The 115,343-nt window shown below is 49.2% G+C and carries 119 protein-coding genes and 1 riboswitch (2 of these 120 only partly in view); of the genes, 29 read left to right on the top strand and 90 right to left on the bottom strand.

The features are described 5' to 3' along the window. The 3 genes in view from D3D03_RS02895 to D3D03_RS02885 are tightly spaced (at most 15 nt apart) and all read left to right on the top strand, a layout consistent with a single transcriptional unit that may run on beyond the window. On the top strand, positions 1–693 hold the 3' portion of the coding sequence (locus D3D03_RS02895; RefSeq protein ID WP_158583672.1) for a phosphotransferase. It extends 348 nt beyond the left edge of the window; 693 of the gene's 1,041 nt are visible here — the last part of the coding sequence; its start codon lies beyond the left edge, outside the window; its stop codon occupies positions 691–693. Between the two features lie 15 nt (positions 694–708). Further along, positions 709–1,158, top strand: a complete 450-nt coding sequence (locus tag D3D03_RS02890; RefSeq protein ID WP_119922667.1) for a hypothetical protein — start codon at positions 709–711, stop codon at positions 1,156–1,158. Positions 1,159–1,162: 4 nt separating this feature from the next. After that, positions 1,163–1,657, top strand: coding sequence for an SMI1/KNR4 family protein (locus D3D03_RS02885; RefSeq protein WP_119922666.1), 495 nt, complete (start codon positions 1,163–1,165; stop codon positions 1,655–1,657). Positions 1,658–1,806: 149 nt separating this feature from the next. Here the strand turns inward: D3D03_RS02885 and adhE are convergent, their stop codons facing one another. Further along, positions 1,807–4,401 carry a bifunctional acetaldehyde-CoA/alcohol dehydrogenase gene (gene adhE, locus D3D03_RS02880; RefSeq protein ID WP_028106534.1) on the bottom strand — a complete coding sequence of 865 codons (2,595 nt, stop codon included), beginning with the start codon at positions 4,399–4,401 and terminating at the stop codon, positions 1,807–1,809. Positions 4,402–4,734: 333 nt separating this feature from the next. On the opposite strand from adhE, the gene D3D03_RS02875 reads away from it, so the two are divergent. The 4 genes from D3D03_RS02875 (at position 4,735) to D3D03_RS02860 (ending at position 8,496) form a co-directional block, all read left to right on the top strand. Continuing rightward, complete coding sequence (locus D3D03_RS02875) at positions 4,735–5,286, top strand: beta-class carbonic anhydrase (RefSeq protein ID WP_119922665.1); 552 nt, start codon at positions 4,735–4,737, stop codon at positions 5,284–5,286. Between the two features lie 148 nt (positions 5,287–5,434). Continuing rightward, on the top strand, positions 5,435–6,757 hold the full coding sequence (locus D3D03_RS02870; protein ID WP_119922664.1) for a Na+/H+ antiporter family protein: 1,323 nt from the start codon (positions 5,435–5,437) through the stop codon (positions 6,755–6,757). A 217-nt stretch (positions 6,758–6,974) separates the two neighbouring features. Further along, entirely contained in the window at positions 6,975–7,568 is a 594-nt protein-coding gene (gene uptA / locus D3D03_RS02865; RefSeq protein ID WP_119922663.1) for an undecaprenyl phosphate transporter UptA, read from the top strand. Between the two features lie 58 nt (positions 7,569–7,626). Next, positions 7,627–8,496 (top strand): hypothetical protein, encoded by an 870-nt coding sequence (locus D3D03_RS02860; RefSeq protein ID WP_119922662.1) that lies wholly within the window; start codon positions 7,627–7,629, stop codon positions 8,494–8,496. A gap of 143 nt (positions 8,497–8,639) precedes the next feature. Here the strand turns inward: D3D03_RS02860 and D3D03_RS02855 are convergent, their stop codons facing one another. From D3D03_RS02855 to D3D03_RS02795, 13 genes are all read right to left on the bottom strand, one after another. After that, the gene (locus D3D03_RS02855) at positions 8,640–9,560 is read right to left on the bottom strand and encodes a glycoside transferase (RefSeq protein ID WP_119922661.1); all 921 of its coding nucleotides are present in this window, start codon (positions 9,558–9,560) and stop codon (positions 8,640–8,642) included. 53 nt (positions 9,561–9,613) lie between these two features. Then, on the bottom strand, positions 9,614–10,843 hold the full coding sequence (locus D3D03_RS02850; protein ID WP_119922660.1) for a glycosyltransferase family 2 protein: 1,230 nt from the start codon (positions 10,841–10,843) through the stop codon (positions 9,614–9,616). Continuing rightward, on the bottom strand, positions 10,840–11,613 hold the full coding sequence (locus D3D03_RS02845) for a hypothetical protein (RefSeq protein ID WP_119922659.1): 774 nt from the start codon (positions 11,611–11,613) through the stop codon (positions 10,840–10,842). Before D3D03_RS02845 ends, D3D03_RS02850 begins: the two co-directional genes overlap by 4 nt. Before the next feature lie 115 nt (positions 11,614–11,728). Then, positions 11,729–12,496 (bottom strand): ABC transporter permease, encoded by a 768-nt coding sequence (locus D3D03_RS02840; RefSeq protein ID WP_028106540.1) that lies wholly within the window; start codon positions 12,494–12,496, stop codon positions 11,729–11,731. Between the two features lies 1 nt (position 12,497). Beyond that, the gene (locus D3D03_RS02835) at positions 12,498–13,421 is read right to left on the bottom strand and encodes an ATP-binding cassette domain-containing protein (RefSeq protein WP_233550621.1); all 924 of its coding nucleotides are present in this window, start codon (positions 13,419–13,421) and stop codon (positions 12,498–12,500) included. A 238-nt stretch (positions 13,422–13,659) separates the two neighbouring features. Further along, on the bottom strand, positions 13,660–14,553 hold the full coding sequence (locus D3D03_RS02830; RefSeq protein ID WP_081776981.1) for a carbohydrate ABC transporter permease: 894 nt from the start codon (positions 14,551–14,553) through the stop codon (positions 13,660–13,662). A 12-nt stretch (positions 14,554–14,565) separates the two neighbouring features. Next, positions 14,566–15,453 (bottom strand): carbohydrate ABC transporter permease, encoded by an 888-nt coding sequence (locus tag D3D03_RS02825; protein WP_028106543.1) that lies wholly within the window; start codon positions 15,451–15,453, stop codon positions 14,566–14,568. Positions 15,454–15,504: 51 nt separating this feature from the next. Next, positions 15,505–16,743 carry a sugar ABC transporter substrate-binding protein gene (locus D3D03_RS02820; RefSeq protein ID WP_028106544.1) on the bottom strand — a complete coding sequence of 413 codons (1,239 nt, stop codon included), beginning with the start codon at positions 16,741–16,743 and terminating at the stop codon, positions 15,505–15,507. 154 nt (positions 16,744–16,897) lie between these two features. After that, entirely contained in the window at positions 16,898–17,863 is a 966-nt protein-coding gene (locus D3D03_RS02815; protein ID WP_119922657.1) for a LacI family DNA-binding transcriptional regulator, read from the bottom strand. 17 nt (positions 17,864–17,880) lie between these two features. Beyond that, positions 17,881–19,416 (bottom strand): alpha-amylase family glycosyl hydrolase, encoded by a 1,536-nt coding sequence (locus tag D3D03_RS02810; protein ID WP_158583671.1) that lies wholly within the window; start codon positions 19,414–19,416, stop codon positions 17,881–17,883. 34 nt (positions 19,417–19,450) lie between these two features. Beyond that, the gene (locus D3D03_RS02805) at positions 19,451–22,672 is read right to left on the bottom strand and encodes a GH36-type glycosyl hydrolase domain-containing protein (protein ID WP_119922655.1); all 3,222 of its coding nucleotides are present in this window, start codon (positions 22,670–22,672) and stop codon (positions 19,451–19,453) included. Beyond that, on the bottom strand, positions 22,632–24,827 hold the full coding sequence (locus tag D3D03_RS02800) for a glycoside hydrolase family 3 N-terminal domain-containing protein (RefSeq protein WP_233550620.1): 2,196 nt from the start codon (positions 24,825–24,827) through the stop codon (positions 22,632–22,634). The genes D3D03_RS02805 and D3D03_RS02800 overlap by 41 nt, the downstream gene beginning before the upstream one ends. 396 nt (positions 24,828–25,223) lie before the next feature. Next, on the bottom strand, positions 25,224–26,045 hold the full coding sequence (locus tag D3D03_RS02795; protein ID WP_119922654.1) for a transporter substrate-binding domain-containing protein: 822 nt from the start codon (positions 26,043–26,045) through the stop codon (positions 25,224–25,226). Between the two features lie 202 nt (positions 26,046–26,247). Between D3D03_RS02795 and D3D03_RS02790 the strand changes: the two genes are divergently transcribed. After that, positions 26,248–26,889 carry an SDR family oxidoreductase gene (locus D3D03_RS02790; RefSeq protein WP_028106548.1) on the top strand — a complete coding sequence of 214 codons (642 nt, stop codon included), beginning with the start codon at positions 26,248–26,250 and terminating at the stop codon, positions 26,887–26,889. 42 nt (positions 26,890–26,931) lie between these two features. Here the strand turns inward: D3D03_RS02790 and D3D03_RS02785 are convergent, their stop codons facing one another. The 3 genes from D3D03_RS02785 to D3D03_RS02775 form a co-directional block, all read right to left on the bottom strand. Beyond that, positions 26,932–27,966: a YhgE/Pip domain-containing protein gene (locus D3D03_RS02785; protein WP_028106549.1), complete on the bottom strand. Its 1,035-nt coding sequence runs from the start codon at positions 27,964–27,966 to the stop codon at positions 26,932–26,934. Positions 27,967–28,038: 72 nt separating this feature from the next. Then, positions 28,039–28,461 carry a MarR family winged helix-turn-helix transcriptional regulator gene (locus D3D03_RS02780; protein ID WP_026833278.1) on the bottom strand — a complete coding sequence of 141 codons (423 nt, stop codon included), beginning with the start codon at positions 28,459–28,461 and terminating at the stop codon, positions 28,039–28,041. Positions 28,462–28,595: 134 nt separating this feature from the next. Further along, positions 28,596–29,330: a nuclease-related domain-containing protein gene (locus D3D03_RS02775; RefSeq protein WP_119922653.1), complete on the bottom strand. Its 735-nt coding sequence runs from the start codon at positions 29,328–29,330 to the stop codon at positions 28,596–28,598. Positions 29,331–29,458: 128 nt separating this feature from the next. Here D3D03_RS02775 and D3D03_RS02770 point away from each other — a divergent pair, with 128 nt between their 5' ends. Beyond that, on the top strand, positions 29,459–29,776 hold the full coding sequence (locus D3D03_RS02770; RefSeq protein WP_119922652.1) for a hypothetical protein: 318 nt from the start codon (positions 29,459–29,461) through the stop codon (positions 29,774–29,776). Between the two features lie 49 nt (positions 29,777–29,825). Here D3D03_RS02770 and D3D03_RS02765 read toward each other — a convergent pair whose 3' ends face one another. The 18 genes from D3D03_RS02765 to D3D03_RS02680 all read right to left on the bottom strand — a co-directional run bounded on the left by D3D03_RS02765 (position 29,826) and on the right by D3D03_RS02680 (position 46,016). Next, positions 29,826–30,458: an ABC transporter ATP-binding protein gene (locus tag D3D03_RS02765; protein ID WP_233550619.1), complete on the bottom strand. Its 633-nt coding sequence runs from the start codon at positions 30,456–30,458 to the stop codon at positions 29,826–29,828. Between the two features lie 12 nt (positions 30,459–30,470). Beyond that, a complete protein-coding gene (locus D3D03_RS02760; protein ID WP_119922650.1) occupies positions 30,471–31,886 on the bottom strand; it encodes a hypothetical protein in 1,416 nt (471 codons plus the stop codon). Then, positions 31,883–32,641, bottom strand: a complete 759-nt coding sequence (locus D3D03_RS02755) for an ABC transporter permease (RefSeq protein ID WP_119922649.1) — start codon at positions 32,639–32,641, stop codon at positions 31,883–31,885. Before D3D03_RS02755 ends, D3D03_RS02760 begins: the two co-directional genes overlap by 4 nt. 18 nt (positions 32,642–32,659) lie before the next feature. Beyond that, entirely contained in the window at positions 32,660–33,415 is a 756-nt protein-coding gene (locus D3D03_RS02750) for a permease prefix domain 1-containing protein (protein ID WP_119922648.1), read from the bottom strand. After that, the gene (locus D3D03_RS02745; protein WP_119922647.1) at positions 33,405–33,749 is read right to left on the bottom strand and encodes a PadR family transcriptional regulator; all 345 of its coding nucleotides are present in this window, start codon (positions 33,747–33,749) and stop codon (positions 33,405–33,407) included. Before D3D03_RS02745 ends, D3D03_RS02750 begins: the two co-directional genes overlap by 11 nt. Positions 33,750–33,863: 114 nt before the next feature. Then, a complete protein-coding gene (locus tag D3D03_RS02740; RefSeq protein ID WP_028106556.1) occupies positions 33,864–34,601 on the bottom strand; it encodes a Bax inhibitor-1/YccA family protein in 738 nt (245 codons plus the stop codon). Between the two features lie 59 nt (positions 34,602–34,660). Continuing rightward, entirely contained in the window at positions 34,661–35,452 is a 792-nt protein-coding gene (locus D3D03_RS02735) for an AAC(3) family N-acetyltransferase (protein ID WP_119922646.1), read from the bottom strand. A gap of 10 nt (positions 35,453–35,462) precedes the next feature. After that, a complete protein-coding gene (locus tag D3D03_RS02730) occupies positions 35,463–38,471 on the bottom strand; it encodes an AAA family ATPase (protein ID WP_119922645.1) in 3,009 nt (1,002 codons plus the stop codon). Next, entirely contained in the window at positions 38,453–39,574 is a 1,122-nt protein-coding gene (locus D3D03_RS02725) for an exonuclease SbcCD subunit D (RefSeq protein WP_119922644.1), read from the bottom strand. Before D3D03_RS02725 ends, D3D03_RS02730 begins: the two co-directional genes overlap by 19 nt. A 148-nt stretch (positions 39,575–39,722) precedes the next feature. Continuing rightward, positions 39,723–39,929 (bottom strand): helix-hairpin-helix domain-containing protein, encoded by a 207-nt coding sequence (locus D3D03_RS02720; protein WP_119922643.1) that lies wholly within the window; start codon positions 39,927–39,929, stop codon positions 39,723–39,725. Positions 39,930–40,014: 85 nt separating this feature from the next. After that, positions 40,015–40,404 (bottom strand): hypothetical protein, encoded by a 390-nt coding sequence (locus D3D03_RS02715; protein WP_028106560.1) that lies wholly within the window; start codon positions 40,402–40,404, stop codon positions 40,015–40,017. Between the two features lie 127 nt (positions 40,405–40,531). Beyond that, positions 40,532–41,542 (bottom strand): ThiF family adenylyltransferase, encoded by a 1,011-nt coding sequence (locus D3D03_RS02710; protein ID WP_119922642.1) that lies wholly within the window; start codon positions 41,540–41,542, stop codon positions 40,532–40,534. After that, positions 41,539–42,306 (bottom strand): thiazole synthase, encoded by a 768-nt coding sequence (locus D3D03_RS02705; protein WP_028106562.1) that lies wholly within the window; start codon positions 42,304–42,306, stop codon positions 41,539–41,541. Before D3D03_RS02705 ends, D3D03_RS02710 begins: the two co-directional genes overlap by 4 nt. Before the next feature lies 1 nt (position 42,307). Continuing rightward, positions 42,308–42,511, bottom strand: a complete 204-nt coding sequence (thiS, locus tag D3D03_RS02700; RefSeq protein ID WP_119922641.1) for a sulfur carrier protein ThiS — start codon at positions 42,509–42,511, stop codon at positions 42,308–42,310. Beyond that, positions 42,496–43,500, bottom strand: coding sequence for an NAD(P)/FAD-dependent oxidoreductase (locus D3D03_RS02695; RefSeq protein ID WP_119922640.1), 1,005 nt, complete (start codon positions 43,498–43,500; stop codon positions 42,496–42,498). Before D3D03_RS02695 ends, thiS begins: the two co-directional genes overlap by 16 nt. After that, on the bottom strand, positions 43,497–44,093 hold the full coding sequence (locus D3D03_RS02690; protein WP_119922639.1) for a thiamine phosphate synthase: 597 nt from the start codon (positions 44,091–44,093) through the stop codon (positions 43,497–43,499). Before D3D03_RS02690 ends, D3D03_RS02695 begins: the two co-directional genes overlap by 4 nt. Positions 44,094–44,184: 91 nt before the next feature. After that, a riboswitch (TPP riboswitch) is annotated at positions 44,185–44,287 on the bottom strand. 59 nt (positions 44,288–44,346) lie between these two features. Then, positions 44,347–45,594, bottom strand: a complete 1,248-nt coding sequence (gene nagZ / locus D3D03_RS02685) for a beta-N-acetylhexosaminidase (RefSeq protein ID WP_119922638.1) — start codon at positions 45,592–45,594, stop codon at positions 44,347–44,349. Beyond that, a complete protein-coding gene (locus D3D03_RS02680) occupies positions 45,591–46,016 on the bottom strand; it encodes an OsmC family protein (RefSeq protein WP_026833298.1) in 426 nt (141 codons plus the stop codon). The genes nagZ and D3D03_RS02680 overlap by 4 nt, the downstream gene beginning before the upstream one ends. Before the next feature lie 196 nt (positions 46,017–46,212). Between D3D03_RS02680 and D3D03_RS02675 the strand changes: the two genes are divergently transcribed. Both D3D03_RS02675 and D3D03_RS02670 read left to right on the top strand, forming a co-directional pair. Next, complete coding sequence (locus tag D3D03_RS02675; RefSeq protein ID WP_119922637.1) at positions 46,213–47,406, top strand: MFS transporter; 1,194 nt, start codon at positions 46,213–46,215, stop codon at positions 47,404–47,406. Positions 47,407–47,618: 212 nt separating this feature from the next. Continuing rightward, a complete protein-coding gene (locus D3D03_RS02670) occupies positions 47,619–48,116 on the top strand; it encodes a C40 family peptidase (protein ID WP_119922636.1) in 498 nt (165 codons plus the stop codon). A 69-nt stretch (positions 48,117–48,185) separates the two neighbouring features. Here D3D03_RS02670 and D3D03_RS02665 read toward each other — a convergent pair whose 3' ends face one another. The 12 genes from D3D03_RS02665 to D3D03_RS16955 form a co-directional block, all read right to left on the bottom strand. Further along, positions 48,186–49,265 carry a hypothetical protein gene (locus tag D3D03_RS02665; RefSeq protein WP_028106569.1) on the bottom strand — a complete coding sequence of 360 codons (1,080 nt, stop codon included), beginning with the start codon at positions 49,263–49,265 and terminating at the stop codon, positions 48,186–48,188. A 10-nt stretch (positions 49,266–49,275) separates the two neighbouring features. Then, the gene (locus D3D03_RS02660) at positions 49,276–50,085 is read right to left on the bottom strand and encodes a hypothetical protein (protein ID WP_119922635.1); all 810 of its coding nucleotides are present in this window, start codon (positions 50,083–50,085) and stop codon (positions 49,276–49,278) included. Further along, positions 50,082–50,762, bottom strand: a complete 681-nt coding sequence (locus D3D03_RS02655) for an ATP-binding cassette domain-containing protein (RefSeq protein WP_119922634.1) — start codon at positions 50,760–50,762, stop codon at positions 50,082–50,084. Before D3D03_RS02655 ends, D3D03_RS02660 begins: the two co-directional genes overlap by 4 nt. Further along, positions 50,755–51,135: a GntR family transcriptional regulator gene (locus D3D03_RS02650; RefSeq protein ID WP_026833304.1), complete on the bottom strand. Its 381-nt coding sequence runs from the start codon at positions 51,133–51,135 to the stop codon at positions 50,755–50,757. The genes D3D03_RS02655 and D3D03_RS02650 overlap by 8 nt, the downstream gene beginning before the upstream one ends. A gap of 312 nt (positions 51,136–51,447) precedes the next feature. Further along, positions 51,448–51,969: a hypothetical protein gene (locus tag D3D03_RS02645; protein WP_119922633.1), complete on the bottom strand. Its 522-nt coding sequence runs from the start codon at positions 51,967–51,969 to the stop codon at positions 51,448–51,450. Between the two features lie 106 nt (positions 51,970–52,075). Further along, a complete protein-coding gene (locus tag D3D03_RS02640; RefSeq protein ID WP_035387638.1) occupies positions 52,076–52,366 on the bottom strand; it encodes a hypothetical protein in 291 nt (96 codons plus the stop codon). A 134-nt stretch (positions 52,367–52,500) separates the two neighbouring features. Next, on the bottom strand, positions 52,501–52,689 hold the full coding sequence (locus D3D03_RS02635) for a hypothetical protein (RefSeq protein WP_026833306.1): 189 nt from the start codon (positions 52,687–52,689) through the stop codon (positions 52,501–52,503). A gap of 13 nt (positions 52,690–52,702) precedes the next feature. Beyond that, positions 52,703–53,578: an SDR family oxidoreductase gene (locus tag D3D03_RS02630; RefSeq protein WP_119922632.1), complete on the bottom strand. Its 876-nt coding sequence runs from the start codon at positions 53,576–53,578 to the stop codon at positions 52,703–52,705. 266 nt (positions 53,579–53,844) lie between these two features. Continuing rightward, positions 53,845–54,054: an NUDIX hydrolase gene (locus D3D03_RS02625; RefSeq protein WP_147367707.1), complete on the bottom strand. Its 210-nt coding sequence runs from the start codon at positions 54,052–54,054 to the stop codon at positions 53,845–53,847. 60 nt (positions 54,055–54,114) lie between these two features. Continuing rightward, complete coding sequence (gene tnpB, locus D3D03_RS02620) at positions 54,115–55,287, bottom strand: IS200/IS605 family element RNA-guided endonuclease TnpB (protein WP_119923088.1); 1,173 nt, start codon at positions 55,285–55,287, stop codon at positions 54,115–54,117. Between the two features lie 94 nt (positions 55,288–55,381). Continuing rightward, positions 55,382–55,528 (bottom strand): NUDIX domain-containing protein, encoded by a 147-nt coding sequence (locus D3D03_RS16710; protein ID WP_158583670.1) that lies wholly within the window; start codon positions 55,526–55,528, stop codon positions 55,382–55,384. A 12-nt stretch (positions 55,529–55,540) separates the two neighbouring features. Further along, positions 55,541–55,666, bottom strand: coding sequence for an NUDIX hydrolase (locus D3D03_RS16955; protein ID WP_255415501.1), 126 nt, complete (start codon positions 55,664–55,666; stop codon positions 55,541–55,543). A gap of 355 nt (positions 55,667–56,021) precedes the next feature. Here D3D03_RS16955 and D3D03_RS02615 point away from each other — a divergent pair, with 355 nt between their 5' ends. Continuing rightward, positions 56,022–56,756, top strand: a complete 735-nt coding sequence (locus tag D3D03_RS02615) for a peptidoglycan DD-metalloendopeptidase family protein (protein ID WP_028106576.1) — start codon at positions 56,022–56,024, stop codon at positions 56,754–56,756. Positions 56,757–57,141: 385 nt separating this feature from the next. Next, on the top strand, positions 57,142–58,074 hold the full coding sequence (locus D3D03_RS02610) for a peptidoglycan DD-metalloendopeptidase family protein (protein ID WP_028106577.1): 933 nt from the start codon (positions 57,142–57,144) through the stop codon (positions 58,072–58,074). Between the two features lie 49 nt (positions 58,075–58,123). Here D3D03_RS02610 and D3D03_RS02605 read toward each other — a convergent pair whose 3' ends face one another. From D3D03_RS02605 to D3D03_RS02565, 9 genes are all read right to left on the bottom strand, one after another. Next, a complete protein-coding gene (locus D3D03_RS02605) occupies positions 58,124–59,233 on the bottom strand; it encodes a glycerol dehydrogenase (RefSeq protein ID WP_119922630.1) in 1,110 nt (369 codons plus the stop codon). Between the two features lie 99 nt (positions 59,234–59,332). Continuing rightward, complete coding sequence (locus D3D03_RS02600; RefSeq protein ID WP_158583669.1) at positions 59,333–60,160, bottom strand: sugar phosphate isomerase/epimerase family protein; 828 nt, start codon at positions 60,158–60,160, stop codon at positions 59,333–59,335. After that, positions 60,105–61,106, bottom strand: coding sequence for a DUF6005 family protein (locus D3D03_RS02595; RefSeq protein ID WP_199699988.1), 1,002 nt, complete (start codon positions 61,104–61,106; stop codon positions 60,105–60,107). The genes D3D03_RS02600 and D3D03_RS02595 overlap by 56 nt, the downstream gene beginning before the upstream one ends. Continuing rightward, positions 61,106–61,360, bottom strand: a complete 255-nt coding sequence (locus D3D03_RS02590) for a phosphopantetheine-binding protein (protein ID WP_119922628.1) — start codon at positions 61,358–61,360, stop codon at positions 61,106–61,108. The genes D3D03_RS02595 and D3D03_RS02590 overlap by 1 nt, the downstream gene beginning before the upstream one ends. Next, positions 61,357–62,565, bottom strand: coding sequence for an AMP-binding protein (locus D3D03_RS02585; RefSeq protein WP_119922627.1), 1,209 nt, complete (start codon positions 62,563–62,565; stop codon positions 61,357–61,359). Before D3D03_RS02585 ends, D3D03_RS02590 begins: the two co-directional genes overlap by 4 nt. Next, on the bottom strand, positions 62,552–64,198 hold the full coding sequence (locus tag D3D03_RS02580; RefSeq protein WP_119922626.1) for an IucA/IucC family protein: 1,647 nt from the start codon (positions 64,196–64,198) through the stop codon (positions 62,552–62,554). The genes D3D03_RS02585 and D3D03_RS02580 overlap by 14 nt, the downstream gene beginning before the upstream one ends. Then, positions 64,155–65,882 (bottom strand): IucA/IucC family protein, encoded by a 1,728-nt coding sequence (locus tag D3D03_RS02575; RefSeq protein WP_119922625.1) that lies wholly within the window; start codon positions 65,880–65,882, stop codon positions 64,155–64,157. The genes D3D03_RS02580 and D3D03_RS02575 overlap by 44 nt, the downstream gene beginning before the upstream one ends. Before the next feature lie 94 nt (positions 65,883–65,976). Continuing rightward, on the bottom strand, positions 65,977–66,894 hold the full coding sequence (locus tag D3D03_RS02570) for an ABC transporter substrate-binding protein (RefSeq protein WP_026833317.1): 918 nt from the start codon (positions 66,892–66,894) through the stop codon (positions 65,977–65,979). An 87-nt stretch (positions 66,895–66,981) separates the two neighbouring features. Further along, the gene (locus tag D3D03_RS02565; RefSeq protein ID WP_119922624.1) at positions 66,982–68,466 is read right to left on the bottom strand and encodes a helix-turn-helix domain-containing protein; all 1,485 of its coding nucleotides are present in this window, start codon (positions 68,464–68,466) and stop codon (positions 66,982–66,984) included. 104 nt (positions 68,467–68,570) lie between these two features. On the opposite strand from D3D03_RS02565, the gene D3D03_RS02560 reads away from it, so the two are divergent. Both D3D03_RS02560 and D3D03_RS02555 read left to right on the top strand, forming a co-directional pair. After that, positions 68,571–69,578, top strand: coding sequence for a FecCD family ABC transporter permease (locus D3D03_RS02560; protein ID WP_119922623.1), 1,008 nt, complete (start codon positions 68,571–68,573; stop codon positions 69,576–69,578). Next, positions 69,578–70,573: a FecCD family ABC transporter permease gene (locus D3D03_RS02555; RefSeq protein WP_119922622.1), complete on the top strand. Its 996-nt coding sequence runs from the start codon at positions 69,578–69,580 to the stop codon at positions 70,571–70,573. Before D3D03_RS02560 ends, D3D03_RS02555 begins: the two co-directional genes overlap by 1 nt. 42 nt (positions 70,574–70,615) lie before the next feature. Here the strand turns inward: D3D03_RS02555 and D3D03_RS02550 are convergent, their stop codons facing one another. After that, on the bottom strand, positions 70,616–70,933 hold the full coding sequence (locus D3D03_RS02550) for an antibiotic biosynthesis monooxygenase (protein WP_119923087.1): 318 nt from the start codon (positions 70,931–70,933) through the stop codon (positions 70,616–70,618). A 181-nt stretch (positions 70,934–71,114) separates the two neighbouring features. Further along, positions 71,115–72,455 (bottom strand): branched-chain amino acid transport system II carrier protein, encoded by a 1,341-nt coding sequence (gene brnQ, locus D3D03_RS02545; RefSeq protein WP_028106590.1) that lies wholly within the window; start codon positions 72,453–72,455, stop codon positions 71,115–71,117. Between the two features lie 296 nt (positions 72,456–72,751). On the opposite strand from brnQ, the gene D3D03_RS02540 reads away from it, so the two are divergent. Continuing rightward, positions 72,752–73,696 carry a DUF2268 domain-containing putative Zn-dependent protease gene (locus D3D03_RS02540; RefSeq protein WP_119922621.1) on the top strand — a complete coding sequence of 315 codons (945 nt, stop codon included), beginning with the start codon at positions 72,752–72,754 and terminating at the stop codon, positions 73,694–73,696. Between the two features lie 94 nt (positions 73,697–73,790). Here D3D03_RS02540 and D3D03_RS02535 read toward each other — a convergent pair whose 3' ends face one another. From D3D03_RS02535 to D3D03_RS02500, 8 genes are all read right to left on the bottom strand, one after another. After that, entirely contained in the window at positions 73,791–74,609 is an 819-nt protein-coding gene (locus tag D3D03_RS02535) for a MetQ/NlpA family ABC transporter substrate-binding protein (RefSeq protein ID WP_119922620.1), read from the bottom strand. Positions 74,610–74,627: 18 nt separating this feature from the next. Beyond that, positions 74,628–75,290 (bottom strand): methionine ABC transporter permease, encoded by a 663-nt coding sequence (locus D3D03_RS02530; RefSeq protein ID WP_119922619.1) that lies wholly within the window; start codon positions 75,288–75,290, stop codon positions 74,628–74,630. Then, on the bottom strand, positions 75,283–76,029 hold the full coding sequence (locus D3D03_RS02525; protein WP_119922618.1) for a methionine ABC transporter ATP-binding protein: 747 nt from the start codon (positions 76,027–76,029) through the stop codon (positions 75,283–75,285). The genes D3D03_RS02530 and D3D03_RS02525 overlap by 8 nt, the downstream gene beginning before the upstream one ends. Positions 76,030–76,191: 162 nt before the next feature. Further along, the gene (locus D3D03_RS02520; RefSeq protein ID WP_119922617.1) at positions 76,192–77,382 is read right to left on the bottom strand and encodes an acetyl-CoA C-acetyltransferase; all 1,191 of its coding nucleotides are present in this window, start codon (positions 77,380–77,382) and stop codon (positions 76,192–76,194) included. A 13-nt stretch (positions 77,383–77,395) separates the two neighbouring features. Continuing rightward, a complete protein-coding gene (locus D3D03_RS02515) occupies positions 77,396–78,172 on the bottom strand; it encodes a 3-hydroxybutyrate dehydrogenase (RefSeq protein WP_119922616.1) in 777 nt (258 codons plus the stop codon). A 5-nt stretch (positions 78,173–78,177) separates the two neighbouring features. Then, the gene (locus D3D03_RS02510; RefSeq protein ID WP_119922615.1) at positions 78,178–78,840 is read right to left on the bottom strand and encodes a 3-oxoacid CoA-transferase subunit B; all 663 of its coding nucleotides are present in this window, start codon (positions 78,838–78,840) and stop codon (positions 78,178–78,180) included. A 12-nt stretch (positions 78,841–78,852) separates the two neighbouring features. Next, positions 78,853–79,554 carry a CoA transferase subunit A gene (locus tag D3D03_RS02505; RefSeq protein ID WP_119922614.1) on the bottom strand — a complete coding sequence of 234 codons (702 nt, stop codon included), beginning with the start codon at positions 79,552–79,554 and terminating at the stop codon, positions 78,853–78,855. Positions 79,555–79,585: 31 nt separating this feature from the next. Further along, on the bottom strand, positions 79,586–81,025 hold the full coding sequence (locus D3D03_RS02500) for a GntP family permease (RefSeq protein WP_026833330.1): 1,440 nt from the start codon (positions 81,023–81,025) through the stop codon (positions 79,586–79,588). Between the two features lie 254 nt (positions 81,026–81,279). Between D3D03_RS02500 and D3D03_RS02495 the strand changes: the two genes are divergently transcribed. Genes D3D03_RS02495 through D3D03_RS02490 form a run of 3 tightly spaced genes read left to right on the top strand, consistent with a single transcriptional unit; the run spans position 81,280 to position 83,050 of the window. Then, complete coding sequence (locus D3D03_RS02495; RefSeq protein ID WP_119922613.1) at positions 81,280–82,401, top strand: GGDEF domain-containing protein; 1,122 nt, start codon at positions 81,280–81,282, stop codon at positions 82,399–82,401. Between the two features lie 55 nt (positions 82,402–82,456). Then, positions 82,457–82,633: a hypothetical protein gene (locus D3D03_RS16755; RefSeq protein WP_167331061.1), complete on the top strand. Its 177-nt coding sequence runs from the start codon at positions 82,457–82,459 to the stop codon at positions 82,631–82,633. A gap of 12 nt (positions 82,634–82,645) precedes the next feature. Beyond that, positions 82,646–83,050 (top strand): DUF350 domain-containing protein, encoded by a 405-nt coding sequence (locus D3D03_RS02490; protein ID WP_012370068.1) that lies wholly within the window; start codon positions 82,646–82,648, stop codon positions 83,048–83,050. A gap of 39 nt (positions 83,051–83,089) precedes the next feature. Here the strand turns inward: D3D03_RS02490 and D3D03_RS02485 are convergent, their stop codons facing one another. From D3D03_RS02485 to trhA, 4 genes are all read right to left on the bottom strand, one after another. Further along, a complete protein-coding gene (locus D3D03_RS02485; RefSeq protein WP_119922612.1) occupies positions 83,090–83,347 on the bottom strand; it encodes a hypothetical protein in 258 nt (85 codons plus the stop codon). A gap of 30 nt (positions 83,348–83,377) precedes the next feature. Continuing rightward, positions 83,378–84,076, bottom strand: coding sequence for a ribose-5-phosphate isomerase RpiA (gene rpiA / locus D3D03_RS02480; RefSeq protein ID WP_119922611.1), 699 nt, complete (start codon positions 84,074–84,076; stop codon positions 83,378–83,380). Between the two features lie 46 nt (positions 84,077–84,122). Continuing rightward, positions 84,123–85,850, bottom strand: coding sequence for a M3 family oligoendopeptidase (locus D3D03_RS02475; protein WP_158583668.1), 1,728 nt, complete (start codon positions 85,848–85,850; stop codon positions 84,123–84,125). A gap of 127 nt (positions 85,851–85,977) precedes the next feature. Next, positions 85,978–86,625 carry a PAQR family membrane homeostasis protein TrhA gene (trhA, locus tag D3D03_RS02470; protein ID WP_026833335.1) on the bottom strand — a complete coding sequence of 216 codons (648 nt, stop codon included), beginning with the start codon at positions 86,623–86,625 and terminating at the stop codon, positions 85,978–85,980. 113 nt (positions 86,626–86,738) lie between these two features. Between trhA and D3D03_RS02465 the strand changes: the two genes are divergently transcribed. Further along, entirely contained in the window at positions 86,739–87,260 is a 522-nt protein-coding gene (locus D3D03_RS02465) for a DUF1836 domain-containing protein (protein WP_119922609.1), read from the top strand. A gap of 54 nt (positions 87,261–87,314) precedes the next feature. Then, a complete protein-coding gene (locus D3D03_RS02460; protein WP_158583667.1) occupies positions 87,315–88,289 on the top strand; it encodes a DUF4003 family protein in 975 nt (324 codons plus the stop codon). Between the two features lie 52 nt (positions 88,290–88,341). Here D3D03_RS02460 and D3D03_RS02455 read toward each other — a convergent pair whose 3' ends face one another. The 4 genes from D3D03_RS02455 to D3D03_RS02440 form a co-directional block, all read right to left on the bottom strand. Beyond that, positions 88,342–88,626, bottom strand: coding sequence for a hypothetical protein (locus D3D03_RS02455; RefSeq protein ID WP_119922607.1), 285 nt, complete (start codon positions 88,624–88,626; stop codon positions 88,342–88,344). 52 nt (positions 88,627–88,678) lie between these two features. Beyond that, positions 88,679–90,424 (bottom strand): sensor domain-containing diguanylate cyclase, encoded by a 1,746-nt coding sequence (locus D3D03_RS02450; protein ID WP_119923086.1) that lies wholly within the window; start codon positions 90,422–90,424, stop codon positions 88,679–88,681. A gap of 30 nt (positions 90,425–90,454) precedes the next feature. Next, complete coding sequence (locus D3D03_RS02445) at positions 90,455–92,107, bottom strand: sensor histidine kinase (protein ID WP_233550618.1); 1,653 nt, start codon at positions 92,105–92,107, stop codon at positions 90,455–90,457. A gap of 74 nt (positions 92,108–92,181) precedes the next feature. After that, entirely contained in the window at positions 92,182–92,616 is a 435-nt protein-coding gene (locus D3D03_RS02440) for a YaiI/YqxD family protein (protein ID WP_119922606.1), read from the bottom strand. Positions 92,617–92,746: 130 nt separating this feature from the next. Between D3D03_RS02440 and D3D03_RS02435 the strand changes: the two genes are divergently transcribed. Both D3D03_RS02435 and D3D03_RS02430 read left to right on the top strand, forming a co-directional pair. Next, positions 92,747–94,495: an ABC transporter ATP-binding protein gene (locus D3D03_RS02435; RefSeq protein WP_026833342.1), complete on the top strand. Its 1,749-nt coding sequence runs from the start codon at positions 92,747–92,749 to the stop codon at positions 94,493–94,495. Then, positions 94,492–95,373 carry an NAD(P)-dependent oxidoreductase gene (locus tag D3D03_RS02430; RefSeq protein ID WP_119922605.1) on the top strand — a complete coding sequence of 294 codons (882 nt, stop codon included), beginning with the start codon at positions 94,492–94,494 and terminating at the stop codon, positions 95,371–95,373. Before D3D03_RS02435 ends, D3D03_RS02430 begins: the two co-directional genes overlap by 4 nt. Positions 95,374–95,433: 60 nt before the next feature. Here D3D03_RS02430 and D3D03_RS02425 read toward each other — a convergent pair whose 3' ends face one another. From D3D03_RS02425 to acnA, 10 genes are all read right to left on the bottom strand, one after another. Then, on the bottom strand, positions 95,434–96,072 hold the full coding sequence (locus D3D03_RS02425) for a DUF975 family protein (RefSeq protein WP_026833344.1): 639 nt from the start codon (positions 96,070–96,072) through the stop codon (positions 95,434–95,436). Positions 96,073–96,500: 428 nt separating this feature from the next. Then, the gene (locus D3D03_RS02420) at positions 96,501–97,166 is read right to left on the bottom strand and encodes a copper homeostasis protein CutC (protein WP_012370051.1); all 666 of its coding nucleotides are present in this window, start codon (positions 97,164–97,166) and stop codon (positions 96,501–96,503) included. A 25-nt stretch (positions 97,167–97,191) separates the two neighbouring features. Next, entirely contained in the window at positions 97,192–97,956 is a 765-nt protein-coding gene (locus D3D03_RS02415) for a DeoR/GlpR family DNA-binding transcription regulator (RefSeq protein ID WP_012370050.1), read from the bottom strand. A 225-nt stretch (positions 97,957–98,181) separates the two neighbouring features. Further along, complete coding sequence (gene plsY, locus D3D03_RS02410) at positions 98,182–98,802, bottom strand: glycerol-3-phosphate 1-O-acyltransferase PlsY (protein ID WP_119922604.1); 621 nt, start codon at positions 98,800–98,802, stop codon at positions 98,182–98,184. Between the two features lie 17 nt (positions 98,803–98,819). After that, positions 98,820–99,869 (bottom strand): M15 family metallopeptidase, encoded by a 1,050-nt coding sequence (locus D3D03_RS02405; protein WP_233550617.1) that lies wholly within the window; start codon positions 99,867–99,869, stop codon positions 98,820–98,822. A gap of 89 nt (positions 99,870–99,958) precedes the next feature. Then, positions 99,959–100,393 carry an acyl-CoA thioesterase gene (locus D3D03_RS02400; RefSeq protein WP_026833348.1) on the bottom strand — a complete coding sequence of 145 codons (435 nt, stop codon included), beginning with the start codon at positions 100,391–100,393 and terminating at the stop codon, positions 99,959–99,961. 12 nt (positions 100,394–100,405) lie between these two features. After that, complete coding sequence (locus D3D03_RS02395) at positions 100,406–102,649, bottom strand: AAA family ATPase (RefSeq protein WP_026833349.1); 2,244 nt, start codon at positions 102,647–102,649, stop codon at positions 100,406–100,408. Between the two features lie 74 nt (positions 102,650–102,723). Next, positions 102,724–103,431: a hypothetical protein gene (locus D3D03_RS02390; RefSeq protein ID WP_026833350.1), complete on the bottom strand. Its 708-nt coding sequence runs from the start codon at positions 103,429–103,431 to the stop codon at positions 102,724–102,726. 196 nt (positions 103,432–103,627) lie between these two features. Continuing rightward, complete coding sequence (locus D3D03_RS02385) at positions 103,628–104,092, bottom strand: DUF3939 domain-containing protein (protein ID WP_026833351.1); 465 nt, start codon at positions 104,090–104,092, stop codon at positions 103,628–103,630. A gap of 66 nt (positions 104,093–104,158) precedes the next feature. Continuing rightward, positions 104,159–106,882 carry an aconitate hydratase AcnA gene (gene acnA, locus D3D03_RS02380; RefSeq protein WP_026833352.1) on the bottom strand — a complete coding sequence of 908 codons (2,724 nt, stop codon included), beginning with the start codon at positions 106,880–106,882 and terminating at the stop codon, positions 104,159–104,161. 255 nt (positions 106,883–107,137) lie between these two features. Here acnA and D3D03_RS02375 point away from each other — a divergent pair, with 255 nt between their 5' ends. Then, positions 107,138–107,635 carry a hypothetical protein gene (locus D3D03_RS02375; protein WP_119922603.1) on the top strand — a complete coding sequence of 166 codons (498 nt, stop codon included), beginning with the start codon at positions 107,138–107,140 and terminating at the stop codon, positions 107,633–107,635. A gap of 87 nt (positions 107,636–107,722) precedes the next feature. Here D3D03_RS02375 and D3D03_RS02370 read toward each other — a convergent pair whose 3' ends face one another. Then, positions 107,723–108,472: a nucleotidyltransferase domain-containing protein gene (locus tag D3D03_RS02370; protein ID WP_119922602.1), complete on the bottom strand. Its 750-nt coding sequence runs from the start codon at positions 108,470–108,472 to the stop codon at positions 107,723–107,725. Between the two features lie 258 nt (positions 108,473–108,730). Between D3D03_RS02370 and D3D03_RS02365 the strand changes: the two genes are divergently transcribed. The 4 genes from D3D03_RS02365 (at position 108,731) to D3D03_RS02350 (ending at position 111,744) form a co-directional block, all read left to right on the top strand. After that, positions 108,731–109,468 (top strand): alpha/beta hydrolase, encoded by a 738-nt coding sequence (locus D3D03_RS02365; RefSeq protein WP_119922601.1) that lies wholly within the window; start codon positions 108,731–108,733, stop codon positions 109,466–109,468. 179 nt (positions 109,469–109,647) lie between these two features. Further along, positions 109,648–110,082 (top strand): MarR family winged helix-turn-helix transcriptional regulator, encoded by a 435-nt coding sequence (locus D3D03_RS02360; protein ID WP_012370037.1) that lies wholly within the window; start codon positions 109,648–109,650, stop codon positions 110,080–110,082. Positions 110,083–110,139: 57 nt separating this feature from the next. Then, positions 110,140–111,123, top strand: a complete 984-nt coding sequence (locus D3D03_RS02355; protein WP_119922600.1) for a ring-cleaving dioxygenase — start codon at positions 110,140–110,142, stop codon at positions 111,121–111,123. A gap of 78 nt (positions 111,124–111,201) precedes the next feature. After that, on the top strand, positions 111,202–111,744 hold the full coding sequence (locus D3D03_RS02350; protein ID WP_119923083.1) for an NADPH-dependent FMN reductase: 543 nt from the start codon (positions 111,202–111,204) through the stop codon (positions 111,742–111,744). Positions 111,745–111,825: 81 nt separating this feature from the next. On the opposite strand, the gene D3D03_RS02345 is transcribed toward D3D03_RS02350, so the two are convergent. Genes D3D03_RS02345 through D3D03_RS16950 form a run of 3 tightly spaced genes read right to left on the bottom strand, consistent with a single transcriptional unit; the run spans position 111,826 to position 113,097 of the window. Further along, positions 111,826–112,587, bottom strand: coding sequence for a hypothetical protein (locus tag D3D03_RS02345; RefSeq protein ID WP_119922599.1), 762 nt, complete (start codon positions 112,585–112,587; stop codon positions 111,826–111,828). A 23-nt stretch (positions 112,588–112,610) separates the two neighbouring features. Next, complete coding sequence (locus tag D3D03_RS02340; RefSeq protein WP_255415500.1) at positions 112,611–112,964, bottom strand: isochorismatase family protein; 354 nt, start codon at positions 112,962–112,964, stop codon at positions 112,611–112,613. Next, positions 112,909–113,097: an isochorismatase family protein gene (locus D3D03_RS16950; protein WP_255415499.1), complete on the bottom strand. Its 189-nt coding sequence runs from the start codon at positions 113,095–113,097 to the stop codon at positions 112,909–112,911. Before D3D03_RS16950 ends, D3D03_RS02340 begins: the two co-directional genes overlap by 56 nt. Positions 113,098–113,210: 113 nt before the next feature. On the opposite strand from D3D03_RS16950, the gene D3D03_RS02335 reads away from it, so the two are divergent. After that, entirely contained in the window at positions 113,211–113,702 is a 492-nt protein-coding gene (locus D3D03_RS02335; RefSeq protein WP_119922598.1) for a GNAT family N-acetyltransferase, read from the top strand. 110 nt (positions 113,703–113,812) lie between these two features. Here D3D03_RS02335 and D3D03_RS02330 read toward each other — a convergent pair whose 3' ends face one another. Further along, entirely contained in the window at positions 113,813–115,003 is a 1,191-nt protein-coding gene (locus tag D3D03_RS02330) for an RtcB family protein (RefSeq protein ID WP_119922597.1), read from the bottom strand. A gap of 71 nt (positions 115,004–115,074) precedes the next feature. Beyond that, positions 115,075–115,343, bottom strand: the end of a protein-coding gene (locus tag D3D03_RS02325) for a LysR family transcriptional regulator (RefSeq protein WP_119922596.1). It continues 544 nt past the right edge of the window; 269 of the gene's 813 nt are visible here — the last part of the coding sequence; the start codon falls outside the window, past its right edge — the gene reads right to left on this strand; its stop codon occupies positions 115,075–115,077.

Genomic DNA, 115,343 nt, shown 5'->3' with positions numbered 1-115,343 from the left:
CAAGTCACAGCGAGCCACGCTGAACTGATCGGCGAACAGTTGGCGCAGATCCATGCTACGGACCTGTCCTCGCTGCAGGTTCAACAAACCGCTGCATCACCAGAGTCTCCGGTACCATGGGACACATTCTCTGAAAGAATCCGTCAACAAGAACAAAAAGTGCTAGAACCTTATTGGACGGATTTAAAACGAATCAAACGTTGGGACAGCGAAGCGTCTTCTGCCCTAAAACAATGGCAAGGAACATCGGTCCTCAGTCACCGCGATTTAGATGCCAAAAACGTGTTATGGAAGTCCGGTGCACCGGTTCTCATCGACTGGGAATCGGCCGGTCCGATTCATCCGATGCACGATTTTTTAGAAACGGTCCTTTATTGGTCGCTCGATGAGCAAAATCGTGTGCGACGAGACCATTTCGAGGCATTCGTCAAAGGATATCATGCGGCAGGCGGTCGACTTGACTATCCTCTTGAGCCCGCTCTGTCCGCTGGATACGCGAGTAAACTCGGATGGCTTGCCTATAGTCTGTCCAAAGCTCTTCACCTCGAACCCGTAGCTGAAAAGGAGCAACAAGTTGCCGTTCAACAGGTGCTGGAGACGTTAAAAGCGCTCAAAGACTACGAAGCGCTGTGTCCGGTGATTAAAAAGTGGTGGCATGACAGTCAAAAGAACACGAATCGTACTTTTCAATAAAGAGTTGGATCCTCAATGTCCATCGATTACACTTACCTCACGACGCTGATTAAAATGAATCAATTCAGCAAGGCAAAAATCTTATTTGAGACGTATGACATCGATGAAATCAGTGATGAATTCATAGGGGACGCTTTTGATCACGAGACAGACATTTTGTATCAGTTCGTCTGTTATCTGATTGAACAAAAAGAAACAGTCAAACTGCACGAGTTAGCGTTTGGTCTATTGATCCATCCTTTTTGTCATTATGACCGCGCCTACTACCGAGCGTATGACCATGTTCAGCGAATAGTTGCCCTGACCCATCGTCAAGACGTCGCTTTCCTGGAGTATTTGTTGTTCTTAGCGAAAGTGCCCGATCAAGTCACACCAACACAAGAAGCCCTTGCTGTAGCGAATGAAATCTTACGAATGGAATCGAAGAATCGAGTCGCAAAAGACTTTTTGAAGGGGATGAACTAAAGACATGTATCAAGCAGGGATGGAAACATTACTTCAATTACAGACCCGCTTAATCAACAGTCAGCTCGAAGTGCAAAAGGAAGAAGGATATGTCGAGGTCGAGTCGTTCAGCTTCAACTCAGGCGCCAGCCCGGAAGAATTGGCTCGACTTCCAAAAGACACACCAAAAGAAATCGTACATTTTTTAAGTGTTCATAATGGTGCCCGTCTTTATTTCACGCCGGACGGCGGCGGGGGTTTCGAGTTATTTTCGATTGATGCTATTTTGACGTACCTCCCGATTTGGGAATGTCCACCGGGCTTCATCCCGATTGGTGCCGGACCTGACGGCGAATGGCTCGTTTGCGAATCGATCAGTGAAGGCGACAATCGGATCTGGACCGGTGAATTCCTGACGTACGAAGATCCTGACTTCGAACGGCTCCCGTTCTCCTTCGATAAGTGGCTTGATTATCTGATTGTTGCGCAAGGGACGATGTATTGGGACTGGTTTCGGTAATCTTTTATGTATACATATACCTCTACTTCAGGAAAGCAAAGACAGGAATCCGCCTGATTTTCACCTCACATGATCAAAAACATACGAAAGCCTTGCCTCCGTTAACCGGAAGCAAGGCTCTTTCAATTGCCATGATGTTTTTCTCTCTATTAGATACCTTCGTAAGCAAATTCCATGATTTGACGGAGTTCCGTCACGAGCGGCATTTTCGGATTCGCTGTTGTACATTGATCCTCAAACGCATCGACTGCCATCTTGTCGAGTTTCGCTTCAAAGTCGGCTTTTTTGATGCCTTGGGCTTTAAACGACATCTTGATGTTGAGGCGTTGTCCGAGCTCACTGACGGCTTGGATAAACGATTCGACGCCTTGTTCCGTCGTTGCTGCCGGCAGACCGAGGTAACGCGCGATTTCCGCATACCGTTCATCTGCAATAAACGATTCGTATTTCGGGAAGGCTGCCAGTTTTGTTGGTCGTGTCGCATTGTATCGGATGACGTGTGGCATCAGAATCGCATTTGTCCGACCGTGTGGTGTGTGGAACTCCCCACCGATTTTGTGTGCGATTGAGTGGTTGATGCCGAGGAAGGCATTCGCAAACGCCATTCCGGCCATCGTTGAAGCATTGTGGACTTTTTCGCGTGCTTCGGCGTCTGAACCGTTATCGTAAGCACGTGGCAAGTACTCAAAGATCATCTTGATTGCTTTTAACGCCAGTCCATCCGTGTAGTCATTCGCAAGGACAGAGACGAACGCTTCTGTTGCGTGTGTCAAGACGTCCATCCCTGTATCCGCCGTGATCGAAGCCGGCACTGTCATGACGAACTCCGGATCAACGATGGCAACGTCTGGTGTCAACGCATAGTCAGCAATCGGGTATTTCACGTTTTTCTCTTTGTCGGTGATGACGGTGAACGGTGTGACTTCTGATCCCGTACCGGAAGTTGTCGGAATGGCGACAAACTTCGCTTTGTTGCCGAGTTCCGGGAATTTATACGCCCGTTTACGGATATCCATGAACTTTTGACGGAGGTTCGAGAACGTTTCGTTTGGCTGTTCGTAGAATAACCACATGCCTTTCGCAGCATCCATCGCCGATCCGCCACCGAGGGCGATAATCAAGTCCGGTTTAAAATCACGCATTGCCTGTGCACCGACTTGAACGGTCGTCACGGATGGATCCGGTTCGACTTGGTCAAAGATCCGGTAACTGACGCCGGCCGGCAAGTTACGGATGACTTTGTCGGCATAACCGAACTCAACCATCGATTGATCGGTGACGATCAACGCCCGTGAGACATTTTGAATCGATTTCAAGTATTGAACCGAGTTTTTTTCAAAGAAAATCTTTTCCGGTACTTTGAACCACTGCATGTTCACGCGTCGTCTCGCCACCTTCTTGACATTGAGTAGATGTTTCGCCGTTACGTTTTCTGAAACCGAGTTTTTCCCGTACGATCCGCAACCGAGTGTCAGTGATGGTGTCAATTCGTTGTAGAGATCGCCGATTCCGCCGTGTGCTGACGGACTGTTGACGAGAATCCGGCAGGCTTTCATCCGGAGACCAAATGCCGTCATCAACTCATCGTTTGTCGTATGAATGACAGCCGTATGACCAAGTCCGCCGATTTCAAGCATGCGCTCTGCGACATGGAAGGCATCATTCGTTGAGGCGACACTGTATGCACCAAGGACAGGGCTTAATTTTTCATGTGACAACGGCTCTTCCGCTCCGACTTTCTCGAGTTCCGCAACCAGCATGACGGTGTTACTCGGAACGTTGATATCAGCTTTTGCTGCGATCCAGGTCGCCGGTTTCCCGACGATGTCCGCATTGACGGCACATGTATCGGTTTTGATGACGAGTGCCTCCAGACGTTTTTTCTCGTCCGGTGTACAGAAGTAGCAACCGAGTGCTTCCATTTCTGCCCGCACTTCGGCATAAATCTCTTGATCAACGATGACCGCTTGCTCAGACGCACAAATCATTCCGTTATCAAATGTTTTTGAGAGAACCAAATCACTGACGGCGCGTTTGATTTTAGCTGTTTTTTCGATGTAACACGGTACGTTACCCGGTCCGACACCAAGCGCTGGTTTTCCGGTCGAGTACGCCGATTTGACCATGCCGGCTCCGCCTGTTGCAAGGACCATCGCGATATCGGTGTGATTCATCAAGACTTTCGTTGCTTCAAGTGACGGTTGTTCGACCCACTGGATACAATCTTTTGGTGCACCCGCTTTGACGGCCGCATCACGTAATGTTTTCGCCGCTTCGAGTGAACAGTTTTGCGCGGATGGATGGAAGGCGAAGACGATCGGGTTACGCGTCTTGATCGCAATCAACGCTTTGAACATCGTCGTGGATGTCGGATTCGTCACTGGTGTGACGCCACAGACGACACCGACCGGTTCCGCGATGTAGGTGATTCCGTTTTGAACGTCTTCTTCTAAAATCCCGACCGTTTTTTCGTTTCGAAGACTATTGTAGATGTATTCTGTTGCGAACATGTTTTTGATCATTTTATCTTCAAAGACACCGCGTCCTGTCTCTTCGACCGCGAGACGAGCCAGTTCGACGTGACGTTCGAGACCAGCGAGTGCCATGTCCCGGACGATCGTATCGATTTTTGTTTGATCAAATGTCAGTAATTCTTGAAGTGCCGTTTGACCTTTCGCGACGATTTGATTGATTGCTTGTTCGACAGGTGAGACATCTTGTTTGATTTTTTCTTTGACAGCCATGTTAGGTTTCCTCCCTATTTTGGAACGAATCTGAGTCTGCATTTCCCTACAGCATGTTAGGAATGCCAAGCTGATTTTGAATAGTTTGTGCTTTCCTTCACAAATCAATCATACCGCCTTTCCCTCCATTTGTGCATGACCATCCTGTGAACTATTTCACATGTATGAGAGCGTTTTCAACGAATCCATCTGTTCGGACGCAAGGATTTGCTTTTTTATCCCGCCCCTGTGACAACTGTCACAGCAAATCATGAATCTGCTTGTCTGACCAATCGTTCATCGTGTACGCTAGAACTAGTTCCATCATTCATTTGTCTTAAAGGAGGAAGTATCATGTCAGTCGTTAATCAAATGCTTGCGTTTAATCAACAGTTCGTCGAAGAGAAACAATACGAACCATTCATCTCGGATAAGTTCCCGGATAAGAAGGTTGTGATTCTGACCTGTATGGATGCACGTTTGACGGAGCTCCTTCCCCACGCACTTGGTCTGAAAAACGGTGATGCCAAAATCATCAAAAATGCCGGGGCCGTCCTGTCCCATCCATTCGGATCCGTCATGCGGTCAATTCTCGTCGCCCTCTACGCCCTCGGAGCGGAAGAAGTCATTGTCATCGGACATCATGACTGCGGCATGAGTACAATCGATCCGGCGAAGATGATTTCGGAGATGCAAGACCGTGGCATCAACGAACAAGTCCTGCACACACTTGATGCTTCCGGCGTCGACTTGAAGCAATGGTTACGCGGTTTCACATCCGTCGAAGAAAACGTCGGTCACTCGGTTGGATTGATCAAAAACCATCCGTTGCTGCCGCCGGGTACGGAAGTTCACGGACTCGTCATCGATCCGGGAACAGGAAAACTCGATCAAGTCGATTGCTGAATCGCTCTTTAATGTAGAAGAAAGGTATGACCTGCCTCGATTTGACGCCGGTCATACCTTTTTGTGTTTTTTTCTTGACAGTCAAAAGAACGGTCTGTATGATACTTTAGTATAGTACAGTGATACCAAAAGAAAGTGTGGTTTTAAAATGTTTAATGCTGTCATCATTGCCGTTGTTTTATTATTTGCTTTAGCCATCTTCCGCGTCCACATCGTGCTCGCGATGGTCCTGAGTGCCATCGTCGGTGGAGTCGTCGGTGGACTCAGTTTATCGAAGACGATCGAAACCTTTGCCGGCGGGCTCGGCGCCGGAGCGGAGATCGCCCTCAGCTATGCCTTGCTTGGTGCGTTCGCCGTCGCCTTGTCGAAAACCGGTTTGCCGGATGCATTGGCTCATGCCTTAATCTCCCGTTCAAAACGAACGGCTGACGCCGCATCGGTCAAAAAATTAAAAGGGTTCATCACCTTCGCGATTTTGTTACTGGCAATCAGTTCACAAAACGTCTTGCCGATCCACATCGCCTTCATCCCGATCATCATTCCGCCGTTACTCGGCTTGTTTAATGAAATGAAGATTGACCGTCGTTTGATGGCAATCGTCATGACATTTGGTCTCGTCACACCGTATATGTTCTTACCGGTCGGATTCGGGGACATCTTCTTGAATCAGATTTTGTTAAAGAACATCGAAGATAACGGAATGAATATCGCTGGTGCTTCCGTCATCCAAGCGATGGCGATTCCTGCACTCGGAATGCTCGTTGGTCTGTTGATCGGTCTTTATAACTACCGCAAGCCGCGGGAGTACGAAATGCGCAACATCGCACCGGACGATTACGAGATTCCGGTCATCACGAAAACGAAGTTGTTCCTCAGCGGACTCGTTGTCCTCGCGACACTGGCTGTCCAACTGACGACCGAATCGATGATTATTGCGGCAACGACAGGACTTGTCTTGTTCCTCGTCCTTCGCCTTGTCCGCTTCAGTGAAGCAGACGATGTCATCACACGCGGTATGCGGATGATGTCATTCATCGGTTTCGTCATGATTTCAGCAAACGGATTTTCGAATGTCCTGCGCGAGACGGGTGACATCAACCCGCTTGTCGAGAATTCCAAATCGTTGATGGGTGATTCGCAACTCGTTGCCGCTTTCGTCATGCTGTTGATTGGTCTCCTCGTCACGATGGGGATCGGCTCGAGCTTCTCGACTGTTCCGGTCATCGCTGCCATCTTCGTGCCGCTCTGCATGCAGTATGGATTCAGCTTAGAAGCGACGATTGCCATCATCGGAACAGCCGGTGCGCTCGGAGATGCCGGTAGCCCGGCTTCCGACTCGACGCTCGGTCCGACAAGCGGATTAAATGCCGATGGTCAACACGATCACATGCGCGAAACGGTCATCCCGACGTTCCTGCACTACAACATTCCGCTGTTGATTTTCGGAACGATTGCTGCCGTCGTCTTGTAAGCAATCAGAAAACAATCAAGAACCAACGTCTCGACGGACGTTGGTTCTTTTTTTGGCCAGAGGTGGTTCGTCTCAAATCATTGTGAGATGCTTGCGCACCTGTAGTCTAAAGATGCGACTGACATATTTGTTTATTCCGTTTGATGAATTGTTCTTCCATTTTCCGTCTTTCTTCTCTAATATAAAGGAATGAAGTGAAGCTGAAGGAGTGTTTCGTGTGTTATCACAAGTTGTCAATGATGTCTTACTTTACCTGGCGGATCTCGGGTATTTCGGGATTGCACTGGGTCTCATGATTGAAATCATTCCGAGTGAAATCGTTTTATCCTACGGAGGATTCATGATTTCTCAAGGAATGATCGGTTGGCCGCTCGCCATCGTCGCCGCTGTCATCGGCGGATTATTTTCGCAATTATTCTTATACTGGTTCGCCCGCTACGGTGGAAGACCGCTGATTTTAAAATACGGGAAGTACCTGTTAATTACGGAGCATCATCTTGATTTGGCAGAACGTTGGTTCATCAAGTATGGACAAGGTGTCATCTTCGGTGCCCGGTTCATCCCGGTCGTCCGTCATGCGATTTCTATTCCGGCCGGCCTCGCAAAGATGGATCAGACGAAGTTTTCCGTCTATACGATTTTAGCAATCATCCCGTGGTCGATCTTATTTTTATATCTCGGAGACACGCTCGGAACAAACTGGCGCTCGATCAAAGAGGTGGCTGCCCCCTATACAAACGGGGTGTTAATTGCAGCGGTCGTCATGATCATTGTGTATGTAGCCCTCAAAAAACGTCAGCGTACAACGTAATTTAAGTTTTGCAGTCTGTCCCCCGTGGCAGACTGTTTTTAAAAAGGAGCGACTTCATTTGGATACTTCCAACACATTAAAAATCCACCTCGACCGTGTCACCGCCTCTCAAGTAACAGGAAAACATATTGCGACCGGATTGACGATTTCAGGACAGATCATGATGATCGAAGAAATCTATGATGCGAAACGGCACCGCAACGTCCTGCATGTCCATCGCTTACACGACCAATGGCGGACGACGACGATTGTCGCACAGGCCGAAACGGATTTCAGCTATGTCGATTCATTCTCGGACGGCCGGATCTTGCTCGTCGCCTCACGGTGCGACGATGATGTCGACGGTCTTTGGTTACCCAATGCGTTTATCTATGATACCTCTGGTCACTTACTGGACAGCTACTGTCTCGATGACGGGATTCAGAATGTCCACGTCGATGAAAAGGATCAGATTTGGGTCAGTTATTTTGATGAAGGTGTATTTGCCGATGCCGCGACGAATTCAGTTGGATCATTTGGTCTCGTTGTATTTGATGCTCACGGACAGGTCGTCTTCAAAAATAAGGAGTACCCGATTGACGATTGTTACGCTTTGAATGTCTGCGCTTCAGACGATGCTTGGTTTTTCTATCATCCGGATTACCGGATCGTTCATCTCAAAAACGGTATCGGAACCAGTTATAGCGTTCCCACACGGCATTTTTCTGATTTCATCGTTCAGGGCGATCACCTGATCACGACCGATAATGAGCAGACCTATCTGCTGAAACGAGAAGGTCAACATTACGAGGAACAAGCCCGGATTCAATTCGAGTCGGAAAAAGGAACCCCGTTGCAAGGAACAATCAAAATGCGTCAGGACCGGATTGTCCTGTCGACGGAAACCCGTTTGTATGCCGGAACATTTCAAGATTTTCTTCCCGAGTGACACCCCATCAAACAAATGATTTCGTTTAAACAAGAAGAGGGTGGCAGATTCTAAGTCTGCCACCCTCTTCTGTGTAGAAATTGACTGTTACGTCCATTTCATCTGTAAATCGAACAGATAGTCCGTTTGTTTTTTTAGAGACATCATTTATTTGGCATCGAAGTTTGGACACGCGCAATCGCTTCATTTAAATAATCGAAGACATGTGTCGTCGCAGCATCCGTCAAATCAATCTGATCTAGCCGCTCCTTCATTTTGCGTTGCACCTCTTTTGAGACAAAAGGTAATAACAAGGCATAGACGGAACTGGATTCGTCATCAGATTGGGGAGCTGCAGTCGAGCGGTCATACCGTGCATACAGCTTCCCTTTCTTCATTTCTTGATCAATGAATGCATAAAATGCTTCATCTTGTTGTCCGGTCAATTCCTCTGAAACGATCGCAATCAAGGCCTGATCAATCATGTTGACTTCTTTGTCGTCCGCCGTTTTGTATCGCTTGTCTTCCGGAAGATAGATTTCATGGAAAAAAGGACCGGACCGAGGAGCCGCTCGAAGGACTTTCTCCACCGGTTCGACCAAGTTCAGTCTTTTCAGTGCGGTCGCATCGAGATAATTGAGGCGGAGTTCATTCGTTTGCATCTTCAGGTTCCAATCATAAAAATCGATGGGAACATCAGACACTTTCATGTGTTCTACGATTCCGTCGTCAATTCGTCGACTCAATTGTTGATAGGAAGGCTCATCAAATCGTTTGGCTGCGGCAATCAGTGCATTACTGATCCGAAAATCATCTACGATTGCATTCGTCGCTGTTTTCGGTGTCAACTCCCATTTAATGAAGTCCCCTTCCTCTGTAGTGACCAGAAACTGTTTGCGCAGAATGTCGACCTGTTCTGCAAATCGATCAGCATCCCCGATTTCGAGGAGATAGACCATATATTGTCCCAAACTTTCCGAAAGACGCTGGGCCTCTTCCCGATCATACGCCCGGATGAGACCCTCTTTCATATAAACGGTTTCAACCTGTTGAATGACAGGATCCTGCTGACGGGTCATGAACACGAATAGACCTCCTAAGGCAAGCACAATAAAGATAACGGCAAATCGCTTTTTTTTCATGGTTGCTCGATTTTAACCCGTTTGGTTTTGTCCCAAACGATGGTTTCCTTCCGAATTTTACTTTTAATGTAAGCAAACATACCACGGAACAGCAGGATGACGAACAGCTGGGCATACGTGAAGTACATGATCAGTCCAATCAAGACGTTCCTCGGAGTCGCTGTTTTTTCAAGTTCCTGCGCGGCTAATATTTGAATCGTATAAACGAGATACGTCATGAACCAGAACATGATCAACGGGGTCGTCGCCTCATCAAACGCATAACCAAACAACCCTAAAATCAAGACGATGTCAGAAATCAGCAGCAAGAAGATAAACAACAGATAGGTCATGATGTGCTGAAGTGAATGGACCAGCGTCCGCCCCCGCCAAAAATCACGGGTCAGAAACGCTTTTTCCAACAGGTAGATATTACCGAGCATCCACCGGGTCCGCTGTTTCATGTAAACTTTCATCGATTCCGGTTCCTGTTCCCACGTTTCCGCCGTATAAACGACCGGCAAGGTATAGCCGAGTGCCGTCACCCGCATCGTCAACTCCGCGTCCTCCGCTAATGCGTAAGGATCATATCCACCCAATTCTTCAATCACACTGCGCTTCAACAACATATTGGTTCCAGCTAACGAACCCGTCTTAAAGGCCCGCCAGCGTCCGCTTTGCATGATGAGTTGGAACACCTGAAATTCAATCGCAATCATCCGCGTCAACGTATTCGTCTCGGCATTAATCGTTTTGACGACGCCTACCGCTCCACATGCATTTTTGGTCGTGACCGCTTGTTCGACGAGTTTCGTCACCGCATCCGGTTTCGGCTGATTGTCGGCATCATAGATCAAAAAGTACTCCGAATCCGTAATGGTTAACCCGTAGTTCAAGACACGGGATTTGCCAATCGGTTCACCTTTTGGCACTTGAATGTAATGAATCCGGCTGAACAATGTCGTAAATTCACGGGCAATCTGTTTCGTATCATCCTGCGATTGATCGTCCAACAAAAAGACGTCCAGTTGACCCGGATATTCGATTGCCATCATCGCCTCTAAGGTCTGTTGCATGACGACGCCTTCATTGTGTGCCGGAATCAGAATAGCGACGGACGGATAGGTTTCAAGCTCCGGTCGCTTTTGCTTCGCATAACGATCGATGATTCCTGCAATCGTCAAGAACGAGTAATAAAGTAACATCAGCCAAAAGATTGCCATGATTCCGTTCAAGATGAGGTTCATCGCACGACCTCCTCATCCTGATGACGGACCGTGGCTTCGACTGATTGTTTGACCGGTAAGACTTCGATCTCAAAGGGGTAATGAATCGATGTCATCTGAGCACGCACTTCGCCTAAAAAGCGTTCACATGCAATGTTTGCTCCCGCCGTATCCGTATTTTGGAGGAAAATCAGGAATTCAAATTTGTTCCGTTGCGACATGACGTCATAATGCGCCCGGAAGACACGAAGACCGGCGACCGTCAAAAGTTGCATGATACTTTTTTTATTGAGTGCCGTCGGTTTTAACCGTAAATGAATCAAGTAATTGGTTTCATTACGCCGTTTGGCACCGGCCATTAAAAAGTCCGTCCGGTCCAAAAATTCGCTGTAACTTAATAATTGAGGTGTTTCGGAATACCCTTCCAACGTCCGGACACGTTCTGTTAAATACTGATTTTCTTCGAAAACGGACCGCAGATGCCGCAACAGCAACCAATATAAGAAAATCAGCAATGAAGCAATCAGATGTTGCTCGATGTACAGAAGCTGAGCCTCATTCGAAGCGTCGGTGTACCAGGACAAGACGAGATAAAAAAATCCAAGTCCGAGGGTATAGGCAATCAGAAGTAAAAAGTTTTTCCGGCCGTTTAAAAACGTCATGACCAGTAATAATGGAAGGAGGATAAACACGGATGGTGTCGGTGCCGATCGCTCCAATAAGAAAAGACCATATCCTGCGGCACCAAAAAGCACCAGCAGTAAGAATAAAGAACCGTTATAACGCCTCATTCTACTCCCCCATTCGTTTCTGTAGATTCCTATTATTTTATAGTTCCCAGATTCGAATGTCCATTAACTGACTTCTTTAAACTTTATTGGCAAAGGTATTGTATAAATTTCCCGTTTATTTTTTTAAGGCGCCTCGGGCATTAAGGGCCGCAAACACGACCATTGCAAGACTGAGAACGGCTGCGACAAGCACCCCTTGCGTATAGACACTCCAGTCAATCGTCTCACGCAACAAAACGGCCCGCATACCTTCCATGATGTACGTCGTCGGATTGAGTGTCGCTGCGATTTTTAACCATTCCGCTTCGATCAACTCTTTCGGGACGAACGTCGTCGACAAGAAAATCAGCGGGAAAAACAGCAATGTTCCGGCTTGCGCCGCCTGAGCATTCCGGGTTTTCAGGGCAACCCCGACCGAATAACCGGCAAAGGCGAGACCAAAACCAAGCGCGAGGACAATCGTCAGGAAAAATCCGGCACTGCCGGCTGGAATCGACAGCCCGAGTAAAAAGCCCATGCCGAAGATCAGCAACGTCTGGACAAACAGTTGCAACATCCCCGCAAGCATCGGTCCGAGGACGATGGCCGTCCGGGAAACCGGCGTCAGCAGCAGCCGCGCGAAATAGCCGCTTTCGATATCTTTGACGAGCGCCTGCCCGGCTCCACCGGCTCCACCGACTGCACCGGAGACGATCGATACCGGCAAGATGAAGTTCAAGTAATCGACGCCACCGAACTGGGGCAGGCTCGAGATGCCCGACAACCCGCTTGTATAAACGAGCAGGAAGAAAACGCTGATGATTAAATTCGGGATGAATGAGAACGGATTTCGTAACGTTACCAGTAAACTGCGTTTGGTCAAAATCAGGGTTTCGCGCCACATGTCACTTGTCCTCCTTGTACGCTTGACCGGTCAACTGAATAAAGACATCATCGAGTGACGGTTGTTTAACGACAAGCGATCGTGCTGTCAGGTGATGGTCATCCAAATAGCGGACGACTTGTTTAAGCGTCTCTGTTCCCGCTGACGGCAGAAGAACGATTTCTTTTTCGATCCGTCCTGAAAACGCCGCTCGAAACGCTTCGCTGGCGGATTGATCTTCGAGGACGACCTCAATCCGTTCGGCTCCGTTCATCGCTTTCAGTTCTGCCGCTGTTCCTTCGGCAATCAACTTGCCGTCATTGATGATCGCGATCCGGTCAGCCAGTTGATCCGCTTCTTCCAAATATTGTGTCGTCAAAAAAATCGTCGTCCCGTATTCTTCGTTTAAACGGCGGACTTCCGTCCAAATCTGTAACCGGCTTGCCGGATCAAGACCCGTCGTCGGTTCATCCAAAAAGAGGACAGTCGGTTGGTGAACAAGCGTCAGTGCCAAGTCAAGCCGCCGCTTCATCCCGCCGGAATACGTCCCGGACCGGCGTTTGCCGTCTGCTGCTAAACCAACAAGCTCCAATAACTCGTGCGCTCGTTCGACTGCTTTCTCTTGGGAGAAACCGAACAACTTTCCTTGCAGCACCAACAACTCCTGCCCCGTCAAATCATTATCGATGCCCGTTTCCTGCAGGGCGACCCCGATTTGAAGCCGGACGTTTTTTTGATCGCGTTCGATATCGTATTGATTAATCGTCGCGTGACCGGACGAGATGGCAATCAACGTCGTCAGCATTTGAACCGTCGTCGACTTCCCGGCTCCGTTCGGTCCCAAAAACGCAAAAATCTCCCCTTTTTTCACGTGAAACGAAATCTGGTCGACTACCTTTTTCCCGTTGTACTCCTTCGTCAACTGCTCTACTTCAATCACGGTCATCCGTCCTTTCGGCTATAGAATTTGCTGAACGTATTTTTCTTCTATCTTTTCCCGCTTTGAGGTTAGGATATGCGAACAATCCAAAAGGAGCTGACACAACGTTCGGTCTCTAGGTCTTTCGAAACCTTTATACTTTTTTACTGCCGTGTTAAAAGCGTATATAAAAAAGACGAGAGCGATTTCAATTCGCCCCCGCCTGTCATTTGATTAACAACACCCTGCTGTTTGAATGCTCCAATTATTTCATTCCTGAAATATTGTATCCTTCAATGATGTATTTTTGGAAGATCATGAAGATGATAATAATCGGTACGACCATAAATGTTGCTCCGGCCATTTGCAGTCCATAGTTCCCACCATGCTGTCCTTGTAACAATGCAAGACCAACTGACAATGTGTACAGCGATTCATCATTCGCGATGATAAGCGGCCAAAGGAAACTGTTCCAAGCACCAATGAATGTCAAAATACCTTGAACTGCCAAGATCGGTTTCGACATCGGTAAAATGATCGAGAAGAAAATCCGAAATTCACTGGCTCCGTCGAGGCGGGATGCCTCCAAAAGTTCATCCGGTATCGTCGTCATGAACTGCCGGAACAAAAATACTCCGAACGCGCCGACTAATCCCGGCAATACGATTCCGGTCATCGTATTCGTCAATCCCATCTGGTTTAACATCAAATAGACCGGAATCATCGTCACTTGTCCCGGAATCATCATTGTCGCCAGAACACCGATAAACAGGACTTTGCTGCCTTTAAACGTAAATTTAGCAAATGCATAGCCGGCCATCGCAGTCAGCAATAAACCAAAAAACGACGCAACGACAATCAGGATTGTATTTTTTAAATAGGTCAGGAAGTTTAAATTTACAAACAGGTTCACGTAATGTTCAAACGTGATTTGATCTGGCCAGATCGTCAAGGGGAGAGCTAAAATTTCAGCATCTGTCTTGACTGAAGAGATGACCATCCAGAAAAACGGTAACATGAAACATAGACCAAGTAAGGTTAACACCAGTCCCAGTAACCATTGCGGACGATTACGTTTTTTTCCTATCCTTACTTTCGGAATCGGAGAAAATCGTTCCGGTTTTACGTTAACCGCAACCGGTTTTTCTTTTGGAATCATGACGGTCCCTCCTTAATATGGATTCTCATTCTTTTGCACTCTAAATTGAATCAACGTCACAGTAATGATCAGAACGAACAGGACCACCGACCCGGCCGCTGCATATCCAAAGTTACTCAGCTGGAACCCGTTCTGATAAATGAACAGTGCAAGGGAAGTCGTCGAATTTAAGGGACCACCTTCCGTCATGATGAACGGTTCTTCAAAAAATTGAATCCAGCCAATCAAGGTCGTGACGGTTACGAAGAAGATCGCATACCGAAGCAACGGAATCGTGATTTTAAACATCTGTTGAAATGTATTTGCCCCGTCCAATGCTGCAGCTTCATAATAAGTACGCGGAATCCCTTGTAGAGCAGCCAAGAAGATGATCATGTTGATTCCAACCGCACGCCAAAGTGCAAGCAAGATCAATGATAACTTCGCGACGAACGGATCCTGAAGCCAAGGAACATCCGGCAAACCGACCGTGTTCAGAATAAAGTTAAACAACCCATACTGGGGATTAAATAAAAAGCCCCATACGACGGCGACAGCAACGACATTCGTAATTGAAGGCATATAGAAAACCACGCGGAACCATTCAAAGACCTTTCCTCTACCAAAGTTAATCGCAATCGCAATTGATAAGGACAAGGCAATCACAAGCGGTACACCGATCACAACGTAGACGACTGTATTTGATAAGGCCTGAAGGAATACTTCATCTTTGAAAATTTCCAGATAGTTCGTCATTCCAATCCAGTCAACATTAGCGAAATTGGCGATACCCGCTAAATCCATATTCGTAAAACTCATGACAAAGGCGACGAACAACGGCGTAATCGAAAATAAAAGTAATAATAAAACCGTCGGAGCGATTAGTAGATAGGGCGCGCGATCGTTCAGCAAACGTCTCATGAAGTGACTCCTTTCACAAAACAAGAGGGGATAAGCATCCCCTTGTTTTGATTACTTGAGGATGGTTTCAGCCTTTTTCTGGAATACATTTACCTCGTCTTCGACCTTTGCCTTGCCTCGATACATCTTCTCAAAACTCTGCAGATAGGTTTGTGATACTTTTTCCCACGAACTGATCAACGGCATCGGCTGAGCATTTTCCATTTGTTCGCCAAACGTTTTCAACTTTTCATCATTTTGTAACGTCTCATTTTTCCATGCTTCTTTTGTCGACGGCAATGATTTCGTCATCTCCATCCACTTCGTTTGTGTTTCGGGTTGACTCATGTAAGAAATGAATTTGGCAGCTTGATCTTTTTTCTTGCTGCTTTCGAAAATACTGAGGTTGGCGCCGCCTAAAAACGAAATGTTATTTTCTTTGGCAGGTAAAACAGCAGTTCCCCACTGCTTCTCAATACCCGGCATTTGCTCATTGATGATGTTAATCATCCATGGTCCGCTGATGAACATCGGAACGTTCGGCTCCTTCGCGCCAAAGGCCTGCACGATGTCCATTCCGAAGTCGATTGGCGCATATCCTTCTTTAAAGTAGTTTGATAGATAGTCCGCACTCTCCACGAATTCCGGCTGATTGAACAACGGTTTGTTCTCATCCGTCAGCAGTTCAGATCCGTTTTGACGGGCAAACATGAAGGACAGCATCTGATCATTCGTATCGAGTGTGATTCCATACATGTCGTCACCTTTACGTTCCGATAATTTAGCCGAGACTGCCTCCAGTTCTTCCCACGTTTTCGGTGCTTCTTTATAACCGGCCTTTTCTAATGTATCTTTCCGATAATAGAGCACACGTGTATCGGTATACCATGGTGTTCCATAGACGCTGCCTTTCAAGTTGACTGTATCGAACGAGCCTTTGTAGAATTTATCTTCCGCAAGTTCCGGATATTTTTTGACGTAGTCCTTCATATCCGCTAGTGCACCTGCTTCAACAAACTCAGGCATCCATGACGTCCCCATCTGGACGACATCTGGTCCGTTTTTAGAGGCGACTGCTGTCAGTAACTTATCATGTGCTGTATCCCAAGGAATGGCTTGAACTTTGACCGTGACTCCTTTGTTTGCCTGTTCATACTCTTTGACCAGTTTAGGCAATGCTTTTCCTTCTTCCCCCATTGCCCAGACAGTCAATGTTTTTTCATCTTCTTCAGATCCCGATGAACACCCTGCCAACATACCCGATAGTGCCAACGTACTGACAGCTACAGCGATTCCCACTTTTTTCATCATTTGTTTCCTCCCTTTCTTCATTCAATCGAAACGTTTCGATTGAATGTCAAAAAAATAATGTTTATACAAATGTCTTTCTGCAAAAAAACAGGTTAAACGTTTCTATAAACATTATAATCATTAATGTATACGCTTACAATAGATAATTAAAATTTTATTTTCTTTGACAAACAGATTCAGCCACAATGAATTTTGAGTCGATTTTTTCGATGCCGTTTTCTTTTGCATCAATCAGTCGCATGAGTGAATGAGCTGCTTTTTGTCCCCACTCCAATTTAGAATAACTGACACTCGCGATTTTCGGGTGTGTATAGTTCGTAATCTCCAGTTTGTCGAATCCTGCCAATGAAACATCCTGCCCGATACGAAATGAAGTGTTTTGTAGTACATCATATACACCTAGCGCCATGTCATCATTGAGACAGACGATGGCATCGCCGTCTTTCAAGTCTTCCAACAAATCACTTGTCGCCCGTATGCCCGAACGTTTAGTGAAGTTGCCGTCCCATTCCATGACGGTGATTCCAGCCTGTAATGCATGGGTCATGACGATTTCACGCCGCTCGATTGCATCATGGTTTCCGACGGGACCGTTCAACAGATGAATGTGATTTGGACGTGTCGCTACGATTGCTTCCATCTCCTGCTCCATTCCCATCGCATTATTCAAGAGAACGCAACTGATGTTCGGATGGATGATTTCCCGATCAAGTAATGTCAGCGGGTGCCCTCGGTCGGCAAAACTCATAATTTGTTCTTCCGTGAAACGATGTCCTAAAATAATCCCTCCATCCACAATCCGCTCCGTCATGAGTCGATGGGATTCCGGACCATTGCAGACGATCAGTTCGTAACCTGTGTTTGATAATTCCAAGTTGATTCCTTTTAACAATTCTCCATAAAATGATCCCGAGTAATCCCCGAGAAATGCACCGATGATATGTGTTTTCCGCGTCTTGAGCGTCCGTGCCGCCGCGTTCGGAATATAGTTAAGCTCATTGGCGATTTGAACGATTCGTTGTCTCGTCTTCTCCGTTACTTTCGTACTGCCATTAAGTGCGTATGAAACAGTTGAAATTGAGACCCCTGCTGCCTTGGCGATATCTTTTATCCCCGTCATTTTCATCACTTCCTTCTTCAAAAAGTATAGCATATGACCGCTTCATACGGTCTTAAAAGTGATGATGGTTGCTCGTGTGTCGCACAAAGTACACGTTCGATTTCAAAGGGATGTTTTACTTCCTGATCCGTCAGATTCACTAGAACCGTCACTGCCCGTTCCTCGGGGTCAGTTCGTCGAAAACAAAGGAGACGTTCATTCGTTTCCATCACGCAAAACTGCCCTTTCATCAGGACGGGATAGGTTTTTCGCAATCCAATCAATTGATGATACAGGAACAGCAAACTGCTTTTGTCTTGTTGCTCATTTTCTACGGTTCTTCCGCTTTCTATTTCCAGTGTTCTTAACCAGGGTTCGGATTTAGAAAATCCAGATGATCCACTTTTCCATGCCATCGGAATCCGGGCATGGTCGCGTCCTTTCATCCGGACTCCTTCCAGATTATCGGATGTTTTCAAGTAATTTAATGTCTCGATATCCTTATAATCCTCCAGTTGAATCAACCCGTTCGTCATCCCGATCTCGTCACCTTGGTAAATGAAAGGCGTTCCCCTCAGACCGAACTGGAGGACCGCCAGCATCGCTGCGGCCTCCAGACTGTCAGCGTACCAACGGGAAATTGCGCGTGGTTGATCGTGGTTATTCCAAAACAAGCTGTTCCATCCACCGTCCTGCAACCGCTCCTGCCAGCTGATCAGTGTGTCTTTGAAGCGTCGTCTGGAAAACGGAGCCAGCTCCCATTTTCCTTTCCCCGTCTGTTCATCTAACGCCGTCACCTCAAAATTAAAGACCATATCAAGCAGAGATGCCTGTTGAAGTTCGATGATTTGTCCGGCGTTTAAAGCACCGGCTTCACCGACCAGCACCAATCCGGATGAATCGACACGCGACAGCAGCGTCTTCAAACCGGCTTTTACTTTATCGAAACAAAACCACTCCAAAGTGTCGACATCTTTTCCGATTAAATCGATCACGTCGAATCGAAACCCCTTGACGCCCTGATTTACCCAATATGACAGGACTTCGGCTAATTCTTTCCCCATTTGTTCCTGTTCCCAATTCAAGTCCGGTTGTTCCGATGCAAATGAATGAAAGTAGTATTGTTTACGGATCGGAGAATACGTCCAGGCACTGCCTCCAAAAAATGAGTTCATCGCATTCGGCTTGTCCCGCCAAATATAATACTCTCCGTACGGACCGGACGGATCCAGTTCAGATGCTTTAAACCACTCATGTGTATGGGAAGTGTGGTTCGCGACAATGTCCATCATGACACCTATCTGCCGTGCTTTCGCGTCTTTCAATAAGAACGTCATGTCTGCGCGTGTTCCGAAAATCGGATCAATATCATAATAGTCGCTGATATCGTACCCGTTATCAAAACCCGGTGAACGATAGACAGGACCGAGCCAGATGAGGTCCACCCCTAACCAGGACAAATAATCCAACCGACTGCGAATCCCGTTCAAATCACCAATGCCGTCGTCATTGGAATCTTGAAAACTTTTGGGATAGATGTGATAGATAATCTTATTTTGGATATGTGTTTTCATGATTCGCCTCCTAAAAAAGGGAAGACGCATTGCGTCATCCCTCCACTGTAATGATGATTCGGTTGATGTCCCCGGTCGTCTGCTCCAGTTCTTCTCGCGAGACACGGCGTCCGGATGTCCGGTAAGGGTTCAATATGGACGTTCCGATTAATTCTTGTCCGTTACATGCAATGGAAAACGACTTCCCTTGTTTAATTTGAATCTGATAAGGAGTTCCGAAGAAATGCAGCGAAAACTCGACCGGCTCCGAGACAACGGGATCAAATTCCAACTCGTCTTCATGTATACGAATACCTAAGACATGTGACAGTAATTGATTAAACCAGATACCTGGACCGCTGGAGTAAATGCGCCAGCCTCCCTTGACGGCAACACTGCCTTCTTTTAAACGATTAAACTGGTCTTGAGCTTCGTAGCGGGTCTTAAAGTCTCCGTCTGAACTGCTGAAATACGCATTTCGTTGTCGTAAAGCTGCATTTGGAACGGCAGTCATCGAAACCGGATTAATCACTTCAAGTGCAGTGACCGTCTCAGCCGACCGACCGAGTTTTGTTAATGCTTCGATATATCGGATATGCGCATGGACATATTGAAGACCGATTTCCCGTCCGAAATTGGCAGCTTGTTCCGCCCGCATAAAATGATGACTGACGCCGCCGCGATATGCAGCCGGCTTATCCATCAAACGAACGCCATCCGGAAACTTCAGGTGTTCGGCAATCAGCGACATGTTTTGATTCGCCTGTTCTTTTGAAACCAGTTCACTGATAATACTCCGTGTCATGGGCAGGAGTCGATACTTCATCCGGAGAGTCTCATCGGACGGATGAATCATCGGTTGGTAGCCTTGATCCGTCACATGAAGAAAACCCGGTATCACGTCATCAAGAATCATCTCTTTTTCGAATTGGCGTTTGATTTCTGCACTGAGTCGTTCCAGTTTCAAACTGAGCGGCTGTATGCTTGAGAGCGCACTCGACAGTTGATCCATCATCTGATAGGTCAGGGCGACCGTCCATGTACTGATCAGATTGCGTTTCAATTCCTCATCCGCCGGCTGCAACGTGTCGTCCCAGTCACCTCCACCGTAAGCTGAAAACACGGAATCTCCTACGAAATCGTCCTCGATTTTCTGAATCGCCTGTTCAATATGATGTACCAATGACTTCTCGCTGACGACCTCGCCTGTTTTGTTACGAAACGGAATGATTTCTTCCAAACAGGAGAGGTCGTTTGTTCGAATCAAGTAATCGGAGACAGCTTTAAGCGGCCAGACAATGACATCCCCGTGACTGTCTTCCTGCTGAATCCCTTCGTATTCATCGAACATAAACCATTGCGGCCAGCCCCCTGCTTCAAACTGATGTGAAAAGATGGTCAACACGAGCGCACGGGCTTCCTCAAAATGACCCGTTGCCAACAAAAATTCCATTGGACCTTGCGAGACATCACGCGTCCCCCAGGCTGCACCACCATACTGTTCCAACCCATGCGGTGATTGATAATGAATCCGCATATTTTGTACATACCATCGCACCTGCATGTCCATCGCCTGCCATTTATCGGCTTCGCTTTCAAAATGAAGACCGTTTCGGTAACGGTTCATCCAGACGTCATACAAACGCTTTTCCTCTTGTTCTTCGAAGGCAAGCCGGTCCTTCCCTACACCAAGGCGAAGTGTCAGTATGTTCGTTTCATCAAATTGCATCCAGATCAAATCATCCTCGAAGTCCCGGTCAAAACCGTCTGATGATTGTCGGATCGTAAACTGTTGATCGGCTTCGATCGTATACGTCAAATCCGGCAAGTGTGCCGAACTGTCCGCATCGGGATCAGCCGAAAACAGCAGACGTTTGTCCTGTTGCTGCATTTGAAACGGCACTACATATTCCTGAGTGTGCATCGCAATCTGTTGACTCACTTTAAATCGAAGCGGCTGTGTACTGTTGATTGACAATTGAATCACCGGAGATTCAGCACCAATCATCGTCCGTACCGTTATGGTCTCGGAACCGATGAAGTAATGCCATACCGCCTCCTGCATTCCCATTTCAAACAGTGAGGGAAGTGTCAACAAATGATCGGTTCCTTCGTATTCGACATAAATTCGTTGGCCGGAAGTTTTCGGGATATTCAAGGGGTTGCGAATGTTCGTCATCCATTTATTGTAGTTGGTATTACCCCAGACGATATGTGAATTGAAGACCCCGTTCATGAAGACCGTCGTCGCGAGTTTAGGCACAGCAGGCATCAGACTGCCGGCAGTCAATAAAATGTTCCCGTGGCTTCGTTCGACAAGCCGTTCCTTCTCCTGCAAGACAACGTGTCCTCCATCCGGCGTAAAGAATGACAACAATTGTCCGTCCACGTACTCTTCCAGCTGACGATCGGGATATAACTCCTGTAAACGGTCCTCAGATACTGGGTCACCGCTTAATGTGATGTTTTGAGTATGAGCGAACGGCCGGGTTATCTGTTCCCATCCTGCTGAAAGTTTCGTTCGAAGCTCCGGCATGGATCCGATTGTGTCTTCAGATAAGGCTTGTTCAAGATGCGGAGCAATCCGCAGTTCAAACCATAACGTGTCTGTTTCGGACAGATCGAGTTCTCTCGTCCGAATGGTCGGTAAGGCAAACTCATACTGGTAAATGCGGGACGCCAGCCGTCCATTTAACCCTTTCGGACGATTCGTCTTTCGGTAGTCCGTTCCGTAGACATCGAATCCGTCTGTCGCATACTCTGCAATGTCTTCAGAACACGCCATCAGAACACCTGGAAACCCCGTTGACTGTTGTTGGTTTTGCCGTGCCAAAAGAACCGAATCGTATTTAGCGTAGTCGATGTACTGTGCCATGTAAGCTTCATTCGTTCTGACACCCGCCTCATCGGCGAGACCAAGATCCTGCACATACGTCACGTCATACCGTCCCTCACCGTCAAACGATAGATCAAACCGAAGTCCGTCCGAGTGTACAAGTGCAGTCACCGTGTAAGTGAAATCGCCATGATTTCCGGACCAACGAATGTGGGAGTCCGACAATTCAAACGTGCTGGGTGAAGCGATTCCGAGTAACGGCAGTGCTTCGCCGCCATTGAAGCGGACATAAAAGTTCATCAAGGAACCGTCCAACGGATGATGAATCAGCTGATTGATCATCAATTGACCGTATTTAAGTTGTTGGATATCTCCGAACGGAGTCAGCGTGACCAACGTTTCACCTTGCTGAAGTTGAAGTTTTTTCGTCATCATGTTCATGTTGAATCTCCTTTACGACTCGATTTAATGCAAATTCAGCAGATAATCCTTCCGTGCTGCTTGGTCCGACAAACAGCGTGAAGTATCCGTCGTCCGCACGGCGGCTTCCGTCCGGATGCAGATAAGCCAGCATATCCAAACTGATCGTCAACTCGACCTCGATGCTCGTCCCCGGTGCAATCGTCACTCGATTAAACCCTCTTAACTGTTTGACTGGACGCGACACTTCCGCTACCTGATCCTGAATGTACCATTGGATGATTTCATCACCTTCCACCGTACTCGTATTGCTCACTTTAACGGTAGCGGTGATGTCCCCGTACCCACAATCACGATGTGACAAGGTTAGTTGCTCATAGTCAAACTGCGCATAACTCATTCCAAAACCGAACGGGAACAACGCTTCGTTTGGTGCATCTAAATATTTGCTCGTGTAACGCATATCTGCATTTTCAATATCTGCCGGGCGTCCTGTCCGCAAGGCATCATAACGAAGCGGCATTTGACCGACGTGATGCGGGAATGACATCGTCAGCTTGGCAGAGGGTGATTGATGGCCATACAAGAGATTGTAGACCGCATGTCCTGTTTCCGTTCCCGGATACCATGCTTCGAGAATGGCCGTAGAATAACGTTCGACTTCACGTAAATCAAGTGGACGTCCATTAAAGAGTACTGTAACGATTGGAATATTTAACGCGGCTAATTTTCGTAATCCATCCACTTGTGTCTTTGGTAAACGAATATCCGTTTTGCTGCCCGCTTCACCGCTCATCCAAGAAGCTTCACCTAAGGCGAGGACAATCACCTCTGCTTGCCGTGCCGTTTCGACTGCCACCTCCCAATCGATTTCCTCTTCTACATCAGAACCCGGACTATACGAGAACGGTATCCCCTTCTCCCGAAATGCTTGTATCAACGGAATAGCTTCTTCCGTTTTCCCGCTTCCGGCCCAAGGACCAAGAACATCAGTCGAGGTGATAAAAGGTCCAATCAAAGCAATCTTTTGATTCGAAAGCGGCAAAATATCCTCATTTTTTAATAAAACAATACTCTTTTCAGCCAATTCCCGAGCATGAGCACGATGTTCTGGTGCGAGATGGACCGCTTGCTCCGTCATCGTCTCGATTCCCCGGTATGGATGCTCAAATAAGCCGAGTTCATCTTTTAATCTTAAAATGCGTAAAACAGCTTCATCCAACTTACCGACTGAGATTCTCTTTTGTTCAATCGCTTCTTCTAAGTGATTGAGGTATGCTCCTGACATCATATCGATATCGACACCTGCCTCCATCGCCAATCGACCTGCGTCCGCCAAGGATTCTGCCACACCATGAAAGATGACTTCTTTGATCGACGACCAATCCGATATCGTCACACCGTCAAACGCCCATTCTTTCCGGAGAATGTCCCGTAGCAGATAGGTACTGACAGTCGCCGGAATACCGTCTACGACGTTGAAGCTTGTCATGACCAGTTTGGCACCTTCGTCCAACGCACGTTTGTAGGCCGGCAAATAAAATTCCCGTAACTCGCGGTCGGACATATCAACCGTATTGTAATCACGTCCGCCTTCAGGGGCACCATAAGCAGCAAAGTGTTTGACACATGCTGCGAGGGTTCCTTCATTTTTTAAATCCGTTCCTTGATACCCTCGGACGAATGCCGCTGCCATTTCTCCGTTCAGCCAAACGTCTTCGCCTGTCGCTTCCATGACGCGACCCCATCGAGCATCACGTGTCAAGTCAGCCATTGGTGAAAAGGTGACATGTAATCCGGAAACCGTTGCTTCGAATGCCGATTGTCTTGCCATTTGTTCGATCGCCTCTATGTCCCAAGACGAAGCCATCGCAAGAGGCACGGGATAGATTGTCCGATGACCGTGAATGATATCTGCCATGAAGAGCAGAGGAATTTGTAATCGATTGTGTTCTAAGTATTGGGATTGGATGTAACGTGCTTGCGCAGCATTGTTTATCCCGATGACCGAACCAATCTCCCATCGATTTTCGCTTGTGATACCACTTTCTTTCATCAATTGCGCGACCGGTCCAGTGATGACGTCTTCATGATCGTCGCTATATACGGACGGTAAAATTTGAATCAACTGTCCGATTTTTTCTTGAAGCGTCATCTGCTTGATTAAATGTTCCATGTTCATCTCATCCCGCCCTTTTTAGAAAAATTGTTATTTTGTCGAAACGTTTCACCTGTTATTTAAAATTATAAGCGCTTACATTAAGAGGTGCAACCCTTTTATCGAAACGTTTCGAAAGATTACTTAATTGTTCTTACAAAAAAGAAGTTTCCCTTTTCATCTCAAATAAAAGCAACGCTACACATCAGTTTTGAGATGTGATTTTTCTTATTTTTTCTCCGTATACATAAAGTACAATCTGATTGACTGTTTGTCTCGTTATCCCTCTTTACTTCATTCACGGTCATCCGTCCTTTCTTTGTTAAGACAATTATTTTATTGTTTCATCATCTGTTAACTTGTTTGCACAACAACGGGCAAACCCAAGATGGATTTGCCCGTTGATTTTAGCCGTTATACTGCGTCGTGTACGACCGAAGCGACACACCACTTCTCTTTTAATTGCTCAATCCGTTGTTTTCCTTCATAAGAGTTCATCCAAAGATTCATGACATCCAAAACTTCCGTTTGCCGATCTTGAATGAGGTAACTTTTTTCGGCCGGAATCCATTTTTCCTTTATTTTCGGGGCACCTAATCGGACATCAAGCGATGCGTAATAAATCGCTTCGACGGTATCCGTAATCATGACATCCACTTCTCCCGCCGCGACGGCTGCCGGAATTGCTAAATTATCCGCATACATGACGATATGCGCCTGATCAAACGTCTGCCGGACAAACTGTTCATTTGTGCCGCCCGGATTCAAGCCGATTGTCACATCCGGACGATTGATGGCTGCAATCGACGTCAATAAATCAAGATCCGAAGCGCGGACAAGAGGTGTCTTTTGGAACGATAAATAGCTTTTCGTGAAGTCACCGACAATTTCCCGTTCGATGTTCTTCGTGACGCCGCCAACGACCATATGGAATTTCCCGGCACGCAAGTCACGTGTCAACGTCCCCCATGTCGTCGGGACGAATTCGACTTCCAGTCCGGCTTTCTCGGCAAACGAGCGGATGACGTCGATGTCAAACCCTTCATATTGATTCGTCTGACGGTTCAAGTACGTAAACGGTTTATAATCTCCGGTCGTCCCGACGACGATCTTTTTCGTCGTGAAGACGTTTTGTTTGCCGACACTGAATGAACCGGTCACATCTTTGAATCGTGTTGCTGCCAAAAGACCAGAAAGCAACAGACTTCCTCCAAGTGCTAATCCTCTTTTATTCACTCTGCTCGCTTCCTCTCTCTGTCTGACGCTTTTTTCTGTATAATACTCAAAACAGTATCATATTGTTTTATGTTATCCAAGAGTTTTTTGATTATTTCGTCAAAACAAGACGATGTTCGATTGCTGAGCCCTCTTATTTGCAGAACCCTTGTCCTTTCTTTCATACTGGAAAAGAATTCACAATGAATGGGAGGAATGGAAGATGAGTAACGTATTTATTATTGGGGCGAACGGAAAAGTGGGTCGGCATGTGGCAAAACAATTGAGCGGGTCGGTGCACGATGTGCGGGTCGGTTTGCGCTCACCGGAACAGTTCGCAGATTTCGAAGCACTGGGGGCGACACCTGTCCTGCTTGATCTCGAACAGGATGTCTCGTCGATCACAGACGCCATCAATAACAGTGATGTCATCATCTTTACGGCAGGCTCCGGTGGTCATACGGGTGCCGATAAAACCATTCTGATCGACTTGGATGGCGCAGCAAAATCGATTGCGGCCGCAGAACACATTCAAGCGAAACAATTCATCATGGTCAGTGCGTTAAATGCCGATTCGCCGGAAACTTGGTCGGACAGCATGAAACCGTATTATGTCGCAAAACACTATGCCGATCGCCTGCTTCGGGACAGTTCCCTCGCCTATACGATCTTGCGCCCGGGTGGCTTGACGGACGATACAGGAACCGGTGCCGTGACGACAGATCCGGCATCAACGGACAAGACGACGATCGCCCGCGAAGATGTCGCGCGTGTCGTCATCGCTGCGATTGAACAGGAATCGGCGTATCACCAAACGATTCCCCTGCTTGAAGGAACAACACCGATCGCTGATATTTTTGCGTAATGTCAAAAATGAGCCCAATCCATTTGGATTGGGCTCATTTTTTTACGAAGCTCGCTTCATTTCAACGATATGCGCCTGTTCCCGACGAACAGCCGTCAAAATCAATGTCACGGCAACCGTGACCAGCAAGATGACCGTCAGACGAAGAACAAACGACGAGATATTTCCGTCAAAGTAAATCAATCGGGTCAGTCCCGCGACCGCATTCGGTACCGGCAAATAATGACCGATCGTCTGGTAAAATGGTGCCAGCATCGACGGGGGCACAATATTTCCTGCCGTCATCAGCTGGAACGGAATCAAAGCGACGTTGACGAGTGGCGCAATCGGACCGAAAATCGTGAAGTTCATCTGAGTGACACCGATACAAGTTGCCGTCAATAATACCTGGAACGCCCATACTTTTAGAAAAGACGCTTGTATCTCTGAAAAGGCAAACGCAAGCGACACCATGACCAGCGGCACAACTAACAGGACAAGACCGTGCAACAGTTGTTTGCTCCAAAAGAGCGACCACTTTGCATGTCGTTTTTGCAGGATTTGCGTCACGAGATTAAACTGGATGCCCATCGTCATGACCGCAATGTAGATGACGAAACCCAGTAAGATCGGCAGCATCGAGGTCGAGAAATCAGACACTTCATGTTCGACGATGACGTCAGAGACAACCGCAGGTGTGCCGTTTAACGCTTGGGTGATTTCAGTTGTTGCCTGTTTCAGGATGCCGTTCGCAAATTCAGCATTTGCCTGATTGACGTGGAACGTCAGCTTCGGTTGATCCGTATCCGTCAGACTCGCGACGAGGACCATCTCGACTTCCCCGGCATCCAGTTGCTTCAGCCCCTCTGCTTCCGAACGGACAGATTGTACCGTGAACGGACTCTCCTTCTGCAAGTTTTGATACAAGCCGACTGTCGAATCCGACTTGACGACAGCGACACGCAACTGATCCAGACGATCCGTCGCCCCTTGGTACCCCGTCATCCAGACGACAAGAAATAAGATCGGGACGATCAAGGCAAACATCAATCCCACTTTCGTTTGTGTAACCGAAAAAACATCTTTAAAACTCTTCATGTGTTCCGCTCCCCTTTATATGCATTACTTATAATAGCATATGCAACTATTAATCCAAAAAAGAGAAACCAGTTACGTCACGTTTTGGTAAATGGTTTCAAGTGTCTTGATGAATTGTTTAATTTCTTTTTTGGACAATCCGGAAAAAGCTTGCTGTTGCAGCTGATCGAGCGTCGGTTCCAACAGTCGGATGACCTGAACGCCTTCTTTTGTCGTCAATAGAATGAAGGCCCGCCGGTCGCGTGGATCCGCCGAACGGATGACCAGTCCTTTTTTGACGAGCTTATCAAGGATTTTCCCGACCGTCGTTTGGTCCCGTTCCGTCAACAGCGCCAACTGTTTTTGCGAAATGCCCTCTTGTTTATGAAGCTCACTCAACACCGAGAACTGTTCCGGTGTCAGACCGTGTTCTTCCATCCGCTTGGTGGCGGCACGTTTAAAGGAATGATAGCTGCGTGACAGTTGCATACCAAGTGACCAATCCGTTTCTTTCACTGGAACTCCCCACCTCAAGAATAATAGTTGCACTACTTATTAATTGAACTTATTTACTATATGCCGGATGAGGTGGTTTGTCAAATGTCTTAGTTAATAGTTCTCGCCTTAAAAATTGTACAAGCTAATATAATTCAAGACGTAAACGATTTGATCGCTTCGATATGCGCATCCTTGACGTGTTGGTCGACTTGCGACTGTTGTTTAAGCTGCTCATAGACGGCATCGACTTGTGAGGGTGTCAGCCGTTTGACCGTTGCCAAACGTTTGATCGTCCGGTGTAACTCATTTCGTTTGATGACATGGACGTGACCGGACTCAATCGTGATTTTTTTCAGTTCACACCGTTCGCTGAAGACGATGACCGATTGGAACACCTGTTGCTCCACCGTTCCCGCTAAAAACTGTGCCATGCTTTTCAAGTGCTGCTCGTTTTGTTTGATCGGGTTGTAAAATCGTTGTTTGTACCGGTTCTTAAACATTTGCGTCCACTGCCGGTCCGCCTCTTTCCCGAAGATCCATCCGCTGTAGTTTTTTGATTCCAATACATAGATGCCACTCTCATGAATGAAGGTGACATCGATTTCCGTCATTCCCTTGCCCCGTGCTTTTGGTAAATAAGTATTGATGACGAACTTTCCGTATCCTCCAACCTTTTCGAGCTGACGGGTCGTCAAATATTCGCCCCAGATTCCTTTATCGCGGACCGCCTTTAGAAAACGTTCCTGCGTGACCTGCTTATATGTACTTTTGTCGAACGATCGGCGACGGAAGTAAAACAAACTGCCGAGCGTGACGGCAAACCCGACGAACATGACACTTCCGATGAGAAGTAACGCCGGAATTAATGCAGCTAACAAATCTTCCACTCATTTCATTCCTTTCTTTTTTAAATCCTAAATTTTCCACTATTCCAGAATAAACGGAATTCTTTTCAATTTCCACTAATTGTTACATTCATTTCACTGTGGTACGGTAAAGAAAAGGAGGGGTAGGGATGTTTGACTCATTTTTCTCAATTTGGTTGCCTTTGATCCTGCTGATCATCGTGTGGCAATCTGTTTCGCAACAACTTGCAAAACTTCGCATGACCCAACAGCAAACACTACGTGAACTGACACGTCTTCAAGAACATCTCGGCATGAATGATGCCGCAAGCAGTCACAGCCTATTGAATGAACAGATTGAGCAACTTCTGTCTAATCATGAGACAGTCGAAGCGATTAAACTGGTTCGAGAAACTCTCGGTTATCCATTACTTGAAGCCAAACAATATGTCGATGCAATCAAAGAGGCATCGTCGGACAGGCGCTGAACGAATAACAGGCAAGTCTTCCGAAAGGAGGACTTGCCTGTCTTGATGTTTAACGGACCTTCTCCAGTCGCGCCGCTTGAATTTGATACACTTCGTCACACAGTAAATCGATGTCCTGCTGATGGTGACTGGTCAGGAAAATCGTCCGCCCTTCTTCTTTATACTGCACGAGCAGTGTCCGGATCCGTTCGACACTATCCGTATCAAGGGCATTAAATGGTTCGTCGAGTAACAAGACCTGTTGATTTTCCATGATGGCTTGGGCAATCCCGAGTTTTTGTTTCATTCCAAGCGAATAGTGTTTGACCTTTTGCGTCAAATTCGGCGCCAGTCCGACTTGTTCCATCGCCCGGCGAATCGCCGCATCATCGATTTTATTTTGAATCCGGGCCAATTCTTTTAAATTCGTGAATCCGTCCAGTTGACCGATGTAACCCGGTCGTTCAATCAAGATGCCGAAGTCTTTCGGAAAGCGGTGTTTCCCCGTCAAGGTTTGCCCGTCGACTGCAATCGTTCCCGCGTCCGGAAAGACAAACCCGCATAACATCTTGAATAACACCGACTTGCCGGACCCGTTGATACCGGTAATGCCGTAAATCTTTCCCGGTCCGAACAAGACGTTCATGTTGTGAAACAGTTCATGCCCTTTATATTGTTTGCTGACGTTCGTTAATGTAATCATCATTTTGCCTCCTTAATGATTTGTTCGGACATGTTTTCGGAAAACGAGCTGGATGACGATATAAACGAAGAGGCTTGCTCCAACCAGTTGCAGACTGATTGCGTAAGCGGAATGGTCAAGCAGCTGAACCGTTCCATTTCGTCCAATTGGAATCCAGTCCTGTTGAACGAGCGGCAACAGTGCGACCATTCCGCCTCCAATCCAGTAAATACCTTGGATGGCTTCGCGCGTCCAGTACAAGACGAGAAACAGAATCAGACCGTACACGATGAGTTGGAGTGTTCCGTTGACGATTGTCTGGTAAAGAATCGTCGCGAGATCAACCGACAAACCGTTCATCTGAGTCGTCCACTCGACACCACGTAAAAATGCAAACAGTGTCGCTAAACCGACGAGACCGATGACTGTCCCGGTTGCTGTCACTAAAAGCCGCACCAATTGTTTCGAAAACCATCGATTCAACGACCGGTGCCGGATGATGTGATAAAGTCCTTGATCGATGACGTCCCGTTCATATCGTTGCGTCAGCAGGTAGGTATAGCCAAAAAATAAGACGGCATGATTCAAATATGCCTGCAGCGTGAAACCATCAGACCGGACGCCGCTGAATACGGTCAGTAAGTAATCACCATACGTCTGATTCGCCGGCTGCATCAAGAAAATCAATGCACAACATACTAGATAGAGAGCGGATGAACCGCCGCTGTTCGGCAAACGAATCGGCCGGTCAAGAAGCAAAAATCCGATGCCCAGGACAAAAATGCAACCTATCCAAAATTCATACGCCTGATGCGCAAGCAGTGCGGCTAACGACAACAGGAAAAACAGGCTCGGAAGTCCGATTTTAAAGGCAAGCCCTGTCCCGAGAAACAGCAGGCCCGAAAGCAGGTACAAGAGTTTCCGCTGCTTCGTCCACAGGTAGAAAAAACCCAGTAATAAATGAATCAACAAACCGCCGACAAATAAAAATCCAAGTTGCAGACAATGGGAAAGCAGCGGCGAAATGTTCAAAAACACCGAGTCTTTTGGGATATAAAATACCTGTCCGGCCCGTGCCGCAAGACTCCAATTCGTTTCAGCCGGTGCCTGCAGCGCAAACAGGTATCCGACAATCGCATACACTAATAAACCCATTCCCCACGATTTAGCGAACCGTCCGGTACTATGTATCAACGCACTTCGTGTATTCCGGAAGCGGATCAACCGGAAATCCGTTAAGTCCCTTTGTATTCGAACAATCGATAACAGGAGAACAAGCAACAAAATATCGTACATCAACAAATAGGTATTCATCGTCACTGCCGTCATTAAATCCCATTGATTAAATTCGATTCCTTTACTAAGTGCTTCCTGTTGATCTTGATACATCCAGATACCCGCAAAAAGCGTCACTTGAAGCCAACAAACCGCATGGACGATCCGGCTCACAGTTCCCACTCCGTCCGCTTCATCCCCGTGATCATCAGTCCGAGCAACATCAATCCCAGGACACTGAACGGAACAAATATCGTCCACAACGGCATCGCGATAATGTTAAACGGGAAAATCGTGCTGACGGGCGAAAATTGCGGGACACTGAGCAAACCGGTCGCAAAGTTCAACAGGTGATAAAACAAAAACGGAAGACCGACTGCCAGAAATAATTTCCCGGACAACACTAACAACAGGTAAGCAATTGTCGCATATACCATCGCATTGAGTCCGATCCATCCCGCATAAGCGATCATATAAATCCCATCCGTCGTAAAGGCTTGGGTGAACGTCGTCAATGATTCCGGACCCTGTTCATATGTCATCCAGTTCAAGCTCGGCTCTACGAACCGTAAAAACAGCATCCAGCCGAGCATCGTCACAAAAAAGACGATAAACGTGATCAAGGCGTTGACGACTCCTTTGGCAATGAGATAGTCCGTTAGCGAAACACGGGTCCGCGCGTACCGGATGAACTGATGATCGATTTCACGGGCGACCGTTGGCAGGTACAGCACACAACAGATTAACGGAAACGCGACGGCGATAATCGTTCCGGCAGATTCTTCGAACACCCCCTGCCACGTCAAGAATACGTATCCGGTCCGAACCTGGTTAAACTGTAACAGGATAACCAGCGGGAGCAGCAAAGCCAGACATAACGTCCGACGTGTCATGCTTCGTTTTAATTCCGTCCAGATAATCGATTGCAATGGTTTCTCCTCCTTTGGTTATGGTCGTTTTTTCGTGACAAAATACAACAAGATGCTGAGGGCGGGAATCACGATCGACAAGACGGTCGTCGTTCGCGACAGCCGATCCGTCCGGTGCCGCTGAATGATGATCCAGATTGCAAACAAGACATGTGCCGCCGATAATCCGAGTAATGCAAGGGCTAAACCGATGACGACCGTATCAATCTCATCAAATTCAACTTCCCATCCTTCGTCCGGTGCACCGCTAAGAGGTGATGACATAAACGGTTGAAAAATAGCGGGTACGCTTTTTCCATAGCTTTGTTCAAGCGTCAATCGTCCGCCTTCAGCCGACGTACTGTATATCCGGGCTGCCGTGACCATCCACTCTTCTTCGACAACTGTCTTCAGCGGAGCAGAATCAGTTGCCTGCCATTCCTCCCCTAGTTGATATCGAATACCGCTTTCCGAAATATCCGATGTACTCCGGACGATGAAACCACTGAAACCAAACATCAGGCTCAACACCAATACGACAATCCCGGCACGTAAAATCCGTTTTGCAAACAACTTTTGGATCAGTTGTAATTCATGGATCAATGCCTGCGATTGTTCTTCACCACCAAATCGATTGATGGCAATTTTCATTGCCGCCTGTTCCGAGTACCCGTCAAACACCAGCTCGGCGACAGTTTCCTCCAAGTGTTGCCGCGTTTCGTCTTTCAGCTCCTTCGTTTCCGGCAAATCCGGATCAGCCGAGCGGTAGAGCTGATTTACATACTCATCTATCATCGCGGTCCCCTCCTAAAAATTGATCCATCAATCGTTTGACGACCTGCCATTCCTGCCGTTTCGTCCGCAGTAACGCCCGTCCCTCGTCCGTCAGATGGTAATACTTGCGGCGTGCACCGCCAGCCGCTTCATCACTCCAGTACGAGATGACGGCCGCCTTCTTTTCCAGTCGCTTCAGTGATAGGTAAAGCGTTCCTTCTTTTAACTCAAACGCATCCGCGCTTTTTTCCCGCACTTCTTTTGCGATTTCATACCCGTACCGGTCCTTGTCGACCAGTAACGCCAAAATCAAGGTGTCGATATGTCCTTTTAACAGCTCTTTATCAATTTCCATCTTCTCCCACCACCTCTTACATACAATGTAAAACAATGTACTCTATAATGCAAGGTACTTAATAAAAAAAGAATCGCTTCCACTAAAAAGCGGAAACGATTTCTCAACTACGCATCAATCTCGTGCTGCCAAACGATACAACAGATCAAGCATTTCGATGTACAACCAGATAATCGTAACGATCAAACCGAACGCCGCGACCCACTCCATCGATTTTGGTGCCCGTGCCTGCACTTGTTGCGAGATGAAATCAAAGTCCATCACCAGTGACAGGGAGGCAACGATGACGATGACAAACTGAATGCCGATCGCAAGCGGCGAGCTGCCCGTCATGAACGGTAAGCTGATGCCGAACAACGTCAAGAGTAAGTTGACTCCGTACAAGACGAGGATCGACAGGATGGCTGCCGTGACGGCCGAACGGAATCGTTGCGTCACCTTAATCATACCGGTCGAATAGACGAACCACATCGCAAACGAGACGACGAAGGTCGCAAGGACCGCCTTACCGACTAATCCAGGATACATGCTTTCGAACATCAGTGAAATCGCTCCGACGGCGACCCCTTCGACAATTGCGTAGACCGGTGAAAGTACCGGAGCGGTCCGTGGTTTAAAGGTGATGATCAGGGCGAGAATCAATCCGAGGACGACTCCGCCAATCAATGCAGGAATTAAGAATTGCGGATTTGCGGCCAAGAAGAACCAGGTCCCGCCGGCTGCTGCCGTGACGAGGGCAAGTAAGAGGAAAATCTTACTCATCGTCCCTGCTTTTGTCATCGGCCGTTCGCCGGCACGCGCCGTCTCAAAACCACGGCGTAAGGCAGGATTAACTTTGAATCGTGTTGCCATCTTGCGTTCACTCCTTCTATTTTATCTATGTCTTATTACGGTTGTTTCCCGGAAAAGTTTCAGCTTAACCAACTATTTAAGGCATTCAGCTGAAACATGACGACGGGAATCGATTCCTTTGCCGAGACGAGGTGCGACGTCGCTTGTCCGACTTTGCCTGTCGTCACGAAGGGCTCATCCGTCAACCCTTCACCGATCGGTCCAAACGGATCACTGTCGATCATCCGGTGACGGTACGTGATGAAGACCTCTTGACCGGCCTGATTGACTTTACAGCCCGACTCTTCATCCGGGCGGTCAATCCCATATTCGGCATAATGCCAAACGGTTGTCGCATCCCACGGTGAACCGAGATGAAGAATCTGACCGTCCGCTTCAATGAATTTCTCAAGCGGTGACCCCGGACCAAATCCATTTTCAATCGTATGTCCGGCAACAAATGCCGCTGCCTCGTTTCCCCATGCCGTGACCGACCACATCGGATGGGCACTGCGTTTGACGTCCGGGAACGTCCGGAAAAGTTCAGGAACTTTCCCGATGGCGCGTGTCGGTGTCTTCGCCGGATCGTACGCCGGCATTTCCTGACGAATCGTCTCCCACCAGTCTTCCGGTACGGCGGGACGACTCCAGTTTTTCGGGTCTGAATTATCGGTGCTTTGTGCCGCCATCATGATCAGACCGTCTGCTGTGACGACCTCTTGCAACGCTTCGATGATTGATTGTGCGCCGCCCGGAATCCAACCGATCTCCTTCATCGAGCTGTGGACGAACACTTTCATGCCCGGTGTCACACCAAGCTGTTTTAAATCTGTGATCAATCTTGATTTCGTGACCATTTGTCTTGTTTCCATTTCGCACCCCTCACTCGACGACAAGGCGAATCGTCGATCCTGTTTTACCTTGCGTCACTTCAATTTTCGCATCGACCCGTGATTTCAGTTCCTGGACGTGGCTGATGATTCCGACCATCCGGCCGCTTGCCTGAATCGATAACAGCGTTTCGATCGCCTGCTCAAGCGATTCCGGATCGAGCGTACCGAATCCTTCATCGATGAACATCGTCTCAAGCGATACGCCGCCGCTTGCTTCCTGCACGACTTCCGACAGACCAAGCGCCAAGGCGAGTGAGGCCTTGAAACTTTCTCCGCCGGACAACGTTTTGACGTGCCGTGTCTGCGACGTATAGGCATCAAAGACGTTTAAGTCGAGTCCGTACTTTTTCAAGCCCTTTCCGGCTTCCGTCTTCCGTTCAAGCAGGAAACGGCCCGACGTCATCCCGTGCAGATGCCGGTTCGCGGCTTGCAGGATCTCGTCGAAGTAGGCGGTTTGGACATACGTCTCAAACGTCATCCGTTGCGCATTTTCACCGACCCCGACCCGTGCCAACTCACCGATGATGCCATAGCGTGTATCTTCTGCCTCGATTTGTTGTTGTAACGTCGACCAGGCATCGACCAATTGCTTGACGTGGAGCCGTTCTTTTTCGGCACCGATCCGCCGGTCCGTCGCTTCGGTCAATTCGGCTTCCGCCTGCTCGACAGACAATCGGATCGTCGCTAAGTTCGGTCGGTCCTGCGCTTTTACGATCTGACGAATGCGCTCCAGTCCGATCTCGACGTCCTGACGTTTCCGCCGGTCGGCTTCCAGTTGTTCCGCCAATTGGGCAATATCTTGCCGTGTCATCCGTGCCTGTTCAAACTGTTCGACCGTCGCAAACCGTTCTTCCTGCAGGCTCCGTTCGAACGTTGCTTTCGCTTCCATCCACTTCGATGTCCGCTCCGTCAAGTCTGTTTGGATGTGCTCCAACCGATCGCGCCGCACCGCGACGTCTTGATCTAGTTGTTGTTTCTGATTGTGGGCTCCCGTCCGTGCCGTTTCAAACGACGCCAACCGTTTGCTTAACGTCTGCTGTTCCGTCTCTAATTCACGACGCGATGGAGCATCCGGATTCCGGGTCAACATGCCCTCGAGCCGGGCCAGTTCCAGCTGCAGCTTCGACTGGCGATCCGACTCTTCCTCAATCTGACGGTCCAATCGTTCCAGTCCTGTCTCGATTGTGCGCAATTGCTGCTCGAGCTGTTGTTTTTGCTCCTGTTGCCGTTGCAACGCGGTTTCCTGTGCCTGTAAGGACTCGATTTCTGTCCGAATCACGGTTAGATCGGTCGGAAGTTCCTTACCTTGACCAAGCGTCGTGATGTCGTGTTCGAGTTGCCGTTTCCGTTCCGCGATTGTCCGGTACGTTGCCTGCAGTTCCTGATGCGCCGTCTGGGTTTTTAAATAAACCTGATGTAAGGCTTCGACATCCAGCGATTCCGCTTTAACGGCAAGGTGCGGATGCGACGTGCTTCCACAGACCGGGCAGGCGTCTCCCTCATGCAGGTGCGCCGCCAGTTCTGCTGCCAGTTGACGGCGTTCGTTTTGCCGTCCTGTCGTATAGGCAAGTTCCGCCTGCTCTTTTTCCTGTTTGACCCGCGTTCCCTGTTCGATCAACCGGAGCCGCTCCGCTTCGTTTCGTTGCCATTCCTGCTGTTTTTGCTCAGCAGTCTGTAAGAGGAAACGCCGTTCCTGAATCGTCAGACGGTTGCTTGAATCGTCCGTCATCGCACCGACGCTTGTTTGAAGGGTCGTCCGTTCACCACGTTTCTGATCACGTTCCTTGCGCAGGGCTTCCGGATTCAGCTCGGCAATCGCCCGGGTTAACTGCTGTTGTTGTGTTAACAGCTGTTCTTGATCCTGCAACCGCTGCAGTTCTTCTTCGATTTGCTCCAGGCGGCGTGCTGCCTCACGCATTTCCGGTTCCTGCGCCGCCAGCCGCTCGACGTCTTGATTCACCTGATCAAGCCGCTGCAACAACTGCTCCAGTTCTGTCGAAACGTGTTGTTTCGTAGCCGTCAACTGCTGGACCGTCTGTTGCTCCGATTGGAACGTCTCAAAGACTCCGCTGATTGCCGCCGCCCGCGTCGCCGCGTCGTATCGTTCCGTCTGATGTTTCGTCTCCGGCAATGTCACCGCCAGTTGTTGTTCGAGTCGCAGCAACTCGTCGTACTCGACAAAGGTTTGTTCGAGTTGCTCTGCCTGACGCAGACGATCCGTCACGCGTTGTACGGTCTCGCGGATCGCTTGTTCCGTGACTGCAGCATCAGTGATTTTTACCTCAAGTGACTTCAGCAGCTGATCCGTTTCTTGACGAATCGTCGTTTCCGTCGCCTCTGCCCAGTTCAGCTCAAGCGGCAGTTCTTCAAGTTTCGACAACTGCTTCGTCTTTGTTTCTTTGATGGCTGCGGCGAGATCCAGTGCTTTGCGGTGCAAGCGTTGTTGAAACTCCCCATAGTGTTCCGTCTTGAACAGTTGCTTGAGAATCTGTAACTTGTCTTTTGACTCTGCCATCAGCAATTCCCGGAATTTATTTTGCGGGAGCAATAAGATCTGTGAAAACTGTTTATGGTCAAGTTGCAACAATTCCTGGACTTGTTGGCGGATTTCCGGAATCTTCAGCGCAAGAGGCTTCCAGGTCGTGCCGTCATGTCGGGCGAACTCGGCTTCATGCCCATAATCCGTCTTATTGACCGGATGGGGCTGGCTCGGTTGCCGGATGATCCGGTACCGTTCCCCTTTAAGCAGAAATTCGAGTTCCACTTCCGTCTTTTGGTCCGGTTTGGCGAAATGACTGCGCAGATCGCTCATTTCCCGTTCCCCGCCTGATGTTTCTCCGTATAAGGCAAATGTCAATGCATCAAAAATCGTTGTTTTCCCGGCACCGGTATTGCCGGAGATGACGAACATCGTCCGCCCCCCGAGTTCGCGAAAATCAATCGTCTGTTCATCGGCAAATGGTCCGAAGGCACGTAAGGTCAATCGTTCTGGACGCATGCAGCTTCCTCCTCTAACACGGATTGCATCGCATCCGTTGGTTGTTTTTCACGAACCGCTTCATAAAATTCCCGGAACAGATCGGTCAACGTCGCCGCCTGGACTTGATCGCGGGATGCTTGCACCGATCGTGTACTTTCACGTGTAAAGCCGGTCCGCTCGAGATGGAGAATGTTCGGATAGATTTTCTTCAGTTTCCCCATCGGATCGATCAACGCTTCGGCATCCGTCAAATTGATTTTGATGTAATCGTCCGTTGTTTGGGTCGCGACAAAGACCGGATCCGTCAATTCTGCGAGGCTGCCTGTCAGTTCACGCAGGTCGCGTTTAGCGGCCAACGGTTCAAACCGGCGGTCAAACATCCCCGCATCGTTGAGCGTCAAGATGTCGACGCCTTTCACGTGATGTGCTTCCGAGAACGAGTATTTTAATAACGAACCGCTGTAACGGATCGTGTCTGACTTGATCGCAAGTGGATTATGCAAATGCCCGAGTGCCGTGTACGTAAACGGAGCAAAGGCACTGGCGCTGACCTGTCCCGCCGTTCCGACCGACAACTGGCGTTCGGAATCCGTTTCAAGTCCGCCGATGACAAAGGCATGCCCGACGAGGACGCTTGGCCCCTCGATCGTCATCGTTCCGATGATTTTCCGCATCGCTTCATCATGGGTCCGGATCGAATCATCTTGATGGATGTAACGGACGGTCGCCGGATCCGCGAACGGGACCGGGTAAAAACGGACGCCTTGAATCTCGATTGGTTCAATGGTTGGTGTTAACTTTCCGGCCAGATGAAGACCCGCCCGTTGTAATAACGTCGTTCCGAAGCTCAGTCGTTCTGCTGAATCATGGTTTCCGCTGATCGCGACGACCGGAATCTTCCGTTCGAGCACGATTTCGGCTAAGACGGAATCCAGCAGTTCGACGGCTTCCGTCGGCGGGACAGCCCGGTCATATAAATCACCGGCAATGATGACCGCGTCCGGTTGTTCCCGGTCAAGCAACCGGATAAACTCGTCGAGGACGGCGCGTTGGTTTTCAAGCATCGATTCCCCATGAACGATTTTCCCTAAATGCCAATCGGCAGTATGAATCCATTTCATCTTTCATCACGCTCACTTTTCCTCTATAATATCTTTATTTTAGCATGACTTGATCGCTTCTGCTGAAGCTCCTGCTGATTCCAAACCAAACAAAACCCATCAATCAATCGGGGATTTCCCCCGGTCAATCAATGGGTTGCGTCTTGCTTCACGGCTTAAAAGCCAATCCATGATCTGCTAACGCCCGTTTCAACTTCGGTATCGACGAAGGACCGATTCCGTGCCACCTCAGCACCTCGTCTTCCCGGTACATCGATAAGCTAGTCAAGGATGTCACACCATGTGCGTTCAATGCCCGTTGTGCGGGTTTTGCGAGTGAAGAAAACACCTCGGATTTGGATGCATTGGATTGCATTGCCATCCCCTCCTGTTTCCCTAAACAAAAAACCGCCTCCTCATTTAAAAGGAGACGGTTCTTTACAACATGTTAGAGGTCATCCTCAGTGGGTCCGACGCTTTTGACGAAATCGCTTCACCGATGTGAAGATGGATACCGATCCTCCGATGATTGCTCCGACGACAATCCCAGTCGTAAATTTTCCTCCGGGATTTTTGCCAGAACCTGGTTCAGTTGCTGTTATATGCTCTTCCTGTTTCTGCTCGAATAACTGTTGGAGAGGGGAGGATGTAGGCTCGACTTCGACAATCCGGTCAACTTCCTGTTGACGCTCTACCCGGCTTTCGACGCTGCAAGGTGACAGATAGAACGGATTCAGATTCGTCCGATACCGGTCTGGATTCCAATTCGCCTGCTGAACGGCTTCAGCTGCGTGGTCTGTCCGCTTCGTCTGATCCAATGACTGGATCGATTGATCGAATTCTTGTTTCATCGTAATCACTCCTCTTCACATTCAATTCCACCTAAAAAGCTCCGACTTACGTCTGAAGTCTTATTTACCTCTTTTTTAAACATCTAAAACATGTATCGAAAAAAATTGTTTACTTTTTTGTGAACGCTTACTTGAAATACGTTGCGTACGTCTGTTTTGCCTGTTCCGGATCCGCTTCCCCGTGAATCAAGATCCGCCCGTCGGCAAAGGCGACAATCCGGTGCTGCTCCGTCTCGAACATCAGCAAATACGGGTTCCGTTGACTTTTCATACCGCGTGCCCGTATCTCGTTTTCCAGCCGGACCAAATCCCGTTTCCCTTCTCCCCGGACTTGCACGGTGTCCCGACCGCACAACGTGACGAATTGGAGCGGCGTTCCGTTGAGATAAGGATAGACGGCAGCGTCACCGCACGTAGGACAGGCTGCTTGTTTTAAGGACGTGACATCAATCTGACTCTGCTGATTCGTCCAAAGATCAAACGACAACAACGTCCGACGTAGTGCTGCTTTCGCACCCGTCAACAGTTTCAAGGTTTCCGTCACTTGATGCGAGGCAACCAGTTGGACGGCCGGACTGATGATGCCCCGGGTATCGCACGTATCCTGTTGTTGCGGCAGATGATTCAGCAAACAATGCAGACAAGGCGTCTCCTTCGGTAAAACGGTGTATGTCATGCCGTAACTGGCGACACAGGCCCCATAAATCCAAGGGATCTCCCGCTTTGCCGCGACATCATTGATCAGCATCCGAATCGCGAAATTATCTGTCGCATCCATGATCAAATCCGCCTCCGCAACGAGTCGATCAATGTTCGTCGCCGTCACGTCCTCCACAATCGCTTCGATCGTCACCGTAGAATTGACTTCGCAAAGCCGTTGCTTGGCTGCGACCGCTTTCGGCAACCGTTCCCGGGCATCCCGTTCCGTGTACAATTGTTGCCGTTGAAGATTGCTCCACTCGACGTAATCGCGATCAATCAGGGTCACCCGTCCGACACCGGCCCGGACAAGCTGTTCCGCACTGGCTGTTCCGAGCGCACCGAGACCGATGATGACGACGCGGCGCTCAGCCAGTTGATCTTGTCCGTCTTGTCCGATTGGACGAAAGCGGATTTGGCGGCTGTAGCGGTCCGTCATGGACGGCTGATTCCAGTCGTCGGACTGCTTGCCGTCGCATACCGTTTTTTCTCGATCCGTCCCGCTTCGAAACCGAGGCGCCCGGCTTCGACCGCCAGTTTCATTGCCTGTGCCATCTTGACCGGATCGGTGGCGTGGGCGACCGCAGAATTCAGCAAGACACCGTCGGCACCGAGCTCCATCGCGTAAGCCGCGTCAGCCGGTGAACCAATCCCCGCATCCACGATGACCGGGACCGTCATCTGCTCGATGATGAAACTGAGCGCAAGCGGGTTTAAAATCCCCTGCCCTGAACCGATCGGTGACGCTGCCGGCATGATTGCGTGACAGCCCAGTTCCTCGAGCCGACGGGCGAGCAACAAATCATCCGACGTATACGGCAAGACGATGAAACCGTCCTTGATTAATTCCTCTGCCGCCCGTAAGGTTTCGATCGGATCCGGCAATAATGTCTTGTCGCAACCGATCACCTCGACTTTAACCATGTCGCACATGCCGGATGCCCGGGCGAGCCGGGCCAGCCGGACGGCTTCTTCCGCCGTTTTTGCGCCCGCCGTATTCGGCAACAGGTCATAACGACTTAAGTCGAGTGCCGCAAGTGGATTCGTCTGTTCCTTCGCAAAGACATCGAGACGCCGGACGGAAAACGTTAAAATGTTCGTTTCCGATGCTTCGACCGCTTGTTGTTGCGTTTCAGCGTCCGGGTATTTTCCCGTTCCGAGTAATAATCGTGATGCAAATGTTTTTCCGCCAATTTCTAACATGTTATCCGCCTCCTACAAAATGAACGATTTCAACGACATCACCGGGTTGGACGTTCGTGTCCGTATACCGGGACCGGTCGATGATTTGATGATTTTGTTCGATGATGACGACCTCTTCATCGATGTTCAACTGCTGAATCAAGTCGTGTAGCGTCTTCGTTTGTTCCGCCAGTGGATAGTCTTTCCCATTCAATCGGATCTGCATGTATTCTCCTCCTCGTGTCGTCTGCAACAAAATGCCTCCAGCGTAACTTCCGGTTTTCGGTTCATGACACAATCGGCGAGGACTTGTGCCGTCACCGGAGCGAGCAAGATGCCGTGCCGGTGATGTCCCGTCGCGACCAACAAACCGTCAATTCCTTTGACCCGTCCAAGATACGGTAAGCCGTCACGGGTCTGCGGCCGGACACCGGACCAGATGTCAACCAGTGCCGCATCACGGATCGGCGGATACACGTCAATTGCTGCCGCCAACAGGTCCGAGATGCTGCCCGCGTTGACCGTCGTCGATTCCTCACCAACGTGTTCCGTTGCGCCGATGATAATCCGTCCGTCTGCTTTCGGGACAAGGTACACCGTCTCATGAAACAAAGTCTGCTCCAGTCGACCGGTTGTGAGACGGACAGATAGGCACTCACCTTTGACCGGAAGCGTATCAATCGGAATCCCGATCGTTTGCAACAACGGTTCCGATCCTCGTCCGCCGGCGATGACGACCTGCCGACCAACCTGTTGTCCCCGGCTTGTCTCCACCCCGGTTATCGTCCCGCTGTCCCGCAAAAGACGCAAGACACTTACCTGTTCTTCAATCACGCCACCCCGCTGTTCAATCGCTTGCCGTAACGCACGGACAAGCAACGGAGGATCGACTTGACCGACCCGTTCAAATTGGACGGTTTGCTTTGCCTGGCGCAGCTGAAACGGCAGTTCGAGATAACCGCTCGTCAACCCGGTCTCGTCGAACAATTGACGGACAAGCTGCGGATACAGGACACGGCTGACTGCCGCTAACGCATGTAACGGTTCCGACAGTTCTTCGTCCGTCGCGAGCATCCCCGCTGCCGCCCGTGTCGCGCCTTGTCCGACTGCCGACTGATCGAGCACGCGAACACTTTGCCCCCGATTTAATAACTCATAGGCGAGCGTCAAACCAATGATACCGGCACCGACGATTAATACATCCGGTTGTTTCATCGTCCAATCACCGCCCGGAACCGTCCGGCTGCTTCCGCCGGATGGATTTGTCCCAAAATCCCGGACAGGACGGCAACTCCGCTACACCCGGTCGTTAAGACATCAGACAGATTTTCCGGTTTGATTCCGCCGATGGCGATGACCGGGATCGATGTCCAGTCGACGACTTGCTGTAACGCATCGAGCCCCCTTGGCGCCACGCCGGGTTTCGAATCCGTCTCAAAAATATGACCGTACATCACGTAATCGGCGCCGGCTTGTTCCGCCACCATCGCTTCGGTCAACGAGTGAACCGATTGACCGATGGAGATCGTCGGAAACTGTGCCCGGACACGCTCGACCGACAGACTGCGGCGTGTCAACTGGACGGTCGTGCCGGTGACGAGTGCAGCATCGAGCCGGTCATGGACAACCAACTGGTCTGCGCGGACTCCTTGGTCGAGCAACGTATCAATGCAGGAAACCAATTCCCGGACTGACCAGGTTGGCTCCCGTAAGTGGATGCGATCGACGGACAGTGCGAGCTGCGGAAGGGTCTGTTCCAGCACTTCCTTACTGTCGCGTCCGGTTGTAATCAGGTGTAAATGTGACATCGTTCCCCCTCCTTTCCACACGAAAAAGGACCACCCCATGAACTGATGGAGTGGTCCTACGAAAAGGGCGACGCTTGGCGTTCCCTCGATAGATGATCGGATACCACTTCCCTCCGCTAGTACGAACTAGATCAGGTTCAAAGGGTCCGGATACTTCCGTCTCAGTCTGCTGCGAGACTCCCCTAGTGTAGATATTTATTTGTGTGGTACGTCTGTAGTTTACCACGGGTAGTCCGATTAGTTCCACCCTTGATTAGTGTCGCATGTCCGATTCGACCGCTTTGACCTGCTCGATCAAGCGTTGGTATTCGTCGACACGTTTCGTTTGCGACAAGTCATACGTTTGTTTTAAGCGTAAGACCCGCATGACTTTCTGGTTGAGATCGGCTGTCGACAGTTTCCCTTGTTTGATCCGCGCCATGATTTCCTTGTGAACGGACGCGTACGCGCCGGGTGAGGAAAACATCGCCATATCCGCACCGTTTTCAAGTGCAAGACCTGCCGCTTGAGCTAATCCGTACCGTTCTGTGATGGCTCCCATGACGAGATCATCCGTGATGATGACACCATCAAATTTCAGTTCACTCCGTAACACACCGGTCATGACTTCTTTCGATAACGAGGACGGTCGATTTTTGTCGAGAGCCGGGAACAGGATATGCGCGACCATGACCATTTCAGCCCCGTCTTGAATCGCCCGTTTAAACGGGACCAGCTCCGTCTGCTCAAGTTCCGCTTTCGTCGCATCGACCCGCGGCAGACCGACATGCGAGTCGACGGTCGTATCTCCGTGTCCCGGAAAATGTTTGACGACCGGCACGATATCTTCTTCCTTCATTCCCTGCATCAATGGCACACCGAGTCGTGCCACTTGTTGCGGGTCCGCACTGAGCGCCCGGTCGCCGATGATCGGATTCGCCGGATTATTGTTGACGTCAAGGACCGGTGCAAAATCCATGTTGAATCCGTAAAAACGGGAAATGGAGCCAAGCGTCTGCCCGACGTCTTCCATTAATTCCGGATCATTTTTTTGACCATATGCCAGGCTCGGCGACAGTTTGAGTTGTGCGTCCGGAACCCGGCTGACCCGTCCACCTTCTTCGTCAAAACCGACGAATGCCCGTTGATCCGACGTTTGCGCTTCATTGATGTCAGCCGTCAATGCCTTCAGTTGGCCGGATGACGTGATATTACCGCCGAGTAACAACACTCCACCCAGCGCATGTTGCTGCAACAGCCGGCGATCCGCTTCCGTCAATGCTGTTCCGGCCACACCGATGTAGAGCAGTTGATCGACTTTTTCCGCCGTCGACATCTGAGAGACCGTCTGCTTAAGTTCATTTTCCACTTGTTCCCGGGCAGACGGTTGCTCCGGTTTTTGTGGTTTCGGCTGTTTTGTTTCTTCGGCTTGCTTCGGTGCCGGTTCGTCCGGTTTCACCGTCTCGTCGGCACAACCGGACAACAGGACAGTTGCGAAGACAACAGGGAAAAACAGCTTCAAATCGGTTCCTCGTTTCGGACGCCGTTGATTGAATAGTAGACTTCAATTTCTGCGTTCAACGATTGGGAGACGGAGCAGTATTTGTCTTTTGACAATGAAATCGCCCGACGGACCTTATCTTCCGGTAAATCGCCTTCAAGCCGGTAATGGATCGAAATCGTCGTGAAGCGGCGCGGATGGTCGTCTGCCCGTTCCCCTTCGATGTCCATTTCAAATGAGGTCAACGTCAAACGCATCTTCTCTAAAATCGAGACGATGTCGATGCCGGTACAACCGGCAACGGCGTGGAGTAACAGCTCCGTCGGGCGTGGTGCTTGATTGTCGCCTCCGTTATCCGGTGCTGCGTCCATCGCTAAGTGATGTCCGGATTCGGTCTCGCCGCTAAATCCCATCTTGTGGTTCCAAGTGACTGTTGCTTGCATGTTCCGTCACGTCCTTTACATGTTTTTTAGTTGTCTTTACTTCTTCAGTATACCCGAATCTCCGCCAAGTGAAATTGACGTGCTATTCGCAATAATGCTTCTTTTTCACCTTCCTCTAAATCCTGTTTCCGCACCACTTGAATCATGCTATTCTGATACACGATAGTTTTTTGCGCACAGGCGCTAGAAGTGAGGAATGTGTATGTCATCATCATCGACTCGTTTGAGTCAAACCGACTGGCTGTTGATCGCAACGTTATCCATGTTGACCTTTGTCCTCGGAACAAGCGAATTCGTCATCGTCGGGATTTTATCCGAAATCGCAGACGGTCTGAACATTACGATCGCGAAAGCCGGGACACTCGTCTCTGCCTTTGCTATCGCTTTCGCCATCGGGACACCGATTACGATGTCACTGACCGGACATCTCGAGCGGCGTAAATTAATGCTTGGCTTGATTTTCGTCTGGATTTTGCTGAATGTCTGCAGCAGTATTGCACCGAATTACGAAATCTTATTATTGACCCGGATCGTGACGGCTGTTTTGACGGGCGTCCTGATTTCGCTTGCGATGGTCGTCGCCAGTGACAGTGTCCCGATTGCAAAACGCGGGGTCGCCGTCTCGTTCATCTTCGGCGGTTTTACCCTTGCGAACGTCTTGGGAGTTCCAATCGGTACCTTCATCGGTCAACATGCCGGGTACGCCGCAACGTTTTGGCTGACAAGTGCACTTGGCGTCATTGCGTTAGTCGGTGTCTTCAAAGTCGTTCCGGTCCAACAATCAACGGCGACCAGTTCGATTCGCGATCAACTTCGTCTACTCGCCAATCCGCGGATCATGATTGCCTTTTTCATCCCGTCGTTTGGATTCGGTGCGACGTACGTCGTCTATACGTATCTCGTCCCGGTTCTTGAGCTGGAGTTGAAATTGCCGTCGACGTGGATCAGTCCGATTTTGCTCGCGTATGGTGTTGTCTCGATCTTCAGTAACATCTTGGCCGGGAAAATCGCCAGCCGGAACCCGATCGGTCGTCTCCGTTTCGTCTTCATCGTTCAGGCGATTGTACTCGCCGCCCTCTACGTGACGACAGCGTCCGTTTCGCTGGGGCTGATCAACATTGCCTTGATGTCCTTGATGTCGATTTTATTAACGACCTCAACACAAATCTATCTGATTGATTTGGCAGAGAAGTTTAATCCGGAAGCAAAAGGGCTGGCCGCGTCCTTGATGCCGGTCGCAAGCAATGTCGGGATTGCCTTCGGTTCTGCTTTAGGTGGACTCGTCTATGCGAACGGTCCGATCATGAATATCGCGCTTGTTGGCGGTGCCGTCGCCTTACTCGCAGCTGCTTTGACCGCTGTCAGTCACCGACTCGATCAGCGGGCATAACATCCAAAAGACTTCTGTTCGAATGGTGCCATCACTTGTGGCATACGGAACAGAAGTCTTTTTGTTGCATCCGGAACTTAAAGCCGACGGTTACTCAGACCAAACCTTACAACACTGTTAGGTAAAAGTATCCAATTTGTTTCTTTATCTGTAAACCGGCATGGTACGGTAGAAACAGCACTTGATCCCAACTACTTAAAGGAGTTTTTATTATGAAATCGTATTATGCCCTTCCGTTGACTGCCCTGTTACTGACGGCGACGGTCAGCCCGGTCGCAACATCTGCTGCGACACCAACAAAAGTTGAAACGAAAAAACCGTTGTCGGAAAAAGTACTCGCGAAAAAGAAAGCAGCGATCGCTAAACTGGCGACATCACTGATCGGGACTCCGTATAAAGAAGGCGGCACGACAACAAAAGGGTTTGATGCCTCTGGCTTCACGCAATATGTTTATCAAAAGAGCGGTCTGACACTCGAACGGACGATTGCGAAACAAGCCGCGATGCCGCTCAAGACCGTCACACTTAAAAAAGCGGTGCCGGGCGACTTGTTATTCGTCCAAGCAAAAAAAGCAAAGGCACCGAACTTCGTCGGGATCTACACCGGTAAAAATAAGTTCGTTGCCGTAACGACGAAAAAGGTCGAATCGCAAGACCTGACGTGGAGTTACTACACGAAACAAGATATCCTCATCAAATCGTATCAATGAAACAAAAACGCAATCCGGAACTCGTCATGAGTTTCAGATTGCGTTTTTGTGTAGAACGTAAGAGATCAATCAATTAAGAATAAGTGAATTTAACGACGTTTCTTTTCGTTTCAGTTTGTCTTTAATATTTCCCTCATACAGAACACGTTCTGATACGGCATCAACAATACGGATATTGATGACACCATCATCGATTCGATTCGCCGTGTAAATCAAATCATCTTTAAGCTCAGTGTAAGAGCCTAATCCAAACTTGTCTGTTACTAACGGGATATCCATCGAGTGTTTTTCTGATTTCTTTGATGCTAAATCATAGACAATCCAGCTTGATTGATCCGAATCCCCTTCAAGCATGATCAGTTTTGTCCCATCCTCACTTAGTTCGGTTTGGTTGGCAATGATCGAATTCAATGCTTTTAAAGGCTGAGCCGTTTCCCCATCACTCCAATACGTCTTTTCTATTGATTCATCTGACCCTTCTAAGTATTCCACCGTACGATAGACAATCATCTCGTCATGGATACCTAAAATCATAACCTCTTTTTTAGAGGTATACGGTAAATTGATTTTTTGAACCGTATCGTTTTTTAAATCAATTTTGTACAACAACGTCCCTGAATTGGTTTGATAGTCTTGCACGCTGACATATAAATTGTTCCCAATTCGTCGATATGGATTAAGTTCGGTCTCTACTAACTTCTGAGCTTCAGCAGGTGCCGGAAACATTTTTTTGACAACACGTTGCTTACTACCCTGCCAGTACTGTAGTTCCCACTTATTGTTGTTTGGTGTTCCTATTGCATATGAGACACCTTCTTGTTCCAACGTAAGAACGTAATCGGAACGGATGAAGCGCCGGAAGTCAGCGGGTGCACCATTCTCATTATATGGACTTTCAAACAAGCCGCTGATCAGATTTTCTTTTGTTTTTTCGACATGACCATCCAGTCGAACGTTGTAATCAACCCCCTTTAAGCCCTGATCATAAAGTTCTGCTTGAACAGATCGGACAAGCGGTTGTTTCGGATCGCCTTTTACTGTCTCAACGGTAAAGTCCGACTCATCAATCGATTGAATAAAGACGGTATAAATGCCCACCGTTAAGAAGCTGACGACAGCCAATATGAGTACAAATTTAAATTTTCGCATGACGTCCTCCTCAGACCGAAATCTTCCATTTTAATAAACGCAGGCTTTTCCAAATTGTATAGACAAAGTACAGCACAAAGATTGCCACCATGATTGCTGATATTTCTTGCGATAAAAAGATATCCAGCTTTTCAATCACATACATGTTGCCTACCGTAATCAGGAGTAGAAAAGAGACTTCAAGAATGATAAAGATCAAGCCTTTCGCTTTTCGGTAAGACCGCTCCAGTAGAATGAGCATAAACAAGAAACTGACGACAAACAGTGATACAAGGACGATGAGCAACAAATCTACTACGTTCATCGTATATAGCTGTTTTAATGCCATCGACATATTAAAAGATGACGCACGGTAATCGTCTTTAATCAGCCAGTTGAATATGACATAACTGAGTTGGATGACCACCCACTGTAATCCGATAAAACTGATAATCACGAGAGCCAGTGATGTCCATTTGGCAAAAAAGATTTTCGCCCGGCTGCCTGGTAACAGCAGTAAACGGTATATGTACTTGGATTCACCTAACCAATCCCGGTACCAAATCTGAATGGCATACAAAATGACGAGAACGATTCCAATCATAATGACATAGCTGAAATATGAACTTGCCTGTTCAAACGATAACTTTCCAATCGTTTCAATTGCATCGCTTTCAGATAATTTGGCGTAACTCATATACTCCTTTACTTGTCGTTCGTGATAAATGACCCGCCCGACAATGATTAATATTTCGATACTTGCCATCGCAAGGATGACCGAGACAATCATTTTCCAGCTTCGCTTTAACTCTTCGTTTGTTAACATCAGATACTGTTTCATCGTTGATAGACCTCCCGCATCCGGTCCTGGACCGATTTTCCGTATACTTCGCGCATCTCTTCTGTATCGTGTTCATCAATGATCCGACCGTCCTGTAAAAAGACGACCCGGTCAATCAAATGTTCGATTTCAATGATTTCGTGTGTCGTCATCAAAATGCCACGTCCTTCCATGTAATGACTCGAAAATATCCAGGCAATCTGTTCCTTCGTAAATAAATCAATTCCGGCAAACGGTTCGTCGAGTAACAAATACGGCCGGTCAAGTGCAAAACCGAGCACCAAACTGAACTTCGCCTGATTCCCTTTCGACAGTTCCAAGATTTTGTCGGTCGTCAATAACTTGAACAGACCCATCAATTCTTCGGCGACCTTCGGATTCCAGTCCGGATAATAATCACCCATATACGTCAGAGCGTCACCAATCGTCATGTAACCGGGCATCGTCTGCAGATCCGGAACAAAGGCGATTTTTTCGCGTGAGACTTCTCCGTCCACCAAGACGGTTCCCGCATCGACCGGGACAAGACCCATGATGGCTTTTAAGATTGTCGATTTTCCTTCGCCGTTTAAACCGATCAAACAGGTGATGCTGTCCGGACGAACCGAAAACGAGACACCTTCTAAAATCGGTTTCTTCCGACCGTATCGTTTTTTCAAACCATGGACTTCAAGCATCGATCTTCCTCCGTTCCGTTGACTGATACATCGTCTCGACCTTCGTGACGACTTCGCCTAATGGAATCTGAATCGCTTGGACCGCCTCGATGAATTGTGCGACTGCTTCATCCAACATCTCCGTCCGGACTTTTTTGACAATTTCTTGATCCATCGTGATCTTACTCGGTACGTTTCGTTCTGTCGTAATCAATTGCTGATCCTCCATTTCTTTATACGCTTTTTGTGCCGTATTCGGATTAATTCCGAGTTGCGCAGCGATTTCCCGGCGCGATGGAATTTCCTGCCCGCATTTGAGTTCTTCCGTCGCGATTTGTTCCTTGAACCATCGGACGACCTGAAGATACACCGGGCTTCTTTGGTCAAATTGCATCGTGGTCTTGACCTCCCTTTCCCGTTCACTGTATTAAAACAGTAATACACTTTCTTTCTGTATCATACGCGTAGTACAGTTGACTGTCAATCCATTTCCAAAAAATACTTCACTCTTAATTTATACGGATAGAATTAGATTACGGACATAGTACCTGTAACTTTTTTGCTACTTCATTTACTTAAAACATTTGCATTTTGAAAATACTTTAAGTCCACGATTAAATTTCTCATATCAATACTCTTTTGAAGGTTGTGCAAACAGAAAGAGAGAAGGTGCGCTTTGATCGGCACCTTCTCTCTTTTTCTATCCTCACACCATTTCATTGAGTATACTTTTCAAATAATCCATGTTTTCAACGACACTAACGTCTTCTTTAAAACGATTAATAGTGTGATTTAAATTTTTTTTGTTCGCACTTGTTGGGAATCCTGAACAAACGTTTAATATACTGTTGAGTTTTTTAGAATTTCCACCAATGAAGTAGTGGGACAGATATTTTTTATCTTCTGAAGCAATGATTACCACTGTTGCAAAATCCAATACATCCTCCACATCTTCCTCTATTATTAGTTTGTCTGAGGAACATGCTGTTTCAAATTCATAACTGCTGAACGATGTTATGCTGCCGTTTAATACATCTAATACCGATTTTCTGTAGATGCAATACACACCGCAAATCGTATCATAAGAAGGTATGAACGGATCCTCCATCACCCTCGCAATTTTTTCGTCGCTTTTATCGATAGAAAGGGCATGAAAACGATCCACCATCATTTTGTCTATAAACTCTATTCTTTTCGGAATAAATTTTTGTAGAGAATATTTATCCAAACTGTTGTCAACCTTTCCTATAGTTTATAAAATCAACTCTGATACCCTTAATTCCAGAAAATCATACTAAAATACCGCACTCCGAAGGGTGGCGGTATGAGTAATCTTATTTTTGGAATTCTAAAATGGTTTGTTGAACTGGAATACCTGACATCGGAACCGTTCGCTCAACGAACAAATATCGTTTCCCGTTTACTAAAAAGCGGCGGTTCCCTAAATATTCGACAAGTTTTCCGTCTTGTTTGAGTTTATGTTCAATCGCTTTGACGTGTTCATCCAATGTGTAAAACCGATCATCAAATGTCATCGTGATATTTTTGTTTCGAAATCCGAGTAAGTAACTGTAGAAAAACCAAAATCCCGCCCCTAGTGCCAAAAATGCTAATAGAAAGTCCATGAGTGATTCCCCCTTTTGATATCTTATTTTACGTTCAAGATAATGTAAGGGTTCCCAAATTATTTGAAAATTATCAAAAATCATTGGAATAAAAAAACTGACTCTGAACGATGTCCAGAATCAGCTTGTCTTGTTTAGTAGGGTGTTGGATCTTCTTGCGGTGTATCCGGAATTTCGGTTGGTTCCGGGAACGTGTCCGGCTCCGGTTGACGGATTGGATCTTCCTGTGGCGTATCCGGAATTTCTGACGGAGGTGTCGTCGGAATCTCGTCCGGTTGTTGATTCGGTTCGTGTTCTGGGACTTCATTCGGATTTTTCTTCATGATTATTTCCCCCTTATGATGTGATGTAGTCGCCGCCATTGATATGAATCGTTTGACCGGTGACGTAACTTGAGTCGCGTGACGCCAGGTAGACATATGCCGGTGCGTTTTCAGACGGTTGCCCGCGGCGTTTCATCGGTGTGTCTTCCCCGTGTGCTTCCACCTTCTCTTTTGTGAACGTTGCCGGGATGAGCGGCGTCCAAATCGGACCCGGTGCGACGGCATTGACTCGAATCCCTTTTTCAATCAAGTTTGACGCCAGCGAACGCGTCAACGTCGTGATTGCCCCTTTGGTTGCCGAGTAATCAATCAGTGATGGTGCCCCGCGATACGCCGTGACAGACGATGTATTGATGATTGAATCTTCCTTGTTCAAATGCGGTAACGCAGCCTGCGTCAGATAGAACATTGAAAAGAGATTCGTTTCGAACGTCTCTTTTAACTGATCCGGTGTGATCGCCAAGAAATCGTCTTGCGGGAACTGTTTTCCGGCATTGTTGACCAGGATATTCAATTGACCAAACTCTTGAATGACCTGATCAATGATCGGTTGGGCATTCTCCGGTTGACTGACATCTTTCGCAAACGCCAGTGCCTTGACACCATACCCTTCAATCAATTGTTTCGTTTTTTCTGCATCCCGTCCCTCATTTAAGTACACGATGGCGACGTTTGCGCCCTCTTTGGCATAGGCAATCGCGACAGCACGCCCAATGCCGCTGTCTCCGCCCGTTATCAACGCCACTTTACCTTTCAACTTACCTGATCCCACATATTCCGGGTCGTCGTACACCGGTTCAGGATTCATTTCGGATTCGATTCCCGGTTGCTGATCCTGTGTTTGTCCCCGTGCTTGTTGATGCATCTGCTCTAATTCTTCCTCGCGCATATGACCCAACCCCTTTTCAATATTTAATGACTACCTTCATTAACATTCCCTTGCCATATATCAATAAACGTCGTCAGTAAAAAAATATTTTTTGTTCAAGTAAAGTATTTGTTGAACCTTCAAGTTATTTTTATCGCTGCAGAAGAATTAATAGGTTTAATCTAAGCCTTCAAAGCAAACGACTGATGGTCGGATGCAGAGCACCATATCATCTCGGAAATCAAAAAAAGAGCCGGCGCATACTGTAGCGCCAGCTCTTCTGCCTATTAGGATGTCTTCTCCTTATTCCGGAATAACCGATCCCACTTCCCTGCTTCAAGCATCGTCTGCAACTGAACGGGATAGAAGGTGACCGTCGATAACTCTTCAAGCGGAATAAACCGATACATTAATTCTTGTCCTTCCACCCCAAAAAATTCTTTGGTCGTGACCGTCATCTCATCCAACACGGTCACTTCATATTGAACTACCTCCACCTACGCTTAACTTAGAGGTGGAGGATTCCTGAGTTATCCGACCTAACGGTCGAAACCTGATCAGGCTAACCCCGTCGTTCCGACGGTTAAAGAAGTTAAGATACGTTCGGCTTCTTGTTTGAGATTCAGTCCTGCGTTCACATCCCGGTCGTGATGGATGCCACAACTCGGGCATATCCATTCACGCAAGCCAAGATGTTTCACGTCTTTGTGTTGATGGCCGCAACTGGAGCACAGTTGACTGGAAGCAAAGGTCTTGCCGACCTTCACGACGGTCTTCCCGTACCAGTCCGCCTTGTACTCCAGCATGCGGAAGAACTCCGACCAACTGACGTCCGAGATGGCCTTGCTCAACTTGCGGTTCCTCTGCATGTTCTTCACCTGCAAGGTCTCGATGCCGATGACGTCGTGGTTTTTGACGATCTCGGTGGATACCTTTTGCAGGAAGTCGGTTCTCTTGTTGGCAATCTTTTCGTGGATGCGGGCGACCTTTCGCTTCTGCTTCTGATAGTTCCTCGCCTCGGAAAGTTTGACTTTCTTGTTCAGGGCGATGCGTTGACGGCGGGAGAGTTTACGCTGATCGCGCGCCAGTTTCTTCTCAAGCGTTCGGAAGTAACGGTCGTTCTTGTATACCGTGCCATCCGACAGGATGGCAAAGTTCTTGAGTCCGACGTCGACTCCAACAGATGAACCGGTCTTCGGCAGTTCTTTGATCTCCTGCTCGACGAGCAGGGAGACGAAATATTTGCCTGAAGAGTTACGTCGGATCGTGGCGTTCAAGATACGGCCTGTGACCTGTTTCGAATGGGCGAAACGAACCCATTTCAGCTTCGGAAGTTTGAGATGGTTTCCGACGATCGAGATTTCCGGAAGTTGAGACTTGCCCTGTATGTTGGTCTTGTACGACTGGACGGGATGGCGCTTGGACTTGAAACGAGGGCGTTCGTTCTGTTTCTTGAAGAAGCGGTCAAACGCATCAGCAAGGTGTTTGACGCTAATCTGAACAGATGTACTATCGACTTCCTTCAACCAGTCGAACTCCTGCTTCAACAAAGGAATTTCTTTGGAACAAGAACCGTAGGACAGTCCTTTTCCAGTGGTCTTGTACAATTCATCCCACTTCGCCAAGAAGTGGTTAAAGACGAAGCGCGAACACCCGATCGTCTTCGCGATCAGGATTTCCTGCTCTTTTGTGGGGTAGATTCTGAATTTGTAGGCCTTGTGCTTCAACACCATTTTTCACCTCCTTCAAAGAGAATATACCCGAAAGGTAGGCTAGCGATTCATCTCCCACTTTCACTTCGTTTAGAAGTGGGAGTATTCTCGCCTAATTTTGATAAAAGCCGACTTCATGGAAAGAAACTTCATCATATGTAAAAAAGTTTTCGTGAACCGATAGAAAACGGCTGACCTCTGCCGCAAGACCCAACTCTTCTTTGATTTCGCGGATGACCGCCGCTTCCTCGGGCTCCATCAAACGAATCCGTCAACCCGGCAATGCCCAAAAATCATTCCGGACATTTCGATGAATCAACAGATGTCCGTCTTTAATGATCACAGCAGCTGCGCGGTGGTTAAATCGCTGGTTCTCCAATCTGAAATTAATATCCATCGTTTTTCACTCCTTCTTTTTTTGTTATCGACCCATACTTTTTCACATTTTCCCATATTCCTGAATATTTCAAGATACACGGTTTTTGTTACAAACGAATAGGTTGGTATGCCTGCATTTCAGAATTATCCCAAACAACAGATTACAATATAACTTATTTGAGTATAATTCAGAAATCAAACTGAAATGTTATTTTCAAAACATCCGATGCTATACTCGGTTTATTCAATTCACCACTACAACGCAGTATTCATATACAGCCTACACATATACGTCATATCCAATCGACAGACCGTGATCTGTCATCCACTTTCATCAACCGTCACTTTTTTTCAACATCAGGAGGAATTACAACATGAAACGTATTTTGACAACAGTAACAATGAGCGCACTCGTCGTTTCGGGATTCGCAAGTACGGGTACAGGTAAGGTTGAAGCTGCTAGTTCTTCTTCTTATAAAGTCAAGATCATGGCAGACGGATTACGTGTCCGGACAGGCCCTTCGACTAACTACAAAATCGTCGCTGGCGTCAACGCTGGTCAAACGTTTAAGTATTACGGCAAAACAGGCAACTGGACTAAAATTTCGTACGGCGGCAAGAAACGCTATGTTTACTCAGGTTATGTAAAACGTTACAGCACAGGAAAAAAGGCAACAGCTAAAAAAGCATCGTTCTCAACAGGCTTCCTGCGTCCGACGAGCGGATCCATCTCACAAGGATACGGAAGTGCAAGCGGCCGCTACGGATACACGTTCCATAACGGCATCGATATCGCAGCAGCGACAGGGACAACGGTCCGTGCAACTGCTTCCGGTAAAGTAATCAAGTCCGGCTACCAAGGCGCATACGGCAACTATGTCATGATGACACATAAAGTGAACGGTCTTACGTACACAAGTGTCTATGCCCACCTCAGCAGTCGCTCGGTCTACGCCGGTCAATCAATTGCAAAAGGTACAAAAATCGGAAACGTCGGCAGCACCGGAAACTCAACGGGTTCACACCTTCACTTTGAACTTCACCGTGGTGGTTACGTCTACAGTGGCTCTTCGGCTGCAAACAGCATCAACCCGCTTAACGTTTTATAAGCACAACGTCGGACACTCGATATCGGGTGTCCGTTTTTTTAAACCTTTCTTAAAATAGATCGTTTGAAATAAACTTATCCTAGTTATTGGGAAATTCAGCATACCATAATGAAACAAACATTTCTGTTCTCTTTTAACAAAAAATCAACTCTCGTCAGCTCCAGACCCCTTTTTTGCCTTCATTTCAAGAGAGGATTATTTTACCATTTAAAGTAAATAATCATTTTTAAATCAATAAAATATAAAATTGTGAAACACTATAGAAATAATATTGTAATATTTAAACATTTTGACAAATGGTACACTCATCTAAGAAATTCATATAGTGATATTACATAGAACACACTGATCGCAGCCTTACAGATTTAAAGGAGGATTTACTGAATTGAAGAAATTATTTACTACGCTGACGGTCTCAGCCATCGCCGTCGCCGGATTTTCTACATATGCTGTTCCAAAAGCAGATGCCGCAACGTTTTATAAAGTCAAAGTCATGGAAGACGGGCTTCGTGCACGGACCGGTCCAGCAACGACATACGGTGTCATCACAGGTCTCGATAAAGGAGATACGTATAAATATTTAGGACGTACGGGGAACTGGACAAAAATTCTCTACGGTTCGAAAAAAGTATACGTCTCTTCTACATATGTCAAAAAGTATTCCGTCACGACTTCCTACAAAATCAAGGTCATGGTCGATAACTTACGTGTTCGCAGCAGTTCTTCGACGAGCAGCCAGCAGGTCGGAACCGTCAACAGTGGTCAAACGTTCCGTTATCTCGGCCGGACGGGTGACTGGATCAAGTTTTTATACAACGGGGACAAACGGTTTGTTCACGCCGATTATGTCAAAAAGTATACTGTCACCAGCCTAACGAAGTCGTCGGGCGGTGCAACAAAAGCGTCCAACGATTTCATTACGCCGACGAGCGGTCCGATTACACAAGGATATGGAAAGGCCAGTGGCGTGTACGGTTACACGTTCCATAACGGCATCGATTACGGCGCACCGAAAGGCACACCGGTCTATGCGACAGCGGCCGGTAAAGTCATCACATCGCAGTATAAAGGCGCCTACGGCAATTACATCATGGTCAAACATACGATTGACGGTGCCTCGTTCACGAGTCTCTATGCCCACTTGAACAGCCGTTCGGTTTCCGTCGGACAATCGGTCTCTAAAGGTCAAGTTCTTGGAACGGTCGGCGCAACAGGTAACGCGTTCGGTACGCACCTTCACTTTGAACTTCACCGCGGGACATACGTCTACAGTGCGACATCTGCCGCAAGCAGTGTCAATCCCCTTAACTATTTATAAGAACTAAAAACACGCTGTGCTGAGTGCACAACGTGTTTTTTTGCATCTGTCACCGATTTTGCTTTGCTTGATAAGCTTTCGAATAACGGTCCGCTGCAATGATTGCATCCGCTACTTCATCAGCAGTGACATCAAATCCGCTGTGGATCGTCTCCCCGTCTGCCGTCGCCGCCTGTCCGACTTTGAGAATGTCTTCGCGTGATGCATCTTTTAATTTTACGTCTTCGAGTGTGACCGGCAGACCAAGGTCCATATAAAACGCAATATACCGCTCAATCTCTTCTTGCGGATGTTCTTCGAGGGCCAGTTGGACAAGTGTCCCGAACGCAACCTTTTCACCGTGCGTCAAGTGATGGATGTCCCCGTCGAGTGCCGTAAAGCCGTTATGGATGGCGTGCGCTGCCGCTAGCCCCCCGCTCTCAAAACCAAGACCGCTGAGCAAGGTGTTCGCTTCGACGACGGCTTCGAGGGCCGGCGTGACGACTTTCGCCTGAACCGACTCGTAGGCGAGGCGTCCGTGCTCAAACAAAACCTCTTCACACCGTTTCGCGATGGCTTCCGCTGCAATCGTCGGGCGTCCACCGGCCATCGTCGATCCGCCAAAAGCAATGACGCTCCGCACTTCGACCCATGTCGCCAGTGCGTCGGCGATTCCCGAGGCAAAGAAGCGTGCCGGTGCTTCCGAGATCAACTTCGTGTCGACCAAAACAAGATCGGGATTTTTGTTGTAGAATCGATAACTCTCAAAAATTCCTTCATCGGAATAAATGACCGATAAGGCACTGGTCGGTGCATCAGTCGACGCGATGGTCGGGACGATGACGACCGGCAGATGGAGTTCGTCGGAGACGGCTTTCGCTGTATCAAGCGTTTTCCCACCGCCTACACCCATGACGAACTTGACACCGACGTCTTTCGCTTGCTTCGCAATCCGTTCGACTTCATGCTTTGAGGCTTCTCCGCTGAAATCCGCTTTTTCGATTTTGATTCCTTCAGTTGAAAATGAAGCTTGGACACGTTCCTCGACAATTCCCCAGACGACATCATCCGCGATGACGAGGGCCACATCACCAATCGGGCTCACGTATGTACCGAGCCGATCAATGACATTTTTTCCTTGGACGTACTTTGCCGGACTAATGAAAACACGTTCTGACATGTTCAACATCCTTTCTTTTTCAACGAGAGCATCAACAATGACTTACATTCTATTGCTTTCCTTTTCGTCCGGTCCTCTAAACTCCTTGAGCCGTGAACATTAGGTGAATTGCAGAACCGGTCGTGCCAAACGTTGACGTACCAATCGTCCGTCAGTCGCCAATCGTTCATCCGGATGCTCTCCGAACCATTCGAGACTCGCCGTTTTCGCAACCAGCGCCGATTTGAGTTCTTCAAAAAATCGGTCGTAATCAACGATACCGTCAAATAACGGTACCATGCCGTCCCGCGAGCCGCTTGCCGCATACACATTAGCCGGTTCAAAGACGTCGAATTGATCGGCTCGTGCCACCGTCTTCAAGTGAAGGTGTTCGATGACCGGTTCGAGCCGGCGGTAAGCTGCGACCGGATCGGCGCCGGATTCGACGACATGGAGGACGTCGAAATTCACGCGGCAGGCCGGATGATTGACCTCATGCAATAACCGCTCCGTCGACTCGATCGTGTCGACCGCCGTATTCGGATGGATTTCAAGCAACACCAACTGCTTCGCTTGATCCAAGACTTTACAGACACCGCTCAATTGATAAACAAGTCGCGCCCGTTCCGCCTCCGTCAGTTGATGACTCGCCTTGTGACCGGCAAAAATCCGGATCCGGCGGGTTCCGAGCCGCTGGGCGAGACGAGACAAGGCTTTCGTTTGTTCAAGCAAGACGGACAGTGGAGCGTCAAACGACAGGTAATGGCTGAGCATGCTGACATGAACTCCGCTGTTTTGTAACAAGACGAGGTCTGCTTCCTGCAGATGCTTCGCATGAACACCCCAAACATCCATCGCCTCAAACTCATTTGCTGCGGCAAACCTCACCAACTCATCGAATGACCGCAGATGATGCCGGTAGCTGATCGTACAAAGTGCGAGTTGCATCCGTTTCCCCTTCTTTCTGTTGAAATCGGCTGAACAAATCGACGAGTTGCCGTTTGATGTCATCTTCGAGCGTTGTTTGTGCGACGAGCCATTGTTGGATATCCTGTAAATCTGCCCGGTCGCGGGTCATGCTGTATTTGATCGCCCGGTGTTGAATGATTGTGTATTGATTGACCAATTGCTCGATTTTGTCACACCAGTCGTCAAAATCGGACGCCACTAAATCAATATCCAAGCGTTCATAAAAATAGGCAAAGGCATGCTCATAAGCATATTTGCGGATGGCGATGACGGGCAGTTGCTTTAACGCCTCCGGCAACTTTTCCGGTCTCGACGCATGGTGTAAGATGACCTGTTCGACCGCTTCCGTCAATGGATGGTGCCGCTTAAGACCACTCATGAAATACGCGGAGACGGTTTCCGTGTCCGGCAATTTGACCTGACTCCCGTCAAACCAAAAGCCACCGGCAACGGTCGGCTGATCGATCGCCTGAAGAATCCGTGTCCGATCAAATTCACCTTCATACCGGAAGTCCGGATCAAGCATCCGCCACCTGTCTTCATCATCCGTTGGTTCGAGCATCACGTAATGCGGAAAGACCTCGTGATGGAATTTATTCTCCCGCTCCGGTAACCGGGCGAGGTCGAGCATGACAATGACGGATTGTTCCGGTCGTTTGGTTTTCATGAACTGTTCCAGAACGGTGAGGTTCGCCGCTTTCGAACGGGACGAATCGTACCAGGACTGAACGTTGATTCCATACAGCAAGCGGTACCAATCGAGCATCGCTTCATGACTGATATGCGCCGCATGGTGGGACAGGACAAACTCAGACGTTAACGCAAAGTCAGCGTCCCAGATGCCAAAGTAGTATGGACGATGGTCGGCGTCCGATCGTTTGATTACTTCACAGACACAACTGACGAGACAGTGGACTTTAATCATCAGACGACCTCCTTTTGTACCAACGATTGCAGCAACTGATCGACCGTCATCTGCGGCAGTTGAGCAAGTTGTTCATCCGCCAGGACATACCCGTGTTCAAGTTCCAGATGAACGAGCAATTGCAACAGCCGCATCGAATCCAGCTGCAGGTCGTCCCGAAGCCGTTCGCCTCCCGTCACTGGTTGTAGCATAGTCACTTCCAGCTGTTCCTCGACAATCTGACAAAATGACGTGTAATCAAGGAGTGGACTCATGACGTCACCCCCAGACGAACGCGACTGATTTTCCCGTTTGGCAGCTTTTCAATGGCCGGCACAAACGCCCAATCCGACGGACATTGATGTGGTGCAAGCTGTTCCCGACAATAGGTCCGCAACGCGTCTTCCGTCGCCGAGCTGACGACTTGGACACAGACACGTTCACCTTGCAGACGGTCCGTCCGTTTGAAGACGACGGCCTCTTCGACAGCATCATGACGGAGTAATACATCCTCAATATCCGCCGGATACACCGATAGACCGGACACATTGATCATTTCGTCGAGACGACTGAAGAACCGCAATTCGCCGGTACTCGTCTGCCCCATTAAATCTTTGGTTCCGATCCACTGGTCTCCTGCCTTCACCATTAACTCAGCCGGCTCGTCAATGGTACCGGTCTGGATTGTCAGATGTGGCAACGGATAGCCGATCGCTTGAGCTGATTCCGGAGCAGGATGTAAGGCAATGCAGCCGATTTCCGAACAGCCGTACTGTTGCAACAGATGATCCGTTACGTTCTGTATGGCTTCAAACCAGACGGTCGGCAAGGTCATTCCGGAAATCATCACCGCAAACAGCCGTTGCTTAAATTGGCTGAGTAAATAGACGAGTCCCGGTCCGGCATACAAAATGGCGTTCGGATGTGCCTGACAGACGTGTAAAATATGCTTCGGTGACAGGTTTTCCAAGATAATCGGTGTCGCTCCACGCTCAAATGTCGCCAAGACCCCGCAAATCAATCCGAATGAATGCGACGTCGGGCAGGCAACGATGGTTCCGGTCGTCGCTGTTAACGGAAAACGTTGACCATAGGCTGCCAGTTCCTCATCAATCGAAGCCCACGTCCGGTGAATGACTTTTGCGTCGCCGGTCGTGCCGGAGCTGAACTGAATCAATCCGCCCGGTCGGTTCGTTGACGCCGCCAAACGGATCGGCTGTTGAAAATCGGCATACACCAAATAATCACATCCCGCCTGTGCCGCCAGACGTCTTGCTCCGGCTTCCGGCAAATCCGGATGGAGCGGTACGACCGTCCCGTGCATCTGTTTCATATAGAGACAAAACGCGATCCATGCCGCTGTGTCCTTGACGCAGACGGCAACGACGGTCTGTGCGGGATCCGTGAGCCAATCGAGTCGACAGACCGGATGATCGGTCAGCATCTGTTTTGTATAAAACGTGTCTTCAATGTATAACATGCGTTTCGCTTCCTTTCGGTGTTTGAGATTGCAGAGGATTGCGGATCAGGTGCCGGCACTGCGTCGTGTTGAATTTCCGCGCAACAAGCGACTCCGTATAGACCGTCGGCGTATCGAGTTGTAACGCTTCGAGACGAGCCGGTGGCAAATTCAGTCCAGCGAGTATGTCGGCGGTCCAGTTAAAAAAGGTCGTCTCGTCGAGCTGGTGTGTTTCTTTCAGCTGATGCGACAACTCCGTCAGATGAAAGACAAACACCGTATCGACGACCAGCTCGCGTAACGCTTCGACCTGGTCCATCTCGTAGTACAGATTAGTCGTTGAGCGAAAGGCCGGATGCAGCGTATCGAACGTCGGAATCTTTTCCGGACGTCGGACAAAGGAACGGACAAATTCAACGCTGTCATGAAAATCCCGTAACATCAGCCGCGTCGGCCAACCGTCCTTCAAGACCAACAAAGCATTTTGGGCATGCGCCTCCACCGCGATTCCTTCTTCAATGAGCAGCCGGAACACCGGTTTCAAATAGACGGTCAGAAACTGTTTCAGCCACCGCTCCCGTCCGTATGATTTGAACCATGGTTCAAGAAACAGAGTCTCGTTCTCTTCGCGGAGGGCAAGTGCCGTCAACGGAATGACCGTTTCGTCCGGTGACACAGCCGCCAAGACATTGTCCCGGTACAAACAGCCGATTCGTCCCGACAAGTTGCCGTCTGTCGTCTCCACGACTTGACTGGCGAATTCCCGGAGCACGGTCACCGGCAGTTTTTGCGTCCGGTCGACCAACCAGTCGGACAACACAGGTGCTGCGACGATGTTCGGAACGGTGAACGTCCGTCGTGAGGACGTCTGCATCAAATCGAGCGGAAGCTTGATGTGCGGAACCGTCGGCGCATCCGGTTGAAAGACGGTCCGGATCGACTGCGTTGCTTGAAACAAGGGACCGGCTTCCCCGAGATCGATGCCGCCGGACGTGCGGACATCCGCTTCGACGTGTTGCCATTGCCACGGGTGGACCGGTAGAACGTGATAACCGGTCGGATCGTCGACCGCAGAACTTAACTTTTCCTGCAACCGGAGATACGTCTCGTGCCCAAACGTCTGCTCCATCACACCATCCATGCGTTGTTGATGAACGATCGACACCGGGAGGGCAACAAAGTGCAATCGGAAACGTTGCCCTGCTTCCGGTCCATAGCGCGAGTGGTCGTCACGCGAAAAGCCAATCCGGGACTTAAAACATGGATGGTACGGGTGCCCTTCGACCAATGCTTGTTCGAGTTGTTCGTAGGACAAATGCGTCCGCGGCTCGGGAAATGTCGGACACGCGTCGGCAAACTGAACCGTCTGCCGCAGTTCCAACCGTAGCGGCTCCGCGAGTTGAAAACAGTCCATGATGTGCTCAAGCGTCGACGATTGCTCGTGATTTCCCCGCGTCAAGACGACCGTCTCGATGTCGAGCCAAACGCGGTCAAACGCTCCCCGTCTGCCGTCGACTGTCAGCTCATACGGCGGACGGACAAAACGAAACGTCGTCTGTCCCTGTCGCCGGTGTTCGATGAACGGTTCGATCCGTTCAAACAGGATGGCTTCAAGAAGTTGTTTGCAGACACGTCGTTCGTTCGTCGTTCGCATGGCGGACCTCCCGGTGTAATGGATTGTCGATTTCGATGAAGATCACCCGCTCGCCGCTGACTTCGAGTTCGTCGAGCGCATGGAGCCGTGTCAACAAGTTCGCTTTATACGGTAACGTCGGCCGTGAACGGACATATTCGAGCCAATCCTTGCCGCGTCCCGATAAAATCTGACTTTTTTGATCGCACCACGTTCCGACCCACTCGAGCATCGTTGATTCCGCAAGCAAGCCGTCGCGGTCAAACCGGTGGATCAGACCGGACAAGTGATTCCAGATCATGTAATACGTCAACCGCTCCTTGATCGTCGTCTCGTCGTAGAACAATTCCGGTGCTTCTGCCAGTGCGGCTTCCAGATGGATTAGCTGGTTTTTGTTCGAACGGGCGAGATAATAGCCTTGATTATCGCGAAACTGGTAGCTGACAGGACGCCCTTGTTCAAACCGGATCAGACTGTTTTGCTGATGCGCTTCGAGCGCAATCCCGTAGTCTTCATACAACTCGACCAAGGTCCCGAGTGTCAGTTCGATATACGTCTCGAACCAGTCCCGGGCCGCTTCAGAAAGCGATTGATCCGCTCGCTTTGACTTCAAGACGAGCGATGCCAAGACGGACGGTTCTTGATCGAGCGGTTCCTGAACGAGTGCCGCGACGTTGATCGCATCATCCTGGGCTTCGCGGTAGATGACCTCAAAACCGGACTCGTCTGCACCGGTCTGAACCGTTGCGTATGCCGGATCATGGGTAATCGAAAAGCCGTCCGGAAACGAAATGTGTTCGGCGAGACGCCGCATGACGAGTCCCGCAGTCAGTTCGTGCCGTTTATTGACCCGGCGCGAATTGGTGACTTGGACCGGAATCGAAAACTTCAGCATGTGCGACCGATCTGCTTGCAGGACCGTCCGGATCGAGGATGTCGCGAAGTACGTCGGACCTAGTCGGCCGAGATGGCGGAGTTGGTTCGTCGCGAGCAACTGTTGCACGGTCGGTTGCAACAAAAGATGTTGCGCCTGTAAAGGATGCGCGGGTAACAGGCGTTCTGACGCTGACAGTGCCACCGCTGATCCGAGTTGCTTCCGCATCTGTTCGCTAATCCGTTGATCCGTCGCACTGGCCTCCGTCAGCAGGGACTCATTAACCGCAAAATAATCGAGTTGGAACCCGTTCCTGAATTCCGGTGCATACGCAACTTGCTCCCAGTCATGCATGCCGACCCGGCTTTTCGGCGTCGGGTGGAACCAATGTCCGAACCGGACCGTCTGCTCGTATTCAAGAAACGTCTCAGGATAAAACGGCTCGTTCAGCTCATGCGCGATGACGTGACACATACACCGGTGACTGTCGAGGACCCGGTACAATAAATCCGTTACGCCGGGAGCAAGCCGTTGCAGATGTTGGCAACAGGCAATGATGAACGTCAATGGTGCTTCCTCCGTCCATCCGCAGCTCGTTTGCCGGTAAATTCGTCCGATTTCGTGACGCCCGATCCGTGAACGGCGTCGGATTTCAAGAACGTAGACGGTCCCGACGTCGATCCGGCAGGCCGTCTCACCGAACCAGACGTTCTCATCGTCTGTTGGAATGAACCACTCGATCATGTCGATTTCACGGAGGTAGCTGTTGCCGAAAGCTTGGAGCGTTGCATGGGTTGCAATCTCTTCGGTTCGTTCTGTACGTGTCGTCATGACTGTCACACTCCTTCTAACAATTGATAATCATTCTCACTCTTGGAAAAGAGAAAAACGGGTTTCCCCGTTCTTTCTCCTGCTCTTCATCTGGTCATTTCAATAAGACGTCTTCCAGTTCCGTTAATCCTTTTTGACGTTCGATTGGATCCCAGAAGCCCCACGTCGTCGACAATTGGTGGACTTGATCTTGTTTGACTGCTGTCAGCCCTTTCCAGACTTTCCCGTTCGTCACTTCATCGTAGTACGGTCCACTGTTGAAGTACGACAGATCAATGATGTGGTCGGGGTTATATTTCGCCAGTCCTTCGATCGAAATATTTTCCCCGAAGTCTTTTGGCAGACCTTTCGTCGGTGTCAGTCCGATATCATCAAACAGCAGCGAGTTCGTCGCGTGGTTCGTCAGACCGTAGACCCGAATATCTTTTTTGTTGACCGAGACCGCCATGAAGGTCTCGTCCTTGACGTTTTCCTTGATCCGTTGACCGATGTCTTTTGCTTCTTTCGCCAAGTCATCGATGACTGCTTGTCCTTCTTCTTTCTTGTTGACCGCTTCCGCGACTTTCAGGTGATCTTCTTTCCAGTCACCACCCACCTCGACGGCGACCGTCGGAATCGTTTTCGCCAGTTTGTCATACAGCGGTTTGTACCGGTCACTGATGATCAACAAGTCCGGATCCAGTTTGACGATTTCTTCCGGATTGATTTCGTCCGCGTACGGCAACGCCTTCGTTCCTTTGAGTTCTTTCGTCAAGTGTGGTGGAAACTCATTATCGTACGCCATCACGGCATACGGTTTGACACCGACGGAGACGAGCGATCCTTCCCATGAGACGTGCGACAGGACAACCACTTTTTTCGGATCATTCGGAACTTCCGTTTTTCCAAAAATATGTTCAACGGTGTGGACGGCGGCGGCTTTTTTTGTCGGTTGTTCGCTTGCCTCGCCTCCACAGGCGGCTAATACAACACACGTCGCGAGGACGGATGTGACACTGATGATTTTTTTCATGTGGTTCTTTTCCCCTCTCACTCTCGTTCTTCACTAGTAATGATAATCATTATCACTAAAGAGCGACATGGACGAACCGATCAACTTTCATGGACAAATCAAGCGTGGTTCATTTTCGATGTACTCTAACAATTGCTTCAGCATATGGGTGCGTCCGAGTGGTCCCCACGGATCCCAATCAACGCTGTCCGGATAATGGACTTGATGACGCTGGACCGCCTGCAAAGTTTGCCACGACTCTTCTTGCTGAATCCGCTCGACATCAACCGGTTGACTCCATAAGATCAGCAGGTTTTCGGGATTGACTCGTTGTAACGTCTCCAGCGTGACGATTTCATAAATGGCTTCCGGTAATCCCGGTGTCGGTGTCAGACCCAAATCCTGAAATAAAAAATCGAGCATCGTATGTTCCTTCGTACCGTATAACCGCACCTCGTCCGGTCGAATCCAGACGACGGCCCATGTACCGGTCTTGTTCCACGCCAAACGTTCCTTGACCGTTTGTTCGAGCGCTGTAATCTGCGCGGCGATCGGCTCGAGCCGGTCTTCCCGATTCGTCGCGGCAGCAATCAGTCGGAGATAATCACTCCAACAGGTTTGATGCGGCAGTTCAAGGACATGATCCGCCGGCAACCAGCTGATATCCTGACCCTTTTCTAAACTCGGTGTCTTGATAATCAAATCGAGTGCCGTCGTCTCGAACCATTCCCGTTCGAGCGGTTGATTGGCGTCGTACAACCGGGTTCCGTCTAGTCCGGTCAAAAACACGGGTAATCCGCTTGCTCCGTATTCCGTCGGATAACTCGGTGCGAGGATCGGTTGCAGACCAAGTGCCAACAGATGATCCTGCAACAAAAGCCGGCTGGCAATCCCGATCCGGGGCGTGATCCGTTGTAAAAAATGGGTCGGCGACAAACCGGTCCGTTTTTTGAAGAGGCGGCTGAAATAAAATTCATCCTGCAATCCCACTTTTTGTGCGATTTGCGCCAATGTCATTTCGTGTGAAGCCAGCATCCACTCCTTTGCCGTGCGGATCCGCAATTGCGTCACATATTCTTTTGGTGTTGCGTGATACCGCTCTTTGAACAGCCGGTTAAATGTCGGTACCGACATTCCGAGATCAAGCGCCAGCTCATGGACGGACCGTTGCGTCGACAAGTCCCTCAGCCACGAAGTGACCACTTCCTCAAAGACGTGATTCTCCTGTTCGCGGTTCAATGTCTCAAGCAATTGATAGAGAATTCGTAGTTGAGTCAACCCTTCCTGTTCCGAATTCGGGCTGACACGGAGTTGCCGTAACCAGTCATGCAGGATGTCCGCATCTTGCCGGTACAGGGCACACCGGTGTCCCGTCAACGTCAGGTGGTAAAACAAACAGGTCTCTTTCCCAGCCGGCAACACCTCGTCGATTTGTTCAATCCAGACGGCGTCACCCGGGTATAACCGGTGCCGGTTGCTGTATAAAAATCCGCTCCCCGCAACAACGATGACCAGTCCCGGCTTGACTGATCGCCGGTCGCCTTCAAGCAACCAATGTTTCTCGATTGGTAACGGTTTGATCTGTAACTCCATCCTGCCCACTCCCTAAAAAAACATTTGACAAAAAATTGGTCTTCGATGTACGTTTAATCGCGTTGATAATGAATCTGATTCTCAATTAAAAAGGAGAGACGTCTATGACTACATCCGTTCGACCACGCTCGATCCTGACGATTGTTGCTCTCACGGTTGGACTGCTCACGCTATTGAGTACACTGTCCTTGTTTTATGGTGCCGTGCCGATTTCCCGGGCGACCGTCCTCGCCTCGTTTCATGCCTTTGACGCCGATAATTTGCAGCATCAACTCGTCCAAGAAGTCCGGCTTCCGCGTCTGATTTGCGCCGGGCTTGTCGGCATTGCTCTGGCGCTGTCAGGGACAATGATGCAGGGGTTGACCCGGAATGCGCTGGCTGATCCCTCCCTGCTTGGCATCACCCACGGAGCAGGACTTGGAGTCGCCTTGTCGCTGGCCTTTGTCTCGGAGCATTCATTTGTGACTTCGCTTGCCTTTTCGTTTGGCGGCGCTGCACTTGGGACAACCGTCATTCTGTTGATCACGGTGTTTGCCCGTGGCCGCTTTTCACCGGTCACGTTGACCGTAGCCGGTGCGGCCCTGAGTGCTTTATTCAGCGCCTTGTCGACCGGCATCACTCTGTTTCACCAAGTCGCCCAAGATCTCAGCTTTTGGTATGCCGGCGGGTTGTCCGGGGCAAAATGGGCGCACGTGTTGGTCTTGCTCCCGGTCGTCCTGCTTGGCCTCCTCATTTCCTTACATATCGCCCGCAGCATGACCGTCCTCTCGCTCGGAGAAGACGTTGCGACCGGGCTCGGTTCCTCGTTGACGAAAGTCCGGCTGCTGGGATTTTGCAGCATCGTCCTGCTTGCCGGTGTTGCCGTGTCGGTCGCCGGTGTCATCGGCTTTGTCGGCTTGATCATTCCCCATATCAGCCGCTTTTTGGTCGGGACGAACTATTACCTGTTGTTGCCGGTCAGCGCCCTGTTCGGCATGACGTTATTGATTGCTTCCGATTTGCTGGCGCGCATGATTAATCCGCCGTTCGAAACCCCGCTTGGAGCCGTCACCGCCTTGGTCGGTGTCCCCTACTTCCTTTATCTCGCCCGCCGAAAGGAGTTGTCCGTCTGATGGATGTCTGGCATGCCGTAAAACAGGCGCGATTGACGCTGTTTTGTTTATGTAGTCTGCTCGTTTTGACATTCGTGTACAGTCTGTCGACCGGAATTCTTCCCGTTTCGTTTGGGGCGATCGGCCGAACGTTGATCGGACAGGGAACGGAAGCGGAACGATTGATTCTCATCGATCTCCGGTTACCGCGGATGCTGCTCGCCTTGTTGATTGGTGCCGGACTGGCTGTCTCCGGAACATTACTTCAAGGGATGTCACGCAATGCCCTCGCCGATCCCGGCATTCTCGGAATCAATGCCGGTGCCGGACTGTCTGTCGTCTTGACATTGTTTTTCTTCCGCTCCGCTACACATCAACTTCCAGTTCTGCCGTTCGTCGCTTTTTTCGGTGCGACACTTGTCGCCTGGACGATTTACCGGTTGGCGGGAAAAGCGGTCCAACCGGGACGTCTGTTGTTGGTCGGGGTCGGAATCAACGCGCTGTGCGGCGCCCTCCTGATCATTTTTCAGTTGAAGATGGATCCGCGCGATTTTCAGCAGGCGACGGTCTGGTTGACCGGAAGCATCTGGCAGGCGGATTGGGCATCCGTCTTGACGCTTGCCCCTTGGATCATCTGCCTGGTGCCGCTTGCCTTTTTACACAGCCGGTCGTTGAATCTGTTGCAACTGAGCGGCTCGCTCCCACAGACGTTAGGACTCCGAGTCGAGCGGACACGGAAACGGATTTTATTGATTGCTGCCGCACTTGCCGGTTCCTGTGTCGCTGCCGGCGGCGGAATTTCCTTTATCGGATTGCTCGCCCCGCATATCGCCCGGCGTCTTGTCGGACCGAACCATTACAGTCTGATTCCGGTCGCCGCCCTGCTCGGCAGCCTGCTCGTGTTGCTCGCCGACTTGATTGGGAAAAATCTGCTTGCTCCGGCCGACATTCCGGTCGGGATTGTCATCGCAATTCTTGGAGCACCTTATTTCATCGTATTATTGTTCCGAAAATGAAGGCAGACCGATTCGCCACAAGTGGACGGATCGGTCTTTTTCTCAGCGTTTGCCTTTTTGCCCCAGCACCTCGTAATACTGCTGATCACTTCCTAAAATAAACGAAGGTGCCGGTTGACCACGACGCGCGCGGTGACCTGCAAGATGGACGTCACTCGTCTCCCACGCTTTCCAGTCCTGTTCCGATTCCCAGCGAATCAAGACGATGACTTCTTCCTCGCCCCGCGTTCGCTTTTTTTGCAGGACACTGAGATCGATGAAGCCGGGTTGTCGTTCGATGATGCCTTCGCCTGCGAACCGTTCAATCATCGACTCGGCATGACCGGTTTCCACCCGGATTGTTTTAAGTTGAATAAACAGAAAAACCACTCCTCTTTAATTGATAATGAATCTCATTTGCAATACTACTATATCATCGATCCTGTTCTCTTTGTCAATACCATTCCAATTTGTTTCCATCGATGATGATTGGGCAGACAGCAAAAAAGCTGTCTCGATTCGAGATCGAAACAGCTTTAACGCTATACACTTTAGATGTTATTCAGGCAACGCGTGATTGTTCCGTACGGTCGGCTTTTTTCCGCCCGAATAATCCGCCTAAGACGGCACCGATGATGGCGGGTACGACCCAACCGAGCCCGACGGAGAAAAACGGCAACACGTTTTCAAATACGCGTAAGACCGGTCCGACCGGTGCTTCCGCTGCCTTCAGTCCATCAAACAGACTGACGGCAAATGTCATCCACATCGCTCCCTGATAGACAGCCGGTTTTCCTTTAAAGACAGAATGTAAAAACGTCAGGAAAATCAGACAGATTGCCAGTGGATAAAGTGTCAGCAGAACCGGTTTTGAAATCGCGATCAACTGTGTCAGACCGATGTTGGCAACGAGCGCGCTGAAGATCGACAGTCCAATCGTCCACTTGACGTATGAAATCCGTGGCAACAAGAGGGAGAAGAATGACGCACAGGCAGTAATCAGTCCGACACTTGTCGTCAGACACGCAACCGTGATCATCAAACCAAGCAAGATCGAGCCGTACGAACCGAAATAATAATCGGAGACGGCAGACAAGATTTCCGCTCCGTTCTTCAACGGACCGATTTTGGCGACACTGGAAGCCCCCATGAACGCAAGGGCCGAATAGGTGACGGCCAACAAACTTGCCGCAATCAAGGCTGCTTTCGAACAGATGATGAGCAGTTGTTTTTTCGACGTGACCCCTTTTTCCTTGATTGCCGAGATGATGATGATGCCGAAGACAAACGCTCCGAGGGCATCAAGCGTTAAATACCCTTCCTGAAATCCATTAAAAAAGGCGTTGTGTTGGTACGTCGTCAAAGGATTCTGAAAACTTCCGATCGGCTTAATGACGGCAACGAGAATCAACAGTCCGATGAATGTAATCTTGATCGGCGTCAAAATCTTTCCGACGACATCAACGATTTTTGTCGGATTCAGCGACAACAGACAGGCAAGCGTATAAAACAGAATCGAAAAGATCAACAGTGGTGTTGAGGAAGCCGACTCTCCGAAAAAGGGTTTGATCCCGATTTCATAAGAAACGGTTCCGGCTCGCGGAATCGCAAAAAATGGCCCAATTGCTAAGTACAAGATGATGGCAAAAACAAGACCGAAGACCGGGTGGACCCGTGACGCCATCGCCCGTAAATCCGCTTCACCGGAATAGGCGAACGCTAGGATCGCAAGTAACGGTAAACCGACGCCTGTGACAAGGAACCCGGCATTGGCGACCCAGACTTGCTCCCCTGCCATCTGACCGAGCATCGGTGGAAAAATCAGATTACCTGCTCCGAAAAACAAGGCAAACAGCATCATACCAATGACGACAATAAAGGATGTTGGAACTGTTTTAGACATAAGAAACCCCCACGATTTAGTTACGACCTGATTGTTTTGATCCATCAATCAGGTACTTCGTTCGAAAGGATAACATAGGTCTGTGACCTCGTGCTAGGAGTTTATCTGGTGAATATTCTGACATTTCTTAAAAAACCTTGCTGTTTCACCCTTTTCTAAAATAATGATCGCTGATTCGCTCGAATGATGTAATCGGTAACATAAGTTCATCTGACTCAGTTCAGAAAAGAGGAATCTTTTACCCTCAATTGACGTATGGATATTTGTGGTATATTTGGTTAAAAGGAGGGGTTTTGATGAAACGATTATTGATTGGCATGACGGTAGCAAGTCTGCTTGCCGGCTGTTCCAGCACACCGGAAGCCGAAAAAGTAAAACCACCGGGACTGACCTTCAAGCAAGATGAACAGACGATTAAAATCATTCCGCTCTACGACGAATATCAATCGTACGTCGATGCAACGTTAAAAGAGCCGACCGAGAATGGCGCACTATTTGAAAAACATGTTTTGGCTGCGAAACACAAATGGATCGAAAAAGAAAAACTGACAGATACCTACACAGACCAACGTATTTATGAAATTCCAACCGACAACGTCGAAGAACTGAATAAAACGATTGCCTACTTAAAAAAACACCAAGATTCCATTCATCAACAGATCAAAAAAAGTCTTCAGACTTCGATTGATGCACTGCCGAGAACAGAGAAGCTGACGGTCTTCGTCGCGCCTTATAATGTCCATAACGCAACCGATCTTCAACGCTTCGGCGGCGTCAGCGGTTTCGCCTCCGGAAAAAACATGTTCACCCTTTACTTAGCAAAAGATTTTTCAACAGATACACTGGCGAATAGCGTCGCCCACGAATACCACCATACCGTTGCTTTTGAAAGCATCACGCACGACTCGATGTTCAACGGTATCATGTTGGAAGGTGAAGCGGACATGTTTGCCGCACAGGTTTATCCAAAAGGTAAAACGGAAACGACCGAACCGTTGCTCGATCATACATTAGAAAATCTATTAACACATGTCAATAATAACGCTGTGACCGAGGACGATTTACGATTTGGAAACTATGACAAACAAATTCCTCCGCTTGCAAAATATACGCTCGGCTTTATGATCATGACGGATTTCATTCAAAAAAATCCAGATGTTCCCGTCGCCCAGTGGACCCAGATGCCGCCGGCTGATATTTTAGAAAAAACCGATTATGCGAAAAAATTAACGATCCGGTAATCAGCATCCGGACAGAATAAGGATAAAAAAACCACGAGTTGTGTATCTGTTAAAAGGTACATAACTCGTGGTTTTGATATTTTCAGTTGTTCACTCATTTAAAGGCCGGAATCGCCGTTTCATCATAATTGTCTTCGAGGAACTTTTTAACTTCCGGACTTGTCATCGCTTTCGCAAGTTTTTGAATCGCTTCTGAATCCTGATTGTCCTCACGGGCAACGAGCGTGATCGCAAAGTCATTCTCGACGCCTTCCGTGACGAGCGCATCCTGTTTCGGCGTCAGACCGAGCGGTGAGGCATAGGCCGGCGTCATGATGACCGCATCTGCATCGTCATAAAGACGGGCCAGCATCAGTAAATCCACTTCCTTGAATTTAAAATCGCGTTTGTTTTCCGTGATGTCTTTCATCGTGTAATACGGACCGGTTTTCTTTTTCAACTGAATCGCATCATGTTGGGCAAGTAAAGCCAGCGAGCGGTCGATGTTCGAGACGTCGTTCGCGATTGCGATGACGGCACCTTTCGGCAATTGGTCCAGCTTTTTGTATTCTTTCGAATAAAGACCGTAGTTCGCGAAGTAGATCGGTTCAATCGGGACGAGTTTCGCATCGTTGTTCCGATTGAATTCTTCCATGTACGGGACGTGTTGGAAGAAGTTCGCATCCACTTCTTTTGCCGCCAGCGCACTGTTCGGTTGAACGTTATCACTCAAGACGACGACTTCCAGGTTAATGCCCTCTTCTTTTAATTGGGGTTTAACGAGATCCAGAATTTCTGTCATCGGTTTGATCAGTGATGCAACTTTTAACGTCTCCGTTTTTTCCGTCGAACCTTGTTCGTCGTTCTTGTCCGCGTTCCCGCATCCGGCTAATGCCAGGACAAACACGCTGAGTAATATCATGATTTTTTTCATTTGAATTCCTACTTTCGGTTAACGTTTATCGAGCAAGCGTGCTACGGTCGTCCCGGCAAACTGAATCATTTGCACCAGGATGACCATAATTAAAATCATATACAGCATCAATTCTGTCTGAAACTGCTGGTAGCCGTATCGGACAGCAAAGTCACCGATTCCTCCGCCCCCGACAACCCCCATGATGGTCGAATAGGAGATGAAGCTGACGATTGACGTCGTCAGACCCAGAACAAGGCCGGACCGGGCTTCGACGAATAAAAACTTCATCACGACGGCCCGTGTCGAAGCCCCCATCGAGACCGCGGCCTCGATGATTCCTTTCGGGACATCCAGCAACGATTGCTCGACGAGGCGCGAATAATGGGCGATGGCGATGATGGCAAGCGGTACCGTCGCTGCCGCCGTCCCGATCGCGGTTCCGATGATGAGGCGCGTAAACGGAATCAAGAAGACGACGAGCAACAAAAACGGAAACGAGCGGATCGTATTGACCAACAGATTTAAAGCCGAAAACAACCAGCGATTCGCCAGCAACTGATCCTTTCGTGATAAGAACAGCAAGGTGCCGAGCGGAAGTCCGAGCAGAATCGCAGCAAGAATCGACACGCCGACCATCACGAACGTTTGTCCGATAGCCAGCCGGATTTCTGCGGCATACGTAATCAAGATCTCAGGCATGCGTCTCCCCCCGTTCGGTCAATTGGGTCAAGAACCAGCCGGCATCACTTTCGATCTCGGTCACTCCGGTCGGTTCCGTCGCAACCGTCTTGCGAATCCGTCCGTCTTCCATGATCGTGACCCGGCGGCAAATGCTCTGAATCACATTCATTTCATGGCTGACGATGACAATCGTGACGCCTAACGTTTGATTGATCGTTTGCAGGACCCGTAAAATTTCCGACGTCGTGCTCGGATCAAGCGACGAGGTCGGTTCGTCACACAGAAGAACACGCGGCCGGTTCGCGAGCGCCCGGGCAATCGCAACACGCTGTTTCTGACCACCACTCAACTCGGTCGGATACTTGCCGGAAAAATTGGCCAAGCCGACAAACTGCAGACATTCCTCGATCCGGGCAATACGGTCTTTCTTTTTAACACCGGCCAGATCAAGCGAGACGGCGATGTTCTGTTCGACGGTCTTGTTTGCAACGAGATGAAAATCCTGAAAAATCATGCCCATCTCTTGCCGGACATTCCGGAGCTTTTGTTTCGGCAAAGTCGTCAAGTCGGTCCCGTCAAACTCGACGATTCCTGCATCCGGCCGTTCGAGCAGATTCATCAGTCGCAACAGTGTGGATTTGCCGGCTCCGCTTGCTCCGATGATTCCATGAATCTCTCCCTGCTCAATCGAGAGGGTGACGGACTGAATAACGGGTTGTTTGGAAAAACTTTTATCGACGTTTCGTAATGAAATCATGTGGCACCCTCCCCTTACAACGTGTTTCATTTTACCGTAAGCTGTCCATTTTTGTCATGTTGAATGCTTTTTTTCTTTCCCGCGTCATTTCACTAATCAAGTAAATCATTTTAATAACAAAAAATCTGAACCGAAGTCCAGATTTTGATTAAGCGATGTTAATTATTCTTCGTATTTCTTGACGATCGTCGCAATCCCTTGACCGCCGCCGATGCAGAGTGTCGCCAGACCGTGGCTTTCCCCGGTCCTTAACATCTCGTGGATCAACGTCACCATGATCCGTGTTCCGCTGGCGCCGATCGGGTGACCGAGGGCAATCGCCCCGCCGTTTCGGTTCAACTTCGCCGGATCAAATCGGAGTTCTGCGTCGACTGCAAGCGACTGGGCGGCAAATGCTTCGTTTGCTTCGATGACATCGATCGCGTCCAGGCTCAGACCGGCTTTTTGCAACGCCTGACCGACTGCTTTGACCGGACCGATCCCCATGATACTCGGGTCGACGCCGGACGTCCCGTTTGCAACGATCTCGACGAGTGGTGTCAGACCAAGTTCTTTTGCCTTGCGGGCCGACATGACGACGACTGCGGCCGCTCCGTCATTAATCCCGGATGCATTGCCGGCTGTGACCGTACCGCCTTTCTTGAAAGCCGGACGCAAACGTGCGAGTGATTCCGCTGTCGTTCCGGCACGCGGGAACTCATCTTCGGCGAAGACAACCGGATCACCTTTGCGCTGTGGAATTTCAACCGGTGTGATTTCCGCTTGGAAACGATCCGCTTCGATGGCTTGACTTGCTTTTTGTTGACTGGTCGCTGCGAACTGGTCTTGCGCCTCCCGGGAAATCGTATATTGCTCGGCTAAGTTTTCCGCCGTGATCCCCATGTGGTAGTCGTTAAAGGCACACTCCAGACCGTCCTTGATGATCGTATCGACAAGCGGCTGGTCGCCCATCCGTAAGCCGGTCCGGGCTCCGCTTAACACGTACGGTGCCTGACTCATGTTTTCCATCCCGCCGGCGACGATGATCTCCGCCTCGCCGGACTTGATTGCTTGAAACGCGAGGTGAATCGCCTTTAAGCCGGAACCACAGACTTTATTGATCGTCATCGCCGGGACCGATTCCGGGAGACCGGCGAGGAGACTGGCCTGCCGTGCCGGATTTTGTCCGAGTCCCGCCTGCAGGACGTTGCCCATGATGACTTCCTCGACGAGCGCTGGTGCGACATTCGCCTGTCCGAGTGCCGCTTCGATGACCGTTGCGCCAAGTTTTGTTGCCGGAACATCCTTTAAACTGCCGTTAAAACTGCCGATTGCCGTACGTGTCGCACTGACGATGACCACTTGTTCACTCATCCTGACTTCCCCCTTATTGAATCGTATATCCGCCGTCTAAGACATTGGCCTGTCCCGTGATGCCTTTCGCTTTTCGACTGGCGAGGAATAAGGCATAGTCAGCGATTTCCTCGACCGCGAGCAACCGCTTTTGCGGAACGAGCGGATAGATCACGTCTTCGAGGACCTTTTCCAATTCGACCTGGCGTGTCTTTGCAAGATCCGCCATCTGATTGCGGACGAGCGGCGTGTCAACGTAGCCCGGGCATAAGGCATTGACCGTGATCCCGTGTTCCGCCCCTTCCAGTGCCGCCACTTTCGTTAAGCCGAGGAGCCCGTGTTTCGCGGAATTGTAGGCCGCTTTTCCGGCAAAGCCGATCAGCCCGTTGATCGAAGCCATGTTGATGATCCGACCGTATCCTTGTTCCTTCATGATCGGGAAAACATGCTTGATCGCCATAAACGGTGCCGTCAACATGATTTTGATCATCAACTCAAACTTCTCCGTCGGAAAATCTTCGATGGGTGAGACATGTTGCAGACCGGCGTTGTTGATCAATACATCAATCCGACCGTACTGCTTCATCGTCTCGGCAAACACAGACTGGACTTGGGTTTCATCCGTCACATTCAGCGTCAGACCAATCACGTCATGTCCCGCTTCCTGCAACGTCTGCGCTGCTGTTTGTGCCGCTTCTGTGTTGACGTCCGTAATGACGACCTTCGCTCCTGCTTCTGCGAACGCCTTTGAGATTTCAAGACCAATCCCGCTTCCTGCTCCCGTCACGAGGACGATATCTCCGTTGACCATCTGACTCACTCCCCTACTGGCATACGTTCAAGTTCCGGGCTGACCGTGAAGTTCGCTTCCGTCACGGTGCGGATGTCTTCGACCGTCAGTCCGGCGAGCGTCTCGATCAAGACCATTCCGGCATCCGTGAAATCAAAAACAGCTTTGTCGGTAATCAACCGGTGGACGACTTGACTCCCCGTCAACGGTAATGTACAGTTCGACTTCACTTTCGATTCGCCGTACTTATTGACGTGCTCCATGATGATGACGACCCGTTTCGCCCCGTTGACGAGATCCATCGCTCCGCCCATTCCTTTGACCATCTTGCCGGGAATCATCCAGTTCGCGAGGTCTCCGTTTTCAGCGACTTCCATCCCGCCTAAAATCGCGAGGTCGATATGACCACCGCGGATCATGGCAAATGATTCGGCACTGTCGAAATAGGACGCGCCTTTTTGTGCCGTGACCGTCTCTTTGCCGGCGTTGATTTCGTCGGCATCGACTTCATGTTCGAGCGGATACGGTCCGATGCCGAGCAAGCCGTTTTCCGATTGCAGCATGACGTGCCGATCATTCGGAATCGCATTGGCGATCAGTGTCGGAATCCCGATGCCGAGATTGACGTACATCCCGTCCTCGATTTCCTGCAATGCACGATTGATGATGATGTCTCTAGACGTTGCCATAGTATCTCCCCCTTATGCTTCCCGGACTGTCCGGCGTTCGATGCGTTTCTCGTAGTCCGTCCCGACGATGATGCGCTGGACGTAAACCGCTGGTGTATGAATCTCGTTTGGATCCAGTTCACCGACTTCAACCAGTTCTTCGACCTCGACGATTGTCACTTTCCCGGCCGTCGCGACCAGTGGATTGAAGTTGCGTGACGTTTTACGGAAAACAAGGTTGCCGAGTTTATCCGCTTTCCAGGCTTTGACGAGTGCAAAATCACCGACGATCCCTTCTTCAAGCAAATACGTTTTTCCGTCGAATTGTTTTTGTTCCTTGCCTTCCGCGATCGGTGTTCCGACACCGGTCGGCGTGTAGAAGCCGGGAATGCCCGCGCCGCCGGCTCGAATCCGCTCCGCAAGTGTCCCCTGCGGTACGAGGTCGACTTCAATCTCGCCACTTAAATACTGTTGCTCAAACGTCTTGTTTTCCCCGACGTACGACGAGACCATCTTCTTGATCTGGCGTGATTGCAATAAGATGCCGAGTCCGAAATCGTCGACACCACAGTTGTTGCTGACGACCGTCAATTCCTTGACGCCTTGTTCCTGTAAGGCGGTAATTGATTTTTCGGGAATTCCGCACAGGCCGAACCCGCCGACGACGAGCGTCGCCCCGTCAAAAATATCTGCTGTCGCTTCCGTAAATGAATCGTAGATTTTCCCCTGTTGCATCGTTCATTTCCCCCTTTGTAAGTACAGCTGTTTAATAAAGACCCGTCAGGTTATACAGACCAATCATCAAGAAGACCGTTACTGTCTTTAAAATCGTGATCATAAAGATGTCACGGTACGACTGACGGTGCGTCAACCCGGTGACGGCAAGCAAGGTGATGACGGCCCCGTTGTGCGGGAGTGTATCCATTCCGCCGGACGCCATCGAGATGACCCGGTGCATGACTTCCGGCGGGACACCGCCTGATGTGATTGCTTGCGTATACTTATCTGACATTGCACTGAGCGCGATGCCCATGCCGCCGGATGCTGAACCGGTCACACCGGCAAGTGCCGTCGTCGTGACCGCGCCGTTGACAAGTGGATCGGTGAACGTCGACGAGATTCCGCTTGAGACGGTTTTGAATCCCGGCAAGGCGGCAATGACGCCACCAAATCCATACTCGGCTCCCGTATTCATGACGGCAAGTAAGGCACCGCCGATACTGACGTTCAGACCGGCTTGGAAATTCGTCCGGACTTTTTTGAAATCATAGAGCATCGCCGAGATGATACCGATGATCAAGGCCATCTGGACCGACCAGATCGCGAGCACGGCCGGCGTCTCGATTTTGCCGAAGGCTTCCAGACCAATCGCCGCGAAGTCAAAGCCTTCCGGATACCAGTTCGGAATCGCGAGCGTAAAGTACTTGTTCATGACGGCGACTAAAATCAACGGCACAAAGGCCAACACTTGACGGTAAACCGGCTGTTGCGCCGTCTCAAGTGTCAATTCCGGCTCGTTTTTCAACTCCATCTGCGGAGCGCTGCTGGCTGCCGTCGCTTCAAATCCGGCGTAACCTTCCCCTTCCTGATGGGCTTTACGTTTACGCGATTCGAGATACATCATCCCGACGGTCAGGATGATCAGTCCGCCGACCGTTCCCATGATTGGAGCGGCATAGATGTCTGTTTTGAAGAACGTCGTCGGAATGACGTTTTGAATTTGTGGTGTCCCCGGCAAGGCATCCATCGTGAACGTAAACGCTCCAAGCGCGATCGTTCCCGGAATCAACCGTTTCGGGATGTTTGCTTCGCGGAACAAGTTTGCCGCGAACGGATAGACGGCGAAGACGACGACGAACAGACTGACACCGCTGTACGTCAAGATGGCTCCGAGCAGGACGATGGCCAGAATCGCCCGTTTGGCGCCGATGATCCGAATAATCGTCTTCGCAATCGATTCGGCAATCCCTGACATCTCAACGACTTTCCCGAAGATGGCTCCGAGTAAGAAGACCGGGAAATAAGCTTTGATGAAGCCGACCATCTTCTCCATGAAGATATTCGAGAAGAACGGCAGGACCCAATCCGGATTCGTCAACAGAACCGCGAATAATGCACAGATCGGAGCAAACAAGATGACCGAAAAGCCACGATACGCTACGAACATGAGTAAAGATAAGGCAAGAAGAATGATGATCAGTTCCATGGTGAATCTCCTTTTAGTTTTTAGTAAGCGCTTTCAATTGCTTCTTCCCCATTTAACAATTGAATCGGAGAACGGTCAATCAAAATTCGATAACCTATAAGTACAGCTTATAGACTCTATAACTTCACATTATAGACACATTTTGTTTTTTTTGATGCCTCTTGGAGAAATCTTTTGAATGAACAGGACTTTTTGTATGCGTTGGCGTATTCTAACGATAGAAGGAATTGTTGATGAAAGTAAGGTGAATCGGTGTGAAATCGATCTTGTACGACGTGCTCCATAACCTGACTTTATTGATGAGCGGGTTTTATCTGCTCGGAAAACTATCGCCCCACCCGATTACCGTCGACTCCAAACGGTCGGTCCGGATTTTGTACGGACTCAGTTTAAGTATCCTGTCGTTGCTCTTGATGCAGTTGACAATCGAACCGGTTCCGGGTGTCCTCGTCGATTTACGGCATATTCCGGTCATCGTCGCCGCTTATTTCGCCGGTCCGCTGCCGACCTGTATCGTGACGATCATCATTATCGTCTATCGGTTCAGTGTCAACACGAATGCGGCGGCTTTTGCAGCCTGTCTGTTCATTTTACTGGTTGCCGGCGGAACGTTGCTGATCGTCAGGTGGTTGCCGCTCTACTCCCGAAAAACATTTACGGTCGTCACGGTGTATGCGACCGTCCTGCATGGACTCGTCTTGACATATGTCTTGTTCGACACCGGGCTCATCCTCGACATTTTAAGTGTCGTTCTCCCGGCGTCATTTGCCAGCAGTTGGCTTGCCCTTGTCATCATCCGGGATATTCGGCTGACGAAGCACGCGATGCAGACCTTGCAACAGACGGCACGACGTGATTTTTTGACGGGACTTCATAATTTCCGTGCCTTTACCGATCACTTGGAAGATTTAAAACAACAAACGATCCTCCATTCTCGGGAAATCGCTTTGATTACGGTCGACATTGACCATTTCAAACAGGTCAATGATACGTATGGTCATGAAGCGGGCGACGAGGTTTTACGGCAGTTTGCAAAACGGCTGCATGACGGGGTGACGGATTCCGGTTATGTCTCCCGAAACGGCGGTGAAGAATTTTCTGTTCTCGTTGAACGATTAATGGTCGTCAAAGTGTTGGCACTCGCGGAACAGTTACGGGAACGGATCGCTGCCGCTCCGTTTGTGTTGTCCTCTGGTGTTGGACTCCGTTTGACGGCATCGTTCGGCGTCGCCAGTTTTCCGGAAAGGACCGGACAGATTCAACACATCGTGACCGATGCCGACGCCGCGCTTTACCAATCTAAACAAAACGGCCGGAATCGCGTCACCCTGTTTTCGCTTCAAGAAGAAGTCGCATCAGCCCGTCACTCCGATTAGGGATGGACGAATCCGGTAAAATCGGCTACGTTTGATAGTGAGGTAGGTGAGTGTTATGAAATTGGCAAAAGGACCGTATATTTTAATTGGTCTCGTCCTCGGTCTCCTGTTCGGCTTCATCGGGGATAATTTTTATCTGTATGTCTCGGCCGGTATTTTAGTCGGTGCGATGCTCGAAGGCTACGTCTCGTGGCAACAACGGAAAGAACAAAAAAAATCAAATCATTCCTAAGGGGGAATCAGTGTGGGCTTCAGTGAACTGTTTTTATCAACGCTCGCGTACATCGGTGTCGCGACGCTCCTGCTTGCAATCGGAGTTGTCCTGTTTGAAGTGACGACTAAATCAAAAGAGATGGAGCTGATCCGTCAAGGGAAAAAAGCGGCTGTCTATGCATTCGGCGGACGAATCCTTGGTCTTGCGATTGTTCTGTACTCAAGCATCACGAACTCGGTCAGCATTCTCGACATGGTCTTGTGGGGAGCACTGGCAATCGTTTTCCAAATCGTTTTGTTCTACTTGGCTGATTTAATCATTCCGCGTCTCAGCATGACAAAAGAAATTGATGCCAATAACGAAGCCGTCGGTTTACTGCTTCTGTTCCTCTCGATTTCAATCGGACTGATCATCGCCGGTTCCCTTACATATTAAAAAATGCCAGCATCCCGGACGTCGGAGTGCTGGCATTTTTCATTTTTCCAAGTCTTCGAGTTCTTTTTGGGAGCGGGGATAGCCGTTTGCCTGCCACTCCGCCCGGTAAATCGAATCGAGTTTCGTCAAACCGACTTCATCCGGATCCTTATCGGCATCCGGACTCAAATCCTGATCGAGATGCGTTAAATACTCTTTTAACGGATCCGCTTCCCTCTTGTCCTTGTTCTTCAGCAAAAGCAGACCGGCACCGGCCAAAACGCTCGCTCCGAACACATACCGTTTTCGTAATCGCATCGGTTCCCCTTCTTTCTGTCAGAACACAGCTTAGACAAGCCCTCCCCCGTCCCGGAGGTTCGGGTGGGCCAACTGTCGGACTTTTCCCTGTTCGACGGTCAGGACGTGATCCGGTTGTCGTTCGAAATAACCGGTTTCGAGCACCCCCGTCAAACTTTTTAGTTCCTGGGCAAAATGACGGACATCCTGGACCCGCTCGAGGTCCACATCCAGAATCAAATGTCTGCCATCCGTCACGAACGGTTTACCCTCGTGTTCCCGCAGTGTCACGTCCAGCTGCTTGTCCCGCAGATAACGCTCGACATACGGTCTCGCAAACGCATCGATTTCGACCGGTAACGGTCCGGTCAAGTGGTGCACGAATTTTGAGGCGTCCGCTAAGTAAAGGATTTCCCGGCTCATCAGCGCGACGACTTTTTCCCGGAATAACGCACCGCCCCCGCCCTTGAGCACACGGAACCGTGGGTCGATTTGATCGATCCCGTCGATGACGAGATCGATATGGGTTGTTTCTTCAAGTGACAGGAGGGGAATGTTCAATCGTTTCGCTTGTTCAACCGTCTCGTTGGATGTCGCGACCCCTTGCACTTCGCCGCCCGCTTTGACCCATTCACCTAAGGCATCGATGAAACTCCAGGTTGTCGAACCGGTCCCAAGACCAAGGACCATGCCGTTCTTGACCTGCTTGATTGCCGCTTCCGCCAGCATCTTCTTCTCTTGCTCATACATCAGCACCCCTCCTTCGTTAGTTATCTATTCCCGGTTGACGCTTACTTCAATCGACGAGTGTTGCCGTCTCTTGCAAATAGAGTTCGATTGCTGAACGGAGCGGTTCAAGTGCGTCTTGCCAAAAAGTGACCGCATCCGGTTCCCCGTCCAGATACTGTTCCACCAGCTCTTCGATCGAAGCCCGGCCCGATGCCCGTAACAGCGGTTCAAATTGATCGCTGAACGCCGCTTTGGATTGTTTGACCCTCGTATACAACTGATTGCTCAACAAGTAACCGATCGTATAGGGAATGTTGTAAAATGCCTTGCCCGTATCATAAAAATGACCGACACAGATCCATTTAAACGGAGCCGCCTCGTCCAACAGATTCCCGTAAAAACCGGCTTCTTCTTCCTGCATCAAGGCTGCGATCCGTGCGCTCGAGACCGGTCCCTGCTTCCGCTCGGAATAAAAACGTTGCTCAAACCGGAACATGTTCGGCACAATCCCGACGTATTTTAAACCTTCGTTGATTTTGGTCTCAAGCATCGCCATTTTTTCTTCACCTGCCGACTGTTCGATGACGGCGTCGAGGACCAGGTTTTCCATGAACGTCGATGCGGTCTCGGCGATACTCGTCCCTTTGATTTGCTCAAGGAACGGCAGATCGTGCATCAACGAATTATGATAGGCGTGACCGAGTTCATGGGCAAGCGTGACGACATCCTGATACGCCTCGCGGTACGTCATGAAAATGCGGCTTTCTTTAAGGACCGGAAATGAGGCACAGAATCCCCCTTCCGCTTTATTGGGCCGGTTTTCGGCATCGACCCACCCTGCTTCGAATACGTGTTTCGTAAAGGTGGCCAACCGTGGATGCAGGTCTTCAAATTGTTTCAGGATGATCGTTTGCGCCGTCGCATACGAGACAGTACGGTCCGATTTGAAGGTATTTGTCTCTAAATCGTGCCACTGTGGTTCCGTGATTTGGGCGAGACGCAATTTCCGTTCGTAATACGACTGGAACAACGGACGATGTTGATCAATCGCCGTCAGCATCGCTTCGATCGTCGGTCGTTTGATCCGATTTTGTTCGCAGAGTTCCGTCAAGAGATCGTCCCAGCCGCGTTTTGCATACACCTGTAATCGAAATCCGGCAATCCGGTTCAGAATCATCGCAAAGTCGTCCTGTGCAGCGGCGCAAGTCTTTGCAATAGCGGCGGCTGCCGTTTGACGGTCGATCCGTGTTGCACCGTGGACCGCCTGATGCCAGGCTTGTCCGATCGTGACCGTTGCTCCATTCAAGGGTAGTCGTAATCCGGTCAAACGTTGTTCATACAGCTGTTCCCAGGCAGAAAATCCGTCGACTGCCAATGCCTGAATCAACTGTTCCTGCTCTGCCGGCAGGCGCCGTTCCATGATGGCACGGCGTTCCGTCAGGTAATAGAACGCCTCTTTGTGCTGTAACACTGTCCACTCGTCGTTTGACAATGTCCGCAGTCGTTCCTCGAAGAGGGTTTCACCCGTCTGAAGACTTGCTTGCAACGTATCCGTCTGCTCGAGCAGATCAAGCACCTCTTGACGCGACACGTCTTCTGCGTACAGGCAATAGACGAAATCACTGAGCTCTTCGACCTGACACATGAGCTGCTCAAGTGTCACTAATTGCGACCGGATCGGTGCTTCGACGGTTTCGAACCGGTCAAGTTCCTGCTGTAACGACTCTAACTTTTGCTTGACCTCTTCCGTTGTATAGCTGGCGTTCAGCTGCCAACGCGATGTCATGGTCGACATACCCATTCCTCCTTTTCAGCCTTTTCTGTCCCTCCCTCCATTCGTTTCCGTTTAAGACAAGTCCTTTTTTTCTAGTTATTTCCACAAAAAAACATCCTTTCGCTTGATGGAAAGGATGTCGGAACCATTAAATGACGAAGAAATAGACGCAGAGGAAATGAGCAAGACTTCCGAGTAACACGAACACGTGGAAAATCTCATGGAAACCAAGATGCTTAAACGACAGGATGTTTGGTTTCAAACCGTAGATGACTCCACCAATCGTATAGAAAATCCCCCCGAGGAACAGCAGTGCGATCCCCATCGGTGACAAGACGGCTGCGAGCGGTGTGATCGCAAAGACCATGATCCAGCCCATCCCGATGTAAAGTGTCGTCGACAACCAGCGCGGGCTGTTGAACCAGACGAGTTTAAAGGTAATGCCGAAGACGGCAATCAGCATGACGATACTGAACATGACCCACCCCGTCGGTCCGTTCAGACTGATCAGACAAAACGGCGCGTAGGATCCGGCGATCAATAAATAGATCATCGAGTGATCCAGTCGTCTCCAGGTCGCAATCGCCCGGTCACTCGCCAGTACCATATGATAGGTCGCCGAGACGGAATAGAGTGCCATCATACTGACACCAAAGATGATGGCAGCGACGATCGGCAAGCCGGCGCCTCGTTCCAGTGATGCTTTAATGACCAGTGCCAGCAACCCGATGAAGGCGAAGACTGCTCCTCCGAGATGGGTCAAGCCGTTGATTGGTTCTCTCATGTACGTTCTCATAATTTCCCTCCGTTGTTATGTAGTTTTTAATACTACATGGCGTTATATGAACATTCTATCATACACTAGAGAAATAGGAAGTCATTCCGGATTATTTTTTTGGAGGTTTTTTTATGACACAAGCAGATCAACCAAAACCAATACTCGATCGACAATTGGAATTAACGGATATTCCGAACATCGATCTCTACATGGATCAAGTCATCCAACTGTTTGAACGGACGTTCGAGGAGACGACCCGCGCAAAAGGCGAGACGATTCTGACGAAGACGATGATCAACAATTATGCCAAAAAGAAACTGTTTTTCCCAGTGACGAATAAGAAATACACGAAAGACCATCTCATCTTGATCAGTCTGATCTATCAGCTCAAAGGAACTTTTTCAATCAACGACATCAAAACGATTCTGACGGATTTAAATGCGGGCGTCACCAGTCAGTCAATCGATCTTGAAGCGTTTTATCAGACCTATCTCGGCACGACAGCAGCTAATCAGACCCGTTTTGAAGCACAACAGCAACTGCCGGACGAATCGGATCATCTCGAACAGTTGCAGCTGATTTTATCACTTGCCCATATGAGTAACTTGTATCGCCGGGCAGCCGAACGGTTGATTGATCAATTAGAAGATTAACTTTCTGAGTCATCTCATGGTAAAATAGGGAAAATGAAGAGCGAGGTGGATCAGATGGAGATCGGGCAACGTTTTTTGGCGCAACTGGAAGAAACCGGACAATATTTCGTGAATTATCAGGATGGCATTTTGATTGAACTGGCGTTTGATGCGACTGTCGGAAAACAGTCACCGGCATTCTCTGATCTTGAACACACGGCGGCCTATCTCGAGGAACATCTCCGTTCCCATCAGACGCAGGCCCTGTTGCTCGCTTCAAAGATCCATGCCTATGATGCTTCTCCCGTCGAACGGATTACGCAAATGATCTCCATCCACAGCTTTTTTTCAACACATCGTCTCGTCCACCCGCTGAACGCTTATTCCACCGCCTTATTGATCAGCCGATTGGAAGCAACGGATCCACAGTTGCAACGGACAGTCGAACTGTATCAGCTTGCCAAAAAATCTCATCGCTTCATCGTCTCCCCGCTTCTCGTGTCGTTTTTGTTCCTGAACGCCTTGCGTCGCGGAGAGATGTCGATGATTCATGCACGGATCGAGGCGACGTATGACATTCTGAAGAAACGATTTGGCCGTTCGCAGCAAACGTACGTCACCGCCCTGCTGCTCGCGTTGTTACCGGAGGACGATCAGGCGACGTATATCGAACAGGTCGTTCAGTCGCGAAACCTGTACCGGAAACACGGCATTCCCTTGTCGTTTCACGGTTTACTCGCCTTACTCGGTGACCCGAGGATGCATCAAGCGGCACTAGAGGGGTTGGCGAACCAATTTCGGAACACGCCTCACTTCAAGTACCGCAAAGACCTCGTGTTTCTGACGGCTGTCCGGCTGTACTTGGCCGATCATCCGACGCTGCACCAGCTGTTTGCACCGTTCTCCCCTTCTACGCTCGACGATACGTCCAGTCTCTTGCCGGTCTATCTGTTTCCGGTCGATTTGACCGATACGTCCCATGCCACGGATGGTGGTATGGCGGACGGCGGATTTGACGGGGGTGACGGCGGCGGGGGCGGTGGTGATTAATCGATTGCAAGGCAAAAAAACACCTTTCTGCCGAAGCAGAAGGTGTTTTTAATTAACGCTCTTGGTTGTCCTCATCGGATGGTGTTACATCTGATGCGTCATCGGATGCATGTGATAAATCGGGTGCTTCTTCATCCGTTGATGGATTTTCATCCGAGACATCCTCTGATTGTTGTTGTGTATCCGTTGACTCCTCTTTCGAGTCGTCATGTTTGTCTGTATCTTGTTTAGCTTTTGGTTTTTCGGTATTTGACTCATCGCGTCCTGCGATTTCATCGTTCGTCATCCGATTGCCCGAAGTAATTGGATCTGTTTCTTTGTCGTGTTGCTGTGCCATGAAAAGTCCCCCTCAATCTGTGATGTTAAGAGTATTCCCTCACGCACTCAGCTTAAACATCGAGCGTATGGCTGGTTTTTGAAAAATCAGCAATCAAGTTCGCAATCGGTTGCGGGTGATGGAGGTAATGTCCTTGGACATACAACTTTTCACCAAGCAACGTGATCTGACGGAATTGGGAAACCGTCTCGACTTCTTGAATGACCAAAGCAATATTTAATGCTTGCGTCAACGCATAGACGGACTGTAACATCGACTGTTCGAGCTGATTTTGCGCCAATCGCCGGGTGAAGATCGGATCCAGTTTCACCGATTGTACCGGTAAGCGGAGTAACGAATTCAGTGACGCATAGTGACTGCCAAAATGATCGACACTCAAGCGGTATCCGGCCTGACGCAATGATTCAAGACGACCGATTGCTTGACGGCGTCCCGTCTGCAACACTTCCTCACGAATTTCAAGGACAATCCGGTCCCGTTTGAACAGTGGCTGGTTGGCGAATGCCAATAAATCAGCAAGCATCGCATCGGACTGAAACTGGCTCGCCGACAGATTAATTGAAATCGTCACCGGATGACCAATTTCTTTTTCCAAACGAACACTGTCCGTGATGGCTTGGCAAACCGTAAATCGTCCAATTTGACCAAAGCTGCCCATTCGTTCAGCGACCGGTATGAAATCCGCCGGACTGACGAAACCAAGGACCGGGTGATTCCAGCGTAACAACGCTTCAACCGCCACCGTATGGCCGAGATTGGCATTGAAAATCCGCTGGTAATACAATTCAAATTGTCCCCGCGCAAGAGCCTGCCCGAGTTCTTTTTCCAAAACGTGCTCAAACGGATGTTGCTCGAGTGCACGATTTTGTGTGACGAACAACGTTCCGGCTTTTCCGTCCAGCTTGACTTGTTGCATCAAGGCTTCTGCTGCATAAACCTGCGTTTGACGATTCATATAGTCCCCGGTCAATAAGCTGACACCGGAAGACGCGGTCAAACGAATCGGTTCGTGGCTGATGCCTTCAATTGGACGTTCAATCGCCTCGATGATCCAGTTCGCATACGTGTTGCCGTGTTCCGCAAACTCTGCTTCGTCGATGGGTGCCAACACGATGAATTCGTTCCCGTCCATCCGACCGACGACATGGTCGATGATGGGTACGTATTTTAAGCGGGAGGCAATTTCCTGCAACACTTTATTGCCGACCCGGTAACCGTACGTCGCATTGATGGCATGAAAATTATCGAGATTTAAGACCATCAGGAACGTCGATTGATTCGTCACGCTGGAAATCAGCCGGTTCATATAGCGTTCATTGTAGACGTCAGTCAAGGCATCCTTGATGACGTATGTCTCGACACTGATCGATTTACTGATAATGTTGGCATAGTTTTCAACCAGCTCGATGTCTTTTGCGTCAAAATCATACGGTTTATCATCAAATGCGCATAATGTCCCAATCTTTTCGTTTTCCGCATTTTTGATGGCCACGCCTAAAAAGCTGCCGTTCCCTAGAGATTTTGTGACCGGATGGTTACTTGTATGGGGATCCGCCAACAACTCGTTGATTTGAATCTTCCCGTCCGTCTCGTCAATGACAAGCTTACACAGAACATGTTGGTAGACATGGGTCGTCCCTTCGCCAATCAGTTCTTTTTCTTGGTTGATTGCCTTAACGATGAAGTTGCTGTTCAAATCGTTTAACGCAAAAAACAACGTGTTGACGCCAATTTCTTCACTTAACTTTTTTAAAATCTCCTCAACAAGCGGATGCAGCGCTTCATACCGCATTTGCATATTATCCACGAATCACCCCTCCTTTTCGCCTCACTCTGTCACCATTTCAATCGGAAACTCGACCGTAAATGTACTGCCAATCCCTTCTTCCGACTGGACGGAAATCGTTCCGTCATGATCTTTGACGATCATTTGGCAGATCGCAAGACCGAGACCGGTACCACCAATCTTCCGGGTGTCCGAATTGTCGGCCCGGTAAAACTTATCAAAAATAAACGGTACCGATTTTTCCGGAATTCCGATTCCTTCATCTTCAACCGTCAAGCGGATCAAGTGATCCTGCACGACGCCCTTGATCTGAATCTGTCCACCGTCCGGTGAATATTTAATCGCATTCATGATCAGGTTCGTGAACAGCTGTTTCATTTTTTCTTCACTTGCCGTCAGCTCATAACGACCCGGTTCAAAAGCAACACGAATCCGGTGTTTACTGCTTGCCAAGTCAAACATCGGTCGCATTTCAAACACCAATTTCTTTAAGTCCATCCGTTTTTTAGTCGTACCTTGCGTCAGATCTTCACCCTTTTGTATCTCAAGAATGTCATCAATCAATTCCGCCAACCGGACAGTTTCGGAATGGATCGTTTCGAGGTATTTTTTCTGACGCGGACCATCGAGTGTCCGGCGCATCAACAGTTCTGTGAAGCCCATGATCGAGGAAAGCGGTGTCCGCAATTCGTGCGACACGATGGAAACAAACTCAGATTGTTTTAAATCAAGTTCCTTTTCCTTCGTCACGTCACGCAGGACCAGCATCATCCCCCACTCGACATTGGCAATCGCAATTCGTTCTGCATAAGCGCTGAGCAGCAAATTCCCGCGAAACGCCGATAATTCAATCGTTTCACCCGGGATTTCCCCGTTCATCAACTGACCGATGTAATCATGCAAAGCATCGGCTTGATCGATATGTTCAAACAACGAAGTTGCCCGTTCATAGGCATGGCGGAACCCTTGCGCCTGATTAACCAGTTTCGGCGGAAACATGTTCAGCAAGGCCTGATTGGCATAAATCTGTTCGCCGCTGCTTTCGATATAGAGCACCGCTTCGCGGATCGAGTCGAGCAATTGATACGTTTTGATTTTTTCGTGCTCCATCTGATGAAACAACAAATGCCGTTCAAGTGTCATACCCAGTTTACGTGACAGGTCGAGGATGTCCCCGACCTGTTCCAGATTAAACTGTTCAAACGGATGCTTAAGATAGATGATCCCGACGACACCTCCATTGCTTGGAGATTGAACGGGAATGGCCGATTCATACATCCCTTCCGCCGCTGGAAGCTGGACGGATTTACGCATCACAAAAGCACGACGCAACACCGAGTATTGATCCAAATCTTTTTCAATCAATTCAATGTCCTCGACCCCTTGCGTCACGAGATGGCTCAGTTGCTCACGTCGGTACAACAGGATGGCGCCGGCTTCGAGATTCACGAGATGAAGCAGTTTGACAAGCAATGTCTCACATGCCGACTCGACATTTTGTGTCGCTAACGCTTCCATGATCTCATTTCGATGCTTTAATTTATGCTCCACTTCGACAAGATCCTGTGTCAGTTGACCGATGCGCTCTTGATCCGTCGTCACGGCCGCTTTCACTTCACTTAACGGGAAAGGACCGGTTTTTAGACGATACGGTCTGACTTTTTTTTCGGGACGGTAACGCATGACTTTTTTCAATGAGTTTCCTCCTTCCGGTTCCTGAATTCATGTCTAAAATTATAGCATGTACACCGATTGCTGAGACAGGAAATTCAATCCGTTGTTTCGGTCAACAGACGGCTGAAGGACTGTTCAAAGGACACATCTTCTTGACGTGTCCGTTTCTTCGGTCCTTTTGTCCGCCCGCCGGCACGACGAATTTCCTGTCCGACATGCCGGGTATGTAACAGAAAATCAATATTCTCGTTCGTAAAAATCCGACCATTCTGATCAATTGCCTGTCCATTACGTGCCAACGCCAGCGCTGCAAGACCATAATCCTGAGTCACGACGATATCCCCCGGCGCCATCCGGTTGACGATGGCAAAATCAACCGCATCATGCCCTTGACCGATGGTGATGGTCTTCGCACCGGCACGATTGAATTGATGGGCCGTGTCACAAACTAAAAACACCTCATATCCCCGGCTGAGGCGAATCGTCAAATCCACGACCGGACAGCCGTCGGCATCAATCCATATTTTCATGTCCTGTCACTCCTTACTTCCGTTCACTTCTTTTAGTGTCCGTGACGACAGGAATGACTGTCAAGTGAATCGTTCGAAGTTGACCATCTTCTCCATAAAACAGACAATAGACAGGAAAGGATGTGCCGAAGTGAAACCTGCTACATTTAAATCATTTTTATCATTACTAAAAAAAAGTGAACCACCGATCGGACTGCTGTCGGCTGCCGTAACGGTTTCCATCATTCAGGCACTCGCTGCCCTGATGATTCCTTGGTTCTTGAAGTCTTTGATTGACAACTTCTCCGTCGACCGCCTGACACCCGGGTTGATCACCCTGTTCATCGTGATCTTCATCGTCCAAATGATCAGCAATGCATTTTCCATCTATTGGCTGCATATTGCGGGACAACGGATCGTCGCGAATTTACGGACGATGTTATGGAAACACCTGCTAGCTTTACCCATTCCATTTTACGACGAAACGAAATCCGGTGAGCTCGTCTCGCGTCTCAATAATGATGCGACGACGTTACAACAGTTATTATCGGAGCAACTCGTGCGTCTGTTGACATCGATCGTCTCGATCGTCGGTGCAATCACGATCTTATTTTTCCTCGACTGGCAGATGACGCTCGTGATGGTGATTGCCGTGCCGATTACGCTATTGATCATCATCCCGCTCGTTCGGAAGCTTCACCAGATTTCCCGTGAGACGCAAAAAGAATTAGCCGGATTATCCGGATTTTTTGCGGAAATGCTGGGTGAAGTCCGCCTGATCAAATCACAGGCGACGGAAGAGTATGAGATGGACCGGGGACAGACCCGGATTGAGAATCTGTATGGTTTTGGTGTCAAGGAAGGGAAAGTCCAAGCCATCTTGCTGCCGGTCTTCAACGTTGCCTTGACTTCGATGCTGATCATCATCATCAGCTTCGGTGCTTACCGTGTCGCAACGAATCAGATTACAGCCGGTGAGCTCGTCGCCTTCTCGTTATACCTGTTCCAGATCATGACTCCGCTCGTGACGATGACCGAATTCGTCTCAAAACTGCAAAAAGCACGCGGAGCGACGGAACGGATTTCCGAATTGCTCGAAGAACAGCCGGAAACCGACGGAACACGTCAGGTCGAGCGCCCGTTCGCAGCGGTTCATTTTAATCAACTGTCGTTCGGTTATGATGAAACGACACTGTTACACGACGTCACCTTCTCCTTGCCGCGTGGTCAAACGACGGCAATCGTCGGACCAAGCGGCTCTGGGAAATCAACGTTGTTCGCCCTGCTCGAACGCTTTTATCAACCGACGGCCGGTCAGATCGAACTCGGTCCACACGCCATCAACGAGTTTGAACTGGCAAGCTGGCGGAATTCAATCGGTTACGTCGCTCAGGATTCGCCGGTCTTGTCCGGGACGATCCGTGACAACCTGTTATATGGCTTAACGGGTGACGTCACGGAGCAACAAATCCGGGAAGCGGCCGAGATGGCCAATGCCGACGAATTCATCCGGTCGTTCGCGCAAGGATACGAAACCGAGATCGGTGAACGGGGCGTTAAACTGTCCGGTGGTCAGCGGCAACGGATTGCCATCGCCCGCGCCCTTCTGCGCGATCCGGAGCTGCTACTGCTCGACGAAGCAACTTCAAGTCTTGACTCCGAGTCGGAACGTGTCGTTCAGGAAGCGCTCGAACGGCTGATGGAAGGACGGACGACATTCGTCATCGCCCACCGTCTCGCCACCGTCCGCCACGCCGATCAAATCGTCGTCCTCGAACAAGGACGTGTTTCCGGCATCGGGACACATGACGCCCTCGTCGCGTCGAATGTTTTGTATAATAAACTCGTAACGCAACAATTCATCGGTCAAACCGAAACGACCAGGGGGAGTAACAGATGACAAAAACAATTGGTTTCATCGGACTGGGTGTCATGGGTCAAGGCATGGTCCGCAATTTATTAAAAGCCGGTTTTTCCGTCAAAGGCTATAACCGGACAAAAGAGAAAGGGCTGCCGCTCGAACAGGACGGCGCCGTAATCGTCGATACGATTCAGGAAGCCGTGACGGATGTCGACGTCGTCATCTCGATCGTCGGATATCCGCAGGACGTGGAAGAGATTTATTTGGCGGAAGACGGCATTTTAGCATCGGCAAACCCGGGGACGATCGTCATTGATATGACGACATCAAGTCCCGCACTCGCAATCCGGATTGCGGAGCAGGCTGCTCAAAAAGGACTTCACGCCCTCGACGCACCGGTCACAGGCGGCGATCTCGGTGCAAAAAACGGGACACTCGCGATTCTCGTCGGCGGTGAAGAAGCAGCCTTCGATACGGTAAAACCATTGTTCGAGGCGATGGGCAAATCGATCGCCCGCTTTGGTGGTCCGGGACAAGGGCAGTCGGCTAAACTCGCCAATCAGATCGCGATTGCCGGATCGATGATTGGAACAGCGGAAATGCTACTGTTCGTCACGAAATCCGGCATCGATCCGACACAGTTCGTCGAGACGATCAAAAGCGGCTCGGCCGGCAGCTGGTCGCTCGAGAATTTGATTCCGCGTGTCATTGCGGAAAACTATTCTCCCGGCTTTTTCGTCAAACATTTCATCAAGGATATGCGTTTAGCACTCGAACGTGCGGATGAGATGGGCATTTCGACACCGGGTCTTGCCCTCGTCAAAGACTTGTATGAGGAACTGGCCGCTTCCGGTCATGCCGAATCGGGAACACAAGCCCTCTACTTGCTGTTAAAAGAAAAAACACCGTCACGTTAAGCGACGACATGACAAAACGAGTCTGACCCGCCCGATGAAGGGTGGATCAGACTCGTTTTTTTACGCGGAACGTGTCGCTGTCTGTTGTTCTTTTTTTAACTGCTCGTAAAAATGTGCCATCGTCGTATCGAAATACGGTGTCAGTAGGACAACTCCGACGGTACTGAGTAAGGCGAGGATACCCCAGATGATGAAGCTGAAGTACAGCTTCACGAGACGCCACTTATGACCATGCATCATCCGTCGGCTTTCCCCGAGTACTTGGAAAAACGACAGATCCGGTCGGTCGATCAACAAAAACGGAACCAGTCGATACATCAGGTAAAAATAGATCGCCGGTACGATCAAAAAAGAACCCAAGTAGACGAGCAACGTGACAACCGTATAGGCAGCCATTACCTTCAAATAAAAGCGGATCGATGAAAATCCTTCGAATAATGTGCCGATTCCTGCCGTCTCACCACGGACGAGACGTAAATAGGAAATCGTCCGTCCAACCGTAACCGGTGCGAGGACGATCGTCACGACGATGTTCAGGGCGACGAAGCGGAGCATGCTGTCGAGATTGTCTTGGTCAAACGACATCCGACTGGCAGCCAGCGCAAAGATTAAGAAGTAAACGATCGAAATACTGAGCGCTGTCAGCCACTTTCCTTTCAGCGTCGCGAGTGCAGCTTGTTTGTACTGTAGATTTGTCATGATGAACTCCTTTACCTTTCAACTTTCCTGTTATAGTTTACCGTAGTCTGTCTTGAAAAAATAGCAATCCCTGCCTTGATTCCTTCAAGATGTGTCGATTTTTGGACAGCTGACTCTAATAAGACTTTGTTCTCTCAGTAAGGGAAATGAGAGAAGTAACATACCTATCGAAATGAAATAATGGACCCAATCGTTATATTCACCAAAAATAGGGAGACGGATTTGAAAGTCCGCCTCCCTACATTCGTTTCGAAGAAATGATTCGCTTCATGAGACTCCTACAGGAAAAAGCGCATTTTTTTTGCGCTGTCAGAGACAAACAAGACCCGCTTCCCTGACCATAAGGGCAGGGAAACTGGCTTGTGTCTCGCCTGAGGAAAGCGAGTGAAAAGCAGAATGATTTCTTCTTCAAACCCTAAAGATCTTTTTTAACGCGCAAGCAGCTGTTTCAGCGCCGCAACTTTATCAGCATCAACTTGACCGTCGACGAGGACGGCTGATCCGACGTGCAATTCGGTCGCCTGGGTTGCTTTAAGTAATTCTTCCGCCCGCTCGACCGTGATGCCGGAACCCGGCAAGACGATCAAGTCGGGATTTTGCTCAATCAACTGGGCGATGACGGCTTGACCTTCAAGTGCCGTCGCGTGTCCGCCTGACGTTAAGATCCGGTCGACCTCGGGAAAATCAGCCAATACTTCAGCTGCTTCCAAGATGTCACGACTGCTGTCGATTGCCCGGTGGAACGTCAGCGACAAATCGCCCTTATGTTTGATGATTCGTCCAAGGAATCCTTCGTCAACACGTCCGTCTGCCGTCAATGAACCGACGACGATTCCGGCTGCTCCGAGTTCCCGGATCAAATCAATGTCCGTGATGATCGTTTCCTGATCGGCTTTCGAATAGACAAACGATTTGCTGTGCGGTCGCACGAGGACGTGGACCGGAATCTCGACCGAAGACAAGACCTGCCGGATCAATCCGTAACTCGGCGTCAATCCGCCTTCTGATAAGGCCGAGACGAGTTCAAGCCGGTCGGCTCCCGCCCGCTCGGCGGCTGTCGCTTCTTCTACTGTTGCTGCAATGATTTCTAACATGATACATCCCTCCCGCCCTAGTGTATCATGAGACGACGGTCCAATTCACCCGTTCATTAAACAGCTTCATCTCCCAAGACGGCGGATAGGTCGAGGGACTGAGAACGATTTTAGCGCGGCGGAATTCCGCGACCTTATATTTCCGGTTGCCCTCGAATTCGTCACACGCTAAAAAGGCATAGACATCCTTCGTCCGACCGATGATGGCTTTTTGAATCAACGACGACTCGATGTCATCACTGACGAATCCCCGCTCGATCTCGGCTCCGTCGAACGTCAAAAAAGACGCGTCAAACGCGTAGGCGTCAAGCGCCTGCAAGACTTCGACCCCAACCGTCTGTCCATATGAATCGACGGTTCCGCCGAGTAATCGTATCTCGCCGTGGAACGGTCCCGTTTCCCGGCACTGTTCGAGATGACTGGCAATCGACAGCGAGTTCGTGACAATCGTTGCGCTGCCGCTCAAGTACGGTAACAGATGTTCGACCGGCTCCCCTTTTCCTAAAAAGATACAGGAGTAGTCCGCCAGCCAGCCTTTCGCATAACGCGCCAGCCGACGGGATAATTGATCGGTCCGTCTTGAAATCGGCGATTCTTGTTTGCCGCCTTGGTAGATTGCTCCCCCGTAAACCCGCTTCAGTTGTCGTTCCCGCTCGAGTTCCTCGAGATAACGCCGGACAGTCTCCCCGGAGACATCCAGACGGTCAATCAAATCCTTCGTCATGACTTTTCCTTCTTCTTCGAGCCATTGCATGATTTGTGATTTTCGTTCCTCTCCTAATAACGACACATGAACTACTCCCTTCACAGACAAGTACTACTTCTAGTGTAGCGAACGTCTGTAAAGGTCTTGTAAATCCGGTGTAAAAAAACGTGTAATTCCTATGAAATGTTGTTGAATTCGTTTATTTTTCAGAAAGAGGGTCTACACGCTGAAATCGTTTGTCTGATTTACGGCAAAAAACCGGTCCATCCCCCGCTTCCTGACAGGAAGTAGGACATGAACCGGTCCGCATCAATCGATTTCTTTTTTGTCTTTCGCAAACATATTGATCTTTGATTCCGTACCCTGACGGATTCGGCTGATGTTATCACGGTGCTTGAAGATCACGAACAGGGCGAGAATCGTAAAGAACGTCGGTACGATCCAGTCCTGCTCGATGATGCCGATCGTTATCGAAACAACGATGCCGATGCTTGCCGCAACGATTGAGCTGAGTGAGACCATTCGGCTGAGTCGTAACGTCGTCAAAAACGAGACGAGCAAAAAGAGGAACAGAATCGGACTCGTCACGAGCAACATGCCGCCTGACGTCGCGACCGCCTTGCCGCCCTTGAACTTGGCGAAGACCGGATAGATGTGTCCGGTGACGGCCGCCAGTCCGGCAAACAGCGGATGCAACTCCGAAGCGAGTAAGATCGGCACGAGGCTGGCTACTGCTCCCTTACCGAGATCACCGATCAAGACGATGATCCCTGCTTTTTTCCCCAACACACGAAACGTATTCGTCGTGCCCAGATTTCCACTGCCGTGTTGGCGAATGTCAATCCCGTGTCCCCACTTCCCGACAAGTAAGGCAAACGGAATCGATCCGAGCAAATAGCCTAAAATTAAAATCCCGATGATTTCAATCATGGTCAACCTCCAACGTATTAGTGACCGACCTTCATATATTCTTCGAGAGTCTGTCCATTATTTTTAATTTGTGTGGCTGGACCGACACCAACATAACGGATGTGCCATGGTTCGTACGTGTATCCAGTCCGCGACTGGAATCCACGGTCATACCGGACGATGAATCCATACTTCGCTGCGTTGTTCGCAATCCATTTTCCTTCTTTTGTATCACCCAGTGCTGCCGTCAATCCATTGCCGACACTTGGAGCCGAGATGTCAAACACAAGTCCGGTCTGGTGTTCACTGTGACCAGGACGGGCCGAGTACTGATCGGCTGCTTCTTTTCCGTCACGTGCGACATAGTTGTTGTACAGCACCGTTTGACGTGCGCCCGAGCGGAAACCGCTGACGGCATTCAATGTGATATTGGCTGCTTTCGCGTCTGCGAACATTTTTTCCATTTGTTTCGCTGCCGGTGCCCGCATGTAACTTTGTTCAAGCACACCGGAATAAGAGAAGCTGACGTCAGGTACGACTAGATCCGACGGCTTGTAATCGATCGGTAAGCTGTACTTTTTGTTGACGACGACTAACTCGCCGAGGGACAGATCGGCTTTCGTATCCGATTTATCAACGTCCGGTGTCTCCGACTCCGGTTTTGATGGTTTCGACGGTTCCGGATCCTGTGCAGAGTCGGTTTTCCCGTCGTCTTTTTTCTCTTCTGCTGTCTCATCGGTTTTGTCTTCCGTTGTTGATTCATCCGCCTTGTCTTCAGCGGCTTTTTCCTCAGCTGCCTTTTCTTCTGCTGCTTTTTCTTCCGCAGCTTTCTTGTCGGCGGCTGCCTGTTCTTCTGCTTTTTTCTCAGCTTCTGCTTGTGCCTCGGCTTCTTTTTTCGCTTCGGCTGCTTCTTTTTCTTTTGCTACTTCGGCATCACTTTTTTCATTATCTTGTGCGACCTTTTCGTCTGCGTTTTGATTCGCCTGTTCTTCTGTTTTTGTGTCTTTTTCCGCTTCCTGATCCCCAGGATTACAACCTGCAAGGAGGAGCGCCAATGTACTGACTGCTACGATTTTTTTCATTTTCATTTCCCCACTTCCTTGGTGCTATTCTATGTTACCTCTAATCGAGCGATTAGAAAAGCCCTCACGCAAGAAATCCTGCTGAGGGCTGAGGGTTAATTCGAGATGAGGACGGCGTCATCGGCACGCATCTGTTCATAGATGGCATGCCAGTTCGGAAAGACTTTCGGCAGACGGATCGGCCGGAAGTTTTCTTTTTTGACGACGACGTGCGTTGTCTTGGCCGACACGGCCAGTTGACCGTCGGCATTCTTCACTTCATATCCATAAATCGTCCGTAAGCCGTCATAATGGTCGATCCAGACAGAGACGTGTGCTACGTCGCCGTATGTCAACGACCGTTTGTAGTCGAGGTTGACGTTCGTGACGGGTGAGACATATCCCTCTTCTTCCATTTCCTTATAATCGAGTCCGAGCGACTTGATCATTTCCGTCCGTGCAATCTCCAGATACACGAGATAGTTGGAATGATAGACGATCCCCATCATATCGGTTTCGGCGTAACGAACTGGTATTTCAATCGTGTGCATGTAACTTCCCCCTTAAAAATCCTCTTTTTCAAGATAGGACCATTCTGAACCGCTTAAGCTAAGTTTGTCAATTAATCGGACGGATTGTTTGGCAATCGCCCGTTCGACGATCGTAATCGCTGCGCGGGCATTGCCGTTCGGTACCGTCTCAATCATTTGCTCGAGCGCCTGTTTCGCATCATCCGTCAACTGATAGCCATACTGCGCAGCATAGTTGATGATGATTTCGATCAGCTCGTCCTTCGCGTAATTCGGGAAGTGGAACTCGCGCTTAAACCGGGACTTCAGTCCGGGATTGCTGGCGAGTAACGCCTGCATCGGTTGCTCGTAGCCGGCGAGGACGACGACCAGATTATCGGCATGTTTCGTCATCTCGTCGACGAGCGTATCGATCGCTTCCTTGCCGAAGTCGTTTGCTCCGCCGTTCAGCGCATAAGCTTCATCGATGAACAAGACACCGCCGAGTGCGTCACGGATTACGTCCCGCGTCTGTTTCGCCGTTTGACCGACATAACCCGAGACGAGATCGGCGCGACTGACGACTTTCAGATGCCCGCGCTTCAAGTAACCGCACTGCTGCAAGACGTCCGCATAAAGCGCTGCGACCGTCGTTTTTCCGGTTCCGCTGTTTCCGCTGAAGACGGCATGGAGTTCGACCGGCAAGACTTTAAAGCCCGCCTCCTGCCGGCGTTTTTGCATCGACAACAAGGCTTGGATCTGTTTGATTTCTGCTTTAAGCGGCTGAAGTCCGACGAGTTGGTTCAGCCGTTCTTCGACCGTACTGTCGTCTGAGGCGACAAGCTCAAAATCGCTTTGTTCAAGCAGGGCAAAATCCTCATGACTGGCACTCTCTCCGAGGCTTGCGCCTTTTTTAAAGATTGCGTCGAGGACGATGTTTCGGACCGCCCGTCCGTTTCCGAAACTGGCATCCACGCGTTCCCGTTCGAGCCGGGACAGCAACGCCCGTTCTGCCTGCTCCGTCAGGACATAGTCATTCGCAGTCGCAATCGAGCGTCCGATTTCAAGTAACTCCGTATCGGTATAGTCCGCCAGCAGATAATGGTTCGATTCCGGGAACCGGCTTCGCAAACCGGGATTGGCCTTTAAGAAGTCCCGCATCTCTTCCGGATAACCGGCGAGAACAACGGCGAACCGTCCTGCATATTCACCGCTCGTCATTGCGGCGACGAGCGTATCGATTGCTGCCTGTCCATAATCGTTGCCGCTCTGACCGGCCCGTTTCAAGGCATAGGCTTCATCGATGAACAAGACCCCGCCGACAGCTTCGCGGACTTTACTCATGACCTGTTCTTCCGTCTGTCCGACAAACGCTCCGACGAGTGACGACCGGTCCGTCTCAACGACTTCCGGACGCTCGAGCAGTCCAAGCTCGTGGTAAATCTTCGCCATCAGCCGGGCGAGCGTCGTCTTCCCGGTTCCGGGATTCCCCATGAAGATCATGTGGAGCGACGGTTGATCACTCGAACGGTACCCGTCCGACGTCCGTTTTTGCTGATACTTCAAAAAACGGTACATCTGATGGACCCGCAGTTTGATATCCTCCAGTCCGATCATCGCATCGAGTTCTTCAAGCGCCGACCGTTCGACCTGTTTGATCTCTGCCGGCAACAAGGACACGACACGGCGTAGGTCTTGGATTGCCGTCGCCTTCAGCTCTGTCATCTCCCGGAAGGCATCGCGGGAATAAAACCGTTCCTGTAAGCTGTCGAGAAACTCCGTCGCAATCTGTTCGAGCGTCGCGCTCGACAACAGCAAGGCTTTGCCGGCTTCAAACAATTCCGACCACCGTGCAGCATCCATCCGGCGCAACCGTTCCGTTTGTTCGACGACCTGCTCCGTTTCATGCAGGATTTGTCCCGCCTGTTGGATCAATTCCTTTGTCGCCGAGCGTTTGGCATTGGCATTGTCCGTTTCCCGAATCGTCGGGAATGTATTGGCGACCAGCAGTTGGTAGCTGCTTTGCAACTGTTGTTCGATCAGCAGCTGTTCCAGTCGTTCCGGCAGGCGGTCGTGTTGACGGATTTCCTGCATCCAACTCTCGGCCAACGCATCGATCCGTCCGGTCATGATATACCGGTGCTCGACCAGCAACGCTAAAATCCGGACGAGTGCCCCGGTTTCCTGCAACAGACGGCTGCTTTGCGCATAACGTAAGGCCAGGACTTCCTCGACCTTCGCGCCGCCTTCCCACGCCTCGATTTGTTTGAACATCTCCTCTTTTGAGAACGTCTCCATCTTTGTTAATCCCTCCTACTTCTCGAAAAAACCGACTTTGACCGTCACGATGTGACGCTCCAGTCGGTTTCTCATCATTTAGCTTTTAACCAGTTCGGGTCGAATGTATCCAGTGTCTCGAGTTTCTGCATCTTGACGGAATAAAACAGCTTTCCGTTGTTGCGGGACTCGGCTCCGAGTACTTTTGACCGGTCGGACGCGACATAGTAGGTCGCTTCTTCGGCATTATCGTCTTTATCGAAGAAAGATGGATACTGCTTGATCCATTCTTTCGGCACCGTGCTCGACGGCTCTTTTTTGACGAAGACGTCGGCTGCATTGCCGGCAATGTCCGCTTCCCCTTCGACTTGACCAAAGTCACCGTCTTCGATGAACTTGAGGATCTGTTCGTTGAATCCGCGTGACAAGAACGGACGCGGTGCACTGACGCTCTTCGATGCTTCCGTTTCGTTCAACAACTTACCGTCCGCATTGTATTCCCGGAACATCTTCCCGTCCCAGATCGCCATCGTTCCCTTTGATGGACCGTCGATGACTTCTGTCCGGAAACGTCCTTTATCATCAAAAACGACTTCATACGTCCGTGTTTCGAGTGCATCTTCCGTCGTCGACAATTTCTTTTCGACATACTGGATGCGCGACATCGTATAAAACGGTTTGACCGGTTCGGCTTTATCTTCATTAGCGGTCTGTGTCTTATTCAAAAGGTAAAAATTATAGGCAAGGAGTATCGCCATTGCCACGATTGCGACTGCAATCCATGTGCTCGTTCGTTTCGTCATGCCATGTACACCATCCTAAATTTGTCTCGTTTCATGTTAATGGTATCGGTTTTAGGCTTAGAATACAAAGGGTTTGTCCAAGATTTACGCATTTCTGAGGAAATACGTCAGACTTTTGAACAATTACCTGGTTTTTTCAAAAGCTGGCCATCTGCATACAAAAACCGAACTGCTGATGAACGGCAGTCCGGTACGCTTAATCTGTTTTCGGTTCGAGTGAGACAATCATCGATTCATCGACGAGGTAATACGTGTGATGGGGCAGCTCGCGTAAATAACCTTGTTCAAACAATTTCGCACAATCGACTTGAAACGTCTTCGAGTACGGTTTGAGAGGTAACTTGCGCTCTTTGTCGAAATACCGGTCGACGGCGACCTGGACATGATCCATCTCGTAAACGGTCGCGCGGTCCTTCGCTTCCATGATCGCAAACGTCTCGCGTGACATATAGAAGACCTGCGTCGAACGGACACCCAGGTGCGGTGCCAGTCGCGCCATATCGATCCGTTGTTCCTGATCGAGTAAAATCGTTCGGTTCGTTCCTTTGGGCAACGCCAGTTCAAAATCGTGTGTCGCCCGTTTGACTTCATCGAGCGTGACATCGCGAACGGGCAACGGCGGTTCTTCTTTTGCTTGAAACCATTTCTTAAAGCGGTTCACGGTCTCGCCCCTTTCTGCATCAAAAAAGGTGGGGTTGCCCCCACCTCAAACGTTAATGTAAACGGTTTAGTTTTGCAAGCGTTCGCGGAGAACCATCGGTAGGATTCCACCGTGACGGTAGTAATCGATATCGACTTCTGAATCGAAACGAGCGATTGCTTCGAACTTCGTGACTTTTCCGTCAGCGGCTGTCGCTGTGACTTCGACGACGTCACGTGGACGAACTGACTCGTCGATCGCGATGCTGATCGCTTCTTCGCCTGTTAAGCCAAGCGATTCAGCCGATGTGCCGGCCGCGTATTGGAGTGGCAAGACACCCATCATGACGAGGTTCGAACGGTGAATCCGCTCAAAGCTCTCGGCGATGACGGCTTTGACACCAAGAAGGTTTGTACCTTTCGCTGCCCAGTCACGTGATGAACCCATCCCGTAATCTTTACCAGCGAGGATGACAAGACCTGTGCCATCTTCTTTGTACTTCATCGCAGCATCGTACATTGCCATCGTTTCGCCTGTTGGCCAGTACGTCGTGAAGCCGCCTTCTGTACCTGGAGCGACTTGGTTACGGATCCGGATGTTCGCGAATGTTCCGCGCATCATGATCTCGTGGTTACCACGGCGTGAACCGTATGAGTTGAAGTCTTTTGGTGCAACCCCTTTGTTGACGAGGTATTGTCCGGCTGGTGTCGTTTTCGAGAACGAACCGGCTGGTGAGATGTGGTCCGTCGTGACGGAATCCGCAAATTTACCGAACACACGGAGGTTATTCAACGCTTCGACGTGACCGGCTTCTTTCGCCAAGTTCTCGAAGAACGGCGGGTTCTGGATGTATGTCGACGCTTCGTCGAAGTCATACTGATCGCCTGTCGGCACGTCAAGGTTGTTCCAACGTTCGTTTCCTGTGAAGACTGAATCGTACTCCGCACGGAAGCTTTCCGGTGTGACGACCGTGTTGATGATCGTTTGGATTTCGTCACGTGACGGCCAGATGTCCGCGAAGAAGACTTCTTGTCCGTCTTTGCCTGTTCCGAGTGACGCGTTCATGATGTCCACGTCAACCGTTCCGGCAATCGCATACGCGACGACGAGTGGTGGTGATGCCAAGTAGTTGGCTTTCACGAGCGGGTGAACCCGTCCTTCGAAGTTCCGGTTTCCTGAGAGGACAGACGAGACGAGCAGGTCTGATCCGAGGATCGCGTTTTCGACGGCAAGGTCAAGTGGACCCGAGTTTCCGATACATGTCGTACAACCGTAACCAACTGTGTTGAAGCCGAGTTGATCGAGGTACGGCTGAAGTCCTGATTTCTCAAGGTAATCCGTAACAACTTTTGATCCCGGTGCAAGTGATGTCTTGACGTATTTCGGAACCGTCAGTCCAAGATCGATTGCTTTTTTCGCAACGAGTCCGGCACCGATCATGACGTACGGGTTCGATGTGTTCGTACAGCTCGTGATTGCTGCAATCGCGAGGTCTCCCGTACGCATCTCAACCGCTTCGTCTTTAAATTGAACGACAGCGACTTTGCTTGCTTCTTCTTCAGCAAGACCAAAACCGGCATTTCCTTGTGGTGCTGTCAACGCTTTTTGGAATGACGTGTGCACGTCCGTCAAATCGATCCGGTCTTGTGGACGTTTTGGTCCGGCAAGGGCAGGAACGATTGTCGACAGATCAAGTTCAACCGTCTTCGTGAACGTTGGATCTTCATTTTGCGGCGTGTAGAACAAGCCGTTTGCTTTTGAGTAGTTTTCGACTTTTTCGATCAACGCTTCTTCGCGTCCTGTCAGACGGAGGTACGTCAACGTTTCCGTATCAACCGGGAAGAATCCGCATGTCGCACCGTATTCAGGCGCCATGTTGGCGATTGTCGCGCGGTCAGACAGTGACATCAGGTGAAGGGATGGTCCGAAGAACTCAACGAATTTCCCGACAACGTTTTCTTGACGCAGCATTTCCGTCACGCGGAGGGCAACGTCCGTTGCTGTTGTTCCAGGATGCATTTCGCCCGTGATGCGGACACCGATGACTTCAGGAACCGGGAAGAATGACGGTTGTCCGAGCATGCCGGCTTCCGCTTCGATTCCACCGACACCCCAACCAAGGACACCGAGTCCGTTGATCATCGTCGTGTGGGAATCCGTTCCGACGAGTGTATCCGGATAGACGTCAACTGAACCGTCAGCCGTTTCTTTTTCAAGGACGACCGATGCCAAGTACTCAAGGTTGACTTGGTGGACGATTCCTGTTGCCGGCGGGACAGCACGGTAGTTGTCGAATGCCGTTGTCGCCCAGCGTAACAGTTTGTAACGTTCTTCGTTGCGTTCGAACTCAAGATCCATGTTCTCAGCGAGTGCGCCGGCGAATCCGTAAGCATCGACTTGAACCGAGTGGTCAACGACGAGGTCAACCGGAACTTCCGGATTGATGACCGATGGATCGCCACCGAGGTCCTGCATCGCTTTACGGAGTGACGCGAGGTCGACGACTGTCGGAACACCCGTGAAATCTTGTAAGATGACGCGTGACGGTTTGAACGGCACATCGATATCATTCGACACTTGGGCAGTTCCCCATTTCGCCAAGTTTTCGACATGTTCTTGTGTGATCGAACGACCGTCTTGTTGACGAAGAACGGATTCAAGCAGCACACGGATGGAATATGGAAGGCGTTTGACTTCCGTCAGACCGAGTTCTTCCAATTTTTCAAGGCTGTAATAGTTGTAATTTTTACCGTTTGCTTCAAACGAACGGCGTGCACCAAACACGTCTTGCGTTGGTTGCGTTTGCTTCATGCTGATTCCCCCTTTAAGTGTTGACGACATCAAGCCCCTGATACCGCTTACTTGTACAGCTCTATCATAGTATAATATGGGTCTCGTTACAATTTGAAAGAACAAAAGACCTTCGATAAGTTTTACTTATCGGCTAATTGAGAAGCTATATCAATCATATGCTTACAACGACGTACCGTTTCTAGTTTTTAATGGTTCTGTTACGGGTACTACTAAATTGTAGAACGACATCAGAACTTTCTGGAGGCGGAAATTATGGCACAATATAAAAACAACGATGCAACACACGTCGTGACGACGATTGTTTTTCATGATTTGGAAAAGGCAAAAACCGGTTTTGAAATGATCAAGGACCTCGAAGCGATCAAAGAGATTGAAATGGAACAGATGGTCCTCGCCGAGCGCAATGAGACGGACGGCTTCTCCTTCATCGATGCGATCGACTTCACGCAACAGGATCAATCGTTTAAAGGCTCGTTGATCGGAATGGCGGTCGGCGTTGTCGGCGGACCGTTCGGCATGCTCGTCGGTTCCGTCGCTGGATACCTGATCGGGGCGAATCGTGACGAAAAAAACGAACGCGATTCGTTTGATTTGTTTAACCGGACACTCAACCAGATCAATCCCGACCACTACGGCGTCATCATCATCAGTGAGGTCAACGAGGATTCGGAAGCGATCAACGCGATTGCGGCGGAACTCGGAGCGACCGTGCGCCGGACCGGTGAAACGTTTACGGATGAGACGGTTTAATTGAAAAAAGATTGTTGCTTCGTCCCCGTTGTTTCGGGGGCGTTTTTTATTTCCGAAAACATTCTTATGCGTGACAGATAACCAACATTAAATAAACGTTAAAGCATATCGATGCAACAACTTACGTAACCATTCATCTGAAAGCTCAATCTTGTCAGTGGACTTCGCTAAATCCTCGATCAGTATATTCTCAGGAAAATACAGACGCAGTATAGACAGGCTGTCCTCAATGGTGGACGCAAAACTTTGATCTTTTACATTAACGTTCAAGTAAGCGCCACGAATCATCCGTTTTACAAGGGATCTTTTTTCCATCCGAGTCATCTCGCCGGCCTCTAGTTTTTCATGAGCCATTCGTAGCTCAACGGATAAATCTTGATTCAAAGCACGACTAATGCGCACGTCCGGTTTCATATCTGGAAATTGATCAGATAAGTCGAAACCATCTATACAGGAACAGACGTGACGTATCCAAAAGCCCCATTCGTAAAGATTCTCAGGACTGAGCACTGTATCAAGGATGCCTATGTCGTAATCAACTTTAATAATTTCAGGATGCCGCTCCAACAAGTCTTCTGTTTCTTCTCTTAAAGCGTCAATGTGAACAGTCTCTCTTACAATAACCGTCAAATCTAAATCCGATTTTCCTGCAACGGCTGTACCGCGACCGATACTGCCATATACGTATACGCTGTGAAGTACTTCGCCAAACTGTTTTTTCAACAAGCCTATCACTTCGTCAATGACAGGACGATACATCACTTGTATACGCATTCTACTCGTCTGATTAATAATATAGCCGGCCTCATCGGTGCCAAGTCGTGTAGGTAATTGCATTTAATCGACACCTCCAACTCATTTCTGTTCAGGAAAATTCAACATCATCTACGATAACCATTGGTAAATTGATACAATATTATCAAATGATTAACCCCGTCTTCAGCAAAGACAACTTACTTTTTCTAGTAAACTCTTTTGTTAACTCCGAGATGCTTACTACTATCGGTAATACCATCTTAACTGACTATAAAGTGAAGGCGAACTAACGTACATATATAAAAATAAGAACTATGATGAAATGAGGAATTCCTTTCTATGAAATTATTACCTCCAAAACCCTTTTATTATGAAGGTGGAAAAAAAGCTGTTCTGCTCTTACATTCCTTCACCAGTAATCCGAATGATATGAAAAAGCTTGGAAGCTATTTGCAGCAAAATCAGTACTCCTGCTACGCCCCGACACTCAGTGGACATGGTCTGCCGGCAGAAGAACTTCTGAACTACGGACCAGCCGACTGGTGGCAAGATGCCCTCGACGGTTATCAACTGTTGCAAGACAAAGGATTTGAACATATAGCAGTCGTCGGTCTCTCACTGGGTGGTGTTCTTGCTTTAAAAACAGCACAGGAGTTGCAGATCAACGGTGTAGTCACCATGTCCGTACCCATGTATAAGGAAGCAGCCGTTCTAAAAGAACGAATATTTTATTATGCCCGGCGGTATAAACAGCTCGAAGGAAAAGAGGACCAGCAGATTGCATCTGAAATGGCTGAACTGGATCACCTCCCTTTTGAATCGCTGACCCACTTCGAACACCTCATTAATCAGACGAGAGATCAGTTGGCACGTATTACCTCGCCTGTTCATGTCCTGTACGGGGAAATGGATGACCCCTCGTACAAGACGAGTGCCGAGAAGATTTTCCAAAGCGTAACTTCGGATCAAAAAACGATTAAAGGATTTGCGCATTCGAAACATTTAATGACGTTAGGGAAAGACATGAACGAAATCAACCAAGACATTCTTACTTTTTTAAATGAACTGAAATGGTGAAGTATTCCCCCATCCTAAAGGCAACCCGTACGATACGGGCTGCCTTTTTTCATGCTGCTGTATGAATCTCGGCTCTTGTAATCAGAAACCAATCAAAACAATTGACGCCATAAAAAACAGATGGTATATTTATCTCGAATTAAAGATATATGATTTGAAGATAAAAAGAGGTGAACGAAATGGAACAGCCGAATCCGAACTTAAAAGCACTGACAGTCATGGTTCGCGCAGTCGACGCGCTTCATGAAGTCATCAAACAGGATGTTGCGAAGTCCGGACTAAATCCGACTGATTTTTCCGTACTCGAGTTGTTGTATCACAAAGGAAGGCAACCGATTCAGCTGATTGGGAAAAAAGTATTGATTACCAGCGGCAGCATCACCTATGTCATCGATAAGCTCGAAAAAAAGAACTACGTCGTCCGCCAAGCCTGTCCGGAGGATCGGCGCGTGACATTTGCGGAACTCACCACAGAAGGTCAAACGTTAATGGATACGATTTTTCCGGAACATGAACAAGCCATTAATCAGGTTTTCCAAGGGATTGACCAGGCGGAAATTGAATTGTTCATTAAGACTGCTAAAAAAATAGGCTACCAAGCCCAAAATAATTAAATTTTTTTACCTATATATCTCGAATTCGAGATAATAACGATTAAGGGAGCGATTTAGATGAATGAATTAAAAGGAATCCACCACGTCACGGCCATCACAAGCAGTGCCGAGAAAAACTATGAGTTCTTCACAAACGTCTTAGGCATGCGTTTGGTCAAGAAAACTGTTAACCAGGACGATATTCAGACCTATCATTTATTCTTCGCTGACGATAAAGGATCAGCCGGTACCGATATGACGTTCTTCGACTTCCCGGGCATTCCAAAAGGAACACACGGAACAAATGAAATCTTTAAAACCGCTTTCCGCGTGCCGACGGACGAAGCACTCCACTACTGGATCAAACGATTTGATAAATACGATGTGAAGCATCGCGGCATTAAAGAACAGTTCGGTAAGAAGACCCTCTCGTTCGTCGATTTCGATGACCAGCAGTATATGCTGATTTCAGACGAGCATAACGAAGGCATTGCCTCCGGAACTCCGTGGCAAAACGGTCCGGTTCCATTAGAATTCGCCATCACCGGCTTAGGTCCAATCCACATCCGGATTGCCGAATTTGACCGGTTAAAAGAAGTCTTAGAAAAAGCGATGCTGATGCGAGAAATTGATCAAGCAGGATCACTGCATTTGTTTGAAATGGGTCAAGGCGGTAACGGAGCACAGGTCGTCGTCGAACATAACCTCCTCCTTCCGAGCGGACGCCAAGGATTCGGAACCGTCCATCACGTGGCGTTCCGGGTGGAAGATACAGCCGCTTTAAATGAATGGATCGAACGGATGCACAACTTACAATTCAACACATCAGGCTACGTCGATCGTTTCTTCTTCGAATCGTTGTATGCACGTGTCGCACGCGGCGTCCTGTTCGAATGGGCAACAGATGGTCCCGGTTTCTTGGGTGATGAGCCGTATGAAACAGTCGGAGAGAAATTATCGTTACCACCGTTCCTCGAATCGCAACGTCAACAAATCGAACAAATGGTCCGCCCGATCGATACCGTCCGCAGCACACGCAAGATCGAAAAAGAATATTTATGATCCGGAGGGATTAAATTGAGTATGTTCAAGAATTTATTTGGTTCGAAGAAAACACCACAACAAGAGGAGGAAACGAACATGACAAAATTAAACATCGGAATTATCTTAGGATCCACACGTGAAGGTCGCTTAAGCCCACAGGTCGGGAACTGGGTGAAAGAGCTGGCGGACAACCGCGGAGACGCCAACTATACGATCATTGACATCGCCGACTACAAATTGCCGCTGCTCGGCGAAAAGGACGGCGATGCATCCGGTGCAGCTGCATGGTCTGAAGCGATTGCCGCTCAGGATGGATTTGTGTTCATCACACAGGAATACAACCACTCGATTTCCGCTTCATTGAAAAATGCCCTCGATTATCTCCGTGTCGAGTGGAACAACAAAGCAGCCGGTATCGTCTCCTACGGTTCAGTCGGCGGCGCACGCGCAGCAGAACATTTACGCGGTATTTTAGGCGAATTATTGATCGCAGACGTCCGGGTCCACCCTGCCCTCTCGCTGTTCACTGACTTTGAGAATGGAGCCGTGTTAAAAGCGGCACCGGTTCAAGCAGATTCCGTTAATCAAATGCTCGATCAAGTCATCCCTTGGGCTGGCGCTTTAAAAACGATTCGTTGATTATTCCATTCCCTTTAAAGAATATTTGAATACAGGCAAAAAAATGAGAGAACTCCTTATCTTTGGGAGTTCTCTCATTTTTCATTTGTTGTCTTCCGTCCACGTATCGACATACGAAACCACGTACTCTTTTTTCGTTCGACTGTACTTCGTTTCGAAGTAATAGAGGACATTCTCTTTCTGGTTCAAGACAGAATACGAATACGTCTTGTACGCTTTTGGAAAAACAGGCTGTTTTTTACCGGCTTGCTTTCCGGCTTTTGAATAGTCGATATACGCGACTCTCTCATATTTCCCAATCCCTGTTCCCGTCAGCACGCCATCCAACTGTTTTTTCGTCATCCCTTTTTTAATCTTTTGATCGTTATAGACACGTTTGGAATTGACAGCAGATGAGTCAAACCAATGTTTTTCGACGAGTTTTAACTGCTTACTGTGTTCTTTTGATTTAAATACGAGCAACATGCGGACGGTTTGGAACGTCACTTCATCCGGATTGTCCGATTCATTCGATACCTTTGCATCTGGGTACAGATAGAACTCATACTTCAAATATTTCAGCTTTCCGCTTTTATCGTATGTGTTGGAATCGTTCAATTCACCACTGCACAAAAGATTAACTTTCACCTCATCTTCCGGGCGGTCACACAGGTGTTTTTTATAGTTTTTGCCATACATGACTTTCGCAACACTGGTCATCGAGGCGTTCATTTTCAGCTTTTTAAAAGTGTCATGTTGTGTTTCCTTTTTCGTTTTCGCCACGGCTTCGTTTGACGGAAAACCTGTCAACATCAGACCTAATGAGACAGACAAAACAACCAGTAACTTGATGACGTTTTTCATGTTAACACTCTCCTTCAACAACGTTAATCAACCGAAAGTAAATCATTGAATTGAATGATGTGACTGCCCTTTTTCGCATAGTATTCAATCATTTCCGGAAGTTTCTTTTTATTGTAACTCGTGATGCCGTCCGTAATCACCGTCACGTCGTAATCCAGTTTACGTAAGTTAAAGCAAGTCGATTTGACACAAGCCGTCGCGTCTCCACCGGTCAGATAAAAGTCGGTGATGTCGTTTTGCTCAATGAATGCTGCGAACGCTTCGCTTGTTAAGGCGTTGCCCTTATATTTCGTGAAAATGTGATCCGACACGATCTTCAAATCAGGTGCCACGTGTCCCGGTTTTAAACGTTCTCGTTCCGGCCGATAAATTTTCATGCCGGATGTAGACCACATGCATGTTTTGTTCAACTGCCCAGTCAATCGACTGATTGATCGTCCCGATGACTTCTTTGTAGTTTTTTGTCATGTCATTTTGAATATCGATGACGACTAAAGCTTTTTTTGGCATGTGGGTTCCTCCTGATGAATAAACGGATTTTTAGTTTTGATGATGTTTTGCTTCCGATTCGGATCGGATAACGTACACTTGAGGTAAGAAGCACATTCAAGGAGGCATGCCCCGTGAAAGAAAAATACTACTTTGACGTTTTTCCTGAACTGACGAGCGAACGGCTCCTCTTAAGAGAAATCCGGTTAAGCGAAGCGAACCACATGATTGAAATTACGGTCTACGATGGTCATCAGGCACAGAACAGCCGGGATGTCATCCGGATTTTGAGTCAGATTGCCCTCGATTACCTCAACGGGGACGGCATTACGTGGGGACTGTATTTAAAGTCGACTGGCGAATTCATCGGGAACTGCTGTTTTTGTAGAGGCTATCAAAATAACATCGCCGAAATTGGATATGTATTAAAACCGGACTTTCGGGGTTACGGCTATATGACAGAAGCCGTTAAAACAGTTACCCGGTTCGGACTCCAGGACATGAAGGTCTCACAGGTTTGCGCCTATACCGAGCTTGAAAATCACGCCTCGCAATCCGTGCTTCTAAAAGCCGGATTCGTAAAGAGTACGCATGACGAAGACACGTATAAGTTCATTTCTCCCTGACTCCTCTTGTGAAAGCAAACACCTTGCAACCTTCTGATTCATTTCCAATCAAAAGGTTGCATTTTGGTATGTCTACTGTTTTTAAGAACGTTCACTCCGGCTTCCGCCAATCACTTCGCCTTAAAGTTATAAAGCGGCTTGATGACTTTAAGTAACTCGACCGTATCCATCGTGTTCCGGATGATTTCCTCCATCGGCTTATAGACGAATGGTGACTCATCACGTGTCGATTCGACGACCGAACTCGACCAGACGTCCTGCATCGTCGCTTCAAACGCTTTCAGATCAACGGATTTAAATGCTTTCGAACGGGACATGATCCGTCCTGCCCCATGTGGTGCCGAATAGTTCCAGTCCGGATTACCTTTTCCTTTGACGATCAGTGAACCGTCGCGCATATTCATCGGAATGATGGCGACTTCACCGGCTTGCGCTGAAATCGCACCTTTTCGGAGAATCATTTGTTCGAGATCAATGTAATTATGGATCGTATCGAACTGTTCCGTGACCGACCAGCCCATCGCTTCAACAATGACCTCCGTCATCGCTTGACGGTTCAGTGCCGCGTAGCGTTGGGCGATTTTTAAGTCATGCAGGTAGTTGTCCATATCAGAACCGGACACGTACGCTAAATCTTTATTCGTTTCATTGAACTGACTCTTCAACTCGACCAGAGTCGATTGGATGTCCTGCTCCCGTCCCTGTTCTTTCAGCGATGCGACGATCGCCTCGGTATCGACGGTGAATTGTGACGCTTCCGCCAACTTTTGATAATGCTCGGCAATCGTTTTTCCGAGATTCCGGCTGCCGGAATGAATCACGAGGTAGAGATTGTCTTCCTCGTCTGTATTCAGCTCGATGAAATGATTCCCGCCGCCTAACGTGCCGATCGACAATCGGGCGCGTGTTTCGTTAAACGGTGCCAATACTTGATCAAACGGAATCTGTTCCGATAACCGGTGCGGCTGTTTGCGGACCGACATGCCGCTCGGAACCAGTGCCTGAATCGCAGCATCCAACTTCTCATAATCGACGCCGGCTGTTCCTTCACGGTTGATTTGTGTACATAACATGCCGCAGCCAATGTCGACACCGACGAGATTCGGCACCACTTTATCGTGAATCCGCATCGTCGTGCCGATGACCGAGCCCTTGCCGGCATGACAATCGGGCATGATGCGGACATTGCCGTCGACAGCAATGTTTTCGTTCAGCATCCCCGTCACTTGCTCAATCGTCATGTCATCGACATTGTGTGTAAAAATCTTCGCTTCGCCGTACTTTCCGCGAATCGTCTTCATTTCATCCTCCCCCTTACCTTCCTGTCTCTTATTCAAGTATCCTATAAAATCCCTTTTTTAACAATTCGTTCTTACTCGTGGACAATTGAGACCCATTGTTGGGTCAACGCCGATTGACCGTCTTCCGTCAACCAGACTAGAGCCGTCGTACTCGTCGCGTCCGGTAACCTTTCCCGCACCAGTCCCGTCATATCGAGCTCATGGAGCGTACTTTCCGGTAACAGTGTCACCGCTTGTCCACTGCGGACAAGTCCAATCAAGGTCAAGACGTCGGAACAGGTCTCCTGCGAGACGACCCCGAACTGCTGGCTGAGCGTCTGAAAGACACCAAGTCCTTCCT

It is taken from the genome of Exiguobacterium sp. RIT452 (assembly GCF_003598705.1).
GTDB classification, from domain to species: Bacteria; Bacillota; Bacilli; order Exiguobacteriales; family Exiguobacteriaceae; genus Exiguobacterium_A; species Exiguobacterium_A undae.
The sequence above is the reverse complement of the archived record's forward strand: the minus strand, read 5'-3'. Positions and strand labels throughout refer to the sequence as shown.

Bases quoted from the DNA above. Each gene is read 5' to 3' on its own strand.
- D3D03_RS02430 (WP_119922605.1), top strand. From the start codon at position 94,492: ATGACAAAAACAATTGGTTTCATCGGACTGGGTGTCATGGGTCAAGGC.
- D3D03_RS02365 (WP_119922601.1), top strand. From the start codon at position 108,731: ATGAAATTATTACCTCCAAAACCCTTTTATTATGAAGGTGGAAAAAAA.
- D3D03_RS02395 (WP_026833349.1), bottom strand. From the start codon at position 102,649: ATGGAGACGTTCTCAAAAGAGGAGATGTTCAAACAAATCGAGGCGTGG.
- D3D03_RS02575 (WP_119922625.1), bottom strand. From the start codon at position 65,882: ATGACGACACGTACAGAACGAACCGAAGAGATTGCAACCCATGCAACG.
- D3D03_RS02670 (WP_119922636.1), top strand. From the start codon at position 47,619: ATGAAATCGTATTATGCCCTTCCGTTGACTGCCCTGTTACTGACGGCG.
- D3D03_RS02355 (WP_119922600.1), top strand. From the start codon at position 110,140: ATGAATGAATTAAAAGGAATCCACCACGTCACGGCCATCACAAGCAGT.
- thiS (WP_119922641.1), bottom strand. From the start codon at position 42,511: ATGCAGATCCGATTGAATGGGAAAGACTATCCACTGGCGGAACAAACG.
- D3D03_RS02350 (WP_119923083.1), top strand. From the start codon at position 111,202: ATGACAAAATTAAACATCGGAATTATCTTAGGATCCACACGTGAAGGT.
- D3D03_RS02830 (WP_081776981.1), bottom strand. From the start codon at position 14,553: ATGATTCCAAAAGAAAAACCGGTTGCGGTTAACGTAAAACCGGAACGA.
- D3D03_RS16950 (WP_255415499.1), bottom strand. From the start codon at position 113,097: ATGCCAAAAAAAGCTTTAGTCGTCATCGATATTCAAAATGACATGACA.
- D3D03_RS02540 (WP_119922621.1), top strand. From the start codon at position 72,752: ATGAAACGATTATTGATTGGCATGACGGTAGCAAGTCTGCTTGCCGGC.
- D3D03_RS02600 (WP_158583669.1), bottom strand. From the start codon at position 60,160: ATGCAACTCGCACTTTGTACGATCAGCTACCGGCATCATCTGCGGTCA.
- D3D03_RS02720 (WP_119922643.1), bottom strand. From the start codon at position 39,929: ATGCAATCCAATGCATCCAAATCCGAGGTGTTTTCTTCACTCGCAAAA.
- D3D03_RS02870 (WP_119922664.1), top strand. From the start codon at position 5,435: ATGTTTAATGCTGTCATCATTGCCGTTGTTTTATTATTTGCTTTAGCC.
- D3D03_RS02705 (WP_028106562.1), bottom strand. From the start codon at position 42,306: ATGTTAGAAATTGGCGGAAAAACATTTGCATCACGATTATTACTCGGA.
- D3D03_RS02420 (WP_012370051.1), bottom strand. From the start codon at position 97,166: ATGTTAGAAATCATTGCAGCAACAGTAGAAGAAGCGACAGCCGCCGAG.
- D3D03_RS02680 (WP_026833298.1), bottom strand. From the start codon at position 46,016: ATGCAAGCAACAGTCACTTGGAACCACAAGATGGGATTTAGCGGCGAG.
- D3D03_RS02655 (WP_119922634.1), bottom strand. From the start codon at position 50,762: ATGCTTGAAGTCCATGGTTTGAAAAAACGATACGGTCGGAAGAAACCG.
- D3D03_RS02460 (WP_158583667.1), top strand. From the start codon at position 87,315: ATGGAGATCGGGCAACGTTTTTTGGCGCAACTGGAAGAAACCGGACAA.
- D3D03_RS16955 (WP_255415501.1), bottom strand. From the start codon at position 55,666: ATGGATATTAATTTCAGATTGGAGAACCAGCGATTTAACCACCGCGCA.
- plsY (WP_119922604.1), bottom strand. From the start codon at position 98,802: ATGATTGAAATCATCGGGATTTTAATTTTAGGCTATTTGCTCGGATCG.
- D3D03_RS02535 (WP_119922620.1), bottom strand. From the start codon at position 74,609: ATGAAAAAAATCATGATATTACTCAGCGTGTTTGTCCTGGCATTAGCC.
- D3D03_RS02585 (WP_119922627.1), bottom strand. From the start codon at position 62,565: ATGTTATACATTGAAGACACGTTTTATACAAAACAGATGCTGACCGAT.
- D3D03_RS02505 (WP_119922614.1), bottom strand. From the start codon at position 79,554: ATGCAACAGGGGAAAATCTACGATTCATTTACGGAAGCGACAGCAGAT.
- D3D03_RS02695 (WP_119922640.1), bottom strand. From the start codon at position 43,500: ATGAAACAACCGGATGTATTAATCGTCGGTGCCGGTATCATTGGTTTG.
- D3D03_RS02370 (WP_119922602.1), bottom strand. From the start codon at position 108,472: ATGCAATTACCTACACGACTTGGCACCGATGAGGCCGGCTATATTATT.
- D3D03_RS02770 (WP_119922652.1), top strand. From the start codon at position 29,459: ATGTTTGACTCATTTTTCTCAATTTGGTTGCCTTTGATCCTGCTGATC.
- D3D03_RS16710 (WP_158583670.1), bottom strand. From the start codon at position 55,528: ATGGAGCCCGAGGAAGCGGCGGTCATCCGCGAAATCAAAGAAGAGTTG.
- D3D03_RS02520 (WP_119922617.1), bottom strand. From the start codon at position 77,382: ATGAGTGAACAAGTGGTCATCGTCAGTGCGACACGTACGGCAATCGGC.
- D3D03_RS02560 (WP_119922623.1), top strand. From the start codon at position 68,571: ATGACTACATCCGTTCGACCACGCTCGATCCTGACGATTGTTGCTCTC.
- D3D03_RS02580 (WP_119922626.1), bottom strand. From the start codon at position 64,198: ATGCGAACGACGAACGAACGACGTGTCTGCAAACAACTTCTTGAAGCC.
- D3D03_RS02835 (WP_233550621.1), bottom strand. From the start codon at position 13,421: ATGACCGTGATTGAAGTAGAGCAGTTGACGAAGGAGTACAACGGGAAA.
- D3D03_RS02825 (WP_028106543.1), bottom strand. From the start codon at position 15,453: ATGAGACGTTTGCTGAACGATCGCGCGCCCTATCTACTAATCGCTCCG.
- D3D03_RS02340 (WP_255415500.1), bottom strand. From the start codon at position 112,964: ATGAAAATTTATCGGCCGGAACGAGAACGTTTAAAACCGGGACACGTG.
- D3D03_RS02465 (WP_119922609.1), top strand. From the start codon at position 86,739: ATGACACAAGCAGATCAACCAAAACCAATACTCGATCGACAATTGGAA.
- D3D03_RS02650 (WP_026833304.1), bottom strand. From the start codon at position 51,135: ATGCAATTTGACCAAAGAAGCCCGGTGTATCTTCAGGTCGTCCGATGG.
- D3D03_RS02805 (WP_119922655.1), bottom strand. From the start codon at position 22,672: ATGAACATGATGACGAAAAAACTTCAACTTCAGCAAGGTGAAACGTTG.
- D3D03_RS02360 (WP_012370037.1), top strand. From the start codon at position 109,648: ATGGAACAGCCGAATCCGAACTTAAAAGCACTGACAGTCATGGTTCGC.
- D3D03_RS02890 (WP_119922667.1), top strand. From the start codon at position 709: ATGTCCATCGATTACACTTACCTCACGACGCTGATTAAAATGAATCAA.
- rpiA (WP_119922611.1), bottom strand. From the start codon at position 84,076: ATGTATGAGCAAGAGAAGAAGATGCTGGCGGAAGCGGCAATCAAGCAG.
- D3D03_RS02800 (WP_233550620.1), bottom strand. From the start codon at position 24,827: ATGGAACATTTAATCAAGCAGATGACGCTTCAAGAAAAAATCGGACAG.
- trhA (WP_026833335.1), bottom strand. From the start codon at position 86,625: ATGAGAACGTACATGAGAGAACCAATCAACGGCTTGACCCATCTCGGA.
- D3D03_RS02845 (WP_119922659.1), bottom strand. From the start codon at position 11,613: ATGAGGCGTTATAACGGTTCTTTATTCTTACTGCTGGTGCTTTTTGGT.
- D3D03_RS02810 (WP_158583671.1), bottom strand. From the start codon at position 19,416: ATGAAAACACATATCCAAAATAAGATTATCTATCACATCTATCCCAAA.
- D3D03_RS02455 (WP_119922607.1), bottom strand. From the start codon at position 88,626: ATGGCACAGCAACACGACAAAGAAACAGATCCAATTACTTCGGGCAAT.
- D3D03_RS02725 (WP_119922644.1), bottom strand. From the start codon at position 39,574: ATGAAATGGATTCATACTGCCGATTGGCATTTAGGGAAAATCGTTCAT.
- D3D03_RS02440 (WP_119922606.1), bottom strand. From the start codon at position 92,616: ATGAAAATATGGATTGATGCCGACGGCTGTCCGGTCGTGGATTTGACG.
- D3D03_RS02715 (WP_028106560.1), bottom strand. From the start codon at position 40,404: ATGAAACAAGAATTCGATCAATCGATCCAGTCATTGGATCAGACGAAG.
- D3D03_RS02605 (WP_119922630.1), bottom strand. From the start codon at position 59,233: ATGTCAGAACGTGTTTTCATTAGTCCGGCAAAGTACGTCCAAGGAAAA.
- D3D03_RS02690 (WP_119922639.1), bottom strand. From the start codon at position 44,093: ATGTCACATTTACACCTGATTACAACCGGACGCGACAGTAAGGAAGTG.
- D3D03_RS02515 (WP_119922616.1), bottom strand. From the start codon at position 78,172: ATGGTCAACGGAGATATCGTCCTCGTGACGGGAGCAGGAAGCGGGATT.
- D3D03_RS02500 (WP_026833330.1), bottom strand. From the start codon at position 81,025: ATGGAACTGATCATCATTCTTCTTGCCTTATCTTTACTCATGTTCGTA.
- D3D03_RS02450 (WP_119923086.1), bottom strand. From the start codon at position 90,424: ATGCAAATGCGGTATGAAGCGCTGCATCCGCTTGTTGAGGAGATTTTA.
- D3D03_RS02475 (WP_158583668.1), bottom strand. From the start codon at position 85,850: ATGTCGACCATGACATCGCGTTGGCAGCTGAACGCCAGCTATACAACG.
- D3D03_RS02390 (WP_026833350.1), bottom strand. From the start codon at position 103,431: ATGACGAAACGAACGAGCACATGGATTGCAGTCGCAATCGTGGCAATG.
- D3D03_RS02820 (WP_028106544.1), bottom strand. From the start codon at position 16,743: ATGATGAAAAAAGTGGGAATCGCTGTAGCTGTCAGTACGTTGGCACTA.
- D3D03_RS02510 (WP_119922615.1), bottom strand. From the start codon at position 78,840: ATGGCAACGTCTAGAGACATCATCATCAATCGTGCATTGCAGGAAATC.
- D3D03_RS02815 (WP_119922657.1), bottom strand. From the start codon at position 17,863: ATGACGGGGATAAAAGATATCGCCAAGGCAGCAGGGGTCTCAATTTCA.
- D3D03_RS02790 (WP_028106548.1), top strand. From the start codon at position 26,248: ATGAGTAACGTATTTATTATTGGGGCGAACGGAAAAGTGGGTCGGCAT.
- D3D03_RS02555 (WP_119922622.1), top strand. From the start codon at position 69,578: ATGGATGTCTGGCATGCCGTAAAACAGGCGCGATTGACGCTGTTTTGT.
- D3D03_RS02485 (WP_119922612.1), bottom strand. From the start codon at position 83,347: ATGCGATTACGAAAACGGTATGTGTTCGGAGCGAGCGTTTTGGCCGGT.
- D3D03_RS02590 (WP_119922628.1), bottom strand. From the start codon at position 61,360: ATGAGTCCACTCCTTGATTACACGTCATTTTGTCAGATTGTCGAGGAA.
- D3D03_RS02640 (WP_035387638.1), bottom strand. From the start codon at position 52,366: ATGGACTTTCTATTAGCATTTTTGGCACTAGGGGCGGGATTTTGGTTT.
- D3D03_RS02785 (WP_028106549.1), bottom strand. From the start codon at position 27,966: ATGAAGAGTTTTAAAGATGTTTTTTCGGTTACACAAACGAAAGTGGGA.
- D3D03_RS16755 (WP_167331061.1), top strand. From the start codon at position 82,457: ATGAAATTGGCAAAAGGACCGTATATTTTAATTGGTCTCGTCCTCGGT.
- D3D03_RS02405 (WP_233550617.1), bottom strand. From the start codon at position 99,869: ATGAAAATGAAAAAAATCGTAGCAGTCAGTACATTGGCGCTCCTCCTT.
- acnA (WP_026833352.1), bottom strand. From the start codon at position 106,882: ATGAAGCAAACGCAACCAACGCAAGACGTGTTTGGTGCACGCCGTTCG.
- D3D03_RS02875 (WP_119922665.1), top strand. From the start codon at position 4,735: ATGTCAGTCGTTAATCAAATGCTTGCGTTTAATCAACAGTTCGTCGAA.
- D3D03_RS02660 (WP_119922635.1), bottom strand. From the start codon at position 50,085: ATGAAACAGTATCTGATGTTAACAAACGAAGAGTTAAAGCGAAGCTGG.
- D3D03_RS02595 (WP_199699988.1), bottom strand. From the start codon at position 61,106: ATGATTAAAGTCCACTGTCTCGTCAGTTGTGTCTGTGAAGTAATCAAA.
- D3D03_RS02615 (WP_028106576.1), top strand. From the start codon at position 56,022: ATGAAACGTATTTTGACAACAGTAACAATGAGCGCACTCGTCGTTTCG.
- D3D03_RS02565 (WP_119922624.1), bottom strand. From the start codon at position 68,466: ATGGAGTTACAGATCAAACCGTTACCAATCGAGAAACATTGGTTGCTT.
- D3D03_RS02665 (WP_028106569.1), bottom strand. From the start codon at position 49,265: ATGCGAAAATTTAAATTTGTACTCATATTGGCTGTCGTCAGCTTCTTA.
- D3D03_RS02425 (WP_026833344.1), bottom strand. From the start codon at position 96,072: ATGACAAATCTACAGTACAAACAAGCTGCACTCGCGACGCTGAAAGGA.
- D3D03_RS02730 (WP_119922645.1), bottom strand. From the start codon at position 38,471: ATGCGTCCAGAACGATTGACCTTACGTGCCTTCGGACCATTTGCCGAT.
- D3D03_RS02765 (WP_233550619.1), bottom strand. From the start codon at position 30,458: ATGATTACATTAACGAACGTCAGCAAACAATATAAAGGGCATGAACTG.
- D3D03_RS02570 (WP_026833317.1), bottom strand. From the start codon at position 66,894: ATGAAAAAAATCATCAGTGTCACATCCGTCCTCGCGACGTGTGTTGTA.
- D3D03_RS02750 (WP_119922648.1), bottom strand. From the start codon at position 33,415: ATGATAGATGAGTATGTAAATCAGCTCTACCGCTCGGCTGATCCGGAT.
- D3D03_RS02740 (WP_028106556.1), bottom strand. From the start codon at position 34,601: ATGGCAACACGATTCAAAGTTAATCCTGCCTTACGCCGTGGTTTTGAG.
- D3D03_RS02330 (WP_119922597.1), bottom strand. From the start codon at position 115,003: ATGAAGACGATTCGCGGAAAGTACGGCGAAGCGAAGATTTTTACACAC.
- D3D03_RS02745 (WP_119922647.1), bottom strand. From the start codon at position 33,749: ATGGAAATTGATAAAGAGCTGTTAAAAGGACATATCGACACCTTGATT.
- adhE (WP_028106534.1), bottom strand. From the start codon at position 4,401: ATGGCTGTCAAAGAAAAAATCAAACAAGATGTCTCACCTGTCGAACAA.
- D3D03_RS02885 (WP_119922666.1), top strand. From the start codon at position 1,163: ATGTATCAAGCAGGGATGGAAACATTACTTCAATTACAGACCCGCTTA.
- D3D03_RS02630 (WP_119922632.1), bottom strand. From the start codon at position 53,578: ATGCGCGAGGAAGAATTAGAGCAGATGCATCAACAAGCACGGGGACAA.
- brnQ (WP_028106590.1), bottom strand. From the start codon at position 72,455: ATGTCTAAAACAGTTCCAACATCCTTTATTGTCGTCATTGGTATGATG.
- D3D03_RS02850 (WP_119922660.1), bottom strand. From the start codon at position 10,843: ATGAACCTCATCTTGAACGGAATCATGGCAATCTTTTGGCTGATGTTA.
- D3D03_RS02735 (WP_119922646.1), bottom strand. From the start codon at position 35,452: ATGGAAACAAGACAAATGGTCACGAAATCAAGATTGATCACAGATTTA.
- D3D03_RS02400 (WP_026833348.1), bottom strand. From the start codon at position 100,393: ATGCACACGATTGAAATACCAGTTCGTTACGCCGAAACCGATATGATG.
- D3D03_RS02525 (WP_119922618.1), bottom strand. From the start codon at position 76,029: ATGATTTCATTACGAAACGTCGATAAAAGTTTTTCCAAACAACCCGTT.
- D3D03_RS02840 (WP_028106540.1), bottom strand. From the start codon at position 12,496: ATGTGGCGCGAAACCCTGATTTTGACCAAACGCAGTTTACTGGTAACG.
- D3D03_RS02710 (WP_119922642.1), bottom strand. From the start codon at position 41,542: ATGACGGACCGCTACAGCCGCCAAATCCGCTTTCGTCCAATCGGACAA.
- D3D03_RS02635 (WP_026833306.1), bottom strand. From the start codon at position 52,689: ATGAAGAAAAATCCGAATGAAGTCCCAGAACACGAACCGAATCAACAA.
- D3D03_RS02345 (WP_119922599.1), bottom strand. From the start codon at position 112,587: ATGAAAAACGTCATCAAGTTACTGGTTGTTTTGTCTGTCTCATTAGGT.
- D3D03_RS02675 (WP_119922637.1), top strand. From the start codon at position 46,213: ATGTGTATGTCATCATCATCGACTCGTTTGAGTCAAACCGACTGGCTG.
- D3D03_RS02375 (WP_119922603.1), top strand. From the start codon at position 107,138: ATGGCACAATATAAAAACAACGATGCAACACACGTCGTGACGACGATT.
- D3D03_RS02530 (WP_119922619.1), bottom strand. From the start codon at position 75,290: ATGCCTGAGATCTTGATTACGTATGCCGCAGAAATCCGGCTGGCTATC.